At 70.8% G+C, this 113,089-nt stretch carries 99 protein-coding genes and 4 tRNA genes (2 of these 103 only partly in view); 60 read left to right on the plus strand and 43 right to left on the minus strand.

Annotated features, from left to right (window positions below; genetic code table 11):
• Nucleotides 1-83 carry the start of a hypothetical protein gene (locus ACFY1U_RS38010; protein WP_390698608.1) on the minus strand. Its footprint begins 1,015 nt before the window's first position, so the window shows 83 of its 1,098 coding nt (coding positions 1-83); its start codon is at nt 81-83; its stop codon lies off the left edge, out of view.
• A 186-nt stretch (nt 84-269) separates the two neighbouring features.
• Between ACFY1U_RS38010 and eccD the strand changes: the two genes are divergently transcribed.
• Nucleotides 270-1,658 carry a type VII secretion integral membrane protein EccD gene (gene eccD, locus ACFY1U_RS38015; RefSeq protein ID WP_390698609.1) on the plus strand — a complete coding sequence of 463 codons (1,389 nt, stop codon included), beginning with the start codon at nt 270-272 and terminating at the stop codon, nt 1,656-1,658.
• Between the two features lie 13 nt (nt 1,659-1,671).
• Nucleotides 1,672-3,144: a hypothetical protein gene (locus ACFY1U_RS38020; protein ID WP_390698610.1), complete on the plus strand. Its 1,473-nt coding sequence runs from the start codon at nt 1,672-1,674 to the stop codon at nt 3,142-3,144.
• Nucleotides 3,145-3,173: 29 nt separating this feature from the next.
• On the opposite strand, the gene ACFY1U_RS38025 is transcribed toward ACFY1U_RS38020, so the two are convergent.
• Genes ACFY1U_RS38025 through ACFY1U_RS38045 form a run of 5 tightly spaced genes read right to left on the minus strand, consistent with a single transcriptional unit; the run spans nt 3,174 to nt 7,728 of the window.
• Nucleotides 3,174-3,989: an MOSC domain-containing protein gene (locus ACFY1U_RS38025; protein WP_390698611.1), complete on the minus strand. Its 816-nt coding sequence runs from the start codon at nt 3,987-3,989 to the stop codon at nt 3,174-3,176.
• Entirely contained in the window at nt 3,986-4,534 is a 549-nt protein-coding gene (locus ACFY1U_RS38030) for a hypothetical protein (RefSeq protein WP_390698612.1), read from the minus strand. Before ACFY1U_RS38030 ends, ACFY1U_RS38025 begins: the two co-directional genes overlap by 4 nt.
• A 55-nt stretch (nt 4,535-4,589) precedes the next feature.
• Nucleotides 4,590-5,387 (minus strand): sugar phosphate isomerase/epimerase family protein, encoded by a 798-nt coding sequence (locus ACFY1U_RS38035; protein ID WP_390698718.1) that lies wholly within the window; start codon nt 5,385-5,387, stop codon nt 4,590-4,592.
• Between the two features lie 35 nt (nt 5,388-5,422).
• Nucleotides 5,423-6,574, minus strand: coding sequence for a dihydrodipicolinate synthase family protein (locus tag ACFY1U_RS38040; RefSeq protein ID WP_390698613.1), 1,152 nt, complete (start codon nt 6,572-6,574; stop codon nt 5,423-5,425).
• Nucleotides 6,571-7,728: a Gfo/Idh/MocA family protein gene (locus tag ACFY1U_RS38045; protein WP_390698614.1), complete on the minus strand. Its 1,158-nt coding sequence runs from the start codon at nt 7,726-7,728 to the stop codon at nt 6,571-6,573. The genes ACFY1U_RS38040 and ACFY1U_RS38045 overlap by 4 nt, the downstream gene beginning before the upstream one ends.
• A gap of 316 nt (nt 7,729-8,044) precedes the next feature.
• On the opposite strand from ACFY1U_RS38045, the gene ACFY1U_RS38050 reads away from it, so the two are divergent.
• From ACFY1U_RS38050 to ACFY1U_RS38070, 5 genes are all read left to right on the plus strand, one after another.
• Nucleotides 8,045-9,103, plus strand: a complete 1,059-nt coding sequence (locus ACFY1U_RS38050) for a LacI family DNA-binding transcriptional regulator (RefSeq protein ID WP_390698615.1) — start codon at nt 8,045-8,047, stop codon at nt 9,101-9,103.
• Nucleotides 9,104-9,286: 183 nt separating this feature from the next.
• Complete coding sequence (locus ACFY1U_RS38055) at nt 9,287-10,072, plus strand: DUF4253 domain-containing protein (protein WP_390698616.1); 786 nt, start codon at nt 9,287-9,289, stop codon at nt 10,070-10,072.
• An 83-nt stretch (nt 10,073-10,155) separates the two neighbouring features.
• Nucleotides 10,156-10,755, plus strand: a complete 600-nt coding sequence (locus ACFY1U_RS38060; protein ID WP_390698617.1) for a dihydrofolate reductase family protein — start codon at nt 10,156-10,158, stop codon at nt 10,753-10,755.
• Between the two features lie 102 nt (nt 10,756-10,857).
• Complete coding sequence (locus ACFY1U_RS38065) at nt 10,858-11,790, plus strand: GNAT family N-acetyltransferase (RefSeq protein WP_390698618.1); 933 nt, start codon at nt 10,858-10,860, stop codon at nt 11,788-11,790.
• An 11-nt stretch (nt 11,791-11,801) separates the two neighbouring features.
• Nucleotides 11,802-12,602, plus strand: coding sequence for a sugar phosphate isomerase/epimerase family protein (locus ACFY1U_RS38070; protein WP_390698619.1), 801 nt, complete (start codon nt 11,802-11,804; stop codon nt 12,600-12,602).
• Nucleotides 12,603-12,612: 10 nt separating this feature from the next.
• Here ACFY1U_RS38070 and ACFY1U_RS38075 read toward each other — a convergent pair whose 3' ends face one another.
• Nucleotides 12,613-13,197 carry an RBBP9/YdeN family alpha/beta hydrolase gene (locus ACFY1U_RS38075; protein WP_390698620.1) on the minus strand — a complete coding sequence of 195 codons (585 nt, stop codon included), beginning with the start codon at nt 13,195-13,197 and terminating at the stop codon, nt 12,613-12,615.
• A 50-nt stretch (nt 13,198-13,247) separates the two neighbouring features.
• Between ACFY1U_RS38075 and ACFY1U_RS38080 the strand changes: the two genes are divergently transcribed.
• The gene (locus ACFY1U_RS38080; RefSeq protein ID WP_390698621.1) at nt 13,248-14,246 is read left to right on the plus strand and encodes a LysR family transcriptional regulator; all 999 of its coding nucleotides are present in this window, start codon (nt 13,248-13,250) and stop codon (nt 14,244-14,246) included.
• Here the strand turns inward: ACFY1U_RS38080 and ACFY1U_RS38085 are convergent.
• From ACFY1U_RS38085 to ACFY1U_RS38095, 3 genes are read right to left on the minus strand one after another with little or no spacing between them, the layout of a single operon-like run.
• Nucleotides 14,173-14,802: a GNAT family N-acetyltransferase gene (locus tag ACFY1U_RS38085; RefSeq protein ID WP_390698622.1), complete on the minus strand. Its 630-nt coding sequence runs from the start codon at nt 14,800-14,802 to the stop codon at nt 14,173-14,175. The two genes, ACFY1U_RS38080 and ACFY1U_RS38085, sit on opposite strands and share 74 nt — an antisense overlap.
• Before the next feature lie 11 nt (nt 14,803-14,813).
• Entirely contained in the window at nt 14,814-16,052 is a 1,239-nt protein-coding gene (gene aroA / locus ACFY1U_RS38090; RefSeq protein ID WP_390698623.1) for a 3-phosphoshikimate 1-carboxyvinyltransferase, read from the minus strand.
• A 4-nt stretch (nt 16,053-16,056) separates the two neighbouring features.
• Nucleotides 16,057-16,971 carry an EamA family transporter gene (locus ACFY1U_RS38095; protein ID WP_390698624.1) on the minus strand — a complete coding sequence of 305 codons (915 nt, stop codon included), beginning with the start codon at nt 16,969-16,971 and terminating at the stop codon, nt 16,057-16,059.
• Between the two features lie 89 nt (nt 16,972-17,060).
• Here ACFY1U_RS38095 and ACFY1U_RS38100 point away from each other — a divergent pair, with 89 nt between their 5' ends.
• The 3 genes from ACFY1U_RS38100 (at nt 17,061) to ACFY1U_RS38110 (ending at nt 20,905) form a co-directional block, all read left to right on the plus strand.
• A complete protein-coding gene (locus ACFY1U_RS38100) occupies nt 17,061-17,978 on the plus strand; it encodes a LysR family transcriptional regulator (protein ID WP_390698625.1) in 918 nt (305 codons plus the stop codon).
• Between the two features lie 332 nt (nt 17,979-18,310).
• Nucleotides 18,311-20,104 (plus strand): glycoside hydrolase family 3 protein, encoded by a 1,794-nt coding sequence (locus tag ACFY1U_RS38105; RefSeq protein ID WP_390698626.1) that lies wholly within the window; start codon nt 18,311-18,313, stop codon nt 20,102-20,104.
• A gap of 165 nt (nt 20,105-20,269) precedes the next feature.
• Nucleotides 20,270-20,905, plus strand: a complete 636-nt coding sequence (locus ACFY1U_RS38110) for a hypothetical protein (RefSeq protein ID WP_390698627.1) — start codon at nt 20,270-20,272, stop codon at nt 20,903-20,905.
• Between the two features lie 34 nt (nt 20,906-20,939).
• Here the strand turns inward: ACFY1U_RS38110 and ACFY1U_RS38115 are convergent, their stop codons facing one another.
• The 5 genes from ACFY1U_RS38115 to ACFY1U_RS38135 all read right to left on the minus strand — a co-directional run bounded on the left by ACFY1U_RS38115 (nt 20,940) and on the right by ACFY1U_RS38135 (nt 28,755).
• Nucleotides 20,940-22,361, minus strand: a complete 1,422-nt coding sequence (locus ACFY1U_RS38115; protein ID WP_390698628.1) for a S28 family serine protease — start codon at nt 22,359-22,361, stop codon at nt 20,940-20,942.
• Nucleotides 22,362-22,458: 97 nt separating this feature from the next.
• Nucleotides 22,459-22,860, minus strand: a complete 402-nt coding sequence (locus tag ACFY1U_RS38120; protein WP_390698629.1) for a hypothetical protein — start codon at nt 22,858-22,860, stop codon at nt 22,459-22,461.
• A 71-nt stretch (nt 22,861-22,931) separates the two neighbouring features.
• Nucleotides 22,932-26,702 (minus strand): ABC transporter ATP-binding protein, encoded by a 3,771-nt coding sequence (locus ACFY1U_RS38125; RefSeq protein ID WP_390698630.1) that lies wholly within the window; start codon nt 26,700-26,702, stop codon nt 22,932-22,934.
• Nucleotides 26,703-26,820: 118 nt separating this feature from the next.
• Nucleotides 26,821-27,846 carry an esterase-like activity of phytase family protein gene (locus ACFY1U_RS38130; RefSeq protein ID WP_390698631.1) on the minus strand — a complete coding sequence of 342 codons (1,026 nt, stop codon included), beginning with the start codon at nt 27,844-27,846 and terminating at the stop codon, nt 26,821-26,823.
• Between the two features lie 48 nt (nt 27,847-27,894).
• Complete coding sequence (locus tag ACFY1U_RS38135; RefSeq protein ID WP_390698632.1) at nt 27,895-28,755, minus strand: serine hydrolase; 861 nt, start codon at nt 28,753-28,755, stop codon at nt 27,895-27,897.
• 156 nt (nt 28,756-28,911) lie between these two features.
• On the opposite strand from ACFY1U_RS38135, the gene ACFY1U_RS38140 reads away from it, so the two are divergent.
• On the plus strand, nt 28,912-31,107 hold the full coding sequence (locus ACFY1U_RS38140) for an ArnT family glycosyltransferase (RefSeq protein WP_390698633.1): 2,196 nt from the start codon (nt 28,912-28,914) through the stop codon (nt 31,105-31,107).
• 132 nt (nt 31,108-31,239) lie between these two features.
• Entirely contained in the window at nt 31,240-32,043 is an 804-nt protein-coding gene (locus ACFY1U_RS38145) for an endonuclease I family protein (protein WP_390698634.1), read from the plus strand.
• 4 nt (nt 32,044-32,047) lie between these two features.
• On the opposite strand, the gene ACFY1U_RS38150 is transcribed toward ACFY1U_RS38145, so the two are convergent.
• From ACFY1U_RS38150 to ACFY1U_RS38160, 3 genes are all read right to left on the minus strand, one after another.
• Nucleotides 32,048-33,736 (minus strand): thiamine pyrophosphate-binding protein, encoded by a 1,689-nt coding sequence (locus ACFY1U_RS38150; RefSeq protein WP_390698635.1) that lies wholly within the window; start codon nt 33,734-33,736, stop codon nt 32,048-32,050.
• Nucleotides 33,733-34,722, minus strand: a complete 990-nt coding sequence (speB, locus tag ACFY1U_RS38155; protein ID WP_390698636.1) for an agmatinase — start codon at nt 34,720-34,722, stop codon at nt 33,733-33,735. Before speB ends, ACFY1U_RS38150 begins: the two co-directional genes overlap by 4 nt.
• Nucleotides 34,723-34,788: 66 nt before the next feature.
• Nucleotides 34,789-36,249, minus strand: a complete 1,461-nt coding sequence (locus tag ACFY1U_RS38160; RefSeq protein ID WP_390698637.1) for a sodium:solute symporter — start codon at nt 36,247-36,249, stop codon at nt 34,789-34,791.
• Nucleotides 36,250-36,371: 122 nt separating this feature from the next.
• On the opposite strand from ACFY1U_RS38160, the gene ACFY1U_RS38165 reads away from it, so the two are divergent.
• Nucleotides 36,372-37,844 carry a PucR family transcriptional regulator ligand-binding domain-containing protein gene (locus tag ACFY1U_RS38165; RefSeq protein ID WP_390698638.1) on the plus strand — a complete coding sequence of 491 codons (1,473 nt, stop codon included), beginning with the start codon at nt 36,372-36,374 and terminating at the stop codon, nt 37,842-37,844.
• Nucleotides 37,845-37,974: 130 nt separating this feature from the next.
• Entirely contained in the window at nt 37,975-38,763 is a 789-nt protein-coding gene (locus ACFY1U_RS38170) for a phosphatase (RefSeq protein ID WP_390698639.1), read from the plus strand.
• Between the two features lie 16 nt (nt 38,764-38,779).
• Here ACFY1U_RS38170 and tesB read toward each other — a convergent pair whose 3' ends face one another.
• The 3 genes from tesB to ACFY1U_RS38185 all read right to left on the minus strand — a co-directional run bounded on the left by tesB (nt 38,780) and on the right by ACFY1U_RS38185 (nt 41,627).
• On the minus strand, nt 38,780-39,646 hold the full coding sequence (gene tesB, locus ACFY1U_RS38175) for an acyl-CoA thioesterase II (protein WP_390698640.1): 867 nt from the start codon (nt 39,644-39,646) through the stop codon (nt 38,780-38,782).
• Nucleotides 39,647-39,703: 57 nt separating this feature from the next.
• A complete protein-coding gene (locus ACFY1U_RS38180) occupies nt 39,704-40,861 on the minus strand; it encodes an acyl-CoA dehydrogenase family protein (RefSeq protein ID WP_390698641.1) in 1,158 nt (385 codons plus the stop codon).
• 169 nt (nt 40,862-41,030) lie between these two features.
• Complete coding sequence (locus ACFY1U_RS38185; RefSeq protein ID WP_390698642.1) at nt 41,031-41,627, minus strand: TetR/AcrR family transcriptional regulator; 597 nt, start codon at nt 41,625-41,627, stop codon at nt 41,031-41,033.
• A 95-nt stretch (nt 41,628-41,722) separates the two neighbouring features.
• On the opposite strand from ACFY1U_RS38185, the gene ACFY1U_RS38190 reads away from it, so the two are divergent.
• From ACFY1U_RS38190 to ACFY1U_RS38235, 10 genes are all read left to right on the plus strand, one after another.
• Nucleotides 41,723-43,339 (plus strand): carboxyl transferase domain-containing protein, encoded by a 1,617-nt coding sequence (locus ACFY1U_RS38190; RefSeq protein WP_390698643.1) that lies wholly within the window; start codon nt 41,723-41,725, stop codon nt 43,337-43,339.
• 11 nt (nt 43,340-43,350) lie between these two features.
• A complete protein-coding gene (locus tag ACFY1U_RS38195) occupies nt 43,351-45,291 on the plus strand; it encodes an acetyl/propionyl/methylcrotonyl-CoA carboxylase subunit alpha (protein ID WP_390698644.1) in 1,941 nt (646 codons plus the stop codon).
• Nucleotides 45,288-46,211: a hydroxymethylglutaryl-CoA lyase gene (locus ACFY1U_RS38200; protein ID WP_390698645.1), complete on the plus strand. Its 924-nt coding sequence runs from the start codon at nt 45,288-45,290 to the stop codon at nt 46,209-46,211. The genes ACFY1U_RS38195 and ACFY1U_RS38200 overlap by 4 nt, the downstream gene beginning before the upstream one ends.
• Nucleotides 46,212-46,219: 8 nt before the next feature.
• The gene (locus ACFY1U_RS38205; protein WP_390698646.1) at nt 46,220-47,380 is read left to right on the plus strand and encodes an acyl-CoA dehydrogenase family protein; all 1,161 of its coding nucleotides are present in this window, start codon (nt 46,220-46,222) and stop codon (nt 47,378-47,380) included.
• Between the two features lie 149 nt (nt 47,381-47,529).
• Complete coding sequence (locus tag ACFY1U_RS38210) at nt 47,530-48,576, plus strand: ABC transporter substrate-binding protein (protein WP_390698647.1); 1,047 nt, start codon at nt 47,530-47,532, stop codon at nt 48,574-48,576.
• A gap of 105 nt (nt 48,577-48,681) precedes the next feature.
• Nucleotides 48,682-49,515, plus strand: coding sequence for a siderophore-interacting protein (locus ACFY1U_RS38215; RefSeq protein WP_390698648.1), 834 nt, complete (start codon nt 48,682-48,684; stop codon nt 49,513-49,515).
• A 131-nt stretch (nt 49,516-49,646) separates the two neighbouring features.
• Nucleotides 49,647-51,089 (plus strand): lysine decarboxylase DesA, encoded by a 1,443-nt coding sequence (desA, locus tag ACFY1U_RS38220; RefSeq protein WP_390698649.1) that lies wholly within the window; start codon nt 49,647-49,649, stop codon nt 51,087-51,089.
• Complete coding sequence (locus ACFY1U_RS38225) at nt 51,073-52,365, plus strand: lysine N(6)-hydroxylase/L-ornithine N(5)-oxygenase family protein (protein ID WP_390698650.1); 1,293 nt, start codon at nt 51,073-51,075, stop codon at nt 52,363-52,365. The genes desA and ACFY1U_RS38225 overlap by 17 nt, the downstream gene beginning before the upstream one ends.
• The gene (locus ACFY1U_RS38230; RefSeq protein WP_390698651.1) at nt 52,362-52,901 is read left to right on the plus strand and encodes a GNAT family N-acetyltransferase; all 540 of its coding nucleotides are present in this window, start codon (nt 52,362-52,364) and stop codon (nt 52,899-52,901) included. Before ACFY1U_RS38225 ends, ACFY1U_RS38230 begins: the two co-directional genes overlap by 4 nt.
• Nucleotides 52,898-54,670, plus strand: a complete 1,773-nt coding sequence (locus tag ACFY1U_RS38235) for an IucA/IucC family protein (protein WP_390698652.1) — start codon at nt 52,898-52,900, stop codon at nt 54,668-54,670. Before ACFY1U_RS38230 ends, ACFY1U_RS38235 begins: the two co-directional genes overlap by 4 nt.
• 147 nt (nt 54,671-54,817) lie before the next feature.
• Here ACFY1U_RS38235 and ACFY1U_RS38240 read toward each other — a convergent pair whose 3' ends face one another.
• Nucleotides 54,818-56,371, minus strand: coding sequence for a beta-N-acetylhexosaminidase (locus ACFY1U_RS38240; protein ID WP_390698653.1), 1,554 nt, complete (start codon nt 56,369-56,371; stop codon nt 54,818-54,820).
• Between the two features lie 89 nt (nt 56,372-56,460).
• Between ACFY1U_RS38240 and ACFY1U_RS38245 the strand changes: the two genes are divergently transcribed.
• Nucleotides 56,461-57,324, plus strand: a complete 864-nt coding sequence (locus ACFY1U_RS38245) for a DUF4429 domain-containing protein (protein ID WP_390698654.1) — start codon at nt 56,461-56,463, stop codon at nt 57,322-57,324.
• A 51-nt stretch (nt 57,325-57,375) separates the two neighbouring features.
• Here ACFY1U_RS38245 and ACFY1U_RS38250 read toward each other — a convergent pair whose 3' ends face one another.
• On the minus strand, nt 57,376-58,941 hold the full coding sequence (locus tag ACFY1U_RS38250) for a purple acid phosphatase family protein (RefSeq protein WP_390698655.1): 1,566 nt from the start codon (nt 58,939-58,941) through the stop codon (nt 57,376-57,378).
• 177 nt (nt 58,942-59,118) lie between these two features.
• Here ACFY1U_RS38250 and ACFY1U_RS38255 point away from each other — a divergent pair, with 177 nt between their 5' ends.
• Together ACFY1U_RS38255 and glmS are read left to right on the plus strand one after the other, a co-directional pair.
• Nucleotides 59,119-59,376 carry a hypothetical protein gene (locus tag ACFY1U_RS38255; RefSeq protein WP_365831513.1) on the plus strand — a complete coding sequence of 86 codons (258 nt, stop codon included), beginning with the start codon at nt 59,119-59,121 and terminating at the stop codon, nt 59,374-59,376.
• A gap of 12 nt (nt 59,377-59,388) precedes the next feature.
• A complete protein-coding gene (glmS, locus tag ACFY1U_RS38260; protein ID WP_390698656.1) occupies nt 59,389-61,206 on the plus strand; it encodes a glutamine--fructose-6-phosphate transaminase (isomerizing) in 1,818 nt (605 codons plus the stop codon).
• A gap of 174 nt (nt 61,207-61,380) precedes the next feature.
• Here the strand turns inward: glmS and ACFY1U_RS38265 are convergent, their stop codons facing one another.
• Together ACFY1U_RS38265 and ACFY1U_RS38270 are read right to left on the minus strand one after the other, a co-directional pair.
• Entirely contained in the window at nt 61,381-61,947 is a 567-nt protein-coding gene (locus tag ACFY1U_RS38265; protein ID WP_390698657.1) for a GPR1/FUN34/YaaH family transporter, read from the minus strand.
• Nucleotides 61,948-62,097: 150 nt separating this feature from the next.
• Complete coding sequence (locus ACFY1U_RS38270; protein WP_115908015.1) at nt 62,098-62,625, minus strand: universal stress protein; 528 nt, start codon at nt 62,623-62,625, stop codon at nt 62,098-62,100.
• A gap of 335 nt (nt 62,626-62,960) precedes the next feature.
• On the opposite strand from ACFY1U_RS38270, the gene ACFY1U_RS38275 reads away from it, so the two are divergent.
• The 5 genes from ACFY1U_RS38275 (at nt 62,961) to ACFY1U_RS38295 (ending at nt 66,365) form a co-directional block, all read left to right on the plus strand.
• Nucleotides 62,961-63,293: a hypothetical protein gene (locus tag ACFY1U_RS38275; RefSeq protein WP_390698658.1), complete on the plus strand. Its 333-nt coding sequence runs from the start codon at nt 62,961-62,963 to the stop codon at nt 63,291-63,293.
• A 377-nt stretch (nt 63,294-63,670) separates the two neighbouring features.
• Entirely contained in the window at nt 63,671-64,906 is a 1,236-nt protein-coding gene (locus tag ACFY1U_RS38280) for a helix-turn-helix domain-containing protein (RefSeq protein WP_390698659.1), read from the plus strand.
• A 109-nt stretch (nt 64,907-65,015) separates the two neighbouring features.
• Nucleotides 65,016-65,618 carry an oligoribonuclease gene (gene orn, locus ACFY1U_RS38285; protein ID WP_390698660.1) on the plus strand — a complete coding sequence of 201 codons (603 nt, stop codon included), beginning with the start codon at nt 65,016-65,018 and terminating at the stop codon, nt 65,616-65,618.
• Between the two features lie 104 nt (nt 65,619-65,722).
• Nucleotides 65,723-65,795: transfer RNA gene (locus tag ACFY1U_RS38290), tRNA-His, on the plus strand.
• A gap of 66 nt (nt 65,796-65,861) precedes the next feature.
• On the plus strand, nt 65,862-66,365 hold the full coding sequence (locus ACFY1U_RS38295; protein ID WP_390698661.1) for a GNAT family N-acetyltransferase: 504 nt from the start codon (nt 65,862-65,864) through the stop codon (nt 66,363-66,365).
• Here the strand turns inward: ACFY1U_RS38295 and ACFY1U_RS38300 are convergent.
• Nucleotides 66,354-67,145: a serine/threonine protein kinase gene (locus ACFY1U_RS38300; protein WP_390698662.1), complete on the minus strand. Its 792-nt coding sequence runs from the start codon at nt 67,143-67,145 to the stop codon at nt 66,354-66,356. The two genes, ACFY1U_RS38295 and ACFY1U_RS38300, sit on opposite strands and share 12 nt — an antisense overlap.
• 224 nt (nt 67,146-67,369) lie before the next feature.
• Complete coding sequence (locus tag ACFY1U_RS38305) at nt 67,370-68,413, minus strand: LacI family DNA-binding transcriptional regulator (protein ID WP_390698663.1); 1,044 nt, start codon at nt 68,411-68,413, stop codon at nt 67,370-67,372.
• 358 nt (nt 68,414-68,771) lie between these two features.
• Between ACFY1U_RS38305 and ACFY1U_RS38310 the strand changes: the two genes are divergently transcribed.
• From ACFY1U_RS38310 to ACFY1U_RS38325, 4 genes are all read left to right on the plus strand, one after another.
• Nucleotides 68,772-70,094, plus strand: a complete 1,323-nt coding sequence (locus ACFY1U_RS38310; RefSeq protein ID WP_390698664.1) for an ABC transporter substrate-binding protein — start codon at nt 68,772-68,774, stop codon at nt 70,092-70,094.
• The gene (locus ACFY1U_RS38315; RefSeq protein WP_390698665.1) at nt 70,091-71,125 is read left to right on the plus strand and encodes a carbohydrate ABC transporter permease; all 1,035 of its coding nucleotides are present in this window, start codon (nt 70,091-70,093) and stop codon (nt 71,123-71,125) included. The genes ACFY1U_RS38310 and ACFY1U_RS38315 overlap by 4 nt, the downstream gene beginning before the upstream one ends.
• Entirely contained in the window at nt 71,112-72,017 is a 906-nt protein-coding gene (locus ACFY1U_RS38320; RefSeq protein ID WP_390698666.1) for a carbohydrate ABC transporter permease, read from the plus strand. The genes ACFY1U_RS38315 and ACFY1U_RS38320 overlap by 14 nt, the downstream gene beginning before the upstream one ends.
• Nucleotides 72,018-72,166: 149 nt before the next feature.
• On the plus strand, nt 72,167-73,606 hold the full coding sequence (locus ACFY1U_RS38325; RefSeq protein WP_390698667.1) for a GH1 family beta-glucosidase: 1,440 nt from the start codon (nt 72,167-72,169) through the stop codon (nt 73,604-73,606).
• 104 nt (nt 73,607-73,710) lie between these two features.
• Here the strand turns inward: ACFY1U_RS38325 and ACFY1U_RS38330 are convergent, their stop codons facing one another.
• From ACFY1U_RS38330 to ACFY1U_RS38340, 3 genes are all read right to left on the minus strand, one after another.
• The gene (locus tag ACFY1U_RS38330) at nt 73,711-75,153 is read right to left on the minus strand and encodes a cellulose binding domain-containing protein (RefSeq protein WP_390698719.1); all 1,443 of its coding nucleotides are present in this window, start codon (nt 75,151-75,153) and stop codon (nt 73,711-73,713) included.
• Nucleotides 75,154-75,261: 108 nt separating this feature from the next.
• Nucleotides 75,262-76,665, minus strand: coding sequence for a sensor histidine kinase (locus ACFY1U_RS38335; protein ID WP_390698668.1), 1,404 nt, complete (start codon nt 76,663-76,665; stop codon nt 75,262-75,264).
• Complete coding sequence (locus ACFY1U_RS38340; protein WP_390698669.1) at nt 76,662-77,366, minus strand: response regulator transcription factor; 705 nt, start codon at nt 77,364-77,366, stop codon at nt 76,662-76,664. The genes ACFY1U_RS38335 and ACFY1U_RS38340 overlap by 4 nt, the downstream gene beginning before the upstream one ends.
• Nucleotides 77,367-77,464: 98 nt before the next feature.
• Here ACFY1U_RS38340 and ACFY1U_RS38345 point away from each other — a divergent pair, with 98 nt between their 5' ends.
• A complete protein-coding gene (locus tag ACFY1U_RS38345) occupies nt 77,465-77,974 on the plus strand; it encodes a hypothetical protein (protein WP_390698670.1) in 510 nt (169 codons plus the stop codon).
• A gap of 39 nt (nt 77,975-78,013) precedes the next feature.
• On the opposite strand, the gene ACFY1U_RS38350 is transcribed toward ACFY1U_RS38345, so the two are convergent.
• Entirely contained in the window at nt 78,014-78,883 is an 870-nt protein-coding gene (locus tag ACFY1U_RS38350; RefSeq protein ID WP_390698671.1) for a spermidine synthase, read from the minus strand.
• Between the two features lie 60 nt (nt 78,884-78,943).
• Nucleotides 78,944-79,375, minus strand: a complete 432-nt coding sequence (locus tag ACFY1U_RS38355; RefSeq protein ID WP_390698720.1) for a hypothetical protein — start codon at nt 79,373-79,375, stop codon at nt 78,944-78,946.
• Nucleotides 79,376-79,663: 288 nt separating this feature from the next.
• On the opposite strand from ACFY1U_RS38355, the gene ACFY1U_RS38360 reads away from it, so the two are divergent.
• The gene (locus ACFY1U_RS38360) at nt 79,664-81,130 is read left to right on the plus strand and encodes a hypothetical protein (protein WP_390698672.1); all 1,467 of its coding nucleotides are present in this window, start codon (nt 79,664-79,666) and stop codon (nt 81,128-81,130) included.
• 119 nt (nt 81,131-81,249) lie between these two features.
• Here ACFY1U_RS38360 and ACFY1U_RS38365 read toward each other — a convergent pair whose 3' ends face one another.
• Nucleotides 81,250-81,849, minus strand: coding sequence for a histidine phosphatase family protein (locus ACFY1U_RS38365; RefSeq protein WP_390698673.1), 600 nt, complete (start codon nt 81,847-81,849; stop codon nt 81,250-81,252).
• Nucleotides 81,850-82,042: 193 nt separating this feature from the next.
• Between ACFY1U_RS38365 and ACFY1U_RS38370 the strand changes: the two genes are divergently transcribed.
• From ACFY1U_RS38370 to ACFY1U_RS38400, 7 genes are all read left to right on the plus strand, one after another.
• A complete protein-coding gene (locus tag ACFY1U_RS38370; protein WP_390698674.1) occupies nt 82,043-82,990 on the plus strand; it encodes a phosphatase PAP2 family protein in 948 nt (315 codons plus the stop codon).
• On the plus strand, nt 82,941-84,077 hold the full coding sequence (locus tag ACFY1U_RS38375) for a hypothetical protein (protein WP_390698675.1): 1,137 nt from the start codon (nt 82,941-82,943) through the stop codon (nt 84,075-84,077). The genes ACFY1U_RS38370 and ACFY1U_RS38375 overlap by 50 nt, the downstream gene beginning before the upstream one ends.
• Nucleotides 84,068-85,657 carry a hypothetical protein gene (locus ACFY1U_RS38380; protein ID WP_390698676.1) on the plus strand — a complete coding sequence of 530 codons (1,590 nt, stop codon included), beginning with the start codon at nt 84,068-84,070 and terminating at the stop codon, nt 85,655-85,657. The genes ACFY1U_RS38375 and ACFY1U_RS38380 overlap by 10 nt, the downstream gene beginning before the upstream one ends.
• Nucleotides 85,654-86,991 carry an AAA domain-containing protein gene (locus ACFY1U_RS38385; protein ID WP_390698677.1) on the plus strand — a complete coding sequence of 446 codons (1,338 nt, stop codon included), beginning with the start codon at nt 85,654-85,656 and terminating at the stop codon, nt 86,989-86,991. Before ACFY1U_RS38380 ends, ACFY1U_RS38385 begins: the two co-directional genes overlap by 4 nt.
• A gap of 314 nt (nt 86,992-87,305) precedes the next feature.
• Nucleotides 87,306-87,671 carry a hypothetical protein gene (locus ACFY1U_RS38390; RefSeq protein WP_390698678.1) on the plus strand — a complete coding sequence of 122 codons (366 nt, stop codon included), beginning with the start codon at nt 87,306-87,308 and terminating at the stop codon, nt 87,669-87,671.
• 121 nt (nt 87,672-87,792) lie between these two features.
• Complete coding sequence (locus ACFY1U_RS38395; RefSeq protein ID WP_390698679.1) at nt 87,793-88,386, plus strand: bifunctional DNA primase/polymerase; 594 nt, start codon at nt 87,793-87,795, stop codon at nt 88,384-88,386.
• Nucleotides 88,377-88,450 (plus strand) — tRNA-Lys (locus tag ACFY1U_RS38400). Before ACFY1U_RS38395 ends, ACFY1U_RS38400 begins: the two co-directional genes overlap by 10 nt.
• 292 nt (nt 88,451-88,742) lie before the next feature.
• Here ACFY1U_RS38400 and ACFY1U_RS38405 read toward each other — a convergent pair.
• Entirely contained in the window at nt 88,743-90,053 is a 1,311-nt protein-coding gene (locus ACFY1U_RS38405; protein WP_390698680.1) for a M6 family metalloprotease domain-containing protein, read from the minus strand.
• Nucleotides 90,054-90,338: 285 nt separating this feature from the next.
• On the opposite strand from ACFY1U_RS38405, the gene ACFY1U_RS38410 reads away from it, so the two are divergent.
• Entirely contained in the window at nt 90,339-92,213 is a 1,875-nt protein-coding gene (locus tag ACFY1U_RS38410; protein WP_390698681.1) for a putative bifunctional diguanylate cyclase/phosphodiesterase, read from the plus strand.
• On the opposite strand, the gene ACFY1U_RS38415 is transcribed toward ACFY1U_RS38410, so the two are convergent.
• From ACFY1U_RS38415 to ACFY1U_RS38425, 3 genes are all read right to left on the minus strand, one after another.
• Nucleotides 92,192-93,280, minus strand: a complete 1,089-nt coding sequence (locus ACFY1U_RS38415; RefSeq protein ID WP_390698682.1) for an LLM class flavin-dependent oxidoreductase — start codon at nt 93,278-93,280, stop codon at nt 92,192-92,194. The genes ACFY1U_RS38410 and ACFY1U_RS38415 overlap by 22 nt on opposite strands.
• Before the next feature lie 188 nt (nt 93,281-93,468).
• Nucleotides 93,469-94,200: a decarboxylase gene (locus tag ACFY1U_RS38420; protein WP_390698683.1), complete on the minus strand. Its 732-nt coding sequence runs from the start codon at nt 94,198-94,200 to the stop codon at nt 93,469-93,471.
• Entirely contained in the window at nt 94,197-94,994 is a 798-nt protein-coding gene (locus ACFY1U_RS38425; protein WP_390698684.1) for an aspartate/glutamate racemase family protein, read from the minus strand. Before ACFY1U_RS38425 ends, ACFY1U_RS38420 begins: the two co-directional genes overlap by 4 nt.
• Before the next feature lie 152 nt (nt 94,995-95,146).
• Here ACFY1U_RS38425 and ACFY1U_RS38430 point away from each other — a divergent pair, with 152 nt between their 5' ends.
• From ACFY1U_RS38430 to ACFY1U_RS38440, 3 genes are read left to right on the plus strand one after another with little or no spacing between them, the layout of a single operon-like run.
• A complete protein-coding gene (locus tag ACFY1U_RS38430; protein ID WP_390698685.1) occupies nt 95,147-96,094 on the plus strand; it encodes a D-2-hydroxyacid dehydrogenase in 948 nt (315 codons plus the stop codon).
• A gap of 33 nt (nt 96,095-96,127) precedes the next feature.
• A complete protein-coding gene (locus tag ACFY1U_RS38435; protein WP_390698686.1) occupies nt 96,128-97,579 on the plus strand; it encodes an amidase in 1,452 nt (483 codons plus the stop codon).
• A 50-nt stretch (nt 97,580-97,629) separates the two neighbouring features.
• The gene (locus tag ACFY1U_RS38440) at nt 97,630-98,367 is read left to right on the plus strand and encodes a DUF4097 domain-containing protein (RefSeq protein ID WP_390698687.1); all 738 of its coding nucleotides are present in this window, start codon (nt 97,630-97,632) and stop codon (nt 98,365-98,367) included.
• A gap of 34 nt (nt 98,368-98,401) precedes the next feature.
• Here the strand turns inward: ACFY1U_RS38440 and ACFY1U_RS38445 are convergent, their stop codons facing one another.
• A complete protein-coding gene (locus tag ACFY1U_RS38445; RefSeq protein ID WP_390698688.1) occupies nt 98,402-98,896 on the minus strand; it encodes a DUF3830 family protein in 495 nt (164 codons plus the stop codon).
• 47 nt (nt 98,897-98,943) lie between these two features.
• On the opposite strand from ACFY1U_RS38445, the gene ehuB reads away from it, so the two are divergent.
• The 6 genes from ehuB to ACFY1U_RS38475 all read left to right on the plus strand — a co-directional run bounded on the left by ehuB (nt 98,944) and on the right by ACFY1U_RS38475 (nt 103,159).
• The gene (gene ehuB, locus ACFY1U_RS38450) at nt 98,944-99,864 is read left to right on the plus strand and encodes an ectoine/hydroxyectoine ABC transporter substrate-binding protein EhuB (protein ID WP_390698689.1); all 921 of its coding nucleotides are present in this window, start codon (nt 98,944-98,946) and stop codon (nt 99,862-99,864) included.
• Nucleotides 99,864-100,574, plus strand: a complete 711-nt coding sequence (gene ehuC, locus ACFY1U_RS38455) for an ectoine/hydroxyectoine ABC transporter permease subunit EhuC (protein ID WP_390698690.1) — start codon at nt 99,864-99,866, stop codon at nt 100,572-100,574. The genes ehuB and ehuC overlap by 1 nt, the downstream gene beginning before the upstream one ends.
• On the plus strand, nt 100,571-101,221 hold the full coding sequence (gene ehuD / locus ACFY1U_RS38460) for an ectoine/hydroxyectoine ABC transporter permease subunit EhuD (RefSeq protein WP_390698691.1): 651 nt from the start codon (nt 100,571-100,573) through the stop codon (nt 101,219-101,221). The genes ehuC and ehuD overlap by 4 nt, the downstream gene beginning before the upstream one ends.
• 10 nt (nt 101,222-101,231) lie before the next feature.
• On the plus strand, nt 101,232-102,008 hold the full coding sequence (gene ehuA / locus ACFY1U_RS38465) for an ectoine/hydroxyectoine ABC transporter ATP-binding protein EhuA (protein ID WP_390698692.1): 777 nt from the start codon (nt 101,232-101,234) through the stop codon (nt 102,006-102,008).
• A 213-nt stretch (nt 102,009-102,221) separates the two neighbouring features.
• Nucleotides 102,222-102,980 carry an IclR family transcriptional regulator gene (locus tag ACFY1U_RS38470; RefSeq protein ID WP_390698693.1) on the plus strand — a complete coding sequence of 253 codons (759 nt, stop codon included), beginning with the start codon at nt 102,222-102,224 and terminating at the stop codon, nt 102,978-102,980.
• 105 nt (nt 102,981-103,085) lie between these two features.
• A tRNA-Lys gene (locus ACFY1U_RS38475) sits at nt 103,086-103,159 on the plus strand.
• A 108-nt stretch (nt 103,160-103,267) separates the two neighbouring features.
• Here the strand turns inward: ACFY1U_RS38475 and ACFY1U_RS38480 are convergent.
• The 5 genes from ACFY1U_RS38480 to ACFY1U_RS38500 all read right to left on the minus strand — a co-directional run bounded on the left by ACFY1U_RS38480 (nt 103,268) and on the right by ACFY1U_RS38500 (nt 108,854).
• Nucleotides 103,268-104,887, minus strand: a complete 1,620-nt coding sequence (locus ACFY1U_RS38480) for a long-chain-fatty-acid--CoA ligase (protein ID WP_390698694.1) — start codon at nt 104,885-104,887, stop codon at nt 103,268-103,270.
• A 40-nt stretch (nt 104,888-104,927) separates the two neighbouring features.
• A complete protein-coding gene (locus ACFY1U_RS38485; RefSeq protein WP_390698695.1) occupies nt 104,928-105,443 on the minus strand; it encodes a DUF3592 domain-containing protein in 516 nt (171 codons plus the stop codon).
• A gap of 165 nt (nt 105,444-105,608) precedes the next feature.
• On the minus strand, nt 105,609-106,214 hold the full coding sequence (locus tag ACFY1U_RS38490) for a lytic polysaccharide monooxygenase (RefSeq protein ID WP_390698696.1): 606 nt from the start codon (nt 106,212-106,214) through the stop codon (nt 105,609-105,611).
• Between the two features lie 113 nt (nt 106,215-106,327).
• The gene (locus ACFY1U_RS38495) at nt 106,328-107,440 is read right to left on the minus strand and encodes an SPFH domain-containing protein (RefSeq protein WP_390698697.1); all 1,113 of its coding nucleotides are present in this window, start codon (nt 107,438-107,440) and stop codon (nt 106,328-106,330) included.
• A gap of 106 nt (nt 107,441-107,546) precedes the next feature.
• The gene (locus tag ACFY1U_RS38500) at nt 107,547-108,854 is read right to left on the minus strand and encodes a peptidoglycan-binding protein (protein ID WP_390698698.1); all 1,308 of its coding nucleotides are present in this window, start codon (nt 108,852-108,854) and stop codon (nt 107,547-107,549) included.
• Between the two features lie 188 nt (nt 108,855-109,042).
• Between ACFY1U_RS38500 and ACFY1U_RS38505 the strand changes: the two genes are divergently transcribed.
• From ACFY1U_RS38505 to ACFY1U_RS38520, 4 genes are all read left to right on the plus strand, one after another.
• Nucleotides 109,043-109,116, plus strand: a tRNA-Lys gene (locus ACFY1U_RS38505).
• Between the two features lie 217 nt (nt 109,117-109,333).
• Nucleotides 109,334-110,050, plus strand: a complete 717-nt coding sequence (locus tag ACFY1U_RS38510) for a FadR/GntR family transcriptional regulator (RefSeq protein WP_390698699.1) — start codon at nt 109,334-109,336, stop codon at nt 110,048-110,050.
• 317 nt (nt 110,051-110,367) lie between these two features.
• On the plus strand, nt 110,368-112,374 hold the full coding sequence (locus ACFY1U_RS38515; RefSeq protein ID WP_390698700.1) for a glycosyltransferase family 2 protein: 2,007 nt from the start codon (nt 110,368-110,370) through the stop codon (nt 112,372-112,374).
• Nucleotides 112,371-113,089: the 5' end (the start) of a galactose oxidase-like domain-containing protein gene (locus ACFY1U_RS38520; protein WP_390698701.1), read on the plus strand. The gene runs 1,219 nt beyond the window's last position; only the first 719 of its 1,938 coding nucleotides appear in the window; its start codon is at nt 112,371-112,373; its stop codon lies beyond the right edge, outside the window. The genes ACFY1U_RS38515 and ACFY1U_RS38520 overlap by 4 nt, the downstream gene beginning before the upstream one ends.

A 113,089-nucleotide genomic window follows, 5' to 3' on the forward strand; every position in this document is an offset into this window, starting at 1 on the left:
GAGCCGCCCGCCCCGCACGCCGTCAGCACCAGGGCCAGCATCGCTGCCCCGGCGACTTCGGCCGCCGTTCCCCGTGTCCGCACCAGCACCCCCGTGCCACGCCGTTTCTGCCCTGCTCGCAATGTGATCACCTTATGGGGCGGGACCGGGCCCGCCTGCGTCGGGCAGCCTTGCCATCGGGTTGCCGTATGGGGGTTCCGTGCAGTCTTCGGGCGGGGCTGGTACGTCCACCGGCTCCGTCTCCACCCGGTGATAGGTTCGAATATGTGATGTCTGCGGGGGCCTTGAGTCGTGCGGCGGCCGATGGGTCCGCAGTTGTTCTGAGTCGCGTCACCCTGGTCGGGGAGCGGCGTCGGGTCGATCTCGTGTTGCCGGCTCGGGAGCCGGTCGGGGTGTTGCTGCCCGAGATTCTGCGGGTGCTGGGCGACCGGGCCGGTGAGCGGCCCGGGTTGCGGCATCTCGTGACCGCGGACGGGTCCGCGCTCGGCCATGACAGCAGCCTTGAGTCCGCCGGGGTCCGGGACGGTGCCGTGCTGCGGCTCGCGCGGGCCGGGGACGCTCCGTCCGCGCCGGGTGTGCACGACGGAACTGACGAGGCCGTCGAAGATCCCGGTGGGCGGGTGTGGCGGTGGGGGTCCGAGTCGCGGCGCGTCGTCGCCGGACTGGCGACCGTGGGATGGGCCGGTGCGGGCGGGGTCTTCGCGCGGAGTGCCTACGACACCGCTGTCGTCGCCGGTGTGTTGCTCGTCGTGGCCGCTGTCGCCGCTGTGGTCGGGGCCCTCGTGGGGCGCGGCGGGCGACAGGGCGGGGTCGCCGGCACGCTGATCTGCTCGGCCGGGGTGCTCGGTGCGCTCGGGGCCTCCGCGCTCGCCGACGACCACCACTGGTCCGGTGCGCTGCACGTGGGTGCGCCGGCCGCGGTGGGTGCCGTGACGCTCGTACTGCTGGGGCTCTTCACCGGGTTGGGGCGTGCGGGGCTGGTCGGCGCGGGCGCTGTCGCCGTCACCGTCCTCGGCTGGGAGGGCCTCGTCGCCCTGCAATCAGGTGCGGGGACGGCCGGGCAGCAGGCTCGGACCGGTGCGGTGCTCGCCGTCGTCTCCGTCGTCGCCCTCGGTGTGCTGCCGCGGCTCGCGCTCACGGCCTCCGGGCTGTCCGGGCTCGACGACCGGCGGGCCGGCGGGGTCTCCGTGAGCCGGTACCAGGCGTCCGCGGCGCTCGCGGCCGCCCATCGCGGGCTGATGCTCGCCACCGTCACCGTTGCCGTGTCGGCGACCATGGCGGGGGTGTGGGCGCTGCGTGCGCCCGGCGTGTGGACCGTGCTGCTCGCCGTCGTCACGGCGGTGGTGGTGGCCCTGCGTGCGCGGGCCTTTCCGCTGGTCGCCGAGGTCGTGGTGCTGCTGGCGGGTGCCGCCGTGGTGGCCGTACGGCTGTTGGCGGTGTGGGTGGAGCGGTCCGGTACGGCGGGGCCGGCCCTGGCCGTGCTCGCGGCGCTGGCCGTGCTGACGCTCGCCACGCTCGTCGTACGGCCCGCCGAGCAGGTCCTGGGGCGGCTGCGGCGAGCGGGTGACCTGCTGGAGTCCGCCGGTGTCATCGCCCTGCTTCCCCTGCTCATCGGGGTCTTCGGCGTGTACGGGCGGCTGCTCGGCACCATCGCTTAGGGGACGGGACGGCATGGTTCACGGGGAACAGGGGCGAGAGCCCGCGGGCGACGACGACTGGCGGCGCGATGCGCTGTTCCAGCTCGGACCGGCGGAGCAGCAGCGGGCTTCGGCGCCCTCGGGCGAAGCCGTCGTAGCGGCGGATCCGGCTCTTCCCGGACCCGGCGGCGAGCCGACCCTGCGGCTCGTGCACTCGGCGCGGAGCGAGGACCCGGCCCCTGGCGGGAGCCGGACCGGTCCGTCGGCCGGCCCGACGCCTGCGGCCACCGCGCCCGCCCCACAGCGCATTGAGCAGACCAGCGCCTTCGCCCACTCGACGGCCGCCCCGGCCCCACCCCAGCACCCCCCGACCGCCGCGCCCGCGCGCCCCCCGGTCGGCCCCACCCCACCTCCTGGCCCACCCACCACCCCGCCCGACCCGACCACCACCGCCCCGGCACACCCCACCGCGCCGGAGCCCGGGGCGCCCGCGCCCACCGCTCCCGTCGCCTCCCACACGCCCGCACCCGGGCCCCGCTCCCAGGTCCCCGCCCCGGCCCCCGCTTCGGTCCCCGCCGCGCCCGTCTCCACCCCCGAAAGCCTTCCCACCCTCGATCCCCGGCTGGCTCTCGCCATCGGTCGCCCCCAGCACGGGGATTCGCTGGCCCACCGGACGGGCCGTACCCTGCGTCGGCTGGCCACCTCCGTTTCACAGGACGTGGCCGAACAGACGCGGGTCGCGCGGGAGTTGCAGCAGCCGGTGGCCACCGGGCGGGTCATCGCCGTGACCTCGATCCGTGGGGGCGTCGGCAAGTCGACCGTGGCCGCGCTGCTCGGCCGTACCTTCAACCACTACCGGCACGACCCGGTGCTCACGCTGGAGGCGGACGCCGCGCTGGGCACGCTGCCGGTGCGGATGGGCGCGGAGTCGGTGCGGTGGTCGTGCGCCGACCTCGCCCGGATTCTGACGCCGGCCATGCAACTGACCCATGTCACCGGGTACTTGGTGCCCGTGGCCGACGGCGGCTGGCTGCTGCCCGGGAGCCAGGGGAAGGTCGGCGCCCCCTTGGACGTGCGGACGTACCGCACGGTGACGCTCGCCCTGCGGCGCTACTTCTCCGTGACGGTCGTCGACTGCGAGACGCTCCCCGGCGACGTCGCCCGAACGGCGATGGACACCGCCCACGCCCGGGTGGTCGTCGCGCCCATGACCGCGGAGGGTGTCGGCGGGACCCGGCAGGTCCTCGACTGGCTCGGGCAGTTGCCGCACTCCGCGCTCTCCACGACCGTGGTGGCCCTCACCGCGAGTTCCCCCGACATGATCCTCGACGTGAAGGCCGCCACCGCCCACCTGAAGGAGACGGGCGTGCCCGTCGTCGTCCTGCCCTACGACCGGCATCTGGCGGGCGGCGGCCCCATCCGCTCGGATCTGCTCGGCCGGGCCGCCCAGGACTCGGCCGTGCGACTGGCGGCCGAGGCGCTGCACCGGGCGGTGCGCGCGCACTGACCACCGGCGGCCTCAGAACCGTATCGGCCTCAGAACCGTATGACGTCCCCTTGCCGTACCGACCCACCCCTAACCACCTGCGCATACACCCCGGCACACGGCTCGGGTGGCCGGCCGGGCAGGGCGGGTACGCGGTGGTGGTGGGCGAGGACGCGCAGGGCGTCCGGGTCGCGGGGCAGGCCGCCGTGGGCGAGGGTGGGGATCGCGCAGCGGGGGGTCGAGGCGAGGACGCGGAGGATCGGGCCGTCGGCGATGTGCAGGTGGCTGCCGGCCCAGGTGTGTTCCACGAAGCCTTCGGCCTCGCCCGTGTCGACGACCAGGTTGGGGCGGTAGCGCTGGGCCTCCACCGTGCCCCGGGGGCTCAGTTCGGCGATTCTCCTCAGGGTCGACGTCGTGATGACGTGCACCGGCGCGAAGTCGAAGAAGGTGCCCGGCGGGGAGGCCGAGCCGAACTGGACGGTGTCGGCTTCCACTTCGGCCTCCAGCCCCGCCGCCAGGACCTGCTCCGGCCGGGAGCGGTCCAGGGTGCCGGCGGGCGGGGGTGTGTCGGTCAGCGTGACCTTGCGGCCGACGAGGGCCGAGAGGGCGGCGGCCGTGCGCACTTCGCTGCCGTCCGGTCCGGTGATGCGCGGCCCGGTCTCGGTGAGGGTCGCGGCGCATCTGAGCAACTCCCGCCACAGCCGCGGGGTCTTCGCGCTGGCGACCTTGCCCGTCTCCTCGTCCAGCAGCGCGAACCGGCGGTCGCCGCTCAGGCCGCGGTCGGTGATCTCGACGGCGTCGAGCGGCTCGCCGAGCATCGACTTGACGGGGTAGCGGTACAGCGCGGCGACCGTGGCCTCTCTCAACTCGGGCCCGCCCCGGTACTCGGCGGCCCCGCCGCCTCCACCGCCTCCGCCACCGCCCGGCGCATCGCCGCGGCCGTCGCCCGGCCGTCGAACGCCGACAGGTGTGCGACCACGCGGGCCGTCCAGTCGGCGTCCCCGAGCCGGTGCACCTCGCCGTCCTTGACCAACCGCGCCATCACGGACTGCAGGAACAGGATGTCCCTCGTCCGGTACCAGCGCGGATGACGGTCGAAGAACAGCTGCTGGTCCTCGTACGGATGGCGCACCGTCATGTGCAGATAGCCGCCGCCGCGCCCCTTGAAGGGCCCGGGCAGGCCACCCAGAATGCCCATCTGGGCGTAGAGGCCGCGCGGGTAGCGGCCGCCCAGCGTGATGCTTCCGCTCAGCATGATCCGGGGCCAGGGCACCACCTCCACCCGGGAATCCCGCGCAACAGCGTGCAGTCCGTCCGTCCGGAACTCCACGCGTGCACGGCTCGGCCGCCGGGCGTCCCCCAACGCCCAGCGGCCGTCGACCCGTTCCAGTGGTCCGAGGCTCTCGCTCACGAGATCCCATTCTGCACGAACCTCTGTGCGGTTCCAGTGAGTTGTTCCCGTGCGGTCAGGCGGCGTGCTCCAGGAACCGTGCGGCCGTCTCCGCCAGCACCTCGCGGCCGTCCCGTGCCCACAGCACGTCGTTGAACAGCTCAACCTCGATGGCGCCGGTGTATCCGGCCGCCTCCACGTACCCCCTCCACTCCCGCATGTCGATCGAGCCGTCCCCGATCTGCCCGCGGCCGTTGAGCACGCCCTCCGGCAACGGGGTGGTCCAGTCGGCGAGCTGGAAGGTGTGAATACGGCCGCCGGCACCCGCGCGGGCGATCTGCGCGGGCGCGTTGTCGTCCCACCAGATGTGGTACGTGTCGACGGTGACGCCCACCTGGTGGGCAGGGAAACGTTCCGCGAGGTCGAGCGCCTGGGTGAGCGTGGAGACCACGCAGCGGTCGGCGGCGTACATCGGGTGGAGCGGCTCGATGGCCAGCCGTACGCCGTGCTGCTCCGCGTACGGGCCCAGCTCGCCGAGCGCGTCCGCGATGCGCTCCCGGGCGCCGTGCAGGTCCTTGGACCCCGCGGGCAGGCCGCCGGAGACCAGCACCAGTGTGTCCGTCCCCAGGGTCGCCGCCTCGTCGATGGCGCGCCGGTTGTCGTCCAGGGCGGCCGCGCGCTCGGCCGGGTCGATCGCCGTGAAGAAGCCGCCGCGGCACAGGGTGGTGACGGTCAGGCCCGCGTCGCGGATCAGTTTCGCCGTCGCCTCCAGGCCGTGGGACTGGACCGGTTCACGCCACAGCCCCACGCCCGGCACACCCAACTCCAGGCAGGCGTCGACCAGTTCGGGCATCGACAGTTGCTTCACCGTCATCTGGTTGATGGAGAAGCGGGAGAGGTCGCCGGTGGTCACTGGGTCACTCCGTAGAGGGCGAGGAGGGTCTTCATCCGTTCCTCCGCCAGCTTCGGGTCCGGGAACAGGCCCAGGCCGTCGGCGAGTTCGTAGGCGCGGGCGAGGTGCGGGAGGGAGCGGGCCGACTGGAGGCCGCCGACCATGGTGAAGTGCGACTGGTGGCCGGCCAGCCAGGCGAGGAGGACCACGCCCGTCTTGTAGAAGCGGGTCGGGGTCTGGAAGAGATGGCGGGAGAGCTCGACGGTCGGGTCGAGCAGGGCCCTGAAGCCCGCCACATCGCCCGTGTCCAGGACCCGTACGGCCTCAGCCGCCAGCGGTCCGAGCGGGTCGAAGATGCCGAGCAGGGCGTGGCTGAAACCCTTCTCGTCGCCCGCGATCAGCTCGGGGTAGTTGAAGTCGTCGCCCGTGTAGCAGCGGACGCCCTGCGGGAGCCGGCGGCGGATGTCGATCTCCCGCTGGGCGTCCAGCAGGGAGACCTTGATGCCCTCCACCTTGTCCGGGTGCGCGGCGATGACGTCCAGGAAGGTGTCGGTGGCCGCGTCCAGGTCGGACGAGCCCCAGTAGCCGTCCAGCGCCGGGTCGAACATCGGGCCGAGCCAGTGCAGGATCACCGGCTCGGACGCCTGGCGGAGGAGGTGGCCGTAGACCTCGAGGTAGTCCTCGGGGCCGTTCGCGGCCGCCGCGAGCGCGCGGGACGCCATCAGGATGGCCTGCGCGCCGGACTCCTCCACGAGGGCGAGCTGCTCCTCGTAGGCCGTCCGGACCTCCACGAGAGACCCGGCGGCGATCTGGTCGGTGCCGACACCGCAGGCGATGCGGCCGCCGACCGCCTTGGCCTCGGCGGCGCTGCGGCGGATCAGCTCGGCCGCGCCCGCCCAGTCCAGGCCCATGCCGCGCTGGGCGGTGTCCATCGCCTCGGCGACGCCGAGCCCGTGGGACCACAGGTGGCGGCGGAAGGCGAGGGTGGCGTCCCAGTCGACGGCGGCGGGCGAGTCGGGCGACACGTCCGCGTACGGGTCGGCGACGACGTGCGCGGCCGAGAAGACCGTACGGGAGGTGAAGGGCGAGCCGGGAGTGACGGCGAGGGGCTCGGGGCGGGGCTCGTACGCCCTCAATCCGCCCTTGGAGTCCGGGAGTTGGATGGTCACAGCGCGATCTCCGGTACGTCGATGCGGACGCCCTGGGCGGAGGACTTCAGGCCCAGCTCGGCGAGCTGGACGCCGCGGGCGCCGGCGAGGAGGTCCCAGTGGTAGTCGGCACCGGCGTAGACGTGCTTGAGGAACAGCTCCCACTGGGCCTTGAATCCGTTGTCGAACTCGTCGTTGTCGGGGATTTCCTGCCACTGGTCGCGGAAGGAGTACGTCGCCGGGATGTCGGGGTTCCAGACCGGCTTGGGGGTCATGCTGCGGTGCTGGACACGGCAGTTGCGCAGACCGGCGACGGCCGAGCCCTCGGTGCCGTCGACCTGGAACTCCACCAGCTCGTCGCGGTTGACGCGCACGGCCCAGGAGGAGTTGATCTGGGCGATCGCGCCGCCCTCGAGCTCGAAGATGCCGTAGGCGGCGTCGTCGGCGGTGGCGTCGTAGGGCTTGTCGTTCTCGTCCCAGCGCTGCGGGATGTGGGTGGCGGTGAGGGCCTGGACGGACTTCACCCGGCCGAACAGCTCGTGCAGGACGTACTCCCAGTGCGGGAACATGTCGACGACGATGCCGCCGCCGTCCTCGGCACGGTAGTTCCACGACGGGCGCTGGGCACTCTGCCAGTCGCCCTCGAAGACCCAGTAGCCGAACTCGCCGCGGATGGACAGGATCCGGCCGAAGAAGCCGCCGTCGATCAGGCGCTTGAGCTTCAGCAGGCCCGGGAGGAAGAGCTTGTCCTGGACCACGCCGTGCTTGATGCCGGCGTCGTTCGCGAGGCGGGCGAGCTCGAGGGCGCCCTCCAGTCCCGTCGCGGTCGGCTTCTCGGTGTAGATGTGCTTGCCCGCCGCGATCGCCTTCCTGATCGCCTCCTCGCGGGCCGAGGTCACCTGGGCGTCGAAGTAGATGTCGACGCTCGGGTCCGCGAGGACCGCGTCGACGTCGGTGGAGATGTTCTGCGGGTCCAGGCCGTGCTGCTCGGCGAGCGCCGTGAGCGCGTGCTCGCGGCGGCCGACCAGGACCGGCTCCGGCCACAGCACCGTGCCGTCGCCGAGGGTGAGGCCGCCCTGTTCGCGGATGGCCAGGATGGAGCGGACCAGGTGCTGGCGGTGGCCCATGCGCCCGGTCACGCCGTTCATGGCGATACGCACCGTCTTGCGTGTCACGTCATTCCCTTCGCAGGCGTCGTACACAGCGTCGTACGCGGGTGGTGTGCGCCGCGTCGGCCCTACCCATGAGCGTCACAGCAAGCGCTTTCTATACAAGGAAAAGCTAGCCTCTGAGCAGTGGTCCGGACAAGACCGTGACCGCTTCGAGTTGTTCGAGGGGACGAACAGTGGGGGGTTCTGGCCGTAAGGTCTGCTCGACGTGCTCGGAACCGGGGGCCTGCGGCGGTCTGTCTACGAGCACGTACGACGAGGTACGGACGTACGACGAGCTACGAGAGATGCGCGACGAACTGCGCGACCGGAGGACGACGAGATGACGGTGACCCTGGCGGACGTGGCGGCCCGCGCACAGGTCTCCCCCGCGACGGTGTCGCGCGTGCTGAACGGGAACTATCCCGTCGCCGCCTCCACCCGTGAGCGGGTGCTGAAGGCGGTCGACGAGCTGGACTACGTGCTGAACGGGCCGGCCAGCGCGCTGGCGGCGGCGACTTCCGATCTGGTCGGAATCCTCGTCAACGACATCGCCGACCCCTTCTTCGGGATCATGGCGAGCGCGATCCAGTCGGAGATCGGGGGGCCGGGCGGCCGGGCCGGCGGCGAGCGCCTCGCGGTCGTCTGCAACACGGGGGGTTCGCCGGAGCGTGAGCTGACGTATCTGACCCTGCTGCAGCGGCAGCGGGCGGCGGCGGTGGTGCTGACCGGTGGGGCCATGGAGAACGAGCCGCACGCGGCGGCGGTCGCGTCGAAGCTGCGCAAGCTGACGGACGCGGGGACGCGGGTGGTGCTGTGCGGGCGGCCGCCGGCACCCGACACCGGGGCGATCGCGCTGGCCTTCGACAACCGCGGGGGCGCACAGCAGCTGACCGAGCATCTGATCGGTCTTGGGCACCGGCGGCTCGGCTATATCGCCGGGCCCGAGGAGCGGACGACGACGCGGCACCGTCTCGAGGGGCACCGGGCGGCGCTGGCCGCGGCGGGGATCGAGGAGGATCCGGGGGCGACGGTGTGGGGGCGCTACGACCGGACGTCCGGATACGAGGCGACGCTGGAACTGCTCCGCCGGGACCCGTCCCTCACCGCGGTGGTCGCGGCGAACGACTCCGTGGCGCTCGGGGCGTGTGCGGCACTGCGGCAGTCCGGGCTGCGGATTCCGGAGGACGTGTCGGTCGCCGGGTTCGACGATCTGCCGTTCAGCGTCGACGCGGTGCCCGCGCTGACGACGGTGCGGCTGCCGCTGGCGGAGGCGGGGGCCCGGGCCGGGCGGATCGCCATGGGGCGGGAGGAGCCGCCGCCGGGCGGGATGGCGACGGTTCGGGGGGAGCTGATGGTGCGGGGGTCCTCCGGGGTGCCTCGGGGTCCGGTGGCGGCGTGACCGTCCCGTCTCTGGGGGCTGCCGCCCCCAGACCCCCGCTTTCGGCCTGAACGGCCTCGTCCTCAAACTCCCCCACTCTCGGCTTCGCTCGAGCGGGGCCCCCACGACGGGCTGAGAGATGCCGGACGGCTTCGAGAGTGGGCGCAGGTCCGGGATGTCAGTGCCGGTGTCTATCGTCCCGCCATGGTCTTCCACTTGCCCGATGGGCTGCCGAGCGGGCGATTCGAGTCCCGTGGAAACGTTGACGTGTGGCTGTCCGAGGAACTGCCCGACAACATCGTGGAGTTGTGGCCCCGGTTGATGGAGTCGGCCGGGGCGACGGGCGTGCATCCGTATCTCTGCTGGCCCGGCGATCCGTTCTTCCTCCAGGACCTGGCGGACGTGGACGCCGTACGCCTGGAGTCGGTTCTGGCGGCGGACTTCGCCGAGTACCGGCAAGAACGGCTGCCCTCATGGCGCGAGCCTGCTCGGTACGACGATCTGCCCGAGGGCGTCGCGCCCTGGCCGCACGACCCGGGACCGCCGTTCGAGAGCTGGCCCGGGCTGGCGGCCGCCGCGCAGGGCAGGGCGGGCGGTCCGAGGCCGGAGGAGGCCGCGGCGTGGCTCGTCGAGGAAGTCCTCAGGACGCATCCGTTCGCCCGCGCGTGCCGCCTCGCCCTGGTGCCCGCCCGCCGCAGCGCCGATGTGCCCGCCGTGCTGGGGTGGTCCTCCGAAGCCCCGCTGCCCCTGCTCTGTGCTCTGCTGCGCAGTTGGGAGGAGCGGTTCGGAGCCCGGGTCGTCGGGGCTTTCGGCGGTGAGCTGTTCGCCTCGGTCGCCCGCCCGCCGCTCGACCTGCCGCACGCCGAGCGGCTCGCCCTGGAGCATGTCCTCTCCACCGCCGACAACGTCGTCGACGACCCGCCCACACCCTTCCCCGAGTACGCCGCCGAGCTGGTGGGGCGGACCGAATGGCGGTTCTGGTGGGACTGAGCGATGAGTCCCGGCCCGTTCTTCGGTCTGATGGACGTCATGCCTGCCAAGGCACCGCAGACGGACAGTAGGGAGCGAGTCCCATGCGCATCGTTGTCAGCGAGTTCATCAGTCTCGACGGAGTCGTGCAGGCGCCCGGCGGTCCCCAGGAGGACACCGACGGCGGGTTCGCGCACGGCGGGTGGTCGCATCCGTACTTCGATCCTGAGGTGGTCGGCGGGGCCTTCGCCGCGGGGCTGGAGCAGGCCGAGGCGCTGCTGTACGGGCGCCGTACGTATCTGACGATGGCGGGGGCCTGGCCCGAGCGGGCCGGAGACCCCTTCGCCGACCGGCTCAATGCGCTGAAGAAGTACGTCGTGACCGACACGCTCAGCGACTCCGAGCTGACCTGGAACAACACCGAGCGGATCCCGGGCCGCGAGGCCGTCGCGCGGATCCGGGAGCTGCGTGCCGCTCCCGGCGGCGACCTGGCGATGATGGGCAGCCCCACCCTCGTGCGGACGCTGATCAGCGAGGGACTGGTGGACGAACTGCAGCTCATCCACATGCCGGTCGTCCTCGGCGGCGGAAAGTCCATCTTCCCCGAGGACGGGGTCAAGCGGCCGTTCGAGCTGGTCTCCACGGTCAGGGGCAAGACCGGTGTGCAGGTGAGCGTGTACCGGCCGGCGGCCGACGAAGGGTAGTCACGGGGGTGCGGGTGTCCTAGTCTCGGAGCCGGCGGTATCTCTGACTGAGTCAACTATCTGGTTCATGTATCCGGGACAACCATCCGGGGGTCGACACTCATGACCGTCCAGGACATCCGCACCTTCAACCGCTTCTACACGAACGTCATCGGCGCCCTCGACTACAGCCGTCAGCTGTACGCCCCGTTCACCCTGACCGAGTCCCGCGTCCTGTACGAGCTGGCGCACTCCCCACGGACGGACGCGGCCGACCTGCGGGCCGAACTCTCCCTGGACGCCGGGTACCTGAGCCGGATCCTCAACAAGTTCGAGGAGGACGGGCTGATCGAGCGCACGCTGTCCGACAGTGACACCAGACGTCGGCGCGTCTCGCTCACGTCCCGCGGCCGCGAGACCGCCGCCCTGCTCGCCGAGCGTGCGAACGAATCCGTGGGTGCGCTGCTGTCCACCGTGCCCTCCGCCGACCGGCCGCGTCTGGCGGAGGCGATGCGGGCCGTCCGGGAGATCCTCTCCGAGGGCCGCCCTCCCCGTCGTGAGGACGTCGTCCTGCGCGAACCGGCCCCCGGGGACCTCGGCTGGATCGTCCAGCGCAATGCCGCGCTGTACGCGTCCGAGTTCGGCTGGAACACCGACTACGAGGGGCTGGTGGCGCGGATCGTCGCCGACTTCGCCGAGGACCACGACCCGCATCTGGAGCGGGTGTGGATCGCCGAGCTCGACGGCCGCCCGGTGGGGTGTGTGATGTGCGTACGGGACGAGGCGCCCGGCACGGCCCGGCTGCGGCTGCTGCTGGTCGAGCCGGACGCGCGCGGGCTCGGCATCGGCGACCGGCTGGTGGGGGCCGTCATCGACTTCGCGCGCGGTGTCGGCTACCGCGAGCTCGTCCTGTGGACCAATGACGTCCTGGCCGCCGCCCGCCGCATCTACCAGCGCCACGGCTTCGTGCTCGTCGCCGAGAAACCGCACCGTTCGTTCGGAAAGGACCTGAACGGCCAGGACTGGCGCCTGGACCTGCACGGCACCCCCGAGTGACAGTAGGGACCATGAGACTGGCGTTCTCCACCCTCGGCGTCCCCGGCCTGCCCATCCCGGACGTGGTCCGGCTGGCGGCCACCCACGGCTACCACGGCGTGGAGCTTCGCGCGCATCCCGAGGAGCCGGTCCATCCCGGCATCGACCTCGGCGGGCGGGCGGACGTGGCCGCCGAGTTCAAGGCGGGCGGCATCGAGGTGCTGGGCCTCGCCGGGTACGCGCGCGTGGCCGCGCCCGGCGACGACGGTCCGGTGATCGACGAGATCCGTGCCCTCCTCGACCTCGCCCGTGACCTCGGCGCCCCGTACGTCCGGGTCTTCCCGGGCGGCGGCCACGAGCAGAGCACGGAGCGCGCCGACGCGACGGCCGCGCGACGGCTCGGCACGGCGGCGGAGTACGCCGCCGACCTCGGCGTACGCATCCTCCTCGAGACGCACGACTCGCACCGCAGGGCCGCCGACGCGATCCGCATCCTCGGCCTGGTCGGGCACCGCCATGTCGGCGCCCTCTGGGACGTCATGCACACCTGGCTGGGCGGCGAGCAGCCCTCGGAGTCGTATGCGGCCCTCTCCCCGTATCTCGGCTACGTCCAGGTCAAGGACATCGCCTCCGCCGAGGACACGACCCCGCTCGCGCTCGGCGCCGGCGTGCTGCCGCTCACCGAGACCGTGGAGGTCCTCTCCCGGCACGGCTGGGACGGCTGGCTGTGCTGGGAGTACGAGAAGCGGTGGTACGAGGAGGCCGCGCCGCTGCCGGAGCTGCTGGCGACGGGGCGGGAACATCTGGGGCGGCTGCTCACCGAGTGCGCGTGAGCCGTACGTCCTACGCCGGGCGGCCCGTGATCGTCGCCGCCGCATCCAGGCACCACTCCAGTACGGCGGGCCAGGAGCCGTAACCGGCGTCGAGGTCGAGGTGGGCGGCGCCGGGGAGGACGTCGGTGGGGATGCGCAGGGGGTCGCCGAAGGCGTCCCGGGCGCCCTCCGGGCAGTACGGGTCGTCGTCGCCGGCGACCAGGCGGGTGGGGGCGGGGAGGGTGAAGTCGAGGGCGGGCGGGGCGAATTCGGCCACCTCGGGGAGCCGGGCGAGGACGGAGGCGGACGGCGGGGCGACGAGCAGTACGCGGTCGACGGCGCCGTCCTTCACCAGGCCGCGGGAGACGGCGTGCAGCCAGAGCAGGACGGAGGCGCTGTGCGCGAGGACGACGCGTTCGGAACCCCGGAGGTCGTCGAGGTGCCGGGTCAGCTCCGCCAGCCACACCTCCAGGCTCGGGTCGTCGGGGTCGGGCAGCTGGGGGTAGGTGACGTGGTGACCGAGGCCGGTGAGGCGGTCGGCGAGCCAGTGCTGCCAGTGGGCCTCAGGTCGGTGGTTCTGCCAGCCGTGGAGGATGAGGAAGTGCTTCGCGGTCATGCGGCGATGGTTTCCGATCACCGTGCCGTCGGTCCAGTTAATCTTTCACGGTGGAACAGGTAAGCGGGAGCTTCACGGTTGATCTGCGCCGTCTGACCGTCCTGCGGGAGCTGCAGCGCCGGGGCAGTCTGGCGCGGACGGCCGAGGCCCTGCATCTGACGCCGTCGGCGGTCTCCCAGCAGCTCGCGGCGCTGGCCCGGGAGACGGGCGTACCGCTGACGGAGAAGGACGGCCGGGGCGTACGGCTGACCGGGCAGGCGCGGGTGCTGCTGGCGCATGCCGATCTGATCGCGGCCCAACTGGAGCGGGCCCGGGCCGACTTGGCGGCGTACGGCGAGGGCGGGCGCGGGTCGGTGACGATCGGGTGCTTCTCCAGCGGGATCCTGGGGCTGCTGCCGGGGGTGCTGCGGGCGCTGGCCGAACGTCTCCCGCAGCTCAGGGTCGACGTCGTGGAGGCGGAGCCGCCGGACCTGTTCACGGCGCTCGACGCGGGCCAGGTGGACGTGGCGGTGGCGGTGGACTTCGCGAAGGCACCGCCGCACACCGACGACCGCTACCGCAGGGTGGACCTGTTCACGGACGTCCTGGACCTCGTCGTGGCGGCGGACCACCGGCTCGCCGGCAAAGGCCCGGTCGCGTTGCGGGAGCTGGCGCGGGAGGCGTGGATCGTCGGGGCGGCAGCCAGCTGCTGCGGGGCGGTGGCGCGTTCGGTGTGCGCGGCGGCCGGTTTCACACCGGACGTACGGCACGCGGTGAACGACTGGGCCGCACTCGCCGCCCTGGTCGAGGCGGGACAGGGGGTGGCGCTGGTCCCGCGGCTGGTGCGGGAGTCGTACAGGCACCGCCGCGTGACGGTGGTACCGACGCAGGGGCAGCCGGCGTCCCGGAACGTGTTCGCGGCGGTGCGGGCCGGTGCGGAGGAGGACGCGGTCCTCAAGGCGGTGCTGAATCAACTCCGCACCACGGGAACGCCCCCTACACCCGCGCCACGAACCCCGCCACCCGCCCCTCCAACCGCTCCCGGCACTCCGGCCACTCCTCCACCGTGACCGAGAAGATCGCCGAGTCCCGCAGACGGCCTTCCTCGCCGGGTGCCCAGGAACGGGACCAGTTGCGCAGGACGCCCTCGAAGCGGGCGCCTGTGCTCTGGATCGCGGCGCGGGAACGGGCGTTGCGGGCGTCGGTCTTCAGGTCGACCCGGGAGACGCCCCACTCCTCGAAGGCGTGCCGGAAGAGGAGGAGTTTGGCCTCGGCGTTGATGCCGGTGCCCTGGGCCGGCCTGGCGAGCCAGGTGAAGCCGATCTCGATGGCGTCGAGCCGGTCCTCGGATCGCCAGCAGCGCGGGTCCCAGAACGACGTGGCGCCGACCGCCCGCCCCGTGGCGCGCGAGATCTGCGCGTACGGCGCCAGCCGGCCGGCGGCGGCGCGGGCGAGCTGCGCGTCGATGTAGCCGCCGACCTCGTGGGCCCGCGGCACCCACGTGAACTCGTACGTCCCGCGGTCCTCCTCCGCCGCCGTCGCCAGATCCGCCGCGTGCCGGTGCTCCAGCGGCTCCAGACGCACCAGCGCGCCCTCCAGAACCGGCCCCTTCAGCTCGAACCCCACTCGTCCCCGCCTCACAACCGCGCGCGCAGCGCCCCGAACTCCTCGTGGAAACCGGGGAAAGTCTTCCGCACGCAGCCGGGGTCGTCGAACGAAATACCCGGCACCCGCAGCCCGGTGACCGCGAAGGACATCACGATGCGGTGGTCGCCGTACGAGGTGATCTCCGCACCGCTCCCGGACGGCACACCCGGCCGGATCTCGATCCAGTCGGGCCCCGTCGACACCTCCGCCCCCAGCCGCCGCAGGTTCTCCGCGCAGGCCTCCAGCCGGTCGCACTCCTTCACCCGTGTGTTCGCCACGTCCTCGATGCGCACCGGCCCGTCCGCGAACGGCGCGATCGCCGCCAGCGTCGGCATCGTGTCCGAGATGTCCCGCATATTGACCGTCAGGCCGCGCAGCACCCCCGTGCCCCTGACCGTCGTGCCGTCCGGGCGCACCGACACCTCGGCGCCCATCCGCCGCAGTACGTCGACGAAGCCCAGGTCACCCTGCAGCGCCCCCGTGCCCAGCCCCGGCACCGTCACCTCGGCGCCCGGCGTCACCGCGGCCGCCGCGAAGAAGTAGCTGGCGGTCGACGCGTCGGGCTCGATCGCGTAGGTGGTCGCCCGGTAGCCGCCCGGCGGGACCACGAACACGTCGCCCTCGCGCTCCACCTCCACCCCGAACGCCCGCATCATCGCGATCGTGATCTCCACGTAGGGCACGGAGACCAGGTCGGTGACGCGGATCCGCAGGCCCTTGCGGGTCAGCGGGCCCAGCAGCAGCAACGCCGTCAGGTACTGCGAGGACTGCCCCGCGTCCAGGACGACGTCTCCGCCCTCGACACCCGCCGCCCGCACCGTCAGCGGGTGGTGCCCCTCCGCCTCCTCGTGCCGCAGGTCGACCCCCAGGTCGCGCAGGGCGCGGGTCAGGGGCAGCAGGGGCCGGCGCCGCATCTGCGCGGACGCGTCGAAGCGGTACGTCCCGTGTCCCGCCGCCGCCAGGGTCGGCAGGAAGCGGGCGGTCGTGGCGCCGTCCCGGCAGTACACGTCCGCCTCGCTCACGGCGGGGCCCTGCGGACGGCCGTCCACCTGCCAGGCGTCCCGTGTCCGCCCGACGCGATACCCGAGCCGCACCAGCCCCTCGGCGAAGCCCTCGGTGTCGTCCGAGCGCAGGGGGCGTACGAGGGTGGTGACTCCGTCGGCCGCCGCCGCGAGGAAGAGCGCGCGGGCGGTGATGGACTTGGATCCGGGGATGGTGACTGGGGGCATGCCCTCATGATCGGCCGAGCACGGGCCCGATCGCCTCCCCGTCCACGGGATGGACGACTTCCCGTCGCCCGCGCGTCACCGAGGCCAGCCCCACCCCGCCGACCAGCAGCGCCGCCGCACACCACCGCAGCGGGCCCACCTCCTCCCCCAGGAAGACGGCCGCCGACGTCACCCCGAAGACCGGGACGAGGAGCGAGAACGGCGCGACCGTCGACGCCGGGTACCGGCGCAGCAGCCACCCCCACGCCCCGAAGCCGAACACCGTCGTCACCCAGGCCACGTAGACGACCGTGCCGGCGCCCTGCCAGTCGAGGGCGCGCAGGGCGTCGTAGTCCCTGCCCGGTCCCTCCAGCAGCAGGGACAGACCAAGCAGCGGCAGGACCGGGACCGTGCTCACCCAGACCATGAAGTTCAGCGCGTCCGGCGGGGCGGCCTTGCGGGTCAGGACGTTGGAGACGCCCCAGCAGGCCGCCGCCCCGATCACCAGCGCGAAGGCGCCGAGCGGTCCCGACATGCCCTCGTCCACCGCCGCGACACCGATGCCGGCCAGCGCCACCGCCATGCCCGACACCCGTATCGCGGACGGCCGTTCACCCAGGACGACGAAGGCCACTCCGGCCGTGAACACCGCCTGTATCTGCAGGACCAGCGAGGACAGTCCCGCCGGCATTCCGGCGTCCATGCCGATGAACAGCAGGCCGAACTTGGCCACGCCGAGCACCAGCCCCACCGCCAGCACCCCCCTCCACGCCACCTTCGGGCGGCCCACGAAGAAGACGGCCGGCAGGGCCGCCGCGAAGAAGCGCAGTGCCGAGAACAGCAGCGGAGGGAAGTGGTCGAGGCCGATCTCGATGACCGTGAAGTTCACGCCCCAGACGGCGGCGACGACCACGGCGAGAGCAAGGTGTGCAGGTCGCATGCGGTCGAGCATCACGCCCCACGACCATGTAGCACCAGCGATGATTACTGCACGGTCGGATGAAGCAACGCTGATGAATGGGAGCTCCCGTGCTCGATCTCCAACGCCTGCGCGCCCTGCACGCCGTCTCGGTCCACGGCACCGTGGGAGCGGCGGCCGCCGCGCTCGGGTACACGCCGTCCGCCGTGTCCCAGCAGATCGCCAAGCTGGAGCGGGAGACCAGGACCGTACTCCTGGAGAGAGAAGGACGAGGGGTGCGGCTGACCCCCGAGGCTCATCAACTCGTGGACACGGCACAGGAGTTGCTCGCCATCGTCGAGCGGGCCGAGACGGCGCTCGAGGAGCGGCGCGGGGTGCCGGCGGGGCGGCTGACGATCGCCGCGTTCGCCTCGGCGGCGCGCGGGCTGATGCCCGCCGTGCTCGCCGACCTGGCCGCCCGGCACCCCACGCTCGACGCCCGGCTGAGCGAGATCGACCCGCATCTCTCCGTCGACCTGGTCGCCAAGGGCGCGGTCGACCTGGCCGTCGTGCACGACTGGGACATCGCGCCGCTGCCCGTGCCGCCGGGCGTCGAGCACGCGGTGATCGGCGAGGACCGCAGCACGCTGCTGGTGCCCGCCGGCCACCCCTTCGCCGGGCGGGAGTCCGTGCGGCGCGAGGAACTGGGCGGGGAGCGGTGGGTGTGCCAGCCGCCGGGCCGGGTCTGTCACGACTGGCTGGTGCGCACCATGCGGGCCGCCGGGCACGAGCCGGAGATCGTGCACCAGGCCGATGAGAACCCGACGCTCGTCGCGCTGGTCGCGGGCGGGCTCGGCATCTGTCTCGTTCCGCGCCTGGGCCGCGGCCCGCTGCCCGCCGGGGTCGTGGAGGTGCGCCTCGAACCCACCCCCGTACGGCGTCTGTACGCCCTGTGGCGCAAAGGAGCCGCACGTCGTCCGGCGATCGCAGAGACGGTACGCACTCTGCAGGAGCAGTGGCCGGGCATCATGTCCCACCCGTCCCCTTGAGCTCTCGGGCACCAACTTCCGGGAATCGCGGGGAAGGAGGGAACCCGCCCCGAATACGGTTCGTCCAACCCGCAAGCTGCCGGATGAGTCTCCGCCGTGCGGTGTCGGCCCTCGCTGCTGGCTGCGATCGCTGACTCCACCCTCTCCGCCGTACAGCGGCCGGCAGCACGCCGCCATCGGCGCGCCCCCCTCCAACAGCGCCGATGGCGGCCCCTCCGCGAAAGGCCCTGGCGTGCGCGCGCCCTTGACTGGCAGAAACTTCCCGGATATTCACTCCCTCACGGAAGTTTCCTTCAGCTGATCTCCAGCGGATCACTCCGGAAGGAGCGCACGTGCCCTCCAGACGTACCGTCCTCGCCGCCGCCGCAGGCGTCACCGCGGCTCTGGCCGTCGGCACCACGGCAAGCGCCGGCACCCCCGGCGACAAGAAACTCCGCTCCCTCATCTCCCGTATGACCCTGGAGGAGAAGGTCGGCCAGCTCTTCGTGATGCGGGTCTACGGCCACTCGGCCACCGACCCCGACCAGGCCGACATCGACGCCAACCTCAAGGAGATCGGCGTCCGCACGGCCGCCGAGCTGATCGCCAGGTACCGCGTCGGCGGCATCATCTACTTCACCTGGGCCCACAACACCAGGGACCCGCACCAGATCGCGGACCTGTCGAACGGCATCCAGCGCGCCTCCCTCAGCCGGCCCCGCGGCCTGCCGGTGCTCATCACCACCGACCAGGAACACGGCATCGTCTGCCGTGTGGGCAAGCCCGCCACCCTCTTCCCGGGTGCCATGGCCATGGGCGCCGGCGGCTCCCGCGAGGACGCCCGCGCCCTCGGCCGCATCTCCGGCTCCGAGCTGCGCGCGATGGGCATCAACCAGGACTACTCCCCCGACGCGGACGTGAACATCAACCCGGCCAACCCGGTCATCGGGGTCCGTTCCTTCGGTGCCGACCCGGACGCGGTGGCCCGACTGGTCGCCGCCGAGGTCGCCGGGTACCAGAGGTCCTCGGTCGCCGCGACCGCCAAGCACTTCCCGGGGCACGGGGACACGGCCGTCGACAGCCACTACGGCTTCCCGGTGATCACCCACAGCCGGGAGCTGTGGGAGAAGCTGGACGCCGTGCCGTTCCGGGCGGCCGTCGAGGCGGGCATCGACTCGATCATGACCGCGCACATCCAGTTCCCGGCCCTCGACGACTCCGGCGACCCGGCGACCCTCTCCCGCCCGATCCTCACCGGCATCCTGCGCGAGGAACTCGGCTACGACGGGGTGGTGGTGACGGACTCCCTGGGCATGCAGGGCGTGCGGACCAAGTACGGCGACGACCGCGTCCCCGTGCTCGCGCTCAAGGCCGGCGTCGACCAGCTCCTCAACCCGCCCGACCTCGCCACCGCCTGGAACGCCGTCCTGAAGGCCGTACAGGACGGGGAACTCACCGAGTCCCGGCTGGACGAGTCGATCCTGCGCATCCTCAAGCTCAAGGCCAGGCTGCGGCTCTTCGACGAGCCCTACGTCAGCCAGAAGGGCGTCGACCGCAGCGTGGGCACGGCCGCGCACCTGGCCGCCGCCGACCGTATCGCGGAGCGCACGACGACCCTGCTGGTCAACAAGGGGGGCCTGCTGCCGCTGTCCCGGCGCACGCACCCCAAGGTCCTGGTCGTCGGCGCCGACCCGGCCTCCCCTTCGGGTACGACGGGACCGCCCACCGGCGTCCTCGCGAGCGCCCTCACCGAACTGGGCTTCACCGCGACCGCCCTGTCCACGGGCACGGCCCCCTCATCGGCCACCATCGCCACGGCGGTCGCGGCGGCGCAGGACACGGACGCGGTGGTCGTGGGCACCTACAACGTCACCGCGGGCAGCGCGCAGCGCACTCTGGTCGAGCAGCTGGCGGCGACCGGAAGACCGGTGGTGGCGGTCGCGATCCGCAACCCCTACGACGTGGCCCACCTCCCCTCCGCCTCCGCCCACTTGGCGACGTACTCATGGACCGACGTGGAGCTGCGGGCCGCCGCGCGCGTCATCGCGGGCAGGGTGGCGCCGCGCGCGAAGCTGCCGGTGCCGGTGCAGCAGGCGGACGATCCGGCCAAGGTGCTGTATCCCATCGGATACGGACTGACGTACTAGAACCCCTGCGCCCGGCACCCGGTGCAGGGGGCGTAGGGCACATACGTCACGCACCCGGCGCGCAACCCCAAACTGACCCAAAGCATCCCGCGCGTCTGGCGTGCGCCCGCTGCGGCGGGTCACGCTGGACGCGGGTCATCTGGGGAGGTGACCGGGGGGTGCGCGATGCGTGAGAGAAGGTCCGCGGGGGTGGTCTGCGCACTGCTGGTACTGGTCGCCGCCCTGCTGAGCGGCTGCCAGATGCTGAAGTCCGGGGCGGACAAGGACGGCCGGGCCGACGCGACACCGAAGACGACCACGACCCAGCCCTCCGGCTATGGAGCGGTGTTCCTCGCCGTCGACGAGTGCAGTTCGTTCGGCTCGACGAGCTTCACCGAGGTGCCGTGCACCAGCGAGCGGGCGGCGGCCCGGGTCGTGGCCCGCTACGACGGCAAGGCGGGCGACGGTCCGCTGTGCCCGGCGACCACGGACTTCGTCCTGCACATCAGCCGGCAGAGCCCGTCCTCCGACGAGGACGGCGACGGCTCGATCCCGCAGGGCTACGCCTGTATGCGCAACCTGGAGCCACCGCACCCCGGCGACCCGGGCGGCGGTGGCGGCCCCCGCACCATCGTCGGCGACTGCGTCTACGGCTCCGGGAACGGGCAGGTCCGCGAGACGGCCTGCGACGGCAGCGGGAGCAGGAAACCGCAGTACAAGGTGGTCGAGGCGGTCGCCAGGCGCGCCCAGTGCCCCGCGGCGACGGCCCTGTATGTGCACCTGGAGGGCGCCCAGCCGGTGGGCTGCGCCCGGCGGGTGTGAACAACCGCCGGGCGCAGCACACGAGTTGGCGGAGCTACGGCCGCAGAGCCGGCTCGCGCTCCACGTCCCGCACGTCCAGCCTGCTGTCGAACCTCGCCAGCGGCTTCGCCTGCGCCGTGGAGGCGGCGGGGACCCCGGCCCACTGCAGGATGCGGGCGGTGGCCAGCGCCTTCTGGTCGGCGACCAGGCCGGCGACGTTGGCGCCGTGGTTCAGTCCCGGTGCCGTGAAGACGTACGCGTCCTTCGTGCCCTTGCCGACGCGGAAGCGCTCCGCGCCCCACGGGTCGTTCTGGCCGTAGACGAAGAGCATGTGGTGCGCGTGGTGCCGCACCCAGGAGTCGACGTCGCGCATCGCGTACGGCTGGAACCTCATCGGGATGTCGCGCGGGACCAGGTTCCGCGGCGTCTCGTAGCCGTAGCGGATGTACTTCTTCTCGATGTACGGGAAGTGGATGTCCGGCGCGCCCAGCTGCGTGCCCGCCTGGTAGTAGTACGGCGTGTACGGCTCCAGGCCCTGGTCCGTGTAGAAGGAGAAGCCGGAGATGCTGTCCACGGAGTCCCAGATGGCCTGGTCGGTCGCGGTCTTCGCGTCCGCCGGGATGGTGGCGCAGTCGCGCAGCAGGCTGTACTGCCAAAAACCCCACACGTAGTCGAGGACGACGGCCTCGTACGCCCGGTCCAGGCTGCCGATGGTCTTGAAGGTGTAGCCGTTGTCCGCCGCGTAGGCCGCGTACTTCTTCTCCAGCGGCTCCCGGCGCACCAGCGCCTCACGCTGCACGGCGTTCAGCCGGTCGCGGCACTCCTTGGTGCCGACCTGGGTGAAGAAGCGGTCGTAGGCGGAGTCCTCGTTGTCGACCACGTCGTTCGGGGCGACGTACGCGACGACGCCGTCCATGTCGCGCGGATAGAACCGCTCGTAGTACGTGGCGGTCATGCCGCCCTTCGAACCGCCCGTCGCGATCCACTTCTTGGCGTAGACGGACTTCAGCGCCTGGAAGATACGGTGCTGGTCACTGGCCGCCTGCCAGATGTCCAGCTTGCTCCAGTCGGCCGGGGCGGGCCGGGAGGGCGTGAAGAAGCGGTACTCCATGGAGACCTGGTTGCCGTCCACGATCTGGGTCGGCTCGCGGCGGCTGGGGGTCGTGGAGACGTTGTAGCCGCTGGTGTAGAAGACCGTCGGGCGGCTGACGTCCTTGTGCAGCACGGTGATGCGCTGCTGGAACGTGCCCTTGGACGGGTCGCGGTGGTCGACCGGCTGGGTGTAGTTCAGGACGAAGAAGCGGTAGCCGGTGTACGGCTTCTCCTCGATCAGGCTCATCCCCGGTATGGCGAGCAGCTGATCTTTGATGTCGGTCGTTCCGGTGGCCTCCGGCTGTGCGGCGGTTGCCGCTCCCGCCGTGCTCAGCGTGCCTATGAACACGGCGAGCGCGAGCAGCCATCTGAGCGCCTTGCGCATGCACCCTCCCCTGTGAGTCAGATGTGCGAGCGGAAGCTATCGGAGCAACTCCGCTGCGCACCAGGGGAGATGGGGGGTTACTGGTGTGATTGGCGGGTTAGTAGCGCTTCCAGCCACCGGAGTCGTACGACCCGCTGCCGACCGAGCCCTTGATCCACACCGCGCGGTGTCCGACGTACAGGCGGACCGGGCCGGCGTGCTGCGTGAACAGTCCCTTGTCGACGACGGGTTCGAAGCCGCGGGCCTGCATGCTGACCATCATCGGCTGCCTGACTCCGGCGTTCTTGGGGACGGTGAGGGCGCAGAGGTAGTTGCCGCTCTTGTACAGCTTCACGGAGCCGGTGGAGAAGGTGAACGTCCTGATGTTGCTGCCCGAGCAGGACTGGGAGTCGGCGGCCTGCGCCTCCCCCGACGCCGCGAGCGCAAGCACCCCTGAAGCGGCCAGCACGCCGAGGAACACCCCGAGCCGCCGCCGTATCGCACCACTGTCCACTGTCATCCCTCCCGTACCCCGACAACGAACGTACGGGTGTACGGACGCAGGACGTATGTCGGATGGTTGCACGACCGTCAGTACGACGCGCCCACCGGCTCCTCGGGCTCGGCCTCCCCGATGAACGTCCGCCACAACGCGGCGTACCGGCCCTCCAGCGCGAGGAGCTCCTCGTGGGTGCCGTCCTCGACGACCCGGCCGTGGTCCATGACCACGACGCGGTCCGCGCGGGCCGCGGTGGTCAGACGGTGGGCCACAATCAAGGTGGTGCGCGCGTTAGCGCTCGATGAGGGGTGGTGGTCGGGCGACGGGAGGGCGGTGCGGCGGCCTGCGAGGCGGTCGGTGGCCTGGTTGACCTGGGCCTCGGTGGCCAGGTCGAGGGCGGCCGTCGCCTCGTCGAGGAGGAGGATGTCGGGGTCGACGAGTTCCGCTCGGGCGAGGGCGATCAGCTGGCGCTGGCCGGCCGAGAGGTTGCGTCCGCGCTCGGCGACCTCGTGGAGGTAGCCGCCGTCGAGCGTGGCGATCATCTCGTGCGCGCCGACCGCGCGGGCCGCCGCCTCCACCTCGGCGTCGGTGGCGTCCGGGCGGCCGTAGGCGATGGCGTCGCGGACGGTGCCCTGGAAGAGGTACGCCTCCTGCGGGACGACACCGAGACGGTGCCGGTAGGAGGTGATGTCGAGGGTGCGCAGGTCCTGGCCGTCGACCGTGACCCGGCCGCCCGTGGGGTCGTAGAAGCGCGCCACGAGCTTGACGAGGGTCGACTTGCCGGCGCCGGTCTCGCCGACGAAGGCCACGGTCTGCCCGGCCGGGATCTTCAACTCGATGCCGCCGAGGGCTTCTTCGTCGTCCCCGTAGGCGAAGTGCACGTCCTCGAAGGCGACTTCGCCGCGCAGGGAGAGGACTTCGAGCGGCTCGTCGGCGGCCTTGGTGGACGTCGGCTCCTGGAGGAGCTCCTGGATGCGGCCGAGGGAGACCGTGGCCTGCTGGTAGCCGTCGAAGACCTGGGAGAGCTGCTGGACCGGGGCGAAGAACAGGTCGATGTAGAGCAGGTATGCCACCAGCGCGCCGGTCGTGAGGGTGGCGTCGTCGATCCGTCCCGCGCCCGCGATCAGCACGGCAGCGGCGGCCACGGACGACAGGAGCTGCACGAAGGGGAAGTAGATCGAGATCAGCCACTGTCCCCGGATACGGGCCCTGCGGTAGCTGTCGCTGCGCTCCGCGAACCGTCGGCCGCCGTCGCCCTCGCGCCGGAAGGCCTGCACGATCCGCAGCCCGGAGACGGACTCCTGGAGATCGGCGTTCACCACCGAGACCCGCTCACGGGCCAGCTCGTACGCCTTCACGCTCGCCCGCCGGAAGAAGAACGTGGCCACGATCAGCGGCGGCAGCGTGGCGAAGACCACGAGCGCCAGCTGCACGTCGATCACCAGCAGGGCGACCATGATCCCGAAGAAGGTGACGACGGAGACGAAGGCGGTGACAAGACCGGTCTGCAGGAAGGTCGAGAGCGCGTCGACGTCGGTCGTCATCCGCGTCATGATCCGGCCGGTCAGCTCCCGCTCGTAGTAGTCGAGTCCGAGCCGCTGGAGCTGGGCGAAGATCTTCAGACGGAGCGAGTACAGAACCCGCTCCCCGGTGCGCCCGGTCATCCGGGTCTCCCCCCGCTGCGCAGCCCACTGCACCACCACGGCGAGCAGCGCCAGCAGCGAGGCCGACCAGACCGCGCCGAGGGCGAGCTTGGACACGCCCTGGTCGATGCCGTGCCGGATCATGATCGGCAGCAGCAGGCTCATGCCCGCGTCCACGGCGACCAGCCCCAGGCTGACCAGTAGCGGTAGCCCGAAGCCCCGCAGCAGCCGCTTCAGGCCGTACGACTCCTCCGGCCGCACCGCCCGTGCCTCGTCGATGTCGGGGGTGTCGTTCGCCGGGGGCAGCGCCTCGACCTCGGCGAGGAGTTCGGGGGTGGCGGGCATCCCGGCCAGCGCGGTGTCCTTGGGCTCGCGGTCGCCGGTCCACAGGCGGGGCGTCAGACCGCGCTCGGCGTCGAACTCGGCGTCCAGCTCGTCCCTTACCGAGGTGTCCTCGGCCGGTACGGAGGGCTGGGTGTGGCCGGGTGAGACGCCGCCGAGTTCGTCGGGGTCGGTGAGCAGGCGGCGGTAGAGGGCGGACCGTTCCTGCAGCTCCTCGTGGGTGCCGATGTCGGCGAGGCGGCCGGCGTCGAGGACGGCGATCCGGTCGGCGAGGTTGAGGGTGGAGCGGCGGTGCGCGATCAGCAGAGTCGTACGGCCCTGCATGACCTGCTTCAGCGCCTCGTGGATCTCGTGCTCCACGCGGGCGTCCACGGCGGAGGTGGCGTCGTCGAGGACGAGCAGGCGCGGGTCGGTGAGGATCGCGCGGGCAAGGGCGACACGCTGGCGCTGCCCGCCGGAGAGGGTCAGGCCGTGCTCGCCGACCTTGGTGTCGTAGCCGTCCGGCAGCTCACGGATGAAACGGTCCGCCTGGGCGGCACGCGCGGCGGCCTCGATCTGCTCGTCCGTGGCGTCGGGACGGCCGTAGGCGATGTTGCTGCGCACGGTGTCCGAGAAGAGGAAGGAGTCCTCGGGGACCAGCCCGATCGCGGCCCGCAGCGAGTCGAGGGTGAGCTCGCGGACGTCGTGGCCGCCGATGAGGACGGCGCCGTGGGTGACGTCGTAGAAGCGCGGCAGGAGGAGGGAGACCGTGGACTTGCCGGAGCCGGAGGAACCGACGACGGCGAGGGTCTCGCCGGGGCGGATCTCAAAACTCAGCCCGTCGAGGACCGGGCGCTCATGGTCGTACCCGAAGGACACGTCGTCGAACTCGACGGTCGCGGGCGCGTCGGCGGGAAGCTCCTTCGTCCCGTCCGTCAGGGACGGCTCGGTGTCGATCAGCTCCAGGACGCGCTCGGTGCCGGCGCGCGCCTGCTGCCCGACCGTGAGGACCATGGCGAGCATGCGGACCGGGCCGACCAGCTGGGCGAGGTAGGTGGAGAAGGCGACGAAGGTGCCGAGCGTGATGTGCCCCCGCACCGCCAGCCAGCCGCCGAGCGCCAGCATGGCGACCTGGCCGAGGGCGGGGACGGCCTGGAGCGCCGGGGTGTACGTGCTGTTCAGCCGGATGGTGCGCAGCCGCCCCGCGAACAGCCGCCGCCCGACCTCCCGGAGCTTCCCGGTCTCCTGCTCCTCCTGACCGAAGCCCTTCACCACGCGTACGCCGCTGACGGCGCCGTCGACCACACCGGCGACGGCGGCGGCCTGGGCCTGCGCGTACCAGGTGGCGGGGTGCAGCCTGGAGCGGCTGCGCTTGGCGATCCACCACAGGGCGGGGGCCACGGCGAGGGCGACCAGGGTCAGCGGCAGCGACAGCCAGGCCATGATCACGAGGGAGATCAGGAACAGCAGGAGGTTCCCGATGGTCATCGGGAGCATGAACAGCAGGCCCTGGATCAGCTGGAGGTCGCTGGTGGCGCGGCCGACGACCTGACCGGTGGACAGCTCGTCCTGGCGGCGCCCGTCGAGCCGGGTGATCGTCCCGAACATCTCGGTCCGCAGGTCGTGCTGGACGTCGAGGGCGAGGCGGCCGCCGTAGTAGCGGCGTACGTAGGTGGCGATGTACACGAGGACGGCGGCCCCGAGCAGGGCGCCGGCCCAGGGCGCCATACGGCGGCTGTGGGCACCGATCACGTCGTCGATGATCACCTTGGTGACCAGCGGGACCAGTGCCAGGACGGCCATGCCGACGAGCGAGGAGCCGAGGGCGAGCAGCACGTCCTTGGGGTAGCGCCAGGCGTATCCCGCCAGTCGTCGTGCCCATCCCCGTTGCGGTTCCACGCGGGTGCCCTCCGTCGCTCAGAAGTCCTGATCTACCGGAAGGCACCAACGCGTACGGGCTGCGATTTCATCCCGCCGCAACAATTCGGGGGACAAAGCGCCGGACGACGGAGGGCGATCAGACACGTACCCGCAAGGAGTAGAACCGCGTCGTCTGCGCCGGGTTCTGGTTGTCGTCGCTGACCAGCAGGATCTTCAGGCGGCCCTTCGAGTACCCCGTGACCGTCATCCCCTCGATGTTGTCGAGGAGCGGGTTCGGCTGGGGCTGCCTGGCCGTCGCTCCCAGTGACGGGCAGGTCACCAGGTCCGTGAGGAGGGTCTTCTTGATCAGGTGTACGCCGGACTGACCCGTGAGGTTCTCGATGCCGCTGGTGTCCGTCGCGCGCCGCGGGTCGGCCAGGTAGAGGCGGACCGTGTTGCCGACGCCGGAGGTGAAGCCGCGCTCCAGGACGAGCAGGCGGCCGTCGGGCGTGGCCTGGACCTCCGGGACGCCGAGGCCGGAGTCGATCGGGTACGCGTACTGGGCGCCGAGCCGGAAGTGCCCGCCCTTCGTCCGCTCCCAGGTCTGGAAGCGGACGATGCTCGTGGCGTCGCCGGAGATCGCGTTCTCCATCGACGCCAGCAGCGTGTGGCCGCCGGGAAGGAGGGTCAGACCCTCGAAGGTCTGGTTGGACGTGGCGCGTCCCGCGGGGGCGACCAGGAGCGGGGAGGGGACCGGGAGGCGGTCGAGGATCTTGCCGTCCACGCTGTAGCGGCGGATGGACGGCTCGGTCTCCGAGGTGATCAGGCGGGTGCCGTCGCGGTCGATGACCAGGCCCTCGCTGTCCAGCGCGGCGCCCTTCTCGTCGGCGAGCGGGACGACGGACTTCGGCGCGAGGGTCTTCCGGTCCAGGCTGAACAGGGAGGAACGGTCCTCCAGCGCGGCCAGGGACCCGTCACGGTCCACGGCGAGCGCGGAGAAGTTGCCGACGAAGGTGCCCTGGTACGTCGTCTTGTCGAGCGCGTCGGAGAAACGGTCGATGGAGACGGAGGGCGAACAGGCGTGGCTCTGCCGCACGTTGGCAGTGGCGGGCCCGGCGGCGGTCAGGCTGGTGGCCGCCGCCAGGGCCGCGGTGAAGGTCGCGAGTACGGTTCTCAGGCGCATGGGCGTCACCGTAGGGCGGGTGGGTGACGGCCGGGAGACCGGCAGTGGTCAACTCGCGGCGAGATCCCGGTGAATGGCCTTGGCGACGCCCTGGATGGTGTCGATGCCGTATTTCATGGTGCTGTTGCCCCACGTCAGCACCGTGATCATGTAGTCGTGGCCGCCACCGTTGAAGGTGCCGAGGCTGTGCACCCGCCAGCCGTGCGTGGAGCGCTGCAGCCAGCCGTTCTTGACGTGGACCGAAACGCCGGAGGGCGCTCCGTACGGGGTGCCCCAGCGCTGCGAGGAGATGACCTGGCTCATCAACTTCAGGATGTACGCACGGGAGTTGTCGCTCAGGACCGCGTTCGGCGCGGTGATCAGCTTGAGCAGCTTCTGCTCGTCGGTGACGTTGATCTGGGTCAGGCCCCAGTAGCCGTTCGCGCCGGGGACGGTCTTCGTCATGCCGGCGGCGCTCAGGAAGCCCTTGATCTTCGTCAGGCCGAGCTGCTTCCAGAGCTTGCTGGTCGCGTCGTTGTCCGACTTGGTGATCATGGCCTTGGCCAAGGAGGCCTCGGTGTCGGTCAGATAGCGGTTGTGCTTCTTCGCGTCCCACAGCAGCGTGGCGAGGACGGTGACCTTCACGGCGCTGGCGGAGTCGAAGGAGGAAGTGGCCCGCAGGGAGCAAGTCGTGTTGGTGGAGCGGTCGTAGAGGCCTACCGCGACGGTGCCCGCGCGGTTCGCCAGTGCTGCGGTGATGTCCTTCTGGAGTTTGGTGGCCAGGGCGGCCTTGGAGGACGTACAGCTGACGGTCGGTGTGGTCGCTGCGGCGGCGGGCGAAGCGGCGGCCACGACGGGTATGAGGACGCCGAGGCCGAGGGCCCCGGTGGCGAGCGCTCTAGCGCGTCTGGTGGAAGTCCGTTGAGTCATGCCCCTGTTGACGCGCGGGTTCGGCTGAATGGTTGTACGCATCTGCGGCCCCGTTGGGAAAAGCAGTACGAGACGTTACCGCGGCCTTGACCGATTCACAGCCGGGAGCCAGGTTCGCCACAGCGCGCGCTCACTCCGCCTCTGCACGATGCGCTCGTGACATCTGCCACCGATCCACTCCCCCACACCACCGAAACCGTGTCCGCCGACAGGCGGCCGCCGGCCCCGCCCGTTGTGCCCCCGGACAAGGCGCCCCGCTGGTCGCTGCCCGCGCTGATCGCGATTCTCGTCCTGGCGGCGGCCCTGTACGCCTGGAACCTCTCAGGCTCCAGCATGAACACCTTCTACAGCGGTGCCGTCTGGGCGGGCACGCAGAGCTGGAAGGCGTGGTTCTTCGGGTCGCTGGACCCGGGCAACTTCCTGACCGTGGACAAACCGCCGTTCGCCACCATGGTCATGGGCCTGTCGTGCCGCGTCTTCGGCTTCGGCACCTGGCAGATGATGGCGCCGATGATCGTGGTCGCCCTCGCCACGATCTGGATCCTGCACACCTCCGTGAAGCGGGTGTGGGGCCACGGCGCGGCGACCGTCGCCGCGCTGGTGCTGGCGCTCACACCGATCACCGTCGCCATCAACCGGGACAACAACCCGGACACCCTGCTCGTCTTCCTCATGGTGGCGGGCGCGGCGCTGGCGTTCCGCGCCACCCGTGACGAGAAGCTGCTGCCGCTGCTCGGATCGGCCGCCTGTTTCGGCCTCGCCTTCAACACCAAGCTGCTCGCAGGCTGGATCGCCCTCCCGGCCGTCTTCGCGCTCTACCTCTACGCGTCGAAGGCTCCCTGGGTGAAGCGCGCCGTCAACCTGCTGCTCGCCGCGATCGTCCTGGCCGTCTCCAGCTTCTGGTGGGCGGTCGCCGTCTCACTGGTCCCGGCCTCCGACCGGCCCTACATCGGCGGCTCCACGGACGGCTCCGCCTGGAACCTGATCATGGGTTACGACGGCCTCGGCCGTGTCCTCGGCGGCGAGGGCAACGGCGGAGGTGGCGGTGGAGGCGGCGGCTTCTCCGGCTCCGCGGGCCTGGGCCGGATGTTCAACGACATCCTCGGCGGCCAGATCTCCTGGCTGCTGCCCTTCTCCGCGATCGCCCTGATCGGCGGCCTGGTCCTGTGCGGGCGCGCCCCGCGCACGGACCCGCGCCGGATGGCACTGGTCCTGTGGGGCGGCTGGACCCTGCTGCACTACGTGATCTTCGCGACCGCCCAGGGCACCATGCACCCGTACTACACGACCGCGCTCGCCCCGGGCATCGCGGCGCTGTGCGGCGGCGGTGGCGCGATGCTGCTGGACGCCTTCCGCCGCGACAAGCGCTGGGCGTGGGTGCTCCCGGTCGCCTTCGGCGTCACGGGCATCTGGGCGATCGTGCTGCTGCGCCGGGCCTCCGGCTGGAACACCTGGCTGTGGCCCACGATCGGCGTCCTCACCGTGGCCGGCGTCGTCGGCATGTTGGTGTTCCGCTCGGGCTCCCGCGCCCGGCTGCTGACGGCATCGGTGGCGACGGCGGTGATCGCGGCCCTCGCGGGCCCGACGGCGTACGCGGCCTCGCCGGCCTTCGGATCCTCCGGCGGAATGATGGGCGGCACCAATCCGACGGCCGGTCCCTCCACGGGAAGCGGCTTCGGCGGCGGACCCGGCGGCAGCCGCGGCGGCTTCCCGGGCGGCGGCGAGCTGCCGGGCGGCACCCGGGCGGGCGGTTTCCCCCGCGGCGGGCAGCAGGGCCAGAACGGTGAACTGCCGGGCGGCACCCAGCAAGGTGGCGGTCAAGCACCCGGCCAAACCCCCGGCGGCAACGGGGAGTCGGGCGGCACGTCCGGACAGCGCGGCTTCGGTCCCGGTGGCATGGGCGGCGGCATGGGCGGCGCGGACAGCGAGCTCATCTCGTACCTGAAGGAGCACCGGGACGGCGCCAAGTGGCTGCTCGCGGTGTCCAATTCGCAGAGCGCCGCCCAGATCGAGCTCAGCGCCAGGGAACCGGTCATCTCCATGTGGGGCTTCACCGGCTCCGACAACGCGATGACGGTCGCCAGGCTCAAGGAGCTGGTGAAGAAGGGCGAGCTGCACTACGTCCAGATCGGCAGCGGCGGCAGGGGCGGCGGCCCCGGCGGCGGAAACAACCTCAGCACCGAGGTGTCGAACTGGGTGAAGCAGCACGGCACGGCGGTCAAGGAGAGCGCGTACAGCAAGAGTTCGACAGCGAACGCGGCCCCGAAAACGAACTCCTCGTCCTCCTCGACCTCCTCGTCCCGTTCGAGCTCGTCGTCGCTCTACCGCCTGGACCCGTCGGACGTCAGCTGACGGACACCGACACCGAGGGGCCCGACCACACGGTCGGGCCCCTTTTTACGTTCCGTTTACCTATGGACCTCATGTTCATGTCACCCTCCTTCTTGCCGCCTCCACTCAACCCGCGTAGATGGGAACCCCCACATGACGGCGACACGCACCCGCCGCTGGAAGTCGGTGGCCTGGGCCACCGCGGCCGTCCTGGTCGGCCTCACCGCCCCGGCCGTGACCGCGACTCCGGCCGGCGCCACGACCACCGACTACGACTCGACGTACTACAAGAACGCGATCGGCAAGACGGGCGCGAGCCTCAAGTCCTCCCTGCACACGATCATCAGCAGCCAGACGAAGATCTCGTACGACGCGGTCTGGAACGCGCTCAAGGTCACCGACCAGGACCCGAACAACAGCAACAACGTCATCCTGCTCTACAGCGGCGTCTCCCGCTCCAAGTCCCTCAGCGGCGGCGACACCGGCGACTGGAACCGCGAGCACGTATGGGCCAAGTCCCACGGCGACTTCGGCACCGCGACCGGCCCCGGCACCGACCTGCACCATCTGCGCCCGGCCGACGTCCAGGTCAACAGCATCCGCGGCAACCTGGACTTCGACAACGGCGGCAGCACGGTCACGGGCGGCGGTGGCAGCAAGGTCGACTCCGACTCCTTCGAACCGCGCGACGCGGACAAGGGTGACGTCGCCCGCATGATCCTCTACATGGCCGTGCGCTACGACGGCGGCGACGGCTTCCCAGACCTGGAGCCCGACGAGAAGGTCAACAACGGCAGCAACCCGTACATCGGCAAGCTCTCGGTCCTCAAGCAGTGGAACGACCAGGACCCGCCGAGCGCCTTCGAGGAGAAGCGCAACCAGGTCATCTACGACACCTACCAGCACAACCGCAACCCGTTCATCGACCACCCGGAGTGGGTGGACGCGATCTGGTAGCCGGTCAGCCGTCCAGATGCGTGGGCGCGAACATCCGCAGCACCGCCGGAAGCACGACCACTGAGGGCCCCGGCTGCGACAGCGCCTTCGCCAGGTCGGTCTCGAGCGTCTCGGGGGCCGTACGCACCCCCGGGACGCCGAAGGACTCGGCGAGCGCCACATAGTCCGGCCGTGACAGCTCCGTCGCCGTCGCCTGGCCGAAGGCGTCCGTCATGTAGGCGCGCAGGATGCCGTAGCCGCCGTCGTCGATGATCAGCCAGGTGACGTTCAGGGCGTACTGGCGGGCCGTCGCCAGTTCCGCGATCGAGTACAGGGCGCCGCCGTCGCCCGACACCGCCAGGACCGGGCGGGTCGGGTCCGCCGCCGCTGCTCCCAGGGCTGCCGGGAAGCCGTAGCCGAGGCCGCCGGCGCCCTGCGCGGAGTGCAGGAGGTTGGGGCCCTTGGCGTCGAAGGCCGACCAGGCCCAGTAGGCCAGGATCGTCATGTCCCAGAAGGAGGGGGAGTCGGCGGGGAGGGCCCGGCGGACCGAGGTCAACACGTCCTGTTCCAGGGTCAGTTCCTGGGAGGCGATGCGTTCGGCGACCTTCGACAGGACCGTCCTGACCCGCTCCGGTGCCGTGGGGTCCGTGCGCTCCGACACCGTCTCCAGCAGCGCCTGCAACGCCAGTCGTGCATCCGCGTGGATCCCCAGCGCCGGGTGGTTCGACTCCAGTTTGCCGAGGTCCGCCTCGATCTGGACGACCCGGCCGCGCGGCTTGAACGTGTGGTAGTTCGAGGAGAGTTCACCCAGGCCCGAGCCGACCACCAGCAGGACGTCCGCGTCCTCCAGGAAGTCCGTCGTGTGGCGGTCCTCGATCCAGGACTGGAGGGAGAGGGGGTGCTTCCAGGGGAAGGCGCCCTTGCCGCCCGGCGTCGTCACCACCGGCGCCTGCAACACCTCCGCCAGCTGCCGCAGTTTGCCCGAGGCGTCCGCCCGTACCACTCCCCCGCCCGCGATGATCGCCGGGCGGGCCGCACGGGACAGCAGGTCGGCGGCCACCGCCGTCAGTTCGGGGCGCGGCGCCAGGGCCTCCGGTGTCGCGTCCGCCCCCGTCACCACCGGCAGCGAGGTCTGCGCCAGCAGGACGTCCTGCGGGATCTCCACCCACACCGGGCCGTGCGGGGCGGTCAGCGCCGACTTCCAGGCCGCCGCGATCGCGGAGGGGATCTGGGACTGGGTGCGGACCGTGTGGACCGACTTGACCACGCCCCGGAACGAGGCCGCCTGGTCCGGGAGTTCGTGCAGATAGCCGTGCCGGCCGCCGCCCAGCCCCGCCGTCGGGATCTGGCTGCTGATCGCCAGCACTGGCGCCGAGGCGGCGGCCGCTTCCTGGAGCGCGGCCAGGGAGGTCAGGGCTCCCGGGCCGGTGGACAGGAGCAGCGGCGCCGCCTCGCCCGTGATCCGGCCGTACGCGTCCGCCGCGAACCCCGCGTTGTTCTCCACCCGCAGGCCCACATACCGCAGCGCCGACCGCCGCAGCGCGTCGAACATGCCCAGTGCGTGCTGGCCGGGCAGCCCGAAGACCGTCGTCGCGCCGAGTCCGGCGAGCGTCTCCACGACCAGGTCTCCGCCGTTGCGGCCGGGAGGGGGGTTCAAAGCGGCGGATATCTGCGCCGGAGTCGGGCGCAGTTCCAGGTCGTGGTCGTGGGTCACTTGCCCTCGTTCCCCTTGTTCTCCGTGCGGGCCGCGGCGATCTGCCGGGACATGATCGTGGTCAGTTCGTACGCCGTGTGGGACGCGGCCACCGACGTGATCTCCGCGTGATCGTACGCGGGCGCCACCTCGACGACGTCCGCCGAGACCAGGTTGCAGGAGGCCAGGCCGCGCAGGATCTCCAGCAGCTCGCGGGAGGTCATGCCGCCCGCCTCCGGGGTGCCCGTGCCGGGCGCGTGCGCCGGGTCGAGACAGTCGATGTCGATCGAGATGTACAGCGGGCGGTCGCCGATGCGCTGCCGCAGCTGGTCGGCGACTTCGTCCACGCCGCGCCGCATCACATCCGCCGAGGTCACGATGCCGAAGCCCATCTTCTCGTCGTCGGCCAGGTCCTGCTTGCCGTACAGCGGCCCCCGGATGCCCACGTGCGACAGCGCCGAGGTGTCGAGGATGCCCTCCTCAACGGCCCGCCGGAACGGCGTCCCATGCGTGTACTCGGCGCCGAAGTACGTGTCCCAGGTGTCGAGGTGCGCGTCGAAGTGGAGCAGCGCGACCGGGCCGTGCTTCTTCGCGACCGACCGCAGGAGCGGCAGCGCGATGGTGTGGTCGCCGCCCAGGGTCATCAGGCGTGCGCCCGTGCCCAGCAGCTCGTCCGCCGCCGCCTCGACGGTCTCCACGGCCTCGTTGATGTTGAACGGGTTCACGGCGATGTCCCCGCCGTCCGCCACCTGCGCCAGCGCGAACGGGTACGCGTCCTGCGCCGGGTTGTAGGGCCGCAGCAGCCGGGACGCCTCGCGGATGGCGTTGCCGCCGAAGCGGGCGCCCGGCCGGTACGAGACGCCGGAGTCGAACGGGACGCCCACGACCGCGACGTCCGCACGGCCGACCTCGTCGAGGCGGGGCAGCCGCGCGAAGGTCGCGGGTCCGGCGTACCGCGGGATGCGGGAGGAGTCGACGGGGCCGCGGGGCGTCTCGTTACTGCTCATGGGCTGATGCCTTCTTTCCTACGCTTCGTCGCGTATGGAGCGATAAGTAATGATTCTCGTACGACTCTACTGGGGAGCCGGGACCGGTTCGGACGCGAGTTCGGGCGACCGTCCCGCGAGGCGCTCGCGCCAGGTGGCGAGGACGACCTCGTCCGTGGGCTTCGTCCCCAGGGAGACCGCCACATATGCGACGAGGGACGACAGAAGACCGTAGTAGACGGGCTCGTTGGCGAGGATGCCGTAGCCGGCCATCAGGCCGATGACCGCGAGGCCGCCGACGATCACCGAGGCGAGGGCGCCCTGCACGGTGCCGCGCTTCCACAGCAGCCCGCCGAGGATGGGGACGAGGAGCCCGGCGACCAGCAGGTTGTACGCCACCGTCAGCGCCTCGACGACGTTGTTGAGCGCGATCGCGGTGCCGATCACCGCGAGGCCCATGAGCAGGATGAAGGCGCGGTTGCCCTTCACCTCGTCGTGCTCGCCGTCGGACCTGCGTACGGCTCCCCGCAGCCGCGACCAGATGTCGTTGTTGGCCACGGTCGCGCAGGCGATCAGCGCGCCGGACGAGGTCGACATCACGGCGGCCAGGGCGGCGGCCAGCACCAACCCCCGTACGCCGACCGGGAGTTCGTCCTTGACGATGGTCGCGAAGGCGTCGTCCGGGCTGCCCAGCTTCGGGTACAGCACCTTGGCGGCCGTGCCGATGACGGCGCCGGCGAGCGCGTACGCCAGACAGTAGGTGCCCGCGACCGTGCCGCCCCACTTCGCCGTGGTGTCGCTGCGGGCGGTGAAGACGCGCTGCCAGATGTCCTGCCCGATGAGCATGCCGAACGTATAGATCAGGACATAGGTGAAGATCGTCTCGCCACCGATGCCCAGCGGGTCGAAGTACGCGGTGGGCAGCTTGGCCTTCATCTCGGAGAAGCCGCCCGCCTTCACGACGGCGATCGGCAGAAGCAGGAGCAGCACGCCGATGGTCTTGACCACGAACTGCACCATGTCGGTGAGCGTGATCGACCACATGCCGCCGAGCGTCGAGTACGCGACGACGATCGAGCCGCCGAGGACGATCGCGACGGTGCGGTTCATGTCGAAGAGGACGTCGAAGATCGTGGCGTACGCGATGGTGGAGGTCACCGCGAGCATGAGGGTGTACGCCCACATGACCACACCGGAGATGACGCCCGCGCGGCCGCCGTACCTGAGGTCCAGCATCTCGGAGACGGTGTAGACCTTCAGGCGCGCGATACGGGCGGAGAAGAAGACGGACAGGGCGAGCAGCCCCAGGCCGATGGTGAAGACCATCCAGGCGCCGGAGAGGCCGTACTGGTAGCCGAGGCCGACGCCGCCGATGGTGGACGCGCCGCCGAGGACGATCGCGGCCATGGTGCCGGAGTACATGGCGGGCCCGAGGCGGCGCCCCGCGACCAGGAACTCGCTCTTCGACCTGGCGCGGCGCATGCCCCACCAGCCCATGGCCAGCATTCCGGCCAGATAGACGACGATCACTGTGTAGTCGATGGCCACGGGGCCCTCCTTCGCTCGGTGTCGCCGGCGGGTGATGAGCACTGACACTAGGTGGCTGAAAAGCGACTGCGAAGTGTACGTTTCATCCATGCGAGCCGTACGAGGTGGAGGAAGCGCACACCATGCCGGATCCCGCGGTTCCCGCCACGCCACCCACGCCACCTGTGCCCCTGTCGGCCCTCCTGGCCCGTGAGGACCTGGCCCTGCGGCAGATCGCCGGGCCGGCCGATCCGGACATCGTCATCCACTGGGCGCACACCTCGGAGATGGCCGACCCGTACCCGTATCTGCTGGGCGGGGAACTGCTGCTGACGGCGGGGGTCCATGTCCCGGAGGCCGCCGGTTCGGGCACGTACTTCGACGACTACGTGGCGAGGATCGTGGCGGCCGGCGGCGCGGCCCTCGGCTTCGGGCTGGCTCCCGTGCACGACACGGTGCCGCGCGCCCTGGTCGCGGCGTGCGACGCGCACGAACTGCCGCTCGTCGAGGTCCCTGAGCAGACCACGTTCTCCGGTATCGCCCGCGCCGTCTGGCAGCTGATGGCCCAGGCCCGCCTCGCCGAACTGCGCCGTGTGACGGAGGCCCAGCAGAGCCTCGCGGCGGCGGCCTCCCGCCCGGACCCGGTGCCGTCGGTGCTGCGGCAGCTGGCCCAGCGGGTGGGCGGCCGGGCGGTGCTGTACGGGCCGGAAGGAGCGGAGATCGCCTCAGCGGGTCGCCCGGCGGAGACCGGCGTCCGTGCGGCGCTGGCCCTGCTCGCGCAGGTCGTACGCCCCTCCGGTCCGGGGACGCCCACCTCCGCCACCGACACGGCCGCCGGCACCCACCTCGCCGCCTACTCGCTCGGCGCCGGGCAGGGCTTCGTTCTCGGGGTCGCCGCGCCGCAGCGGGAACCAGGCGATCACACCATCGCCTCCGTAGCCGCGGTCCTGCTCTCCCTCCTCACCGGCGAGCACCAGAGCGGCACCGGGGCGGCACGGTCGTCCGCGCTGGTACGGCTGCTGCTGGGGACGCCGCCGGCGGACGTGGCCGCCCTCCTCGGGCCCGGCCCGTGGCTGGTGGTGCACGCCCGGCCGGACGCGCAGGCGCCCGACCCGGTGGCCGCCTCGGCGCTGGGCGCGGCCCTCGGCTCGCCGCTGGTCGACCTGGCCGAGGACGTCGTACGGGTCCTGGTGCCCGCCGACCGCGAACCCGCCGCCCAGCCGGGCTGGACGCTGGGCGTCAGCGCCGTCTCGCCCCCGTCCGGATGGCCGTCCGCCGACACCCAGGCCGCCCGCGCGCTGGCCCGCGCCCGCGCCACCCGCACGACGCTGGTCCGGCACGGCGACCGGGCGGGCCTCGCCGACCTGGTCCCGTCCGAGGAGGCCGCGGCGCACGCCCGTACGCTCCTCGCCCCGATCGCGGGCACCTCCGCGCTGGCCGAGACCCTGCGCACCTGGCTCTCCCTGCACGGCAGTTGGGACCGTACGGCCGTCGCCCTGTCCGTGCACCGCAACACGGTCCGCCAGCGCATCGCCCGCTGCGCCGCGCTCCTCGACATGGACCTGGACGACCCGGACGTACGCATGGAGCTGTGGTTCGCGCTGCGGCAGCGGTAGATACGACGGCGACAGGTAGGGCGGCTAGAGGGCCATAGGTACTCGGGCCCATGTCGCTGAGTACGTGACGCGCGTCCCAGCGCGCCGGACGCCAGGGAATCGCACAGTCGGCTGCCTCACAATGGGTTTCATGCCGATACCCGGGACACCCAGCCGCGCCGAGCTCCTCGAGCACCTCGTGAAGACCCGCATCGCGGGCGACGTCGCCACCCCGCGCGAGAACAACCTCTCCCACTACCGCCAGCTCGCGAACGGCGTCCGCAACTTCTGGCTCGGCCTGGAACTCGGCGACCGGTGGACCGACGAGCAGGACGTGCTCGCGGTGATGGCGGAGCGGGTGGGCGTGAACGACGACCCCGAGTACCGGTACGGCCAGGACACCATCGACCCCGAGCTGACGGTGGGCGGTCTGGAGCGGATGGCGGCCCGGCTGCGCAAGGCGGCCGAGGGGCAGCAGCGGGTGCTGTTCGCGACCGGCCACCCGGGCGGTCTGCTCGACGTGCACCGCGCCACGGCCGCGGCACTGCGCGCCGCCGGCTGCGAGATCGTGGTGATCCCGGAGGGCCTGCAGACCGAAGAGGGATACGTGTGGCAACTCGCGGACGTGGCGGTCCTGGAGCACGGCGCCACCCTGTGGCACACGCACTCCGGTGAGCCGATGAAGGCGATCCTCACGGCCCTCGAGGAGGAGGGCCGCCCGCTGCCGGACCTGGTCGTCGCCGACCACGGCTGGGCGGGCTACGCAGGCCAGCACGGCGTCGACTCCGTCGGCTACGCCGACTGCAACGACCCGGCACTCTTCCTCGCCGAGGCCGAGGGCACCGTACAGGTGACGGTCCCGCTCGACGACCATGTGCCGAGCCCACGCCACTACGACCCGATGACGGCGTTTCTGCTGGCGGAGGCGGGGCTGTCCTGACGGTCCGGGGGTCCCGTCACCGCGGGACCCGGACCAGCCCTTCCTGGATCACCGAGATGGCCAGCTGCCCGTCCTGCGTGTAGATCCGGGCCTGGCCGAGCCCGCGGCCGCCGTGGCTCGTCGGTGACTCCTGGTCGTACAGCAGCCATTCGTCGGCGCGGAAGGGCCGGTGGAACCACATGGCGTGGTCGAGCGAGGCGCCGACCACGTCGCCGACGGCCCAGCCGCCCCGGCCGTGCGCGAGCAGCACCGAGTCGAGCAGGGTCATGTCGGAGACATAGGTGGCGAGGACGACGTGCAGCAGCGGGTCGTCGTCGAGCTTGCCGTTGGTGCGGAACCACACCTGGGAGTGCGGCTCGCGCGGCTCGCCGAACCTCCCGTACGGCGGCTCCTCGACATAGCGCAGGTCGACGGCCTCGCGCGCCTCCAGGAACTTCTCCACCACCGCGGGGTCGAGGTGGCCGTAGCCGCGCAGCCGCTCGTGGGAGGTGGGCAGCGTGACCGGGTCGGGCGCCGCCGGCATCGGCGTCTGGTGGTCGAGGCCCTCCTCGTCCGTCTGGAAGGACGCCGAGAGGTGGAAGATCGGCTTGCCGTGCTGGACGGCGACCACCCGGCGGGTGGTGAAGGAGCGGCCGTCACGGATGCGGTCGACCTGGTAGACGATCGGGGCGCCCGGGTCGCCGGGGCGCAGGAAGTACGCGTGCAGCGAGTGGGCGTGCCGCTCCGCGGGGACCGTGCGCCCTGCGGCGACCAGCGCCTGGGCCGCGACCTGCCCGCCGAAGACGCGCGGGACGACGGCGGACCGGGACTGGCCGCGGAAGATGTTCTCCTCGATCTGCTCGAGGTCGAGCAGATCGAGGAGACCCTGGAGTGCCTGGCTCATGGCAGACAGTTGTACCCGCCAGTCGTTTTCTCTGGGTTGCCTGGGGTTTCGCGGGCCTTACAGGCCCATGTTCTTGGCGATGATCGACTTCATGATCTCGCTGGTGCCGCCGTAGATGCGGTTGACGCGGTTGTCGGCGTACAGGCGGGCGATCGGGTACTCGTTCATGAAGCCGTAGCCGCCGTGCAGCTGGAGGCAGCGGTCGATCACGCGGTGGGCGACCTCGGTGCAGAACAGCTTGGCTGAGGCGGCCTCGGCGGGCGTCAGCTCACCGGCGTCGAGAGCCTCCAGGGCGCGGTCGGCGACGGCCTCGGCGGCGTCCACCTCGGCCTGGCAGGCGGCCAGCTCGAACTTGGTGTTCTGGAAGGACGCGACGGGCTTGCCGAAGACGGTGCGCTCCTGGACGTACTCCTTGGCGAACCGCACGGCCGCCTTGGCCTGCGCGTAGGCGCCGAAGGCGATGCCCCAGCGCTCGGACGCCAGGTTGTGGCCCAGGTAGTAGAAGCCCTTGTTCTCCTCGCCGAGCAGGTCCTCGACCGGGACCTTCACGTCGACGAACGCCAGCTCGGCGGTGTCGGAGGTCTTCAGGCCGAGCTTGTCGAGCTTGCGGCCTATGGAGTAGCCCTCGGACTTGGTGTCGACGGCGAACAGGGAGATGCCGAAGCGGCGGTCCTCGGCGGTGGGCGCGGAGGTGCGCGCGCAGACGATCACACGGTCGGCGTGGACGCCGCCGGTGATGAAGGTCTTGGCGCCGTTGAGGACGTAGTGCGTGCCGTCCTCGCTCAGCTTGGCGGTGGTCTTCATGCCCGCGAGGTCGGAGCCGGTGCCCGGCTCGGTCATCGCGAGGGCCCACATCTCCTCACCGGAGACGAACTTCGGAAGGAAGCGCTTCTTCTGCTCGTCGGTGGCGAGCATCTTGATGTACGGCAGGCCGAGCAGCACGTGCACACCGGAGCCGCCGAACTGCACGCCCGCGCGCGCGGTCTCCTCGTACATCACGGCCTCGAACTTGTACGAGTCGATGCCGGCGCCGCCGTACTCCTCGTCCACGCGGATGCCGAAGATGCCGAGCTCGGCGAGCTTGTAGTAGAAGTCGCGCGGCGCCTGGCCCGCGGCGAACCACTCGTCGTAGACGGGAACGACCTCGGCCTCGATGAAGGCCCGGAGGGTCTCCCGGAACGCCTCGTGGTCCTCGTTGAACACAGTACGGCGCACTACCGCCACCACCCTTCTGTGCGCCTAAACCGGCGCCGCTCTCGCGTACCTGGTTGCTCGCCGTCGGGGTTCCTCAATTGATGGTTGCGGCCGATGGCTAAGCGCTTGCTCAGAAAACAACCGTACCGGCGAGTACGAATGGCGTCCAGAGGCGATCCCGTAACGCTCGTCACTCCGCCCCGGCCGCCGCGAAGGCGCCCCGCGCCATCCGGTGCAGCAGCTCCGCCGTCGCCCCGCGGCCCGGGAGCGAGCCGGGGCGGCCCAGGTGCGGGGTCGAGTTCAGGAGGCCGAAGACGGAGTGCACCGCCGAGCGGGCGGCGGGTTCCGCGATGCCCGGGTAGACCTCCCGCAGCACCTCCACCCACAGCTCGACGTACTGCCGCTGCAGCTGCCGCACGAGCTTGCGGTCGCTGTCCCGGAGGCGGTCCAGCTCGCGGTCGTGCAGGGTGATCAGGGGGCGGTCGTCGAGCGCGAAGTCGATGTGCCCTTCGATGAGCGAGTCGAGGACCGCGTCCGCAGAACCGCCGTCCGCTTCCGCCAGGCGCCGCTTGGCGCCGGTCAGCAGCTGGCCGCTGATCCCCACCAGCAGCTCGGCGAGCATCGCGTCCTTGCCCGCGAAGTGACGGTAGAGGCCGGGGCCGCTGATGCCGACGGCGGCACCTATCTCGTCGACTCCGACCCCGTGGAAACCGCGCTCGGCGAACAGTCGCGCGGCCTCCTTGAGGATCTGCTCGCGGCGGGTGGGGGCGTCGGTTCTGGTGGCCATGGAAGCAATTCTAGACAGGGAGGTTAGCGGTCGTTAACCTGAAGGAAATGGTTAACGCTCATTAACAGTCGACCACTGGGTGAGGGGACCGCAGGATGCACGAGGCACCGGAGCTGACGAGCGCGGCCGATCCCGCGTCGGAGGCCTGGCGGGCCAACGAGGCGGCGCACCGCGCGCTCGTCGAGGAGCTGCGCGGCAAGCTGGCCGCGGCGCGGCTCGGCGGCGGCGAGAAGGCGCGGGCCAGGCACACCGCGCGCGGGAAGCTGCTGCCGAGGGACCGGGTGGACACGCTGCTCGACCCGGGCTCGCCGTTCCTGGAGCTGGCGCCGCTGGCCGCCGACGGGATGTACGACGGGGCCGCACCCGCCGCCGGGGTCATCGCCGGGATCGGACGGGTCAGTGGCCGCGAGTGCGTGGTCGTCGCCAACGACGCCACCGTCAAGGGCGGCACGTACTACCCGATGACGGTGAAGAAGCATCTGCGCGCCCAGGAGGTGGCCCTGGAGAACCGCCTGCCGTGCATCTATCTGGTCGACTCCGGGGGCGCCTTCCTGCCCATGCAGGACGAGGTCTTCCCGGACCGTGACCACTTCGGGCGGATCTTCTACAACCAGGCCCGGCTGTCCGGGGCGGGGATCCCGCAGATCGCCGCGGTCCTCGGGTCGTGCACGGCGGGCGGGGCGTATGTGCCGGCGATGAGCGACGAGGCGGTCATCGTCCGGGGCCAGGGGACCATCTTCCTGGGCGGCCCGCCCCTGGTGAAGGCGGCCACCGGTGAAGTGGTGACCGCCGAGGAGCTCGGCGGCGGCGAGGTGCACTCCCGGGTCTCCGGTGTGACGGACCACCTGGCTCAGGACGACGCGCACGCGCTCAGGATCGTGCGGAACATCGCCGCCACGCTCCCCGCGCGCGGACCGCTGCCCTGGGAGGTCACGGCGGCCGCGGAACCCAAGGTGGATCCGTACGGCCTCTACGGCGCGGTACCGGTCGACCCCCGCACTCCGTACGACGTCCGGGAGATCATCGCGCGCGTGGTCGACGGCTCCCGTTTCGCCGAGTTCAAGGCCGAGTTCGGGCAGACCCTGGTCACCGGCTTCGCCCGGATCCACGGCCATCCGGTCGGGATCGTCGCCAACAACGGCATCCTGTTCTCCGAGTCCGCCCAGAAGGGCGCCCACTTCATCGAGCTGTGCGACCAGCGCGGCATCCCTCTGGTGTTCCTGCAGAACATCTCCGGCTTCATGGTCGGCAAGGACTACGAGGCGGGCGGCATCGCCAAGCACGGCGCGAAGATGGTGACGGCCGTGGCCTGCACCCGCGTGCCGAAGCTGACGGTCGTGGTCGGCGGCTCCTACGGCGCGGGCAACTACTCGATGTGCGGCCGCGCCTACTCCCCCCGCTTCCTGTGGATGTGGCCCGGCGCCAAGATCTCCGTCATGGGCGGCGAGCAGGCCGCCTCCGTCCTCGCGACCGTCAAGCGGGACCAGCTGGAGGCCCAGGGCCAGGACTGGCCGACGGAGGACGAGGAGGCCTTCAAGGCGCCGATCCGGCAGCAGTACGAGCGCCAGGGCAACGCCTACTACGCCACCGCCCGCCTCTGGGACGACGGCGTGATCGACCCGCTGGAGACCAGGCAGGTGCTGGGCCTCGCGCTGACCGCCTGTGCCAACGCGCCGCTGGGTGAGCCCCAGTTCGGCGTCTTCCGGATGTGAGGAGGGGACCCATGTTCGACACAGTGCTCGTGGCCAACCGGGGCGAGATCGCGGTCCGCGTGATCCGTACGCTCCGCTCGCTGGGCGTGCGCTCGGTGGCCGTCTTCTCCGACGCCGACGCCGACGCACGGCATGTCCGGGAGGCCGACACGGCGGTACGGATCGGTCCGGCGCCCGCGGCCGAGAGCTACCTCTCGGTGGAGCGGCTGCTGGAGGCCGCCGCGCGCACCGGCGCCCAGGCCGTCCATCCCGGGTACGGCTTCCTCGCGGAGAACGCCGGCTTCGCACGCGCGTGCGCCGACGCGGGGCTGGTGTTCATCGGGCCGCCCGCGGAGGCCATCGCTCTCATGGGCGACAAGATCCGCGCCAAGGAGACGGTGAAGGCGGCCGGGGTGCCGGTCGTCCCCGGGTCCAGTGGCAGCGGGCTCTCCGACGACCGACTCGCGGACGCCGCCCGGGAGATCGGGATGCCGGTGCTGCTGAAGCCGTCGGCCGGCGGTGGCGGCAAGGGCATGCGGCTGGTGCGGGACGCGGAGAAACTGGCGGACGAGATCGCCGCCGCCCGCCGCGAGGCCCGCGCCTCCTTCGGCGACGACACGCTCCTCGTCGAGCGGTGGGTGGACCGGCCCCGGCACATCGAGATCCAGGTCCTGGCGGACGGGCACGGGAACGTGGTGCACCTGGGCGAGCGCGAGTGCTCGCTGCAGCGCCGGCACCAGAAGATCATCGAGGAGGCGCCCAGCGTGCTCCTCGACGAGGAGACCCGGGCCGCGATGGGCGAGGCGGCGGTCCAGGCGGCCCGCTCGTGCGGGTACCGGGGCGCGGGCACGGTGGAGTTCATCGTGCCGGGCGGGGACCCCTCCTCGTACTACTTCATGGAGATGAACACCCGGCTCCAGGTGGAGCACCCGGTGACCGAACTGATCACCGGCCTCGATCTGGTGGAATGGCAGCTGCGGGTGGCGGCGGGCGAACAACTGCCGTACAAGCAGGGCGACATCACGCTGACCGGGCACGCGATCGAGGCCCGGGTGTGCGCTGAAGACCCCTCGCGCGGGTTCCTGCCGTCCGGTGGCACGGTGCTGCGGCTGCGCGAACCGCAGGGCGACGGCATCCGCACCGACTCCGGGCTCAGCGAGGGCTCGGAGGTCGGTTCGCTGTACGACCCGATGCTGTCCAAGGTGATCGCGTACGGGCCGGACCGGAAGACGGCGATCCGCAAGCTGCGGGCCGCCCTCGCGGAGACGGTGACGCTGGGCGTGCAGACGAACGCCGGGTTCCTGCGGCGGCTGCTGGCCCATCCGGCCGTCGTCGCGGGCGAGCTGGACACCGGGCTTGTGGAGCGGGAGGTGGACGGCCTCGTCTTCACGGACGTACCGGACGAGGTGTACGAGGCGGCGGCGGCCGTACGGCTGGAGGCCCTGGAGCCACGCGGGGAAGGCTGGACCGACCCGTTCTCCGTGCCGAGCGGCTGGCGTCTGGGCGGGGTACCGAAGCCCGTCGGCTTCCACCTGCGGGTGCAGGACCCCGTGGAGTACGTGCCGCGCGGCAGCCACACCCTCACCGACGACACCGTCTCCGTCACCCTCGACGGCGTCCGTCACACCTTCCACCGCGCCGCCGACTGGATCGGCCGCGACGGCGACGCCTGGCACGTGCGCGACCACGACCCGGTCGCCGCGTCCCTCACGGGTGCGCGGCACGCGGGCGCCGACTCGCTGACCGCGCCCATGCCCGGCACGGTCACGGTGGTGAAGGTCGCCGTCGGCGACGAGGTGAGTGCCGGGCAGAGCCTGCTGGTCGTCGAGGCGATGAAGATGGAGCACGTCATCTCCGCCCCGCACGCCGGCACGGTCGCCGAACTGGACGTCACTCCGGGCACGACGGTCGCCATGGACCAGGTGCTCGCGGTCATCACACCGGTCGAGAACTCGGCGGAGGAGGAGAAATGACGCTGCCCATGGCCGTACCCGCTCCCGGTCTGCCGGCCCGCGTCCGCATCCACGAGGTCGGCGCGCGTGACGGCCTGCAGAACGAGAAGTCGACGGTGCCGACTCAGGTGAAGGCGGAGTTCGTCCGCCGCCTGGCCGACGCGGGGCTCACGACGATCGAGGCGACGAGCTTCGTGCATCCCAAGTGGGTGCCCCAACTCGCCGACGCCGAGCAGCTGTTCCCGCAGATCAGCGATCTGCCGGTGGACCTCCCGGTCCTCGTCCCGAACGAACGCGGCCTGGATCGCGCCCTGGCGCTCGGCGCCGGTCGCGTCGCGGTGTTCGCCAGCGCCACGGAGTCCTTCGCCAAGGCCAACCTCAACCGCACGGTGGACGAGGCGCTGGCCATGTTCGAACCGGTGGTGGCCCGCGCCAAGTCCCAGCAGGTCCATGTCCGCGGCTACCTCTCCATGTGCTTCGGCGACCCCTGGGAGGGGGCGGTCCCGATCCCCCAGGTGGTCCGGGTCTGCAGGGCCCTGCTGGACATGGGCTGCGACGAACTGAGCCTCGGCGACACGATCGGGGTCGCGACGCCGGGCCACGTACGCGCCCTGCTGACCGACCTGGACGTCCCCGTCGAGACGGTGGGCGTCCACTTCCACGACACCTACGGCCAGGCCCTCGCCAACACCCTGGCCGCCCTCCAGTACGGCGTCACCACGGTCGACGCCTCCGCCGGCGGGCTCGGCGGCTGCCCGTACGCCAAGTCCGCCACCGGCAATCTCGCCACCGAGGACCTTGTGTGGATGCTTCAGGGTCTCGGCATCGACACCGGAGTCGACCTCGGCCGCCTCGTCGCCACCAGCGTGTGGATGGCCGAACAACTGGGCCGACCCAGCCCGTCCCGCACCGTCCGAGCCCTCTCCCACCAGGAGCAGTGATCACAGCCATGGACTACCGCCTGACCCCCGAGCTGGAGGAACTCCGGCGCACCGTCGAGGAGTTCGCGCACGACGTCGTGGCGCCCAAGATCGGCGAGTTCTACGAGCACCACGAGTTCCCCTACGAGATCGTCCGCGAGATGGGCCGCATGGGCCTGTTCGGGCTGCCGTTCCCCGAGGAGTACGGCGGCATGGGCGGCGACTATCTGGCGCTGGGCGTGGCGCTGGAGGAACTGGCCCGCGTGGACTCGTCCGTGGCCATCACCCTGGAGGCCGGTGTCTCCCTGGGCGCCATGCCGGTCCATCTCTTCGGCACCGAGGCACAGAAGCAGCAGTGGCTGCCGCGTCTGTGCTCGGGCGAGATCCTCGGTGCCTTCGGCCTCACGGAGCCGGACGGCGGCAGCGACGCCGGAGCCACCCGTACGACGGCCCGCCTCGACGAGGAGACGGACGAATGGGTCATCAACGGCACCAAGTGCTTCATCACCAACTCCGGCACGGACATCACGGGCCTGGTCACGGTGACGGCGGTGACCGGCCGCAAGCCGGACGGCAAACCGCTGATCTCCTCGATCATCGTCCCGTCCGGCACCCCGGGCTTCACGGTCGCGGCCCCGTACTCGAAGGTCGGCTGGAACGCCTCGGACACCCGTGAGCTGTCCTTCTCGGACGTCCGCGTCCCGGCCGCCAACCTGCTGGGCGAGAAGGGCCGCGGTTACGCCCAGTTCCTGCGCATCCTCGACGAGGGCCGGATCGCCATCGCCGCGCTCGCGACCGGGCTCGCCCAGGGCTGCGTGGACGAGTCCGTGAAGTACGCGAAGGAACGCCAGGCCTTCGGCCGTCCCATCGGCGCCAACCAGGCCATCCAGTTCAAGATCGCCGACATGGAGATGAAGGCCCACACCGCCCGGCTGGCCTGGCGCGACGCGGCCGCCCGTCTGGTGAGCGGCGCTCCCTTCAAGAAGGAGGCCGCGCTCGCCAAGCTCTACTCCTCCACCGTCGCCGTCGACAACGCGCGTGAGGCCACCCAGATCCACGGCGGCTACGGCTTCATGAACGAGTACCCGGTGGCCCGCATGTGGCGCGACTCCAAGATCCTGGAGATCGGCGAGGGCACCAGCGAGGTCCAACGGATGTTGATCGCAAGGGAGTTGGGGCTGGCGGGCTGATCGCAGGCACGGCACCACGGCTCCGGCTCACAGGCTGCTGACAGGTTCGGGCCGGGACGCCCGCACCCCTGGACATCGAGTTAGGTTAGGCTAACCTACGTTCAAAGTCGTCCGGCGGGCGTTCCGCCCCGTTCGAAAGCAGCCACCGCATGTCCAACGCCAGAGCCACCCATCCGACCCGGCGCGGCATCCTCGCCGCGGGCGGCGCCCTCGGCCTCGGGGCCGTGCTCGCGGCCTGCGGCGACGACGACGCGAAAAGCGGCGGCTCCGGCAACGGGACGACCGCCGCCAAGTCCGGCCCCTGGTCCTTCAAGGACGACCGCGGCACGACGGTGAAGCTCGACGAGGTGCCCTCGAACATCGTCGCGTTCACCGGTGTCGCCGCCGCGCTCCATGACTACGGCATCAGCGTCAAGGGCGTCTTCGGCCCCACCAGGACGGCGGACGGAAAGCCCGACGTCCAGGCCGGCGACATGGACATCAGCAAGGTCACGATCCTCGGCAACGTCTGGGACCAGTTCAACGTCGAGAAGTACGCGGCCCTCGCGCCCGACCTGCTCATCTCCACGATGTTCGACGCCACAGGCACCCTCTGGTACGTCCCCGAGACCTCCAAGGACAAGATCGCCAAGCTGGCTCCCAGCGTCGGCATCTCCGTCTACGACCGCCAGTTGACCGAGCCGCTGCAGCGCATGTGGGCGCTCGCGGAGTCGCTCGGCGCGGACATGACGGCGGCGAAGGTCACCGGGGCGAAGAAGAAGTTCGAGGCGGCCGCCGCCCGGCTGCGCAGGGCCGCGAAGGCCAAGCCCGACATCAAGGTGCTGGCCGGTTCCGCGAGCGACGAGCTCTTCTACGTCTCCGGTACGAACCTCTCCATCGACCTGGAGTACTTCAAGGCGCTCGGCGTGAACTTCGTCGAGCCCCCGGAGAAGGCGAAGGCCAAGGGTGGGGGCTGGTTCGAGTCGCTGAGCTGGGAGAACGTCGACAAGTACAAGGCCGACGTCATCATGATGGACGACCGGTCGTCGGCCATTCAGCCGGCTGACATCACCAAGGCGACGTGGAAGAAACTGCCGGCGGTGAAGGCCGGGCAGGTCATCTCCCGGTCGCCCGAGCCGATCTTGTCCTACGACAAGTGCACGCCGCTTCTCACGAACCTCGCCGAGGCGTTGGAGAAGGCGAAGAAGGTCAGCTAGACACTCCGCCGTAGGCCCACACCACCGTGATGAACTGCGGGTCCGTCGTGGCTGGTCGCGCAGTTCCCCGCGCCCCTACGGGGCGCGTCAACTCAGGGAGCACATGTGACCACCGCCGTAGCCGCCCCGTTCCGTTTCTTTGCCCTGCACGTCGTACGGACGAGGCGGCTCGGGTCGTCTCTGGTGCGGGTGACATTCGCCGGGGAGGACCTGAAGTACTTCGCCTCCCACGGACGGGATCAGTCCCTGTCCCTCTTCCTGCCGCACCCCGGGCAGAGCGAGCCCGCCGTACCGTACGAACTCGGCGACGGCTGGTGGCAGGGCTGGCATGAACTGCCCGACGGCGTACGGGCCGTGATGCGCTCGTACACACTGCGGAGCCTGCGGCGCGCGCCCGACGAGATCGACATCGACTTCGTGCTGCACACCCCGGCCGGCCTCGCCTCGCGGTGGGCCGCGGGGGCCGCCGCCGGGGATCGTGTCGTGGTGCTCGGGCCCGCGGTCGCGGACAACCGGGCGATCCGTTTCCGGCCGCCCGCGGACACCGATCTGATGCTGATCTGGGGGGACGAGACCGCCCTTCCTGCCGTGTCGGCGATCCTCGAGTCGCTGCCTGCCGATGCCCGCGCCCGGGTCTGGCTGGAGGTGCACGACGCCGGGGACATCCAGGACCTGGTGACCGCGGCCGACGCCGAGATCACCTGGCTGGTCCGGGGCGCAGACGGCGTCGAGGGGTCCCCCATGGTCCTCGACGCCCTGCGCACCGACCGACTCCCGCCCGCCGAGCACCCGTACGCCTGGATCGCGGGCGAGAGCGGAAGCGTGAAGCAGGTGCGGCGGCACCTCGTCGGGGAGCGGGGGATCGACCGGCGGCGGGTCACCTTCGTCGGCTACTGGCGACAGGGCCTGAGCGAGGAGCAGTTGCGCGAACAGGAGTGACGGCGGTCACGGGAGGGGCGGGATCAAACCCAAGTGACTTAGGTTAGGCTTACCTAAGTTGATCGAGGTCAGACCGGTCGCCTCGTCCCTCACCCCCGCCCGCACGGACCGTCCCCACCGGAGGACCCCCAATGCGTTCGCACCTGCTCAATGACCTGACCGCGGAGCACTACCGCCGCTCCGTGACCGAAGGAGTCGAGCGGGTGGCGGCCAAACTCGCCACCACCGACCGTCCGTTCACCGGTGTCACCGTCGACGCGCTCGCTCCCCGGATCGACGCCATCGACCTCGACCGGCCGCTGGGCGACACCGGCGCGGTCCTGGACGAGCTGGAGGACGTCTACCTCCGCGACGCGGTCTACTTCCACCACCCCCGCTACCTCGCCCACCTCAACTGCCCGGTCGTCATCCCGGCGGTGCTCGGCGAGGCCGTCCTGTCCGCCGTCAACTCCTCGCTGGACACCTGGGACCAGTCGGCCGGTGGCACCCTGATCGAGCGCAAGCTCATCGACTGGACGACCGCCCGTATCGGTCTCGGCCCCGCCGCGGACGGCGTGTTCACCTCCGGCGGCACCCAGTCCAACCTGCAGGCGCTGCTGCTGGCCCGCGAGGAGGCCAAGAGCGACTCTCTGGCGAAACTGCGCATCTTCGCCTCCGAGGTCGGCCACTTCAGCGTGCAGAAGTCCGCGAAACTGCTCGGCCTCGGGCCGGACGCGGTGGTCTCGATCCCCGTCGACCTCGACAAGCGGATGCAGACCGTCGCCCTCGCCCGTGAGCTGGAGCGCTGCCGGAAGGACGGCCTGATCCCCATGGCCGTCGTGGCCACCGCGGGCACCACCGACTTCGGCTCCATCGACCCGCTGCCGGAGATCGCCGAGCTGTGCGCCCGGTCCGGCGCCTGGCTGCACGTGGATGCGGCGTACGGCTGCGGGCTGCTCGCCTCGCTCAAGTACCGGGACCGCATCGAGGGCATCGAGCGCGCCGACTCGGTCACCGTCGACTACCACAAGTCCTTCTTCCAGCCGGTGAGTTCGTCCGCCGTGCTCGTGCGGGACGCCTCGACCCTGCGCCACGCCACCTACCACGCGGAGTACCTCAACCCGCGCCGTATGGTCACCGAGCGCATCCCCAACCAGGTCGACAAGTCCCTGCAGACCACCCGCCGCTTCGACGCCCTCAAGCTGTGGATGACGCTGCGCGTGATGGGCGCCGACGGCATCGGCGAACTCTTCGACGAGGTGTGCGACCTGGCACAGGAGGGCTGGAACCTCCTCGCCGCCGACCCCCGCTTCGACGTGGTCGTCCGGCCCTCCCTCTCCACCCTCGTCTTCCGTTACATCCCGGCCGCCGTCACCGACCCGGCCGAGATCGACCGCGCCAACCTGTACGCCCGGAGAGCCCTGTTCGCCTCCGGTGACGCGGTGGTCGCGGGCACCAAGGTGGGCGGCCGCCACTACCTGAAGTTCACCCTGCTCAACCCCGGAACGACGACCGAGGACATCGCCGCCGTCCTGGACCTGATAGCCGGCCACGCCGAGCAGTACCTGGGAGAGTCCCTTGACCGCGCGTCCTGAAAACCCGACCCCTCTTTCTGTGACTCATGACTTCGTGGGGATCGGGCTCGGCCCGTTCAACCTCGGCCTGGCCTGTCTGACCGAGCCGATCGCCGAGCTCGACGGCGTCTTCCTGGAGTCGAAGCCGGACTTCGAGTGGCATGCGGGCATGTTCCTTGACGGCGCCCATCTGCAGACCCCGTTCCTGTCGGACCTGGTCACCCTCGCCGACCCGACCTCGCCGTACTCCTTCCTCAACTATCTGAAGGAGAAGGGGCGGCTGTACTCGTTCTACATCCGCGAGAACTTCTACCCCCTTCGCGTCGAGTACGACGACTACTGCCGCTGGGCCGCGAACCACCTGACCAGCGTCCGCTTCAGCACGACGGTCACCGAGGTGACGTACGACGAAGGGGCACAGACCTACCTCGTACGCACCGAAGGCGGAGCCGTGTACCGCGCCCGTCACCTGGTCCTGGGCACGGGCACCCCGCCGCACATCCCCGAGTCCTGCCGGAACCTGGGCGGTGACTTCATCCACAACTCCCGGTATCTGCAGTACAAGGCGCAGCTGCAGCGCAAGGAGTCGATCACCCTCGTCGGTTCCGGTCAGTCCGCCGCCGAGATCTACTACGACCTGCTCAGCGAGATCGACGTCCACGGCTACCGGCTGAACTGGGTCACCCGCTCCCCGCGCTTCTTCCCCCTCGAATACACCAAGCTCACGCTGGAGATGACCTCCCCGGAGTACATCGACTACTACCGGGAGCTGCCGGAGGCCACCCGCTACCGGCTCGCGGCCGAGCAGAAGGGCCTGTTCAAGGGCATCGACGGCGACCTGATCAACGAGATCTTCGACCTGCTCTACCAGAAGAACCTCGGCGGCCCCGTGCCCACGCGTCTGCTCACCAACTCCTCACTGAACAGCGCCCGTTACGAGAACGGGGCGTACACGCTCTCCTTCCGTCAGGAGGAGCAGGAGAAGGACTACAAGATCGAGTCCGAGGGGCTGATCCTGGCCACCGGCTACAAGTACGCCGAGCCGGAGTTCCTGAAGCCCGTACGCGACCGGCTGCTCTACGACGCGCACGGCAACTTCGACGTCGCCCGCAACTACGCCATCGACACCACGGGCCGGGGCGTCTTCCTGCAGAACGCCGGCGTGCACACGCACAGCATCACCAGCCCCGACCTGGGCATGGGCGCCTACCGCAACAGCTACATCATCCGCGAGCTGCTCGGCACCGAGTACTACCCGGTCGAGAAGACCATCGCGTTCCAGGAGTTCACCGCATGAGCCCGACGATCTTCACCTTCCGCCCCCTCGACCCGCTGACCGACGCCGAACTCCTGCACCGCTGGGTCACCCACCCCAAGGCCGCGTTCTGGATGATGCAGGACGCGAAACCGGAGGACGTCGAGCGCGCCTACACGGAGATCGCGGCCGACGAGCACCATCACGCGCTGCTCGGGCTCGACAGGGACGGCGCACCCGCCTTCCTGATGGAGTACTACGACCCCGCCCACCGCGAACTGGTCGGCCTCTACGAGCCGCAGCCGGGCGACATCGGCATGCACTTCCTGACCCCCGCCACCGACGCGCCCGTGCACGGCTTCACCCGGTCCGTGATCACCGCTGTGATGGCGCGCCTCTTCGAGGACCCGGCGGTGCGGCGCGTCGTCGTCGAGCCGGACGTCTCCAACAGGGCCGTCCACGCCCTGAACGAGGCCGTCGGATTCGTGCCCGAACGCGAGATCCAGAAGCCGGAGAAGAAGGCGCTGCTGAGCTTCTGCACGCGCGAGCAGTTCGAGAACGCGGTGGTGCCCGCATGACCCTCGCCGACGCCGTGGCCCACCTCTCCCCCGAGCGCTGGGAGCAGGCCAACCGCCTACTGGTCCGCAAGGCCCTCGCCGAGTTCGCGCACGAGCGCCTCCTCACGCCGGAAGCCACCGGCGCGAACGGGTACGTCGTCCGCAGCGACGACGGCCTGACCCGCTACCGCTTCACCGCCACGCGCCGCGCCCTCGACCACTGGCAGATCGACGCCCTCTCGATCACCCGCCACCGCGACGGCACCGAACTCCCCCTCGCGGCCCTGGACTTCTTCATCGAGCTGAGGGGGGCGCTGGGCCTGAGCGACGAGATCCTCCCGGTCTACCTGGAGGAGATCTCCTCCACCCTCTCCGGCACCTGCTACAAGCTCACCAAGCCGCAGATCCCGGCCGCCGAGCTGGCCCGCTCCGGCTTCCAGGCCGTCGAGGCCGGTATGACCGAGGGCCACCCCTGCTTCGTCGCCAACAACGGACGGCTCGGCTTCGGCATCCACGAGTACCTGTCGTACGCCCCCGAGACCGCGAGCCCCGTCCGTCTGGTGTGGCTGGCCGCGCACAGGTCGCGCGCCGCCTTCACGGCGGGGGCCGGGATCGAGTACGAGACCTTCGTACGGGAGGAGCTGGGCGAGCAGACCGTCGAGCGGTTCCACGGCATCCTGCGCGAGCAGGACCTGGACCCCGCCGACTACCTCCTCGTCCCCGTCCACCCCTGGCAGTGGTGGAACAAGCTCACCGTCACCTTCGCCGCCGAGGTCGCCCGCCGGCACCTGGTGTGCCTGGGCGAGGGCGAGGACGAGTACCTGGCGCAGCAGTCCATCCGGACCTTCTTCAACAGCTCGCACCCCGAGAAGCACTATGTGAAGACCGCCCTGTCGGTCCTCAACATGGGCTTCATGCGCGGACTGTCGGCCGCCTACATGGAGGCCACCCCGGCCATCAACGACTGGCTGGCGCAGCTCATCGAGGGCGACCCGGTGCTGAAGTCCACCGGCCTGTCGGTCATCCGCGAGCGGGCCGCGGTCGGCTACCGGCACCTGGAGTACGAGAAGGCCACGGACCGCTACTCGCCGTACCGAAAGATGCTCGCGGCCCTCTGGCGCGAGAGCCCGGTCTCCGGCCTCCGAGACGGCGAGTCGCTCGCCACCATGGCCTACCTCCTCCACGTCGACCACGAGGGCGCGTCCGTCGCTGGCGCGCTGATCGAGCAGTCGGGCCTGGCGCCGACGGAGTGGCTGCGGCACTACCTGCGGGCGTACTTCACCCCGCTCCTGCACAGCTTCTACGCCTACGACCTGGTCTACATGCCGCACGGCGAGAACGTGATCCTGGTCCTGAAGGACGGGGTCGTACAGCGCGCGATCTACAAGGACATCGCCGAGGAGATCGCCGTCATGGACCCGGACGCGGTGCTGCCGCCGACGGTGGAGCGGCTGCGCGTGGACGTCCCGGAGGACAAGAAACTCCTGTCGGTCTTCACGGACGTCTTCGACTGCTTCTTCCGCTTCCTCGCCGCGAACCTCGCGACCGAGGGAATCCTGGAGGAGGACGACTTCTGGCGGACGGTCGCCGAGGTCACCCGCGAGTACCAGGCGTCGGTCCCCGAACTCGCCGAGAAGTTCGAACGGTACGACATGTTCGCCCCGGAGTTCGCACTGTCCTGCCTCAACCGGCTCCAGCTCCGCAACAACAGGCAGATGGTCGACCTGGCAGACCCGGCGGCCGCCCTCCAACTGATCGGAACCCTCAAAAACCCCGTCGCGGGGTTCTGATCAAGACGGACGGGCGTCCCCGGAGTACGGTCCTCCGGGGGCGCCCGTCGACGTCCGGCGCCTGTAGCGCCCTTAGGGGCGCGGGGCTGTATCAATGTGCGGCTCCGCCGCGTGGGCGCGACCAGCCCCCACCGGCGGTCAGACGAATCACCACGGGACCTCCGGCGACCGGTAGTAACCAATCCCCAGCGCATCCCACCGCGCAGCCTGCGCAGCCAACCGCACCTTGTAGGCGTCCCAGTCGTGCGTCGCCGCCGGCGACCAGCCGAGCTCGGCCGCCCCCGCGAGCCGCGGGAACACCATGGAGTCGATGTCGGCGTCCGTCACGATCGTCTCGGTCCACAGCGGCGCCTCGACGCCCCGGATCGCCGACCTCGGCGCTCCTGCAAGGTAGTTGCCGGGGTCCCAGTCGTACGACCGCTTCACCTCGACCAGCCCGGCCCAGTCCTGCCCGAGCGGGGTGTCCTCCGTGTACTTCATGTCGAGGTAGATCCGGTCGGCGGGCGAGAGGATCAGCCCGGTCCCGTTCTGCGCGGCCTTCGCGACCTGCGCCTTCTCCGCCGCGTCGGTGTCGTCCAGGCCCCAGTACTGGGCGATCGCCCCCTTGGCCGGGTGCGCGCCGGTGATCTGGTGCCAGGCGATCACCGTCTTGCCGTACTTGGCGACGACCGGCTGCACCCGGTCCATGAACTTCACATAGTCCTCGTGGCTGGTGGAGTGCGCCTCGTCGCCGCCGATGTGGAGATAGCGGCCGGGCGTGATGGCGGCCAGCTCACGGATGACGTCGTCCACGAAGTCGTACGTGACGTCCTTGCCGACGCACAGCGAGCTGAAGCCGACTTCGGTGCCGGTGTAGAGCGGGGGCGCCGTGCCGTTGCAGTTCAGTTCGGCGTACGAGGCGAGGGCCGCGTTGGTGTGGCCGGGCATGTCGATCTCGGGGACGACCTCCAGATAACGGGAGGCGGCGTACCGGACGATCTCCTGGTAGTCGGCCTTGGTGTAGTGGCCGCCTCCGCCGCCGCCCACCTCCGTCGAGCCGCCGTAGGCCGCAAGGCGCGGCCAGGAGTCGATGGCGATGCGCCAGCCCTGGTCGTCGCTGAGGTGCAGATGCAGCTTGTTGACCTTGTAGAGGGCGAGCTCGTCGATGTAGCGCTTGACCTGGGCGACCGTGAAGAAGTGCCGGGAGACGTCGAGCATCGCCCCGCGGTAGGCGTAGCGCGGGCTGTCCTCGATCGTGCCGCCGGCGACCACCCACGGTCCGGGCTGTACGGACTTCTTCTCCACCGCGGGCGGCAGGAGCTGACGCAGGGTCTGGACGCCGTGGAAGAGGCCGGCGGGTTCGGCGGCGGTGATGGTGACGCCGTCCCGGCCGCTGTCGAGGCGGTAGCCCTCCGCGCCGAACGGGCCCTTGGACAGCCGGAGTCGGATGCCTCCGCCGCCCTGCGTCACCAGGGGCAGGAGGTAGCCGGTCGACGGGCGCAGGATCTCCGCGAGGTACTCGCCGATCCGGCGGGCCTCGCGGGTGTCGTCCACGCGGATACGGGTGCCGCGCGTGATGCGGTACGGAGAGCCGCCCGGGGTGACCGATGCGGGGGCCGGGACCACCCGGTCGAGCGGGGTGGCCTTCGGCGCCGGTGCCGCGCCCACCGTGAACGCGCCCGCCGCCGCCACGAGCAGCAGACATCCGAGAACTCGGGCCATACGGGGAGTCGTTCTGTGCCGTCTCACATGCACTCCCTTCAGGATTGGTAGAGACCACTCTCTCGCAGAACCGATGAAACAATCCCCCCATGGCGGAAATCATCCAGAAGGACGGCACATGGGCCTTCGACGGCGACGCCCTTCGGCTGACGCCCGGGCGGGACAAGAACGTCAGCCTGCTGCGCCGGGCACTGGGTGAACTCGTCGTCCCGCTGGGCGCGTTGGCGGGGATCTCCTTCGAGCAGGGCAAGAAGGCGGGGCGGCTGAGGCTCAGGCTGCGCGACGGCGCCGACCCGCTGCTGCACGCCTCCGGCGGCCGGCTCACCGAGCCCAACGACCCGTACCAACTGCTCGTCGAGTCCGACCGCTACGGGGTGGCGGAGTACTTCACCGACGAGGTCCGCAATGCCCTGCTGCTCGACGAGGTCCCGTCCGACCCGGTGGACGAGTATCTGCTCCCCGGCCCGTCCCTCCCGCTCTCCGTCTCGGCCGGGGACGGCACCGCGAGCTTCGACGGCGAGCAGATCCGCCTGGAGTGGAACTGGAAGACGGAGGACGCCAAGGCCGCCGCCGGCACCCGCACCCTGGCCGTCACCGACGTCGTCGCCGTGGAGTGGCAGCCCGCGGCCGGCCTGGAGAACGGGTATCTGCGCTTCACCGTACGGGGCGCGGCCACCAAGGCTCCGCCCAAGTACGACCCCCACTCCGTGGAACTGTGGGGTTTCAAGAAGGACCCGCTGATGGCACTGGTCGCGGCGGCCGTGCAGGCCCGGCTGCCGCACCCTTCGGCGGCCCCCGTGGACGCACCGCCGAAACAGCTCGAGGAGCCGCCCCGGGACGACCACGACGCGCTGCTGCGGCGGCTGCGGGAACTGGGTGAGCTGCACCGCACGGGTGTCCTGACGGACGAGGAGTTCACCATGGCCAAACAGGCGGTCCTCAAGCGCTTGTGACGCCGGTGAGGACCGCCTGCGACGCGTACGCCCTGCCTTCGGGGTGTACGCCTACTTGGCCTTGCGCGCCACCGTGAAGTGGTCGATGCGGTCACCGGTCTCGGCGATGCCCGACACCTTCAGCTTGGCGTAGTGCCCCTTCGAGGCGGGCTCGACGTCCACGCGCAGGAAGGAGTAGTTGAGGTAGCGCACCCGGGACCAGGCGACGGTCTCGTTGACCTTGCCGTCCTTGGTGTTGATGAACGAGGCGACGGAGTCGACCTCGTGCTCGTGCCCCTCGTAGGAGTCCGGCGCGGTGAACGCGTACAGGCTGCGGCCCGCCGCGCCCGCCGTCACGTACACGACGCCCTCGGTCTCGGGGTACGCGGTCTCGCCGATCGGCAGCTTCTTGGTGACCTGGTTGCCCTTGATCACGTCGGTGCGCTCGTACTGGTGGTTGTGGCCGTTGATGACCAGGTCCACCGTGTACTTCTCGAACAGCGGCACCCACTCCTGTCGCACGCCCCCCTCCGAGGCGTGCGCGGTGGAGGTGCAGTAGGCGCAGTGGTGGAAGAACACGACGATGAAGTCGATGTCCTTCGACTCCCGGAACTTCTTCAGCTGCGCCTCGAACCATGTGGTCTGGGTGCCGCCGGAGATGCCGAGGTTGGCGGGGATCTCGTACGACACGTCGTTCGGGTCGAGCGAGATGATCGCGGTGTTGCCGTGGACGAAGGAGTAGACGCCCGGCAGGTTCGCCTTGTCCGGCCCGTTGTCGGGCAGCGTGAAGCGGGCCTCCTCGCCGCCGTAGCCGTTGGGCGAGTACCAGGCCTCCATGTCGTGGTTGCCGTAACTCACCATCCACGGCACGGACTTGGCGACCGACTCGGTCTGGGCGAGGAACTGGTCCCACACCCGCGAGTCGAAGCCGGTGTCGGCGGACTTGCCCTGGCCGGCCGGGTCGGCGTAGGCGATGTCGCCGGCGTGCAGGTGGAAGGACGGGTTCTGGCCGAGGATCAGGCTGTCGTTGGCCAGACCGTGGTAGCTGACGCCCTGGTCGCCGAAGGCCGTGAAGGTGAACGGCTTCTTGTGCCTGGGGGCGGTGGTGAAGGTGCCCAGGGTGCCGAGCAGGTGCGGCTCGGCCGGGTCGAAGCCCTGGTGGCCGACACCGTAGTAGTACGTCTTCCCCGGGCGCAGGTGGGTGAGCTTGGCGTGGAGGTAGTACTGCGTGTGGTCGCCGCTGGCGCCGACGCCGGCCGGGGTGTAGAGGCTGCGGACCTCGGCCTCGATCTTGCGGGAGAGGTCCCAGGGGTGGGCGCCGATGCGGATGAAGGGCTTCTGCACCGCGACCGGCACCTGCCAGGAGACGGTCATCTCGGTGCTGGCGTCGCTGCCGTAGGCGAGGTGGCGGCCGAACGGGGCGACGAGCGAGCCGTCGACCGTCTCGGTCGCGGGGGCGGTCCGCTGCGTGGGAACGGCGGCCTGGGCCACCGCACCCGTCACGAACGCGCCACCGGTGACGGCGCCGATCGTCACGGCGCCGCCTCTCATCAGGTTGCGCCGCGAGAATCTCGCGCGCAGGTACTCGTGCTGCTCGGCCATGCTCATGCGCTCGGCCAGCTGCTCCGGTACTCCCATACGAGGTATGTCCATGGCGTCTGAAACTCGCCGACATGAGCAACGGCGCGCAAGACTCAGGATGGACAGCTTGCGAACAGAGGTTCACAAGAACCTCAACAGTCACCACGACAGCAGCTTGCCCGATATCGGGCAGGATTCTTGCGAAACGGCGTCCGGTGGCTCAGGATCTACCGGGTGCACGACGAACTTGTTGATCACCTGACGCGGTCCACGCCCCTGAGCAGGGGCGAGGCACTGCGGGTGATCCAGGACGTGCTCGCCTACTTCGACGAGACGACCGAGGAGTACGTCCGTCGCCGCCACCGCGAGCTGCAGGCCCAGGGCCTGGTGAACGCGGAGATCTTCGAACGGATCGAGGCGGACCTGAAATACCGGGCGGTCGCGCCGCCGGAGCTTACGCTCAGGCAGTTGCGCCGCATCGTCTACGGCTAGGACTACGTATATATGTGCGGAATCGTCGGATACATCGGGAAGCGTGATGTGGCGCCCCTCCTGCTGGAGGGCCTGCAGCGGCTCGAATACCGCGGCTACGACTCGGCCGGCATCGTCGTGACGTCCCCCAAGGCGACCGGCCTGAAGCTGGTCAAGGCCAAGGGCCGGGTCCGCGACCTGGAGGCCAAGGTCCCGGCCCGCTTCAAGGGCACGACCGGCATCGCCCACACCCGCTGGGCCACCCACGGCGCCCCCTCCGACGTGAACGCGCACCCGCACCTGGACGCCGAGGGCAAGGTCGCCGTCGTCCACAACGGCATCATCGACAACGCGTCCGACCTGCGCCGCAAGCTGGAGGCGGACGGCGTCGAGTTCCTCTCCGAGACGGACACCGAGGTCCTCGTCCACCTCATCGCCCGCGCCCAGGCCGAGACCCTGGAGGAGAAGGTCCGCGAGACCCTCCGGGTCATCGAGGGCACGTACGGCATCGCGGTGATGCACGCCGACTTCCCGGACCGGATCGTGGTGGCCCGAAACGGCTCCCCGGTCGTCCTCGGCATCGGCGAGAAGGAGATGTTCGTCGCCTCGGACATCGCCGCCCTGGTCGCCCACACACGGCAGATAGTGACTCTCGGCGACGGCGAGATGGCCACCCTCAAGGCCGACGACTTCCGCACGTACACGACGGAGGGCACCCGCACCACGGCGGAGCCCACCACCGTGGAGTGGGAGGCCGCCTCGTACGACATGGGCGGCCACGACACCTACATGCACAAGGAGATCCACGAGCAGGCCGACGCCGTGGACCGCGTGCTGCGCGGCCGCATCGACGACCGTTTCTCCACCGTGCACCTCGGCGGCCTCAACCTGGACGCCCGCGAGGCCCGCCAGATCCGCCGGGTGAAGATCCTCGGCTGCGGCACCTCGTACCACGCGGGCATGATCGGCGCCCAGATGATCGAGGAGCTGGCCCGTATCCCGGCGGACGCCGAGCCGGCCTCCGAATTCCGCTACCGCAACGCGGTCGTGGACCCCGACACCCTCTACGTGGCCGTCTCCCAGTCCGGCGAGACCTACGACGTCCTCGCGGCCGTCCAGGAGCTCAAGCGCAAGGGCGCGCGGGTCTTCGGCATCGTGAACGTGGTCGGCTCGGCGATCGCCCGCGAGGCGGACGCCGGCATCTACGTCCACGCGGGCCCCGAGGTCTGCGTCGTCTCGACGAAGTGCTTCACCAACACCACGGTCGCCTTCGCCCTGCTCGCCCTGCACCTGGGCCGCACCCGCGACCTCTCGGTCCGCGACGGCAAGCGGATCATCGAGGGCCTGCGCAGGCTCCCCGCCCAGATCACCGAGATCCTGGCGCAGGAAGAGGAGATCAAGAAGCTGGCCGAGCAGTACGCCGACGCCCGCTCGATGCTCTTCATCGGCCGCGTCCGGGGCTACCCGGTGGCCCGCGAGGCCTCCCTCAAGCTCAAGGAGGTCTCGTACATCCACGCCGAGGCCTATCCCGCCTCCGAGCTCAAGCACGGCCCCCTGGCCCTCATCGAGCCGGCCCTCCCCACGGTCGCGATCGTCCCCGACGACGACCTCCTGGAGAAGAACCGCGCCGCCATGGAGGAGATCAAGGCCCGCAGCGGCCGCATCCTCGCGGTGGCCCACCAGCACGAGGAGAAGGCCGACGAGACGATCATCGTCCCGAAGAACGAGGACGAGCTCGACCCCATCCTGATGGGCATCCCCCTCCAACTCCTCGCCTACCACACGGCCTTGGCCCTGGGCAGGGACATCGACAAGCCGAGGAACCTCGCGAAGTCCGTGACGGTCGAGTAGCGCCCCGAAGGGGCGCGGGGCTGTATCGATTTGCGGCTCCGCCGCGTGGGCGCGAGCAACCACGACGCACCCGCAGAGGCCAACGAACAGAAGGGACCCCCACGTGCCGCCACCATGGCACGCGGGGGTCCATTCAACGCCGGGGCCGCCCAATACCCCGACGCAGGCTGCCCTTTAGCCGGTGGCCGTCACCCCCCGGCCGGCAGCACGCCGAGGAAGTACCGTCGGCCAGTGCGCGAGGGCCGCGGTCGCCGCGTACCAGGCGACCGCCCCCGCCGCCACGGCGAACCAACCGCCCACCTTCGCAAGCGAACCGCTCGTCGCGAACTGCCCGATCGCGAGAAGCACGAGCGACACGAAGAACAACCCGTAGGTGCCCTGCGTGAGTTGGTCCCCACCCGCGAGGGTGAGCGACAACGCCACGAGGGCGAACAGCAGCAGGAACAGCCCGGCCGCGTTGGCGGACATCGCCGCCCCGGCGGTGACGGCCCAGATGAACCACAGCGCGCCGAGCGCCGAGTACGCCGTCCCGTTGACGGAGTCACCGTCACGGAAGGCGAGGAGTCCGGCGACGAAGAGCGCAACGCCGCCTACGTAGTGGGCCAGTGAGACGGCGTCAGCGGCCGACACGCCATTGATCACGTGGGTGTATCCGAGTCCGAACGCCAACAGGGTGACACCCAGGGCGAGTCGGCCGACCACGGTAGTGGTTCCGCTTCCCGCGGAGACGTCGTTGTCCACGGCGGGCTCCCTTCATGCATGTGCAGTTGTGCGGTGACCGATATATGCCCTTCACAAAGGCACAAACACCTCTACGCGCGAGTAGATTTGCGCGCCGCACAAACAAGGGAGACCGTTCCCAGATCGCATCTCACCTGGGAGAACGAGGAGTTACGGAATGACAACGACGGGCCGCTTCGCCCGCTTGGCGAGCCGCCCCGCGACGGAGCCGAAAATCCGCCCCACGATGCCCTGCGTGGAGCCGACGACGATCGCGTCCGCCTCGTACTCCCGCCCCACCTCTTCGAGTTCGTGGCAGATGTCGCCGCCGCGCTCGACCAGGATCCAGGGCACCTCGGCCAGATAGTCCGCACAGGCGAGCTCGAGCCCCAGCACCTCGGTGCGGTGGTCCGGCACGTCGACGAAGACCGGCGGCTCGCAGCCGGCCCACACCGTGGTGGGCAGCCGGTTGGCGACGTGCACGATGATCAGGCCCGATCCGGAACGGTGGGCCATGCCGATCGCATAGGCGAGGGCGCGCTCACTGGACGTGGAACCGTCGAAGCCGACGACCACGCCGTGCTTGAAGGCTGGATCGCAGGAATGGCGTGGCTCTTCGGCCGCCTGGGGCTCGGCCGCCGTGGGATCGGCGACGGGGCGCTTGCGGTCCGCGGGTTCGAAGAATTCGTGACCGGCCATGGCTGTCTCGGCGTTTTGATCCTTTATGGGAGGGCCCGCGAGCGGAGCTCGCTGACGGGATGCAGCATGTGCGGCGGAGCTGTGTCCGGGAATCATCTTCCCAACCCCATACCCCCAAGGGTACGGCGGCACGCCTCCTTAGCCCAGATCCCGCCCACCCTGCGTGGGGGTTCCAGGGAGCATGCACGAGGGTGCGCCCGTAACGCAATGGTTGCTGCGGTGTACAGGCGGTTTGCACAGGGTTCACTTGCCCGGAGGCCCGGTGGCGGCGGCGTACAGTGACCGCCCGGTCGAACACGCGTTGAACACCGAGACCCAGGCCCCAGGGAGCACGCATGTCCGGACCGCACCCCACCCCCGAGACTCCCCGCGCGACCGCCCCGCCCCAGGACACCGTGAGCGATGTCGTCCGCTGGGCGGCGTTCAGCTGCGTCCTCGTCCCCGTGGTCCTTCTCTGGTACGGCACCTCGCTCGCCGGCGCCGCGGGCACGGCGTTCGGTCTCGCCGCCGTCACCGCGGTGTGCCGGCTGCTGCTGCGCCAGTCCGAGCGCGTGGCGGCCCGCCCGCCGAGCGAGGATCACACGTCCCGTCGCGGCCGCCATCACAGGAGCGGCACGGGTGCTCACAGAGGCAGGCGTCACACTGGGGGAAGTACACCGGTCGGCTGACCGGTTTCCGCGCACGCGCCCGATGCTTTTCAGCCAACTTCCGGACCCCGTGCATCCCCTGCCCCGACCACCCCCCAACCCCCGTTCCACCTGCAGAGAAAGGGGCCCGGGGGCCCCGCGTACCCTACGTGGATTGGCCACTGCGACAAGGCGCACTTCCCTGCACGGCCCACGAGTGCAACGCTTCGTGATCGAATGCTTCACGCCAAGTTGCCATGTCGACAATGTGCCGGTTGGCGAACTGGTCACACCGGCACCGCGCGACACAGTAGATTCGATCTTGACGTCTTACGGCGGGGGACTCGTGCAGGACCGAGGGGAAACGTGCAGGAGCGACACAACCGAGGAGCCGCGACCACCGAGGGGGGCTTAGCAGTATGAGCCACGACTCCACTGCCGCGCCGGAAGCCGCGGCCCGGAAGCTTTCCGGGCGACGCCGCAAGGAGATCGTCGCGGTGCTGCTGTTCAGCGGCGGCCCCATCTTCGAGAGTTCCATACCGCTGTCGGTGTTCGGTATCGACCGCCAGGACGCCGGCGTGCCGCGCTACCGACTGCTGGTGTGCGGCGGCGAGGAAGGCCCACTGCGGACCACAGGGGGCCTGGAACTCACCGCGCCACATGGCCTGGAGGCGATATCGCGCGCCGGTACGGTCGTCGTACCGGCCTGGCGCTCGATCACGTCTCCGCCGCCGGAGGAGGCGCTCGACGCACTGCGCCGGGCGCACGAGGAGGGCGCCCGCATAGTCGGGCTGTGCACCGGCGCCTTCGTACTGGCGGCGGCGGGCCTGCTGGACGGCCGCCCCGCGACGACACACTGGATGTACGCGCCGACGCTGGCCAAGCGCTACCCGTCGGTGCACGTGGATCCGAGAGAACTGTTCGTGGACGACGGAGACGTGCTGACGTCCGCCGGTACGGCGGCCGGAATCGATCTCTGTCTCCACATCGTGCGGACGGACCACGGCAACGAGGCGGCGGGCGCGCTGGCCCGGCGTCTGGTCGTGCCGCCGCGCCGGTCGGGCGGTCAGGAGCGCTACCTCGATCGGTCTTTACCAGAGGAGATCGGCGCCGACCCGCTCGCGGAGGTCGTCGCCTGGGCGCTGGAGCACCTCCACGAGCAGTTCGACGTGGAGACCCTCGCCGCCCGTGCGTACATGAGCCGGCGCACCTTCGACCGCCGGTTCCGCTCGCTCACCGGCAGCGCCCCGCTGCAGTGGCTGATCACCCAGCGGGTGCTGCAGGCGCAGCGGCTGCTCGAGACGTCGGACTACTCGGTGGACGAGGTCGCGGGCCGCTGCGGCTTCCGTTCGCCGGTGGCCCTGCGCGGGCACTTCCGCCGTCAGCTGGGGTCGTCCCCGGCGGCCTACCGTGCCGCGTACCGCGCTCGGCGTCCGCAGGGCGACAAGCCGGCCGACGCGGAGGGTGCGGCCGGGGCGCCGGTGCCCATGCCGCTGCTGCATCCGGAGGGGCCGGTTCCGCTGCAGAGCCGGCGCGCGGCGGCGAGTGCCGTCGGATCGGGTCCGTCGCTTTCCGCCGCGGCCGCGGGGGAGAACGGCCGCGAGGCCTATGCGACGAGCCGGGCGAGCCTGCCGGGGCAGCGCAGCGGTACGTGACGGCGAGGAGGGGGCGGGTGACCGAGGCCACCCGCCCCCTCCTCCCGTACCCCTGCTCCTCGAACACCAGAGGGGCCGATTTTGCGGGCGCCAGCCTTAGGGTGGTCGCATGAACGATCGCATGGTGTGGATCGACTGCGAGATGACCGGCCTCTCGCTGTCCGACGACGCTCTCATCGAGGTGGCCGCCCTCGTCACCGACTCCGAGCTGAACATCCTCGGCGAAGGTGTCGACATCGTCATCCGTCCGCCGGCCAAGGCACTGGAGACGATGCCGGAGGTGGTGCGTCAGATGCACACCGCGTCCGGGCTGCTGGACGAACTCGCCGGCGGCACGACGGTGGCCGACGCGGAGGAACAGGTCCTCGCCTACGTCCGCGAACACGTCAAGGAACCCGGCAAGGCCCCCCTGTGCGGCAACTCGGTCGGCACCGACCGCGGCTTCCTGCTCCGCGACATGCCGACGCTCGAGGACTATCTCCACTACCGGATCGTCGACGTGTCGAGCGTCAAGGAGCTCGCCCGGCGCTGGTACCCGCGGGCGTACTTCAACAGCCCCGAGAAGAACGGCAACCACCGCGCACTCGCCGACATCCGCGAGTCCATCGCGGAACTGCGCTACTACCGCGAGGCGATCTTCGTGCCGCAGCCCGGCCCCGACTCCGACACCGCGAGGTCGATCGCCGCGAAGCACGTCCTGCCTGCGGAGTAACGCCCCCGAGGGGGCGCCGCAAAAGGCGTGCGCGAGCACCCCTTCGGACCCTGTACACTTTTTCTCGGCCGGTCGGAAAACCACGAAGTAGACCGCCGGTCGTGGTGGGTGTAGCTCAGCTGGTAGAGCACCTGGTTGTGGTCCAGGATGTCGCGGGTTCGAGTCCCGTCACTCACCCTGAGTAATCAGCCGGTGACCCTGAGAAAAGGGTCACCGGCTGATTCGTTTCCGGGGAGGCCGCCCGTGCCCGTGTACGCCGACACCATCAGCACTCCACGCCTCGACCTGCTCCCCCTTCGCGTCTCGCACGCCGACGAGATGGCCGCCGTCCTCTCCGATCCCGCACTCCACACCTTCATCGGCGGCAGCCCCTTGTCCCCCGCGGCCCTGCGCGTGCGTTACGAGCGCCTCGTCGCCGGCTCCCCCGATCCCTCCGTCGCCTGGTGCAACTGGGTGCTCCGGGAGAGGGAGGAACCGCGGCTGGTGGGGACCGTCCAGGCAACGGTCACCGGGACGGTCGCGGAGATCGCCTGGGTCGTCGGCACTCCCTGGCAGGGGCGCGGGTACGCCTCGGAGGCGGCGTGCGGACTGGTCGGCCGGCTGCGCCAACGGCCCATCCATACGGTCCTCGCGCACATCCATCCCGAGCACGTCGCCTCCGCGGCCGTGGCCCGGGCGGCCGGGCTCGTCCCGACGGGCGAGGAGCTGGACGGCGAGCAGCGGTGGCGGCTCTCGCTACCCCGTTGACGTCGCCGCCCGCCACGCCGCCGCCAACTCCCGTACGCCCGCGAACCGTTCCCCCGGATCCGCCCGCGTCCCCCGCTCCACCACCGCCAGCTGCGCCGCCGTACCCCGCCAGGCGCGCTCGTCGTCACCGGTGTCCAGGAGGAGGCGGACCGTGCGGGCGAGGACATGGACGGTGGTGCGGTTGTCGATGACCGAACCCCGCTGCCACTCCTCCGGGGCCATGAAGCGGCGCGATCCGGGAAGCCGGGCCTCCGTCAGGACGAAGGGGCCGGGGCGGTACTCGTCGAGGTCGATGAGGCGCAGGTCATCGGCATCGAAGTCGAAGAGGAAGGCGCCGTCGTAGAGGTCGACCGCGACGTACCCCGCCGCCTCCACGGCCAGGTGGGCATCGAGCACGCGGTCCAGGGCGCGCAGCACACGGGGCACCGGAAGGGCGCGGAAGCGGGAGCGGGCGGTGGCGCCGTAGAGGGGTTCGCCCCCGCACCAGGGCATCACGGTCGCCGTACGGCCGCTCCCTCGCACGGCGAAGCGGTGAAGCTGCGGAACGATCACCGGATGGCGTACCGCCCGATGAAAGGCCCAGGCCCGCTCCAGGGACCGCTGGGCCCGCTCGGTCATCGCCTCCTTGACGAACCACCGCTCCCCTTCGGGGAGGAGCACCCCGTACGCCACACAGCCCGAGTCCTGCTCCCGGAAGTCCCGGAACACCTCGCCCACCGTACGGAGATACGACTCGACGACGGGAACCTCGCGGACGTCCAGCAGGGGATGGGAAGCCATGCGTGCCAGCATGCGCGCCCGGACGGGCGGTGACCCCTGATTTTGAACGCGTCGGCGGGGCCGGGCCCATGCGCGATCCCGCAGACTCCACGGGCGCATGCACGACGCTCGCGGCTCGCCGGCCGCCTTCCCCGTGCAGACGCGCAGCCTGGACGGGGCTCTCCACCCCCGTGGCTGCGGTCCACCTCTCGGGACGGGCTGGACGCCGTACGACCGGGCGGCGGTCAGGAAGACGTGCGCGGTACGAGTTCCGTCGCCAGGACCACCTGGCGGCGTTCGAGGTCGCGGGAGACGGCCGGGCGGCGGTCGGCGATCTCGCCGAGGAGGAGGTCGATCATGCGGCGGCCCATGACCTCGATGGGCTGGCGGACGCTGGTGAGGGGCGGGTCCATGTGGCGGGCGATGGCCGAGTCGTCGTAGCCGACGAGCGCCACGTCGTCGGGGATGCGGCGGCCCTCCTCGCGCAGGACCTGGCGGGCGCCGGCCGCCATCACGTCGGAGCCCGCGAAGACCGCGTCCAGGTCGGGGCAGCGGGCGAGCAGATCCGTCATCGCCCGGCGGCCGCCCTCCTCGGTGAAGTCGCCCGGTTCGATGAGGAGTTCGTCCACCTCCTGGCCCGCGTCGCTCAGGGCGTCGCGGTAGCCGTCGACGCGGCGCTGGGCGCCGTAGACGTCGAGGCGGCCGGTGATGTGGGCTATCTTGCGGCGGCCCCGGGAGAGCAGGTGCTCCACCGCGGAGCGGGCGCCGCCGTAGTTGTCCGAGTCCACCGAGGTCAGGGTCTCGGCGGCCGACCGCGGGCCGCTGATCACGGCGGGGATCTCCAGCTGCGCGAGCAGGTCGGGAAGCGGGTCGTCCGCGTGCACCGAGACCAGCAGCACACCGTCGACGCGATGGGCGGCGAGGTACTGGGCCAGGCGCCGGCGCTCGCGGTCGCTGCCCGCGAAGATCAGCAGGAGCTGCATCTCCGTGTCGGACAGCTCGGCGCCGACGCCCTTCAGCATGTCCGAGAAGTACGGCTCCGCGAAGAACCGGGTCTCCGGCTCGGGGACGACCAGGGCGATCGCGTCCGTGCGGTTCGCCGCGAGGGCGCGGGCGGCCGTGTTGGGGACGTAGCCGAGTTCGGCCACCGCCGCCTCGACCGCCGCGCGGGTCGCGTCGCTGACCCGGGGCGAGCCGTTGATCACGCGGGAGACCGTGCCGCGGCCCACGCCCGCGCGCGCGGCGACCTCTTCGAGGGTGGGGCGACCACCGCTCCGGCTCCGCGACATGGCTACGCCCTTTCCGCCGTTATTTGCAGCTGGCCTGGAATCTAACAGTCCCGGGGGATCAGTGAACGCCCCTGGGGGCCGCCGCCCCCGGGCCCCGCGACCGGCTGGAAGTCTCCATCGGTACCGGACTCCTTTCGTCCAGTTAACAGGCCGATAACTGAACACATCTCGCCACGTCGACTCCCTTGACACCCTCGCTCGAACCGACGAACCTTCAACACATCACTTGTGGGAGCGCTCCCACAGTACCTGACACATACACATCCCGCACGTTCCCCGCCCGAGCCGCAGCGTGTAGAACGGGCCCAACAATGCAGTTGGCCGGGGGGTCGGCACGTCAGGCAACAGGAGGACGCAAATGGGCACGAGTACCCGACGGTCCCGCAGGCTGATGGCCCTCGCGGCCGTCGCCGCGCTGACCACGGGGCTGCTGGCCGGCTGCTCCAAGGACTCGGACAACAGCTCGTCGAACGACAGCGGCGGCAACGCCAAGGGCAAGACCACGCTGACCATCGGCACCTTCGGTGTGTTCGGCTACAAGCAGGCCGGTCTCTACGACGAGTACATGAAGCTGCACCCGAACATCAGCATCAAGGAGAACGTCACCACCCGTACCGACGTGTACTGGCCGAAGGTCCTCACCCGGCTGCAGGCGGGCTCCGGCACCGACGACATCCAGGCGATCGAGGTCGGCAACATCACCGAGGCCGTGCAGACGCAGGGCAGCAAGTTCGTCGACCTCGGCAAGGAGGTCGACAAGTCCCAGTGGCTGGACTGGAAGAACGCCCAGGCCACCACCAAGGACGGCAAGCTGATCGGGCTCGGCACCGACGTCGGCCCGATGGCGATCTGTTACCGCAAGGACCTCTTCAAGAAGGCCGGCCTGGAGACGGACCGCACCAAGCTCGCCGCGCAGTGGAAGGGCGACTGGGCGAAGTACGTGGACGTCGGCAAGCAGTACATGAAGAAGGCGCCGGCGGGCACCAAGTTCGTGGACTCCGCCTCCTCCGTCTACAACGCGGCCCTCGGCGGCGGGACCGAGCGCTACTACGACAAGGACGGCAACGTCGTCTGGGACAAGTCCGACGGTGTGAAGAAGGCCTGGAACGTCGCCATGTCCGTGGCGACCAGCAACATGTCGGCGAAGCTGAAGCAGTTCGACCCGACCTGGGACCAGGGCTACGCCAAGGGCACCTTCGCGACGGTGGCCTGCCCCGCCTGGATGATCGGCTACATCGAGCAGAAGTCCGGTGACTCCGGCAAGGGCAACTGGGACGTCGCGGCGGCGCCGACCGCGTCCAACTGGGGCGGCTCCTTCCTCGGCGTGCCGACGGCGGGCAAGCACCAGAAGGAGGCCATCGCCCTGGCCAAGTGGCTGACCGCACCCGAGCAGCAGGCGAAGGTCTTCGCCAAGCAGGCGAGCTTCCCGTCGACCCCGTCGGCGTACCCGAACCTGAAGGCGGCCGCCGACACCACGGCCTACTTCTCGAACGCGCCGCTCACCCAGATCTTCTCCGACTCGGCGAAGACCATCCCGGTCCAGAACTTCGGCATCAAGGACCAGCCGATCGGCACCGCGATCACCGACATCGGCATCCTCCAGGTGGAGCAGAAGGGCAAGACCCCGGCCCAGGGCTGGGACGCGGCCAAGAACGAGATCAAGGACGTGCTCGGCCAGTGAGCAGCTCCCAGCAGGCTCTCGCGCATTCCGCGTCGAGCGCCGAGGCCGCGCCCGGCACCCCGCCGGGCGCGGCCCGGGGCGCTCACGGTCGCGGTACACCGCCGGGCCCCGACTCATGGCGCAGCCGGCTGTACCGCTGGGACATGAAGGCGTCCCCGTACGCGTTCATCGCCCCCTTCTTCATCATCTTCGGCGCCTTCGGGCTCGTCCCGCTCCTCTATACGGCCTGGTACTCGCTGCACAACGTGCAGCTGTCCGGTCTGGACCACCAGACCTGGGCCGGCCTGGACAACTACAAGCACCTGCTGTCCTCGGAGTTCTTCTGGAACGCCCTGGAGAACACGTTCAGCATCGGCGTGATCTCCACGGTGCCGCAGCTGCTGATGGCGATCGGCATCGCGCATCTGCTCAACTACCGGCTGCGCGGCTCGACCCTGTGGCGGGTCGTGATGCTCACCCCGTACGCCACCTCGGTGGCGGCGGCGACGCTCGTCTTCACGCTGCTGTACTCGTGGGACGGCGGCATGGTCAACTGGCTGCTCCATTTCGTGGGTGTCCACCCGATCAACTGGCGCGAGTCCGACTGGGGCGGGCAGTTCGCCGTCTCCACGATCGTGATCTGGCGGTGGACGGGCTACAACGCGCTGATCTACCTCGCGGCGATGCAGGCGATCCCCTCCGACCTGTACGAGTCGGCGGCGATCGACGGCGCGGGCCGCTGGCAGCAGTTCCGCCATGTGACGATCCCGATGCTGCGGCCGACGATCCTGTTCACGGTGGTCGTCTCCACCATCGGCGCGACGCAGCTGTTCGGTGAGCCGCTCCTGTTCGGCGGGGTCAGCGGTTCGAAGGGCGGTTCCGCGCACCAGTACCAGACGCTCGGCCTGTACATGTACGACCAGGGCTGGGGCATCGGCAACCTCGGCAAGGCCTCCGCGATCGCCTGGACGATGTTCCTGATCCTGCTGATCGTCGCCGCGATCAACCTGCTGATCACCCGACGGCTGAGGAAGTCCCATGACGACCAATGAACTGACCCTTCCTCAGGCAAAGGTGCAGGGCGGGGGCCGCAGCCCCCGACGCCGCCGGGTGATCGGCGCCGGCAAGCAGATGCACGCGGGTCCGGTCACCTATGTCGTCCTGACGGTCTTCGCGCTGGTCTCGCTGGCCCCGCTGGTCTGGACGGCCATCGCGGCGTCGCGCAACAACGAGCGGCTCGCGCAGTCGCCGCCGCCCCTGTGGTTCGGCGCGAACCTGTTCAAGAACCTTCAGGCCGCCTGGGACCAGGCCGGGCTCGGCACCGCGATGGTCAACTCCACGATCGTCGCCGGGACCATCACCCTCGGTACGGTCCTGTTCTCCACGCTCGCCGGGTTCGCCTTCGCCAAGCTGCGGTTCAGGTTCTCGAGCACCCTGCTGCTGCTGACCATCGGCACCATGATGATCCCGCCGCAGCTGGCCGTCGTACCCCTGTATCTGTGGATGGCGGACCTGGGCTGGTCCAACCAGCTGCAGACGGTCATCCTGCCCACCCTGGTCAGCGCCTTCGGCACGTTCTTCATGCGGCAGTACCTGGTACAGGCGCTGCCCTCCGAGCTGATCGAGGCGGCCCGGGTGGACGGGGCGAGCAGCCTGAGAGTCGTCTGGCACGTGGTCTTCCCCGCGGCCCGCCCCGCGATGGCCGTGCTCGGCCTGCTGACCTTCGTGTTCGCCTGGAACGACTTCCTGTGGCCGATCATCGCCCTCAACCAGCAGAACCCGACCGTGCAGGTCGCCCTCAACTCGCTCGGCACCGGTTATGTCCCCGACCAGGCGGTGATCATGGCGGGCGCGCTGCTGGGCACGCTGCCGCTGCTGATCGCGTTCATCCTGTTCGGCAAGCAGATCGTGGGCGGCATCATGCAGGGCGCGATCAAGGGCTGACGGCTGGTCATCCCGGTTCCGCCGTACGTCGTTGTACGGCCCCCGGGGCCGGGCCGGCGCCGCCTCGGCCCCCTCTCCTCCTCCCCCTGTCCCTCCCCCACTCCCCTTCCAACTCTTCGGTCTCGACGACCACTTATGGGAGCGCTTCCATGTCTGAGTCCGCACAGCCGGCGACCCCGGTGACCTTTCCCCCCGCCTTCCTCTGGGGTGCCGCGACCTCCGCGTACCAGATCGAGGGGGCGGTGCGGGAGGGCGGTCGTACGCCCTCGATCTGGGACACCTTCAGTCATACGCCGGGCAAGACCGCCGGCGGCGAGCACGGTGACATCGCTGTCGACCACTACCACCGGTACCGCGAGGACGTGGCGCTCATGGCCGAGCTGGGCCTGTCCGCGTACCGCTTCTCGATCTCCTGGTCCCGGGTGCAGCCGACGGGCCGGGGTCCGGCCGTACAGGTCGGCCTGGACTTCTACCGGCGGCTGGTCGACGAGCTGCTCGAGCACGGCATCAAGCCGGCCGTCACCCTCTACCACTGGGACCTGCCGCAGGAGCTGGAGGACGCGGGTGGCTGGCCGGAGCGGGACACGGCGCTCAGGTTCGCCGAGTACGCGCAGATCGTGGGCGAGGCGCTGGGCGACCGGGTGGAGCAGTGGATCACCCTCAACGAGCCGTGGTGCAGCGCGTTCCTGGGCTACGGCTCCGGGGTGCACGCACCGGGCCGGACGGACCCGGAGGCGTCGCTGAGGGCGGCACACCACCTGAACCTGGCACACGGGCTCGGCACCTCGGCCCTGCGGTCGGTGATGCCGGCCCGCAACTCGATCGCGCTCAGCCTCAACTCCTCGGTGGTCAGGCCCCTTTCCCCGCAGGACCCGGCGGACCTGGCGGCGGTGCGGAAGATCGACGACCTGGCCAACGGCGTCTTCCACGGCCCGATCCTGCACGGCGCGTACCCGGAGTCGCTGTTCACGGCGACCGAGCCGATCACCGACTGGTCGTACGTCCTCGACGGCGATCTGCAGGCGATCAACCAGCCGCTGGACGCGCTGGGCCTCAACTACTACACGCCCGCACTGGTCTCGGCGACCGACGCGGACGCGAGCGGCCCGCGCGCCGACGGCCACGGCGCCAGCGAGCACTCCCCTTGGCCGGGCGCGGACGACGTCGCCTTCCACCAGACCCCGGGCGAGCGCACCGAGATGGGGTGGACGATCGACCCGACGGGCCTGCACGAGCTGATCATGCGGTACACCCGCGAGGCCCCGGGCCTGCCGCTGTACATCACCGAGAACGGCGCCGCCTACGACGACAAGCCCGACCCCGACGGCCGCGTCCACGACCCCGAGCGCATCGCCTACCTGGAGAAGCACCTCGCGGCGGTACGCCGGGCGATCACGGACGGCGCGGACGTGCGCGGCTACTACCTGTGGTCCCTGATGGACAACTTCGAGTGGGCGTACGGCTACGAGAAGCGCTTCGGGGCGGTGTACGTCGACTACGCCACGCTCACTCGTACGCCGAAGTCGAGCGCCCATTGGTATGCGCAGGCTGCTCGGACGGGGGCGCTGCCTCCCGTGGCAGCGGACTGACAGGGAGCCTGGAGCGGGGTGGGGCGCGGGCGCCGAGGGGACGCCGCGCCCCGGCCGGGTGGGGGGGAGTCCGGCCGGGACGCGTCAACCCCGTGGGGTGGCGGTCAGTTGAAGGCGCCGAACGCCTTCGAGAAGGCGAACTCGTCCTGGGTGATCGAGCTGCAGGTGGCGTCGGCGGTGGGCTTGGTGCCGCCGGCGCACTGCTTGTCGCGGGTCGCCGACCACATCGAGAGGCCGCCGAGGCCCTTGGACCTGGCGAAGGCCGTCAGCTGGGTGGCGTCGTCGACCTTGAAGATCTCGGACGAGACGTCGTTGACGCCGATCATCGGGGTGACGGCGACCGTCTTCCAGGCGGCGGCGTCGGAGAGGCCGAGCACGCTCTTGACCTGGGCCTGCGTGGCGGTGGCCGCCTGCTCGGCGTAGGTGCCCATGTCGCCGCTGTAGGAGGCGCCGTAGTCCATGGCCATGATGTTGACGGTGTTGATCTTCGCGCCGTTGGCCTTGGCGTCGGAGAGAAGGTTCACGCCGTCCTGGGTGAGGCCCTCGGGCATGACCGGGAGGGTGAAGGAGACGTCCAGGTCGGGGTGGGCCGCCTGGAGCTTGGCTATCGCCTTCGCGCGGTTCGTGTTCGCCGTGGCGTTCGGGAGCGCGCCGCCCTCGACGTCGAAGTCGACCTTGGTCAGCTTGAACTGGTCCACGACCTTGCCGTACGCGGCGGCCAGCGCGTCCGCCGAGGAGCAGGTCGTCGCCAGTTCGGAACCGGAGGCGCCGCCGAAGGAGACGCGGACGTCGCCACCCTTGGCGCGGAGCGCGCCGATCTGGGATGCGACCCCGTCGCTGCCGAGATCGGTCACACCGCCCCACTTGGGTGTGCAGCCGCCGCCGTCGGTGATGAAGGCGAGGTTGTAGTTCTTCACCCCGGTCGCGTCGGCGCTCGCGAGGAGGTCGAAGGCGGGGTAGAGGGAGGTGTCGACGTAGGGGGCGAAGCCGGCGCTCGCCGTGGTGCCGGTGCCGGAGCTCTGGGTCGGGGTGGGGGTGGCCGTCGGGGTCGCCGTCTTGGTCGGCGTGGGGGTGGGGGTCGCGGACTGCGTTGGGCGACCGCTCGGCTCCGGCGTCGGGCCGTCGTCCGCCGAACACGTGGCGCCGTCGACGAGACAACTGCTCGGGTTTCCGGTGCCGTTGACGACGAAGCCGATCGTGACGGACTTGCCGGGCGCGAGGCCGTCGGTGTCCCACTTGGCCGGTGTCACGGTGACGTGCTGTCCGCTCACGCTGGACTCGGCGTTCCACAGCGAGCTAAGCCTGGCGCCGGAGGGCAGGTCGAACTCCAGCTTCCAGGTCTTCTCCGTCTGGCCGGTGTTGTTCGTGACGACGTACTGCGCGGTGTAGCCGGTCGACCAGTCGCTGGTCCTCGTGTACGCGGCGGCCACGCCGGCCGCCTGTGCGATACCGGTGAGCAGGAGCGCACCGCCACCGATCACGGCCGCGGCGACAGCTCCGCCGATCGCCTTGTTCCTGCCACTGATCCTGCGCCGGTGCGTGCTCATCCGCGTGCCTGCCTTCATGGTTCGGGGGTCGGGTGCGGCAGCACGCTAGCGAGCCTGAATCGGGCAAAGTGCCTGATCCGGACGGGGGTTGAGGATCTTAGGGTGCGCTTAAGGAAGGGATCGGGGACGGTTAAAGGTAGAGACCAATTTCCTCTGTCTGCGTCGCCGTACGGAGCGGTGGCCCCGTCCGGGCGTCCGCTCCCGCCCGTCCAGCTGGATCCAGATCCGCACCTCGGTCCCGCCGAGGACCGAGGACCCGATCCGCACGTCACCGCCGGTCGATTCGGCGAGCCGGCGCACGATGTCCAGGCCGAGTCCGGTGGATCCGTCACTGCCGGAGCCCCGCCCGCGCGCCATGGCGGCCTCGGGGTCCGGGATCCCGGGACCGGCGTCGGACACCAGCACGATCACCGCGTCCTCGCCGTTGTGCAGGTCGACCGCGAAGGCCGTGCCCTCGGCGGTGTGCCGGAACACATTGCCGAGCAGGGCGTCCAGCGCGGCCGCGAGGTCCGCCCGGGCCACGGGTATGCGCACCGGCCGGTCGGCGCCGGCCATCCGCCACTTGCGGCCCTCGTCCTCGGCGAGCGCCGACCAGAACGCCATCCGTTCGCGGACCACCTCGGCCGCGTCGCATCCGGCACCGGGACCGGCGGCCGCGGTCTGCGGCTTGGCGTCCCGGGCGGTGCGGATGATGGTGTCGACCTCCCGCTCCAGCTGGGCGACGGCGGCCCGGGTCTGCTCGGCGGCCGGTCCTTCCCCGAGCGAGGCCGCGTTCAGCCGCAGCACGGTCAGCGGGGTGCGCAGCCGGTGGGACAGATCCGCCGCCAACTCCCGCTCGTTCGCCAGGAGTTGTACGACCTGGTCGGCCATGGAGTTGAACGCGACCGCCGCGAGCCGCAGTTCGGTCGGCCCTTCCTCCGGCACCCGCGCCCCCAGTTTCCCCTGCCCCAGCTCGTGCGCGCCCTCGACCAGCTTCTGCGCGGGCTGCACCATCCGTACGCCCAGCCGGTCGGCGACCGCCACGGATCCGACGATCAGGGCGATCCCGACACCGGCGAGCACCGCCCACGCCGTACCGACGCCGTTGCTGACCTCGGACTCGGGGACGTACACCTCGACGACGGCTATCGCACCGGTGCTCAGCGCGACGGGCTGGAGCAGGGTGGAGCCGCCGGAGACCGCGGTGGTGGAGGCGCGGCCCAGCTTGCGCACGGTCGCGATGTCCTCGCCGGCGGCGCGCTGCCGCCCGATGTCGACGGCGGACTGTCCGGCGGCCGCCGGTATGTGCACGGCCATCCCGGAGTCCGAGCCCGCGGAGGCGACGACGCGCTCCAGCTGGTCGCGCTCGGTGGTGATGGACAGCGCCGGGGCGACCGCGGCCGCCTGGCGCTCGGCGTTGGAGAACGCGCGGTCCCGGGCCATCTCCTTGATGACGAGCCCGAGCGGCACCGCGAAGGCGACCACGACCATGGCGGTGACCGCCAGACAGACCTTGACCAGTGCCCATCTCATCGCGGCGGCTCCCCACCCGGCGGCTCCAGCTTCACGCCGACGCCCCGGAGCGTGTGCAGATAGCGGGGCTGCGCCGCCGTCTCGCCCAGCTTCCGCCGCAGCCAGGACAGATGGACGTCGATGGTCTGGTCGTCGCCGTACGACTGCTGCCACACCTCGGCGAGGAGTTCCTTGCGGGGTACGACGACGCCCGGCCGGCCGGCGAGGAAGGCGAGCAGGTCGAACTCGCGGCGGGTGAGGTCGAGGCGGACACCGTCCAGTTCGGCCTGGCGGCGCAGCGGGTCGACGGTGAGGCCGCCGACCCGCAGGACGGTGGAGGGCGTGGCGTCCGAGGGGGCGGACCGGGACCGTCGCAGGACCGCGGACATCCGCGCGGACAGGTGCTCGACGGAGAACGGCTTGGTCAGGTAGTCGTCGGCGCCCGCGTTGAGCAGGCGGACGATCTCCGTCTCGTCGTCCCGCGCGGTGGCGATGATCACAGGTACGTCAGTGATGCCACGCAGCATCTTCAGGGCCTCGGACCCGTCCAGGTCGGGCAGTCCCAGGTCCAGAATCACCACGTCGAAACGGAAATGGGCGACCTCGCGCAGCGCCTCCAGCGCCGTCCCGACACTGCGCACGGTGTGCGCGGCATCGGTCAGGTGCCGGATCAGCGCCGAGCGTACGAACTGGTCGTCCTCGACCACGAGCACACTTGCCATGCGCGGCACCGTACGCCATGCGGGCGGGCCGTATCGGGGCCTGTGGATAACTCTGAGCGTGTGCGGCTGGTGGGACGCGTGAGGCAGTATGGCCCGCGATGCGCAGAGGACTCATACACGTACTGGCTTGGTCGCTCGCCACGGGCGCGGCGGTCACGCTGTCGTGGTGGGGTGTCCACACGGTGATGGCGGGCACGGCGTACGACCCGCCGCGCGCCCTGCCGATCACGGCGGCGGACGCCACCACACAGGACTCGAAGCCGCTGGCGTCGTCGACGAAGCGGCCGTCGCCGTCACCGTCGAAGGGCGCGTCGCGGGGGCCCTCCCCGGCGCCCACGCCATCGACGACGCCGACATCGAGCCCCACCCCGACGCCCACCGCATCCGGCCAGGTCAAGAGCTACGACACGGACGGCGGGCGGGTGGTCTTCGACCTCGGCAGGACCGCGGCGACGCTCGTCATGGCGACTCCGGACACCGGCTGGTCGATGCAGACGTGGAAGACGGAGACCTGGATCCGGGTGGAGTTCACCTCGGGCACGAACAAGGTCTCGGTGATCTGTACCTGGCACGACGGGCCGCCGCATGTGGAGATCGGGAACTACTAGCGAGAACTTCCAGCGGGAACTACTGGCGGGAACTACTGGTCAACGGAACACGGAGGGCGGCGGCGCCGGAGAGGCGACCGCCGCCTCGTCCGTCACCGGGGTCGCCCCACCGGTGAAGTCGAGGAGTGCGCGGCCGTGTTCGACGCGGCCGGGGTGTGGGTCGGAGGCGGCCCGGCGGGTCAGTTCCGCGATCGGCAGCGGGGCGTCGGAGGCGACGAGGACCGCGTTGCCGAAGCGCTTGCCGCGCAGCACGGTCGGGTCGGCGACCAGCGCGAGTTCGGGGAAACGGGCGGCCGCGGTGGCGATCTGGCCGCGGAGGTGGGCGAGCGGCGGACCGTCGGCGACGTTGGCGGCGTAACAGCCGCCCGGCTTCAGCACCCGGCGCACGTCGTCGAGGAACTCGGTCGAGGTGAGGTGGGCCGGGGTGCGGGCACCGCTGAACACATCGGCGATGACGAGGTCGGCCCAGCCGTCGGGCGCCTTGGCGAGCCCTTTACGGGCATCCACGGAACGCACCCTGATCCGGGCGTTCGGGTCCAACGGCAGCTCTCGGCGGACCAGTTGGACGAGCGCGGCGTCCCGCTCGACGGCCTGCTGGGTGGAGCGGGGGCGGGTGGCGGCGACATAGCGGGCGAGGGTGAGGGCTCCGCCGCCGAGGTGCACGACGTGCACGGGCTTCCCGGCCGGCGCGACGAGATCGATGACATGCCCGAGCCGGCGCTGGTACTCGAAGGAGAGGTAGGAGGGGTCGTCGAGATCGACGTGCGACTGCGGCGCCCCGTCGATCAGCAGCGTCCAGGCCCGCGCCCGGTCCCGGTCGGGCATCAGCTCGGCGAGCCCGCCGTCGACGGCCTCGACGACCGCCTCGGCGCCGCCGCCTGCGCGCCGGGGGTTCCTGGACTTTCCCATTGCGCCATTATCGGCAGCGCTGGGCGGCCACGCCTGCGCGGGGTGGCACGAGCAACCAGGTCAGCGGCAGTTGTCCGCGGCCTCGATGATCCGTGCCGCCTCGCCCAGGGCGGCGCGCAGCACCGCCGGGTCGGTCGCGAGGTCGGCCTCGCCGGGCGGGAGCAGCCAGTCCGAGCCCTCCACGGGAGGCTCGGGGTTCAGTCTCAGACCGCGGCCGTCGGTCTCCGTACAGGTGCTGCCCGGAACGTCCCAGGCGGCGGCCGTGCCGGGCGGCACCACGAATCCCAGGGTGTTGCAGTCGTCGTCGTGCAGGACGGGGCCGACCGCGTCGCCCGCGCCGCGCCGCAGGATGTCGACGGCCTCCAGCCCCTGCCGGGTGGGCACGGTGACGAGGTCGCACGCGCCGTCGGGGAGGGGCGGCTCGCCGCGCCCCGGGGCGTGTGCCACGGTCGCGGGCGGCGTACGAGGAACGACGCTCTGGCTGGTCTCCATCCCGGCCTCCACCACGGAACCCCTCCTTGAACGAAGCGGGTCGGGAGTCGGGCGGCTCCCGGTCCGCAGGGTTCAACGCGGCGCACGCGTCAACGGCTACGGCGGAAGTGAGCCACAAAGGATGGCAGTTCATGGCAGATCCCGTATGAGATATCCGGTTTGTAGCCAAACACAGCGTGAGCAGTCCGGCACAGCAGGTACGTTCTTCCCCGCTGGAGACAGGGCTCCACACGGACAACCCACCCTGAATCCGGCATGGTTCGACGGTTCGCACGAGAGGACCCGGCCATGGCGTCGTCACAGTTGACCTCGTCCCAGCCCACGCCCCCCAGGCCACCGCGGCCGAACCTCGTCTTCCGGCAGTTGCGCGGACAGCGCTCGCCGGCCGAGTTCGCCGCCGCGGTGCGCCGGGCCGCGCGCGAGATCGGGGAGCGGGTCAGCTGCGACGCGCGCTACATCGGCCGGGTCGAGGCGGGCGAGATCCGCTGCCCCAACTACGCATACGAACGGGTGTTCCTGCACATGTTCCCCGGCCGCACTCTCACCGACCTGGGCTTCGCGCCCCGCTCGTCCGTGCGCGGACGCCGGGCGCACACCACCGGTGAGACACCGGGGGCGTACGAGCCGTATGAGAGGCAGGACGACCCGGACCCGCAGGTCCCTTACCACCCGCAAGTCCCTTACGACCCGCATGGACATCACGAGAGCCATGCGCTTCACGAGAACTACGAGGAGAGCGACGTGCTGCGTCGCGCATTCATGACCGGCGGTGGCGCCACGGTGGCCGCCGCCTCGCTGGGCCCGATCGGGCTCGCCTTCGACGCCGCGGCAGCGGGACGTCCCGTCCGCCGCCCCGGCGCGAACGACGCGTACGCGCTCGAAGAAGCCGTCCGCAGAATCCGGCTGCTCGACGACCGGCACGGCGCGGACGGGCTCTACCGGCGCGCGTCGGCTCCGTTGCGCGCCGCCTATGCGCTCCTGGACGCCGGGGCGACCCGGCAGACGACGGCCGACCGTCTCCACTCGGGTGCCGGTGAACTCGCCATCTCCGTGGGCTGGCTGGCGCACGACTCGGGGCGGTTCGACGATGCGCGTTCGCACTACGCGGAGGCGCTCGCGACCGCCCGGATGACCGGCGACGACGCCCTGGAGGCGCACGCCTTCTGCAACACGGCGTTCCTCGCGCGCGACGCCGGACGCCCGCGCGAGGCGGTCCGGGCCGCGCAGGCCGCACAACGCGTCGCGCGCCCCCTGGGCTCCGCCCGCCTGATGTCGCTGCTCGCGCTGCGCGAGGCGGGCGGCTGGGCGGGGCTCGCCGACCGCACCGCCTGCGAGCAGGCGCTCGTCCGCGCGCAGACCCTTTTCGAGCGAGGCCCCTCGGACGCCGACCCCGAGTGGATGAGCTTCTACGGGGAGGCCGAACTGGAGGGCCTGGAGGCGCAGTGCTGGTCGACGCTGGGCGACTGGCCGCGCGCCGCACGCCACGCCCGCCGCGCGGCCCGGCTCCAGAACCCGCACTTCACCCGCAACATCGCCCTGTACACGGCGGAACTGGCGGACGACCTGGCCAGAGGCGGCCGCCCGGACGAGGCGGCAACGGCCGGCATGCGAGTACTGGACCTCCTGGACCAGGTCCAGTCGTCCCGGGTCCAGACGATGCTGGCGGGAACGGCGAGAGTGCTACTGCCCCACCGCCGGGCGTCGGGGGTGTCGGAGTTTCTGGAGCGTCACGCAAGCCAGCCCCGAACGCCGTAGCTGCGCATAGCTGCGGGCAATCGTGCCGCTAAGGGCGGCACCCGTCCCAAAGAGAGCGGCACCCGGCAAGCGCCGGTGAGCGAACCCCCCGCCCGTCAGCACCGCCCCCCGGGCACAGCTCACACCCCGGTCAGATGCCCCAAGTCGTTCCAGCTCTCAATGGCCGGCTCTCCATAAGCCCACCCCAGCACCGACAGTGACGTCGGGTTCAACCGAATCCGCGCGGCGAAATCCAACGGCAACCCCAACCACCGAGCCCCGATGGACCGCAAGATGTGCCCGTGGGCAAACACCAGCACATCCCTGTCCTCAGCCCGCGCCCACGCCACCACCTCATCCGCCCGGGAGGCCACCTCGGCGAGCGACTCCCCCTCCGGCACCCCGTCCCGCCAGATCAACCATCCCGGCCGCACGGCCTGAATCTCCTCGGGCGTCATCCCTTCGTACGCCCCGTAGTCCCACTCCATCAGCGTGTCCCACACGGCCGCCCGCTCCCCGAAACCGGCAAGCTCGCACGTCTCACGCGCGCGTGCCAGCGGACTGGTGCGGACGGCAACCCCGGGAAGCCCGTCGAACGGCCCCCGGTGCAGCCGCTCGCCGAGCAGCTTGGCGCCACGCCGGCCCTCCTCCAGGAGCGGCACGTCGGTCCTGCCGGTGTGCTTGCCGGACAGCGACCACGCGGTCTGTCCGTGCCGGGCCAGCAGAATGCGCGGTGCCATGAGCTGAGAGGCCTTCCGGGAGAAATCGCAGGCGGAACCAGTCCATCATCGCGCACCCTCGGGGCGGGCAACCCGGGGGGCGATCTCTGCGTCTTTGAGGGCCGGGGCGCCCGAAGCGGGTGCGCACGTACGCCGTAAAGTGGCACGACCGGCCCGCCGGGCGCCGCGCGAGAACGAAGGGGGAGGCGATCGGATGCCGAGGACCGAGACGACACCGGGCATCGAGGCAGCGACCCCGCAAACCCGTCTGCGCTGGTGGACCGAGGTGCCGCTGATCCTGCTGGTGTACGCCTGCTACTCGGCCGGCCGCCTCCTCGCCCGCGGTGACACCTCGAGCGCCGTCGACCACGGCGTGACGATCCTGCACATCGAGAAGTTCCTGCACATCAACGCCGAGCACCCGCTCAACCGGCTGTTCACGCGCGAGGCATGGCTCGGCGTACCGGCGGACTTCTGGTACGCGTCGCTGCACTACCTGGTCACACCGGCGATCCTGGTCTGGCTGTTCAGGTCGCGCGCCGTGCACTACCGCGCGGCCCGCACCTGGCTGATGACGTCCACCTTCATCGGTCTGATCGGCTTCACCCTGCTGCCGACCTGCCCGCCGCGCCTGCTCTCCGCGGGCCACGGCTTCGTCGACACGATGGCCCAGTACAGCTCGTACGGCTGGTGGGGCGGCGAGGCCAGCGCCCCGCGTGGCCTCGGAGGGATGACGAACCAGTACGCGGCCATGCCGAGCCTGCATGTGGGCTGGGCGCTGTGGTGCGGGGTCATGCTGTGGCGCTATGGCAGGACGCGTACGACGAAGGCCGCCGCCGTCGCCTACCCGTTGCTCACCACGATCGTGGTCATGGGCACCGCGAACCACTACTTCCTCGACGCCGTCGCGGGTGCGGCCGTGATGGGCGTCGGACTGGTCCTGACGCCGTACGTCATGCGGGGCGCGGACGGGATCAGGGAGCGGCTGTCCCTCGGCGCAGGGGGCGCTCAGGTCGCAGGTTCCTCAATTGTCAGTGGCGGATGCCAGACTTCCGCGGGTGAGCGAATTCCACGGCAGCGCGAGTCCCGGACCGGATCCGGAGCCGAGCCGGGTGCCTCTCCCACGGACGCGGGGGAAGGCGCTCCGGCAGCGGCTCGCTGAGCTGCGCGGGCCCGACGTACCGGCCAAGGCGCTGGACGCGCGCGCCCTGGCCGCCCTCGCCGCCAACCCCGGGTGCAGACGGCGCGCGATCCTGGACGGCGCCGGGGTGAACAAGGCGGCGGTGGCGAGCGCCCTGGGTTCCCCTTCGGTCTTCGGGCAGTCGCAGTTCGCGTTCACCCGGGGCAACGCGTTCGAGGCGAAGGTCAAGGCGGATGGCGGCGCGGAGCTGCTCAGGCTGGTGCACGAGAAGCTGGACCGGCGCGCCGAGCCGCCCGCCGACGCGCAGGTGCCGGACCTCACCGCGACCGGCCCCGAGGGCCGCGCGGCCCGTACCGCGCTGGCGCTGCGCGAGGCCACGACGGCCGCCGGCTGGGCGCTCCTCGACCACCCGATGCTCGCGCTCGACGTGGCGGGCTCCCCCGCGTTCCTGGAGCCGGACGCCGTGGTGGTGCACCCCGACGGCAGCTGGACGGTCGTGGAGATCAAGTCCTTCCCGATGCTGGACGGCAGCGCGGACCCGGCGAAGGTGGGCGCGGCGGCACGCCAGGCGGCGGTGTACGTCCTCGCCCTGGAAGAGGTCGCCGCCCGCCTCGACCCCGCCCCCGAGGTACGGCACCGGATCCTCCTCGTCTGCCCCAGGGACTTCTCCAACCTCCCCACCGCCTCGGCCGTCGACGTGCGCAAGCAGCGCGCGGTCACCGGCCGCCAGCTGGCCCGGCTCACCCGTATCGAGGACATCGCCGACACGCTCCCCGAGGGCACCTGCTTCTCCCCGGAGCTGCCCGCCGCCGAGCTGACCTCGGCCGTGGAGTCGGTCCCGGCGACGTACGCACCCGAGTGTCTGTCCGCCTGTGAGCTGGCCTTCCACTGCCGCGACCGCTCCCGCGCGGCCGGCGCGGTGACCTCCCTGGGCCGCTCCGTCCGCGCCGAACTGGGCGGCCTGACGACGGTCGAGGAGGTCCTGTCGGCGGCCCGCGGCGAGAGCGGCGACCCGGACGACCCGGCGGTGGCGGCGCTGCGGAGGGCGGCGCACCTGCGTGCCGAAGCCCTCGCTCCCCTCGGTCAGGAGGTCACCCCGTGTCACTGATCTCCACCCTCGCCCGCCTGGAGGCGGTACGCACCGGCCGCGCCCAGCCCGCCGCCACCGTCCGGCACCGGCATCTGTCCGAGCGGCCGCTCGTCTTCGTGCCGCTCACCACAGCGGGCGAGGCAGGCGCCCCGCTCGGCGCGCTCGTGGGCACCGACCGGGACGCGCCGCGCCTGCTGGCCGTACCCCAGCCGCGCGACCGCGACCTCAGGTTCGCGTTCCTGGCCGAGCTGGCCGACGTCGTCCTGCCGTATCTCGACGCGTACGCACAGGACGTGGAGGCCGCCGAGCGCAACGAGACCGATCCGGAGACCGGCAAGCGGGTCAAAGTCGAGGTCGAACTGTGCGCGGACGCCCCGCAGCTGATCGTGCCGAGCCGCGTCGGCGTCGAGTTCGTACGGCTGCTGGGCCGCTCCATGCGCTTCAGGCGTACGGCGGAACAGGACCCGGAGACCCCCCATCCCGCGCCACCGCGCGTGCCGCTGCTCGGCCGCTGGCTGACGCACTTCGGGGAGCGCGCCCGCGTCCCCGGCTCCTGCCTCCTGCTAGCGATGACGGACGTCCTGGCCCTGCACTGGGCGACCGGGCAGTCCACCCTGGAGAACCAGCACCTGGGTGCCCTGCTCGCCTGGATCGACCCCCCGGAGGGCTCGACGGGCGCCGAGGCCGCCCTGCACGCCGAGCTGGCCCGCGACGCCAAGGGCCAGCTGCTCTGCCCGCCCGCCGGACCGGCCACCGACCCGGCGTTCGACAACAAGCTGCTCGCACCGGCGATCGAGCGCTACGACCGCGCGCGTACCGCCCTCGCGGCCGCCGAGGACGGGCTGCAGGCGGACGACCGGCTCGGTGAACTCACCGCCGCGGAGCGGGAGATCCGCGAGCTGGTGCTGAGCCGGACCCTGCCCACCTGGGAGAAGGTGTGGCAGGGCCTCGACCTGCTGCGGGCGCTGCCCGACGGGGCGCATGTCGAGGAGCGGTGGACGCGCGACCGCTGGTCGTTCACCGGCCACCGCGACCGGATCGTCGCGGGCGAGCCGCCGCAGCCGCGCCGCGACGACGCGGTCACCGCCGCCAACAAGCTGGCCGCACGCGAGCGCGAACAGGCCCGTCTTGAGGCCCAGGAGGCGCTCGACGATCCGCTGGTGATGGCGGGCCGGCGGCTGTCCGGGGAGGCGTTCGCCGGGGAGGTGACGGACGTCGTGATGGCGTACAGCGAGGGCAGGCGGCCGAGCCCGCGCCCGCTGGTCACCGTGCGGACGGAGGACCGTCCGCACCTGGGCGATCGGGTCAAGGTGTACCGCTCGCTGGGCGGCAAGCCGCAGGCGGCGGAGTTCGTCGGGCGGGAGGCGGAGGATCTGCTCGTGCTGCGTGTCCTCGACAAGATGGGCCGCGGCAAGGAGCCCGAGGCCGGCTCGGTGCCCGAGAAGGGCGACCGGCTCTGCTTCACCCTCTTCGAGCACGAGCAGCGGGGCGGCCCGAAGCTGCCCGACCCGGAGGACACTCCGTGGACGCACGGCGGGCCGCCGGGCGAGGCCGCCGCGGAGGCCGCCGATCCCCTGACCGCGGAGGACGTCCTGTGACCAGCGCCTTCGACCCCGGCGCGCTGGCCGCCGAGGCCACCGACGCCATCCTCCGCGACACCCTGCACGGCACGCACCGGGGTGTGGTCGTCGACTCCCCTCCCGGCGCCGGAAAGTCCACGCTCGTCGTCCGCGCGGCCCTCGAACTGGCCGACGCGGGGCGCCCGTTGATGATCGTCGCCCAGACGAACGCCCAGGTCGACGATCTCGTGCTGCGGCTCGCGGAGAAGAACCGGGAGCTCCCCGTCGGCCGTCTCCACAGCAGCGACACCGATCCCTACGACAAGGCGCTCGACGACCTGCCGAACGTCCGCAAGTCGGCGAAGGCGGGCGAGCTGGCCGGCCTCTCGGTCGTCATCTCCACGGCCGCGAAGTGGGCGCATGTGAAGGTCGACGAGCCGTGGCGGCACGCGATCGTGGACGAGGCGTACCAGATGCGCTCGGACGCGCTGCTCGCCGTGGCGGGACTCTTCGAGCGGGCGCTGTTCGTGGGCGACCCGGGTCAGCTCGACCCCTTCTCCATCGTGGGCAGCGAGCAGTGGGCGGGCCTGTCGTACGACCCCTCGGCCTCCGCCGTGACCACCCTTCTGGCCCACAACCCCGAACTGCCGCAGCACCGCCTGCCGGTGTCGTGGCGGCTCCCGGCCTCCGCGGCCCCCCTGGTCTCGGACGCCTTCTACCCCTTCACCCCCTTCCGCAGCGGCACCGACCACGGCGACCGCCGCCTCACCTTCGCCGTCCCCTCCGACGGCTCCGGCCCCGACCGGGTGATCGACGAGGCGGCCGAGTCGGGCTGGGGCCTGCTGGAACTGCCCGCCCGGCACACTCCGCGCACCGACCCCGAGGCAGTGCGGGCGGTCGCGACCGTCGTACGGCGGCTGCTGGACCGGGGCGGCGCGGCCACGTCGGAGCGTGCACCCGAGGAGCCCCTGCCGCTGACTCCGGACCGGATCGCCGTCGGCACGGCCCACCGCGACCAGGCGGCGGCCGTCCGCGCGGCACTGGCTGAGCTGGGCGTCGCGGACGTCACCGTCGACACGGCGAACCGTCTCCAGGGCCGCGAATACGACGTCACGGTCGTCCTCCACCCCCTGTCCGGCCGCCCCGACGCCACCGCCTTCCACCTGGAAACAGGCCGCCTGTGCGTCCTCGCCTCCCGCCACCGCCACGCCTGCATCGTGATCTGCCGGGCGGGGGTGAGCGAACTCCTGGACGACTACCCGTCCACGGAGCCGGTGCAGCTGGGAACGCTGGTGAAGTTCCCTGACGGCTGGGAGGCGAACCACGCGGTACTGGCACGGCTGGCGGAGCACCGGGTGAGCTGGCAGCCGTGACACCGGAGGCCGAGCTCCTCGCGCCGAGCCCTGCACCGCGTATCCGCCGGCCTTCGGCCGGCACGCCGCCGGAGGCGGCCAAGGGATACAGCCCCGACGGCTGGGAAGCGAACCACGCGGTACTGGCACGACTGGCGGAGCACCGGGTGAGCCGGCAGCCGTGAGCATGGTGCCGGTGCGGCTCGGGGAACATCGGAGGGCGTTCAGGACTTGAGGGACCTGGGGTTCCGGGCCCACTTGCGCGGTCGCGGGACAATGGACGGTGGCCCGGTGGTACTGGACGGGTCGATTGCGACGTACGAGGAGGAGAAGACATGGCGGAGCCCACGCCGCGTCGGAACGAACCGCGGCTACGCCCCGCGCCCCTGCTCTTCGAGCCCGCGGAGGCGGCCTCCGACCCTGAGCACTTCTTCGACCTGGAGTCGATCGACGACCCGCGAGCGCTGCTGGCCCGCTCGACGGAGCTCGCGCAGGCGTTCCGCGCGGCGGCCGACCGGGCGGTGGAGTTCCAGGCGATGGCTGCCGCGCAGCTGGCGGACCCCCGGCGGTTCGACCGGCTGACGTCGGCGGACATCGCGGAACGCGCGGAGTGGACCGAGGACTATGCCAAGAAGATGGTCGAGTACGGGCGGGACCTGATGAGCGGCGCCGAAGGGCGGGGCTCCGCCGACCCGGTGTGAATACGGCCCACTTCGGTTTGGCATATGCCAGGCGGGCAAGATACTCCTCTTCTCTCCCACCTGTCCCGGTTTCCGGCAACCGTGGGGAGCGGTGCGTTCACAGCCGGTAGACATAGATGTCATGAGCAGCGAACGCTTCGATCCGTTCTCCGACCGCTACGACGTCAGCGGCGTCACCGCGGACGGAGCCGCCTGGCTCGCCTCGGCGGGGACGTACCCGCGCAGCACGCTCGCCCTCTGGAAGGAGCACGCCGACGCCCCGGTGGTACTCCCGTGCGGCACGGCCTTCGACATCGTCAGTGCGCCGGCGGTCTTCGCGCGCCGGATGGTCGACCGGCTGTGGGACGAGGGGCCTGGTTCCGGCCCGGTGGCGACATTCCGGGGCCGGATGCTGCTGTTCGCCGCACCCGGCACGGCCCAGCGGCTGCCCTCGCTGCTGCGCTGGGAGGAGTTCGGCCGCACGGGAGTGATCCCGCCGCTGCTGTGCCATGGCAACGGCGACGCGGTGACCGTCCCGCCCCTGCTCGCGAGCACCCCGCCGACCTCCCCCGACTCCCGCTGGCTGGTCGCCCCGGACACCCGCCACCCCTGGCTGCCGGGCCCCGAGATCCTGCTCTGGGCGGCCGTGCGGGCGGCCCGCGCAGCCGTACGGATATCGATTTTTCCCCCGGCCGATCAGGATGCTAAGGTCTACGACGTCAGCAGGCGCCGCTAGCTCAGTTGGTTAGAGCAGCTGACTCTTAATCAGCGGGTCCGGGGTTCGAGTCCCTGGCGGCGCACGATGGCGATGGCGAGGTGTGTTCGCGGAAAGCGCGAACCGTCTCGCCATCGTTGTTTTTGCGCGGCTTCGCCGCGCGTTGTGGGGGCTTCGCCACCCACACCCCCCTTCCACCGGCGGCTGCCCGGCCCCCAGGCCGAAGAAGCCAGCCCCGGTCGGCCGCGCGCGGTGCGGGGCTTCGCCGCCGACACCCACTGCACCGGCGGCCGCCGAGACCGCAGACCGCAGAGGCCGCCCGGCCACCGCCCCAGGCTCAAGAACCCACCCTGCTGCCGCGGCCGGAGGGCGAGAAGTCAGCCCCCGGCCGTGATCTTCACCGTCCAGGCCCCCGAGACCGTTCGGCCCTCCACCTCCACCCGGATCCCCTCCCCCGGCACCTCGAAGGTTTCGCCCAACGAGACCGGGGCGTCTGCGAGAGGGGGGTAGACGGAGTTCTCCCAGCACGCCTCTGTGCGGGGGTGGGCGTCGATCACCTGGATCGGGCCGCCGCCGGACTGGGCGCCGCCGCGGACCCGGTAGACGAGGATTCCCGAGCGGCAGGCCGCCGTGTCGTTGCCGAGCGGTCCGCGTGCCTCGAAGGCGAGCACGCTGTCGTGACCGGTACGCACCACCGCGAGCTTCACACCGCGCCCGAGTCCGAAGGCCGGCGGCCCGGCCGCGCCCCTGACCTGAGCCCCCGCGACGGCGTCCAGCGGCTCCAGCGTCAGCCGCGTGACGCCCGACTCCCGCACGCACACCACCTGCCGTGGCGCCAGCCACCCCAGCTTCCACTTGTGCCAGCCGAACAGATCCGGGGCCAGACCGAACTGGCTGCCCATCAGGTCCCAGTCCCCGACATAGGTGTCCCAGTCGCCCTTGCCGTCGTCAGGCCGGTGGTACAGATCCGGCAGGTCGAAGACATGTCCGGTCTCGTGAGCCAGTACGAGCCGGTCCGGCGGGTGTTTCTCGAAGACGGTGACGACGCGGCGGATGTCCGTGCCGTCCGCCCTGAGCGGGGTGTCCAGATTGACGACCTTCGTCGCGTCCGAGTCCACACCGGGCGCGTCCGGGTCGGCGACGAAGTACACGATGTCGTAGCGGGAGAAGTCGACCTGCGGGTCGGCGGCGGCGAGCGCGTCGTGCAGATACGCGGCCCGGTGCTCGGCGTTCCAGTCCCGCTTCATGGCGTACGCCGTGGACGGCTTCGGCATCCGGATCCAGTGCCGCAGCGGATGCGGATACAGGGTGAACCTGCCGTAGGAGGCACGCTCGAAGTAGCGGCTGGTGGCCGGGAAGTGGTCGGCGGTCAACTGGGCGGGCGTCGTCCGCGGGACCGCGTCCGGGAAGGAAAGGAAGATCATCACGGCGTTCAACGCGCGGGTCGGCCGCGGATATGCGGCGTTCCAGGTGTCGAGCCCCTCCGAGTGATGGGCGTCGGTGCGCTGCAGCGCACACGGCACCGCCGAGAAGGGTTCGGCGATCGACGGCCCGGTCACCAGCGAGGTCGCGGCGAGCGCCGAGAGGGTCGTGAACACGGCGGCGGTGCTGCGCAGTCGGGAACCCCTGACGTGCTTGAGGGGGGACTGACACGGCACAGGGACCTCCGGGGGCGGTACTCGGGACACCGCACCCAGCCTGTGTCAGTTTGTCGTATTACGCCCTGTTCGCCTGCCCCAGAAGAGTGACTCGGCCGAGAGGCCCGATCAGAGCCGACACCCCCGAAACGCTCACGGAACGTCACAACCGGTCAGCTGCCCCAATAACCCGTCCAGCTGCGGGCAGAAACGATCTGTCAGAAGTGCCGCTCGATCCGGGACACTGGACGTGGGGTGGAAGGCCCTTGGGTCTGCCTCTATGATCGGCACACTTTCCGGCACGGACAGAGATCGAGTGCACTGCGGGAGCGAGCGGTGAGCGGAACGTCCGAAGGGCCGGCGCCCGCGGCAGACCTCGACCGGGGCGCTGTAACAGAGAGTGACGACTATGCGTCTCCTCGTACCGAGCCACTGACGGCTCGTGCGGAGTCGCCTCCCTACCGCTCGGTCTTCACGGCCGCACCTCTGGCCATGGCGGTCGTCGACCGCGAGGGGCTGGTGGTCGGGGCCAACGACGGGTTCGGTGCCCTGTTCGGCAGCCCGCCCGGCGAGTTGACCGGCCGTATCGCAGCCGACCTGGTGGACCTGGCGTCCGACGCACGGAACTGGCACGCCTACCGCGAGATGCTGCGCGGCCGCGAGGCCATGTTGCACTGCACGCGCAGGCTGAAGCATCCCGACGGACAGTCGATGTGGATCCAGGTCACCGTCACACCCCTCGGCCAGGACGGCTGCCTTCTGATGTCGCTCACCGACATCAGCGCGCATCGTGAACTCCAGGGCCGGCTACGGCACTTGCAGATGCACGATCCGGTGACCCGGCTGCCCAACCGCACCCTGTTCTTCGAGCGGCTGACGGCCACACTGGAGGCGGAGTCGTACGAGGAGAGCGGCACGGGCCGGATCGGCCTGTGCTACCTCGACCTGGACGGCTTCAAGGCGGTCAACGACACGCTCGGCCATCGCGTCGGCGACCGGCTGCTGGCCGCCGTCGCGGAACGCCTCACGCGCTGCGCCGACGAGGCGGGTTACGGCAGAACGAGTGCTCCCCTGGTGGCGAGACTCGGTGGCGACGAGTTCGCCCTGCTGGTGGAGGACTCGACGGGCACGGAGCAGCTCGCCGATCTGGCGGAGGCGGTGCTGGAGGCGGTGCAGGCGCCGTTCGACCTCGCCGGTCAGCGGGTGTCGGTGTCGGCGTCGATCGGTGTGGTGGAGCGGCGGGCGGCGGACACCACCGCGACGGCCCTGATGCAGGCGGCCGACACCACGCTCTACTGGGCGAAGGCCGACGGAAAGGCCCGCTGGACGCTCTTCGACCCGGAGCGCAACGCCCACCGCATGACCCGCCAGGCCCTGGCCTCCACTCTGCGCCCCGCCATTGAACGCGACGAATTCGTTCTCGAATACCAGCCGTTGGTGGGGATGGAGGACGGGCGGCTGCGCGGTGTCGAGGCCCTCGTCCGTTGGAACCATCCTCAGTTCGGCATGCTGACGCCGAATCGGTTCATCGGATTGGCGGAGGAGGACGGCTCGATCGTGCCGCTGGGCCGCTGGATCCTGCGCACCGCCTGCCGCCAGGCACGCCGCTGGCAGGTGGACCACCCGGACGAGCCGCCGCTGTTCGTGAGCGTCAATGTGGCGGTGCGTCAGGTCTGGGACTCGGATCTGGTGGCCGATGTGGCCGAGACCCTGGGCGAGACCGGGCTCGCACCCCAACTGCTCCAGCTGGAACTCACGGAGTCCGCGGTGATGGGCTCGGCGGGCCGCCCCCTGCAAGCCCTCCAGGCCCTCAGCGGGATGGGCGTCCGCATCGCGATCGACGACTTCGGCACGGGCTACTCGAACCTGGCGTACCTCAGCCGACTGCCGGTGTCGGTCCTGAAGTTGGACGGCTCCTTCGTACGGGGTTTCCAGTACGAGAGCGACAAGGAGGGAGCCGTCGCACCGAACCCGGCCGACGAGGTCGTCGTCGAGGCGATGATCCAACTCGCCCACCGCCTGGGCATCACGGTCACCGCGGAGTGCGTGGAGACCTCGGCACAGGCCTCCCGCCTGCGGCGCATCGGCTGCGACACCGGCCAGGGGTGGCTGTATTCACGGCCGGTGTCACCGGATCGCATCTCCGAACTGCTCGGGCCCGGCGAGGAGCACAGCGCACGGGCCGGGGGTCAGGCGGTCGTCAAGCCGTAGGCGTCCGCGATGAGTTCGTACGAGCGCAGCCGCACCTCACCGCTGTGGGCGTGGGAGGTGATCATCAACTCGTCGGCGCCGGTGCGCTTGTGGAGGTCGTCGAGGCCGCTGCGGACCTCGTCCGGGGTGCCGTGGATGACGTTGGAGTTCCAGGAGTCGATGAACTCCCGCTCCATCGGGCTGAATTCGTACGCCTCGGCCTCCTCGGGGGTCGGTACGAGACCGGGGCGGCCGGTGCGCAGGCGGACCATGTTGAGGGAGGCGGCCAGGACCTGGCGGCGGGCCTCCTTCTCGTCGTCGGTGGCGAGGGCGGAGACGCCGATGAGGGCGTAGGGGGCGTCCAGGACCTCGCTCGGCCGGAAGGACTCCCGGTACAGGTCCAGCGCCGGGATCGTGTTCTGCGCGGAGAAGTGGTGCGCGAAGGCAAAGGGCAGGCCGAGGACACCCGCCAGGCGGGCGCTGAAGCCGGAGGAGCCGAGCAGCCAGATCGGGGGGCGGTGGGGCGACTGGACACCGCCGGGGGAGGTCGCCTGGATGGGACCAGGGACAGCATGGATACGGCGGTACCGGTGGCCGTCCGGGAAGTCGTCGTCCAGGAAGCGGGTGAGCTCGGCAAGCTGCTCGGGGAAGTCGTCGGCGCCCTCGTGGAGGCGTTCCGTGCGGCGCAGCGCCGCGGCGGTCGCGCCGTCCGTGCCGGGAGCGCGCCCGAGGCCGAGATCGATACGGCCCGGCGCCATGGCCTCCAGCGTGCCGAACTGCTCGGCGATGACGAGCGGCGCGTGGTTGGGCAGCATGACACCGCCGGAGCCGAGACGAATCCGCTCGGTGTGGGCGGCGAGGTGGGCGAGGATCACGGCGGGCGACGAGGAGGCCACGCCCGGCATCGAGTGGTGCTCGGCCACCCAGTACCGATGGAAGCCCCGGGACTCCGCAAGACGGGACAGCGCGACACTGGTCCGCAGCGCGTCGCTCGCGGTGCGCCCCGCACCGACGGTCACCAGGTCCAGTACGGAGAGGGGCACGGGCGCACTGCCCTGAGCGATACCCCGGATCTCGTCTGCCGTCACGGTGAATGCCTCCTGTTTTCGGCCGTGCGCTGTCCTGGCCGGGGTAACAGGAGGCACTCTCCGCTTTATTCCCTGGGGGCTCCGCCCCCAGACCCCCGCTTTCGGCCTGAACGGCCTCGTCCTCAAACGCCGGACGGGCTGAAAGACCAAGCCCCGCCCGGCAAAAATCGGCGGGGGCGAGGAAAAGTTCAGACCTGCACGATCGGCTCCCGAGTGAAAAGCGCCCCGAGCATCGGCGCATTCACCCGCCGATCAGCCAACCGCAGCGCCTCCCACACGGTGACCTGGTTGGCGGTGAGCACCGGCTTCCCCAGCTCCTTCTCCAGGGCGGGAATGTGCGCCGCCGTATGCAGCGCCGTGTCCGGCAACAGAAGCGCGTCCGCATCCGGCCGATCAGCCTCGCGGGCCAGCGTCAACACCTCCGCCTCCCCCCACGTCCCGACCTCCGCCGCGGTGATGATCCCGGCACCCTGCACGGACGTCACCTCCGCACCCCCCGCCCGCAGAAACTCCGCGAACAGCCCGGCCACGTCCTCGGGGTACGTCGCCCCGACCGCCACCCGCCGCGCCCCGACCTCCTGCAGCGCGTGCACGAAGGCGAAGGACGTCGACGAAGCCGGCATCCCGGCCGCGAGGGCGAGGGCGCGCACCTGCTCATGGGCGCCCTCCCAGCCGTAGACGAAGCTTCCGCTGGTGCACGCCCACACCACCGACTCGGCGCCCGCCATGCGCAGCTCCTCGACTCCCGCCGCGAGCCGCTCGGCCGAGCCCATCTCCCGCAGCGCGTCCACCCGGTGCGCGTCCTCGCCGATGTCGGTGTGGACGACGTCTAGGCGGATGTTGCTGCCGAGCAGCTGCTCGATGCGTGGGTATTCGTCCTCGGCGGAGTGGCCGGGGTAGAGGAATCCGAGTGCCGTCATGACCTGCCTTCCTGCTGCTGTTCGCCGTCCGGGAGCTGTGGCAGTACGGGGCCGGAGCGCGCCGCCGGATCGATCAGCGCCTGATAGGGCCCCACGGCCCGGGTACCCAGTCGGGACAGCGCAGCCCACATCGTCACCTGGTTGGCGGAGATCACCGGGATGCGCAGTTCGGCCTCCAGTTGCGGGATGACGTCGTAGGTCGGGAGGTTGGTACAGCTGATGAACAGGACGTCGGCCGGCCGTCGTACCGCCTTGTGGGCCATGGCGACCACATCGCGGTACGGCACCTTCCAGATGTGCCGGGTCAGGCCCATGTACGCCCGTCCGGTGACCTTGATGCCGGCCTCGGCGACGTACTCCTCCAGCGCGCGGGTCACCGACACGGTGTACGGGGTCACCAGCGCCACCCGTCGGGCGCCGAGCGCCACCAGGGCCTCCAGGAGGGCGCCCGAGGTGGTGACGGAGGGGATCGCACCGGCCCGGGTCATCGCGGCGCACATCGCGCGCTCCCCGGCGATTCCGCCGACGAAGCTGCCGGAGGTGCAGGCGTACGCGACGACCTCCGGCGCGACCGCGTTCAGCGTGCGGACCGCGTCGTCCAGCGTCTCGTGCTCGCTGACCAGCCGGGCCAGGTCGAGGCTCACCTCGACCGGCACGAACGGCGTCCGCGTCAGATGGAGTGATACATCGTCCGGGACCCAGCGCCACAGCTCGCGGTCCAGAGCGAAGTCGAAGGGAGCGACCACACCCACACCGCGCTGGGGAAGTGGTCCGCCGAGAAAGGAAACGTCCATGGCACCCATGGGCGACCACCGCCTCACCGTGAGAAACAGCGGAGCAACGGACCCCCCATCGCACCCGTGTTGACGAAGGTAGGTTCGGGTGCGAGCGTGGTCAAACCTCCCATGTCAGACGGCCGCAACCTCCCGTAGAAACGGCTTTCCGCATGACCACCCCGACGCTTCTCGTCCTGGACACCGACCCCCTCCCCCGCCTCGGCAGACTCACCGGCCGCGCCCGGATCGAGCACGCGGACGAGTCGACCCTCGCCGAGCGCCTGCCGCACGCGGACGTCCTGCTGGTCTGGGACTTCACCTCCCGGGCCGTCCGTTCCGCCTGGCCGGGTGAGGGCCCGCGGCCGCGCTGGGTGCACACGGCGAGCGCGGGCGTGGACCATCTGATGTGTCCGGAACTCGCCGCCTCCGACACCGTGGTCACCAACGCGCGCGGCGTCTTCGACCAGCCCATCGCCGAGTACGTCGCCGCGCTCGTCCTGACCATGGCCAAGGATCTGCCGCGGACCTGGGAGCTGCAGCGGGAGCGCACCTGGCGGCACCGCGAGACGCAGCGGGTCGCGGGCACGCGCGCGTGCGTCGTCGGTTCCGGGCCCATCGGCCGTACGATCGCCCGCACGCTCAAGGCGCTCGACATGACCACGGCGATCGTCGGGCGCACCCCGCACACCGGCATCTACGGTCCGAACGACCTGGACCGGCTGATCGCCCGCGCCGACTGGGTGATCGCGGCCGCCCCGCTGACCGAGCAGACGCACGGCATGTTCGACGCGCGCCGCTTCGGCGTGATGCAGCCCTCCGCGCGCTTCATCAACATCGGGCGCGGCGGTCTGGTCGTCGAGGAAGCGCTCGCCCAGGCGCTGACCAAGCGGTGGATCGCGGGCGCCGCGCTGGATGTCTTCGAGCACGAACCCCTCACCCCCGAAAGCCCGTTGTGGGAGGTGCCGGGCCTGATCGTGTCCCCGCACATGAGCGGCGACACGGTCGGCTGGCGCGATCAACTCGGCACTCAGTTCGTGGAGTTGTACGAACGCTGGGAGGCGGGCAGACCTCTGCTGAACGTGGTGGACAAGAAGCGCGGATACGTACCCGGACGCTGAACCGCCGAGCGATGGACGAGCGATGGAGGACAGATGACGGACCCCGGTCTCGAACTCACCGAGCTGACCGCCGCACGACTCGTCGAGGGCTACCGCAAGGGGGAGTTCAGTCCGGAGGAGGCCACGCGGGCCGCGCTGGAGCGGGCCGAGCAGATCCAGCCAGAGGTGAACGCCTTCGTTCGACTCCTGCCCGACGAGGCCCTCGCGCAGGCCCGGGAGTCGACGGGGCGATGGCGGCGCGGTGAGCCGAAAGGGCTGGTGGACGGGGTCCCGACGACCGTCAAGGACATCATCCTGCTGCGGGGTGCTCCCACCCTCAAGGGCTCCGACACGATCTCGGAGCAGGGCAGCTGGGACGAGGACGCCCCGTCCGTCGCCCGCCTGCGCGAGCAGGGAGCCGTGTTCATCGGCAAGACCACGACCCCGGAGTTCGGCTGGAAGGGCGTCACCGACTCACCGCGGTCCGGGGTGACCCGCAATCCGTACGACCCGGCCCGCACCGCGGGCGGCTCCAGCGGCGGCGCGGCGGCGGCCGTGGCGCTGGGCGCGGGCCCCCTCGCGCTGGGCACGGACGGCGGCGGCAGCGTCCGTATCCCTGCTGCCTTCTGCGGCATCTTCGCCCTGAAGCCGACGTACGGCAGGGTGCCGCTCTACCCGGCGAGCGCCTTCGGCACGCTGGCCCATGTCGGCCCGATGACCCGGGACGCGGCGGACGCGGCGCTGCTCCTGGACGTGATCGGGGTGCCGGACCACCGCGACTGGTCGGCGCTGGCCGCCGCGCCGGACTCCTTCGCCGCCGGGCTTTCCGGCGGAGTGAAGGGCCTGCGGATCGCCTACTCGCCGTCCTTCGGCGGCCAGGTCGCGGTGCAGCCCGCGGTGGCGGCCGCGGTGCGGCGGGCGGTGGAGCGGCTGGCGGAACTCGGCGCGTACGTCACCGAGACCGACCCCGACTTCACCGACCCGGTGGACGCCTTCCACGCCCTGTGGTTCTCCGGGGCGGCCCGGGTGACCCAGCAACTGGGCCCCGAGCAACGCAAGTTGCTCGACCCGGGCCTGCGGGAGATCTGCGCGGCGGGCGCCCGCCTGACCGCGCTGGACTATCTCGCCGCGGTCGGCGTCCGCATGGAACTCGGCCGCCGCCTGGGCCGCTTCCACGAGTCCTACGACCTCCTCGTCACCCCGACGCTGCCGATCACGGCGTTCGAGGCGGGCACCGAGGTGCCGAAGGGCTCCGGCCACCGGCGCTGGACCGGGTGGACCCCGTTCACGTACCCCTTCAACATGACCCAGCAGCCGGCGGCGACCGTCCCGGTGGGCGTGGACGGGGAAGGGCTGCCGATCGGCCTGCAACTGGTGGCGGCGCGACACCGGGACGCGCTGGTGCTGCGGGCGGCACACGCGCTGTACGAGGCGGGGGTCGCCGGAGCGTCCCGGAACGGTTTTCCGGGGGTTTTCCCCAGTGAGGGCGGGCGCCCGGCTTCGTAGGATCGCGGTGACCGATCACTGTTCACACTCGATCCACACGGGGGAATCTCATGCGGCGTCCACACACACGTGTCCTCGCTGCGGCGGCTCTGGCCGCTCTCACCGCCGGCGGGCTGTCCGCCTGCTCGGCCGTCGGGCAGAAGTCCTTCGAGGACGACGCCAAGGTGTCCCAGAAGGTCACCTCGATCCGTCTCGACACCGGGGACGGAGGCGTGACGGTGGAGGCCTCGGCCGGCACCTCCACGGTCTCCGTGCACCGCAAGGTCGACTACCGCGGCGACAAGCCCGGCGGCACGTCCTTCCACGTCGACAACGGCGCCCTGACGCTCTCCGGCTGCGGCGAGGACTGCGGCGTCGACTACATCGTCAAGGTGCCCGCCGGTCTTCCGGTGACGGGCGGCACCTCCAACGGCGGCCTCAGCCTGACCGACGTCGGCACCGTCGATGTCCACACGACCAACGGCGAGATCGCGGTGGCCGGCGCCACGGGCCCGGTGAAACTGCGCACCTCCAACGGCGGCGTCGACGTCAAGGGCGTCAGGGGCGGAGGCATCGACACCCGGACGTCCAACGGCGAGGTGACGATCCAGGCGGCCGTCCCGCAGAACATCACGGCCCGCACGACCAGCGGCGACCTCACGGTCACGGCGCCGCCCGCCAGGTACCGGATCTCGGCGGACAACTCCAACGGCGACAAGAACGTGGCGTTCCGGAACGACCCGTCGGGCAGGTACCGCCTGGATCTGTCGACGACCAGCGGCGACCTGACCGTGAAGCCGGCGGCCTAGGCCGCGACCGCAACAGCCCGCTGAGCCCCGGGCGTCACACCCGCCGGAAACCGAGTGTCTCCCCGGCCGCCCCCGACCGCCACAGGTCGTTGCAGGCCTCGGCCATCGCGTCGAGGCCCTCGACCACCTGGCCCCAGACGATGCCCGGGACCCAGCCGACGTCGGCGTTCAGCAGCAGGTTGTTGCGCTCGTAGAAGAGGGCGAGGTCGACGACGGTCGTGCCGGCGCGGACCTCACGGTCGTAGCCGTATGCCTTCGTTCCCAGTTCGGTTCCCGCGAAGGAGAAATAGCAGAGATCTCCGGGAATCGGGGTGACGGTCGGGTTTTCCAGGGGTGGCTCGGTTGTCGCGAAGGGCGGGAAAAGGGCATAGATCTCATTGCGGGCGTATTTCGCGTGGTAGACGTCGCTGCCCAGGGGGAGGGCGTCCCACACGGCCGCGCTGGTGACGGGGGCGCGGTCGTCCAGCAGTTTTGCCGTGCAGGAGATTCCGCGCTTGACCAGCGAGACTTCGATGTAGCGGTCAGCCATGCATCCCATGGTGCATACATCGCATGCTCTCGGGTAGCCGCGCCGCCATGGCTCCACCAATTGGGAACGAGAACGACAGAGAAACGCCCGGGACCACGCGCCGGTCGCTGCTCGCGGGGGTGGCGGCGCTCGGCGCACTCGGGGCCGCGGGTTGTTCACGCGTGGCCACGGCGTCCACCAAGGGCGGCGGCGATCTGCTCGACCGGCTCAGGGCGGCGGGCGTCGTACGGCTGGGAATCGCGGGTGAGATCCCCTTCGGGTACATCGACAAGAACGGCGAACTGACCGGCGAGGCGCCGGAGTTGGCCAAGGTCGTCTTCAAGCGGCTGGGCGTCGACCGGGTGCAGCCCGTGCCCTCGGAGTTCGGCTCGCTGATTCCGGGCCTGAAATCCCAGGTGTTCGACGTGGTGGCGGCCGGGATGTACGTCAACCCCGAGCGCTGCCAACAGGTCATCTTCGCCGACCCCGACTATCAGATGCTCGACGCCTTCATCGTCAGGAAGGGCAACCCGATGGGGTTGCACACCTACCAGGACATCGTCGCGAAGAAGGCCAAGTTCGCCACCGGGACCGGCTACGCGGAGATCCAGTACGCCGTCGAGGCCGGATACAAGCAGAGCGACATCCTCATCGTGCAGGACCAGGTGGCCGGGCTGAACGCCGTCGAGGCGGGGCGGGTCGACGTCTTCGCCGGTACGGCGCTCACCACGCGGGAAGTGGTGAAGAAGTCCAGCAAGGCCGAGGCGACCAAGGCCTTCGCGCCGCTCGTCAAGGGCAAGCCCCATGTGGACGGTGGCGCCTTCGCCTTCCGGCCGGGAGAGACCAGACTGCGGGACGCCTTCAACGTCGAGCTGCACAAGCTGAAGAAGAGCGGCGAACTGTTCCGCATTCTCCAGCCCTTCGGCTTCACCAAGGCCGAGATGACCGATCTGACCGCGAAGGAGCTGTGCGGCGGAGGGACGGGCTGATGACCTCGGGACTCTGGGAACTCGTACTCAAGGGCATCTGGATCACCGTCCAACTGCTGGTCCTCAGCGCGCTGTTGGCCGCGGCCGTGTCCTTCGTCGTCGGCGTCGCGCGCACCCACCGGCTGTGGATCGTCCGCTTCCTCGCGGGCCTCTACACCGAGGTGTTCCGCGGGACCTCGGCCCTGATCATGATCTTCTGGGTGTACTTCGTGCTGCCCCCGGCCTTCGGCTGGCAGCTGGTGCCGCTGTGGGCGGGCACGCTGGCGCTCGGGCTGACGTACGGCGCCTACGGCTCGGAGATCGTGCGCGGCGCGCTCAACGCGGTCGACCCGGCGCAGAAGGAGGGCGGCATCGCGCTCAGCTTCACGCCCTGGCAGCGGATGAGGCTGATCCTGCTGCCGCAGGCGGTGCCGGAGATGATCCCGCCGTTCTCCAACCTGCTGATCGAGCTGCTCAAGGGCACTGCGCTGGTGTCGGTCATCGGCATGGGCGACCTGACCTTCAGCGCCAACCTGGTGCGTCTGGCGCTGCAGCAGAGCGCCGAGATCTACACGTACATCCTGCTGATCTACTTCGTGATCGCCTTCCTGCTCACCCGGGTCATGCGCGGGCTGGAGAAGAAGCTGAAGGCCGGGGTCGGCAAGGCGCCCGAGCGCAAGGTCACGGTGCCCGAGCCCGTCGGCACCGGAGTCGGAGGTGGTGTCGCATGACCTGGGACTGGAGCGCCGTCAGCGACTTCATGCCGCACTTCTGGGACGGCGTGCTCGTCACCCTGCAGGCCCTCGCCCTCGGCTCGCTGATCTCGTTCGCGCTGGGCCTGGTGTGGGCGCTGCTGATGCGGACGCCGTCGCGCTGGGTGCGCTGGCCGGTCGGCGTGGTCACGGAGTTCGTGCGCGACACCCCGCTGCTGGTGCAGCTGTTCTTCCTGTTCTACGTGATGCCCGAGTGGGGGCTGACGCTGTCCGCGCTGACCACCGGCGTCATCGGGATCGGCCTGCACTACTCGACGTACACGATGCAGGTCTACCGCGCGGGCATCGAGGCGGTGCCGGCCGGCCAGTGGGAGGCGGCGACGGCGCTGAACCTGCCGCGGACGCGGACCTGGCAGGTGGTGATCCTGCCGCAGGCGATCCGCCGGGTCGTGCCGGCCCTCGGCAACTACGTGATCGCGATGCTCAAGGACACGCCGATGCTGATGGCGATCACCGTGCTGGAGATGCTCGGCCAGGCGCGGCTGTTCGCGCAGCAGCACTTCCAGTTCACCGAGCCCCTCACGGTGATCGGCGTGGCCTTCATCGTCATTTCCTATCTGGCCTCCCTTCTCCTGCGAGCCCTGGAGCGACGCCTTGTCCGCTGACACCCCTCTGATGAAAGAACCCGACGCGAGCGCCAACCCGCCGGTGGACGGCAGCGAGCTGATCCGCTTCGACCACGTCACCAAGCGATTCGGCTCGAACACGGTCCTCGACCGGCTCGACTTCTCCGTGAACTCCGGCAAGCACGTGACACTGATCGGCCCGTCCGGCTCCGGCAAGACGACGATCCTCAGGCTGCTGATGACGCTGACCAAGCCCGAGGAGGGCACGATCACCGTCGACGGGGATCAGCTCTTCCCGGCCGCCGAGAAGCAGGTCCGCGAGGTCCGCAAGAAGATCGGGATGGTGTTCCAGCAGTTCAACCTGTTCCCGAACATGTCGGTGCTGCGGAACGTCACCGAGGCCCCCGTCACCGTCCTGGGCCTGCCCAAGGACGAGGCGGAGGCCCGCGCCCGTGAACTGCTGGAGCTGGTGGGCCTCGCCGACAAGGCGGGCGCCCGCCCCACCCAGCTCTCCGGCGGCCAGCAGCAGCGAGTGGCGATCGCGCGGGCACTGGCGATGCGGCCACAGGTGCTGCTCCTGGACGAGGTGACCTCCGCGCTCGACCCGGAGCTGGTCGCGGGCGTGCTCGACGTGCTGCGGGACATCGCCCGCACCACCGACATCACGATGCTCTGTGTGACCCACGAGATGAACTTCGCCAGGGACATCTCGGACCAGGTGCTGATGTTCGACTCCGGTCGGGTCATCGAATCCGGCCCACCGGAGAAGATCTTCAGCGATCCCGAGAAGGACCGGACGCGGGAATTTCTCAGCGCGGTGCTCTGACCCAGGGCGTTGAACTCCGTTCAACCACCGAGGTCCTGGCGCCGGGTCATGGCAGTGGCATATGCCAGAGTGCCTGCGCCCCTGCTGAGAGCCGTGCGCCGGGGTCTTAATCTCGTCAACAACCGCTCACAACAAGCCGCTTGGCCGTTATCGTGGAAGAGATTCGCTGTCCGCAATACGGCCCAGTTGTAGAGCGAGCGCAGGGGGACCACCGTGGCGCTGAAGCACGAGCCGACCGCGCCGTACCACTCGGCCCAGGACGCCCTGCGCGTCCTGGAGACCGTGGCACGGCACACCACCGGAGTCACCGACACCGAGCTCGCCAGGCTGACCGGCCTCACCCCGGAGCGACTGACCACGCTCCTGAGGATGCTGCGCCGCGAGGGCTACGTCGAGCAGATCACCGACGGCGCCTATGTCACGGGCGACGCCCTCACCCGCCTCGGCTCGGCACAGGGCCGCGAGCAGGCACTGCGCGAGAAGCTCCAGCGCACCCTGGACCGGCTGCGGGACTCGGTGGGCGCGGCCGTGTACCTGAGCCGGTATGTCGACGGCGAGGTCAAGATCGCCCAGTACGCCGACGGCCCGACCACCCCGGCGGTCAACGAGTGGGTCGACTTCCGGTACTCCGCCCACGCCACCGCGGTCGGCAAGAGCCTGCTTTGCCAGCTCGACCACAACAGCCGGCGCGACCATCTCTCCCGCCACAAGCTGGCCCGCCTCACCTCGCGCACGATCACCAGCGACCGGCTCCTGCTCTCCCGCCTGGAGTCCCAGCCGCCCACCGTGCCCCACCTGGACCTCCAGGAGTACGCGGTCGGCACGGTCTGCGCGGCCGTCCCGATCAGCGCCGGCTCCTCGGTCGGCTGCCTGGCCCTCTCCCTTCCCGTCGAGGACGCCCACCGCCTCCGCCAGGCCGCGGACGCCCTGAACCGGAACGCGACGCCGGTGCTGCTGTCCCTGGCGATCTAGGCCGACATCGGCAGGTGGTCCGGAGCACCTCTCCGGACCAGGTAGTATTTTCTTCGTCGCCACCCGCGAGACACAAAAACGTGAAACGCGGGCGGCGTGAGTCATGCGCCGCTAGCTCAGTTGGTTAGAGCAGCTGACTCTTAATCAGCGGGTCCGGGGTTCGAGTCCCTGGCGGCGCACGATGACGATGGCGAGGCATGTTCGCGGAAAGCGCGAACCGGTCTCGCCATCGTCTTTTTTGCGCGGCTTCGCCGCGCGCGGTGGGAGCTTCGCCCCTCCACAGCCCCTCAGGCGAGGTGTCCCGTGGGAGCGAGACGCCCTTCGGCGTCTTGTCGGGTCAGCCTCCGGTACGCCGTCTTCCCGGGCGGCCGCCACCACACCGGATCCGCGCACCGGACCCCCTCCCGCCTCAGCAGCGCCCGGTGGATCTTGTTCGTGGCCGTGACCGGCATCCGGTCCACGACCCGCACGAACCGGGGTGCCATCTTCGTGCCGAGGTCGGGCTGCGCGGCCAGGAAGGCGGCGAAACCCGCCGGGTCGAAGCTTCCGGCGATCGTCGCCATCACCTGGTCCCCGGTCACCGGATCGGGCACGGCGTAGACGGCGACGGCATCCGCGCCCTCGTACCGGGCGAGGATGTTCTCGATCATCGCGGCGGCCAGGTTCTCGCTGTCGACGCGGAGGCGGTCGTCGGTGCGGCCGGCGAAGTAGAGGTAGCCGTCGGCGTCCCGGTAGAAGAGGTCACCGGTCCAGTACCAGCCGTCGTGCCGCCGCTCGGCCTCCGCCGCGGGGTTGCGCCAGTACCCCTCGAAGGGGTTCGGCCCCTGGTTCACCAGCTCCCCGATGGCCTCGTCCCCGTTGAGCAGCCGCCCGGCCGCGTCGAACGCGGCGGGCGGGCACTCCTTGCGCGTCTCCGGATCGAGTACGACGAGCCCGGGCGCCGCCCGCCCCACCGCGCCCGGGGGCGTCCCCGGCGACCACTGCACGGCCGCCCCGCCCTCGGACGACCCGTACCCCTCCACCAGCCGCACCCCGAACCGCCGCTCGAAGGCCGCCGCGTCCACCGTGCCCGCCTCCGTGCCGAAGCCGAGCCGCAGCGGATTGTCCCGGTCGTCCGCGCGCTCCTCCGTGGCCAGGATGTACTGCACGGCCCGCCCCACATACGTGAAGTACGTCGCCCGGTACTTCCGTACGTCCGCCAGGAACCCCGACGCCGAGAAGCGCCGCCGCAGCGCCACCCCCGCCCCGGCCGCCAGCGCGGGCGCCCAGTCGGCGATCACCGCGTTGCCGTGGAACATCGGCATGCAGATGTAGTGCACGTCGTCGGGGCGCACCCCGAACTGACCGACCAGGGACGCGCCCGCGGCGGCCAGTCGCCCCTGGCTGCAGATCGCGGCCTTCGGGGCGCCGGTCGAGCCCGAGGTGAAGTAGAGGAGCAGGCGGTCTTCGGGGGTGGCCCGGGAGGCGTCCGGTTCAGCGGTCGTATACGGCGCGAGGAGGTCCTCGTACTCTTCGCTGTCGGTCAACAGGATCCGCACGCCGGGGAGTTCGAGGCCGGCGAGGAGCGGGAGGCGGGTGCGCTCGGTGATGACGGTCCGGCACTCGGTGTGCAGGATGTCGCGGGCCAGCTCCGGGCCCCGGCGGGTGGGATTGATCCCGGCGACCGCCGCTCCCGCGAGCGCCGCAGCGCCCAGCCACAGGGGGTACTCAGGGGTGTTGTCGAGCAGTACACCCACATGGGGCTCGGCGCCCGGCGGCAGCAGGTCGGACAGCAGGGCCGCCCGGGCGGCGGCACCGGCGGCCACCTCGTGGTGGGTGAGCACGCGCCCCTCGCACCACAGGCCGGGACGGTGATCGCCCCATCGGCCGGCGACGAGTTCCGCGACCGTGCGCGCCTTCGACTCCATGGCAGCGCACGGTAGTTGATGGATCGTCAGATGTGGAGGGTCACGGCGTCATCGTGACGCCGTCGACGACGACGGTGTTGGTGGGGTCGACCCCGTCGTCGCCGAAGCCGAAGCTGTCCGAGAACAGGCTGAACCCGACCATGAAGGCGATGCAGAAAGCGATGAACACGCCGAAGAAGGCCAGCAGGCAGCCCTGCTCGGCGATGAGCCGACCGGGCTGGGGCGGCTTCGCCGTGGCCCACTCCGGGTGCTCGGCCGCGTAGCGCACCGTGACGATGTCGCCGGCGACGACCGTGCGCGGCCCGTTGCTCTCCTCGAAGCGGACCGGACGGCCCTCGCGGGTGGTGAACTCGTAGACGTGGTGCAGGCTCGTGCTCACGGAGGTGTCGCCGCCGCCCCCGCTGGTCGTGGTGTACGTGTTCAGGCAGCGCGCCTCGGCGGTGAGCCCGCTGTTCCAGGCACTGCGGATGCGCCGGGCGCGGCGCAGCAGGCCGATCAGGCCGGTGAGCGCGAGGGCGATCAGGAGGCTGGGCACTAGGTAGAAGAACGCATCCATGGGGTCCCCCGAGGTCGTACACCGGCCCCGTTCGGCCGGCGTGCCAGGAACGTACCCGCGGGTAGTGCAGGATTCGCTCAAGTAATGCTCAGAGATGACGGGACCGCGCCCTCCCTCGATGAGACGCGGTCCCGTGGTCCTCCAGCCCGCTGAACCGGCCCGGGATCAGAAGGTGACGTCCGAGCAGGCGTAGAAGGCGTTGCCCGTGTCCGCGATCGTCCATACGGCGACGATGACGTGGTGGCCGCTCAGACCGGACGGCAGTGTGCCGGTGTGGGAGAGGGTGGCGGGGGGCCGCCGGCCGTTGTAGGGCACCGTCAGGAACGGTGTCGTGTTGAGGTCGGAGCGGGCCAGGTTGTGGTTCTGGTTCCAGCCCTGCCTGGTGACGTAGTACGTGAAGTCGGTGGTGGCGTGCATGGCGGTGAACTGCCAGCGGAAGGTGTAGCTCTGCCCGCCCGTCACCCTGGTGGTGGGCCAGGCGCCGCCCGAGGGGGTCCTCGGGCTGTCGAGCTGGGCGAAGCGGGAGTTGCCGCCGGAGCAGATCGCGCCGTCGGCCGGTCCGGCGGCGGGGAAGCCCTTGGGGCCCTCGACGCTCTGCGGCTCGTACTGGATCTCGCCGCAGTTGGTCACGGTGCCGTTCTGGCAGAGCTTCTGCCTGCTGACGGGGAGGTCGGTGTAGCCGTGGCCGCTCGCGCCCCCGGCGGAGAGCACGAAGGCTCCTGCCGTGATGAGTCCGAGCGCGGCGGCGTACCACTTGGTCTTTTTGCGCATGCTGCCGCTCCTGAAGAACGTGGGGGAAGTTCCATGAGGCGTGCAGGTCTAGACCAAGTCTCAGATTATTGCCGATTGTTGGCCGTGTCCATGCACAGGACATGGCCGCGCCATCACGGCCCCGGTTCTGTGCGCCCCGCGCAGAACGCCACCGTCAAGTCCTTGACCAGCGCCTTGCGTTCGTAGTCGTCCAGTTCCACCAGGCCCCGCACGGTCAGCCGCGTCACGGTGTCCTCCACCGAGTCGACGACCGAGGTGAGCACGGTCGCGCGGTGCTGTGCGTCCAGGGCGGCGATACGGCGGCGCTGCATCGCGGCGGCCACCTCGGGGGCGTACTCGACCCGGACCGGCTGCACCGAGAACACCTCGAGCCCGACCGGCTCGGCGTCCGCCGCCGTCAGCCGGGTCAGCGCCTCCGTGACCACGTCCACCGAAGCCTTCGACGCACCCGGCGCCTCCACCGCGACCCGCGCGAGGGCCGCCTCCACGCACTCGCGCAGATAGGTCTCGTGGTCCTCGATGCCCAGCACGGCCCGCGCGGTGTCCCGCACCCGCCACACCACCAGCACGACGACCCGCAGCGCGACCCCGTTGCCGTCGGCCGCGGGCATCTCCTCGCTGCGCCAGTGCCGCAGCCGTACATCGACCCGGCGGCGCAGGTGCAGGGGGTTGACCCACATCAGGCCGGTGCGCCGGACCGTGCCCCGGTAGCGGCCGTACAGCCCCAGCACCCAGGCCCGTCCGGTCCGGCCGCGCGCGAGGCCGCCGAAGCCGAAGAAGCCCAGCGCCGCGGCGCCCGCGTAGGACGCCCACTGCGCGGGGCCGAGCCCGGCGCCCGGGTCCGCCGGCAGCCGCAGCGCCGTCACCGCGAGGGACGGCAGGACGCCGGCCCACCAGGAGGTGGCCACGCACCCGGCCGCCCCGCAGGCCCCGGCGAGGACGCCCGCCGTCGCGGGCAGCACCCTGGCGGGCCGCTCGCCCAGGTCGGGGTCGACCTCGGGCGCGGACCGCGGCTTCACCGGAGTCGGGCGCCGGAACCGCGGCTGTTCACCCGTCCCCTGCCGGCGGCCGACCACCGTCGGCCTCAGCGGCACGGACACCGGGGCCGTTTCGTCGCGGAACAGCAGATGGACGGGGATCTCGGTGGTCGCCTCGTTCTGGATGAGGCGACCGGGTCTGCCCGGCCCCTCGGAATCGGGCGTCTGTGAAGTGGTCGTCGTACTCATGCGTGCCTCCAGCCTCCGCGCCAGATGCGTCACAACAGATGCGTCACAACAGATGGGTCAAGCCAAACCGCTCGGGATCAGACAAAGCGGGCATCGCCGGGAGTGCTCAGGAGAAGAGCCGCCGCCAGGTCTCCGGGCCCGGGACGCCGTCCGCCGCGCCGCCCCGCCAGCCCTGGGAGCGCTGGAAGTCCTCGACGTTGCGCCGGTCCTCCTCGTCCCAGTCCGGCCCCGGATCGGACGTGTAGTACTTGTCGAAGCCCTTCTTCACCAGCTGCTCCCCCAGCTGGGTGACGTACGGGCTGGAGGCGCCGGGGCGGAACATCGCCCGTCCCGGATAGCCCGGCACCCCATGGGACGCGGGCACCTGCGGATCCGGCGCGTCGAGGGGAGCGATGTCCTTGCCCTTGCCCGACACCAGCAGGTCCCAGGTCAGCGGCCCCGGCAGCCCGCGCGTCTCCGTGCCGTTCCAGCCCTGGGCCAGCTGGAAGGCCCCCGTGGCCCGGCGGTCCGCGTCCGACCAGCGCGGGCCGGGGCCCTGTGCGTAGTACTGCCCGGCACCACGCGCGACGAGCATCTGCCCGAGCTGGGTCACGTACTTGTTGTTCGCACCGGGGCCGAAGTACGCCGCCCCCGGGTACGGCGGCGTCGCGACGCCCGGCGGCTTCGGCTTGTCCGGACCGGCCGCCTGGTCCTCCTTGAGCCCCTTGTAGCGGTAGGGGACGTAGCGGTTCGACTGGTGCCAGTAGGCGTACGGGGTCTCCTTCCGGCGGGCCTGCGGGGGCCGCTGCTCGTAGGCGAGGTACGAGGTGTGCGTGTAGTCCTTCCAGCCACCGAAGATGACGACGTGCGAGCCCCTCTCCGGGTTCAGCGGATTGTGGAACAGCAGAATGTCGCCGGGCTGCAGTTCCTCCTTGGTGACCCGCTCCGCGAACTTGCCCAGGGTGCCCGTCCATTCGTTTCCGGGCAGCCCCCAGGCCATCGAGACATAGCCCGAACAGTCCTGCCGGTAACCGTCGGACCAGTAGGCCTCCATGCTGTACGGCACCTTCGCGTCGACCCATTTCTTGGCCCGGGTGATGATCTCCGCGCGGGTGGTCTGGGGCGCCTTGACGTCACCGGCGGGCTCGACGGGCGGGCCGCCCCTGCCATGCAGCGGGGCCGGGCGCCCCTGCGGGGTGGCAACCTCGCTGCCTGCGGAAACGCCCGGTCCGGGCGGTACCTGCGGGGCGGCGAGCGCCGGCGCCACATGCCCCGCGCCGAGGGCGGCGGACGCGGCGGCCGCCACGATCACGGCGCGGCGGGCCGCCGGGTGCCGTACCGCCCGCGAATACGGCAGAACACTCCGCCAGTGCGCACATCCCGGACAGTCGCAGTCGCTTGCCGGATCGAATTCCTCGAATACCGGAGACGCCATGCGATTCCCCTCACACTCCAGATGAAAATGACCGGGCCTGTCCACGGTGATCAGTTTCCCAACCCTCTTCCCGACGCGCATGTTGACGGTCCGAATGATGTACAAGCGCCGCCCGTGACCCGGGGGGGCCACCGGGACGGGTGGTTCGGAGCACCCCCGACCGTCCGGTAGAGTTACGACGTCAGCAGGCGCCGCTAGCTCAGTTGGTTAGAGCAGCTGACTCTTAATCAGCGGGTCCGGGGTTCGAGTCCCTGGCGGCGCACAGACAGCAGAGGCCCTCCGCGCAAGCGGGGGGCCTCTCGCCATGAGGGCAGGCGGCGCCCCTGAAGGGGTGCGGGGCCCTGTCGATGTGCGGCTTCGCCGCGATGGGGGTCCCCCGCTCGAGCGAAGCCGAGAGTGGGGGAGCGACCAGCCACGACGGCGCCGCAGACGCCCGGAGATCCAGTCCCGCGCAACCAGCGGAGCGCTACTCTCTGGCCATGGCAGCGCGTGACCTCCAGGAGCGGATCAAGAAGCTGATCATCGACCGCAGGCTGCCCTCCGGGGCCCCGCTGCCGACCGAGCCCGAACTGATGGAGTTCCTCGGCGCGAGCCGGAACTCGGTGCGCGAGGCGCTGAAGGCGCTGCAGGCGATGGGCATCGTGGAGATCCGGCACGGCTTCGGCACCTACGTCGGCCCCATGTCGCTGGCCCCCATGATCGAGGGCCTGGCCTTCCGCACGGTCGCCGGGCACTACCGCGGAGAGGACTCCCTGCTCCAGCTCCTGGAGCTGCGCGAGGCGGTCGAGACGGGCCTCGTCTCCCGGCTCGCGGGGCGCATCCCGGAGCCGGACCTCATTGAGCTCGACGCCCTCGCGAACCGTATGGAACACCAGGCCGCGCAAGGAGGCGCCGGCCTCGCGGACACCGACCGCGCCTTCCACGCCACCCTGTACCGGGGGCTGGACAACGTGCTCCTCGGCGAGGTCCTGGAGGCGTTCTGGGATGCCTTCCACCGTGTACAGACGGACCTGGGAGGCGTGCCCCAGGACCCGAAGGTGACCTGCAGACAGCACCGGGACATCCTCGACGCGGTGCGTTCGGGCGACTCGGTACGGGCGGAGGAGGCCATAAGAGAGCACTTCGGCAACATCCGCGCCCGGCTGTCCACAACTGGTCCACAGGACCCCCACGCGCGCCACAATGAACGCGTATGACCGGTAAACACCGCGTTTCGCATCTTGCGATCATGATGAACGCCGTAGAACCCTGTTTTCCAAGATGCTGCGGATGCGCGGCAGTTGGGGGGCAAGTAAGCGGTTGCCGGGTTCGCGGGGATAAGGGGCCCCGTTCCCGAGCGGATGCCGAGGGGGGCATCATGCAACCGGAAGGTCGCGGTTCCATGTCTTCGGGTGTGGAAAGTGTGGTGACTGCGGCCGGTCACTGACACGTCCGTGGAGAGTCGAGGGGGACTCGACCGCGGACGGAAGGAAACGACACGACACGCAGCGATCTGCGTGTGGGGGGATGACTCATGACGTCGACGCCGACGGGCGCCCGGCAGAATTTCGACCCGTCAGAAACCACCCAGCTCAGGGTGCCGTCGCACCGGAACAGCACGACAGGCCAGTTCCGGCGCATCAAGAAGAGCCTGCCGAGATACGACTACGAGCACTACAGCCGGCTGGCCGGTCCCCTCACCCAGCCCGACCCGAACAAGCCGTACAAGGTGCAGTACCGCTCGCTGCTCTCGCAGGAGCCCCACCGGCTGCGCGCCGCCCTGATGCTGGGCGCCGCGCCGCTGCTCTCGCTGATCCTGCTCGCCTGGCTGCTGCAGCCGCAGCACTGGACCGAGCGCGACTATCCCACCTACAGCTTCCTTCCGGCGCTCGACGTCGTGATGCTCGTCTCGATCGGTCTGATCGAGTTCTTCCGCTGCATGAACGTGCTGTCCAACGCGCACGCCACGCTGGTCGCCCGCGACCCCATCCCGGTGGTGCCCGAGACCGGCACGAGAGTCGCGTTCATCACGACGTACGTGCCCGGCAAGGAACCCCTGGAGATGGTGACGAAGACCCTGGAGGCGGCCGTGCGGCTGCGCCACCGGGGGCTTCTGCACATCTGGCTCCTCGACGAGGGCGACGACCCCGAGGTGAAGGCGGTCTGCGAGCGCCTCGGCGTGCACCACTTCTCCCGCAAGGGCGTCGAGAAGTGGAACCAGAAGAAGGGCCCGCACCGCGCCAAGACCAAGCACGGCAACTACAACGCCTGGCTCGAGGCGCACGGCGACGACTACGACTTCTTCGCCTCCGTCGACACCGACCACGTACCGCTGCCCAACTACCTGGAGCGGATGCTCGGCTTCTTCCGCGACCCGGACGTCGGCTTCGTCATCGGCCCGCAGGTGTACGGCAACTACGACAACCCCATCACCAAGGCGGCCGAGTCCCAGCAGTTCCTCTTCCACGCCCTCATCCAGCGGGCCGGAAACCGCTACGGCGCCCCGATGTTCGTGGGTACGTCGAACGCCGTACGGATCAAGGCGCTCAAGCAGATCGGCGGCCTGTACGACTCGATCACCGAGGACATGGCCACCGGCTTCGAGATCCACCGGCACCGGAACCCGGCCACGGGGAAGAAGTGGCGGTCGGTCTACACGCCGGACGTGCTCGCGGTGGGCGAGGGCCCGGGCGCCTGGACGGACTTCTTCACGCAGCAGCTGCGCTGGTCCCGTGGCACATACGAGACGATCCTGAAGCAGTACTGGAAGGGCTGGTTCTCCCTGCCTCCGGGCAAGCTCTTCAACTACACGATGATGATCATCTTCTACCCGATGTCAGCTCTCAACTGGATCCTGGCGGCGCTGAGTTGTGCGCTGTTCCTGGGTCTGGGCGCCTCGGGTGTGAACATCGACCCGACGGTCTGGCTGATGCTGTACGGCAACGCGTCCGCGCTGCAGATCGGCCTGTACGTCTGGAACCGCCGGCACAACGTCTCCCCGCACGAGCCGGAGGGCTCCGGCGGTGTGGCGGGCATGGTGATGTCGGCCCTCTCGGCGCCGATCTACGCACGCTCCCTGATGGACACCGTGCTGCGCCGCAAGAGCAAGTTCGTGGTGACGCCCAAGGGCGACTCGGCCAGCCCGGACACGCTGTTCGGGACCTTCCGGATCCACCTGTTCTTCATCCTGGTCTTCGGCGGCTCGATCGCCGCCGGCTTCACACTCGGGCACTCGCACCCGGCGATGATCATCTGGGCCGCCTTCGCCCTGCTGATCACCGCGTCGCCGATCTTCGCCTGGCGGTACGGACTCAGGCAGGCGAAGAAGCAGCCGCCCGCTCCGCTGTACGAGGAGCCGCAGGACTCGGCGGCGCCCGTGGCGGCGTACCAGCCGAAGCCGCTGCCCGGGCAGCACACGCCGCAGTCGCCGCACGGCTCGGGGCAGAAGCCCAGCTGGGCCGCCTCCGGCGGGGGTCCGGGCGCAGGCAGTGACCAGACGATGCAGATCGCTCTCGGTGGATTTGGGGGACGTAAGGAATGAACGACCGTGCAGGCCGCCGCCGCGCCCGTCGACTCGCGATCGGCACCGCGGTGGTGCTCGCGCTGGCCGGGATGAACGGGCCGTGGCTCTACCGCGTCGGCACCGAGAAATACCACCAGTACAAGATCAACAGACCCGAGTACAAGGCGAAGAACGGGCACTGGGACATCATCGAGTTCCCGCCCGAATACCGCCAGGACACCATCCACGCGGCGCTGCTGCGCACCGGCAAGGTGCTGCTGATCGCCGGCTCGGGCAACAACCAGGACAACTTCAACGCGAAGAAGTTCGACACCCGGATCTGGGACCCGGTCAAGGGCACGATCAAGAAGATCCCGACGCCCAAGGACCTGTTCTGCACCGGCCACACCCAGTTGGCGAACGGCAATCTGCTGATCGCGGGCGGGACGAAGCGGTACGAGAAGCTGAAGGGTGACGTCACCAAGGCCGGCGGCCTGATGGTGGTGCACAACGAGAACCCGGACAAGCCCATGACTCTGCCCGCGGGGACGAAGTTCACGGGCAAGGAGAACGGCAAGACCTTCGTGTCCAAGGACCCGGTGCTCGTGCCGCGCGCGAAGAAGGTCTTCGACCCGAAGACCGGCAAGTTCCTGCGCAACGACCCCGGTCTGGGGCGTATTTACGTCGAGGCGAAGAAGTCCGGGACGAAGTACGAGACCGGTACGCAGGACAACTACCGGATCCAGGGCCTGAC

The organism is Streptomyces sp. NPDC001351 (genome assembly GCF_042896045.1).
GTDB lineage: Bacteria > Actinomycetota > Actinomycetes > Streptomycetales > Streptomycetaceae > Streptomyces.

What these genes read in the sequence shown, in the direction of transcription:
- ACFY1U_RS38120 (WP_390698629.1), bottom strand. Translation starts at nt 22,860, where the DNA reads ATGACAGTGGACAGTGGTGCGATACGGCGGCGGCTCGGGGTGTTCCTC.
- ACFY1U_RS38060 (WP_390698617.1), top strand. Translation starts at nt 10,156, where the DNA reads ATGCGCATCGTTGTCAGCGAGTTCATCAGTCTCGACGGAGTCGTGCAG.
- ACFY1U_RS38365 (WP_390698673.1), bottom strand. Translation starts at nt 81,849, where the DNA reads ATGGCACCGCGCATTCTGCTGGCCCGGCACGGACAGACCGCGTGGTCG.
- ACFY1U_RS38210 (WP_390698647.1), top strand. Translation starts at nt 47,530, where the DNA reads ATGTCCAACGCCAGAGCCACCCATCCGACCCGGCGCGGCATCCTCGCC.
- speB (WP_390698636.1), bottom strand. Translation starts at nt 34,722, where the DNA reads ATGAGCAGTAACGAGACGCCCCGCGGCCCCGTCGACTCCTCCCGCATC.
- ACFY1U_RS38390 (WP_390698678.1), top strand. Translation starts at nt 87,306, where the DNA reads ATGGCGGAGCCCACGCCGCGTCGGAACGAACCGCGGCTACGCCCCGCG.
- ehuD (WP_390698691.1), top strand. Translation starts at nt 100,571, where the DNA reads ATGACCTGGGACTGGAGCGCCGTCAGCGACTTCATGCCGCACTTCTGG.
- glmS (WP_390698656.1), top strand. Translation starts at nt 59,389, where the DNA reads ATGTGCGGAATCGTCGGATACATCGGGAAGCGTGATGTGGCGCCCCTC.
- ACFY1U_RS38055 (WP_390698616.1), top strand. Translation starts at nt 9,287, where the DNA reads ATGGTCTTCCACTTGCCCGATGGGCTGCCGAGCGGGCGATTCGAGTCC.
- ACFY1U_RS38065 (WP_390698618.1), top strand. Translation starts at nt 10,858, where the DNA reads ATGACCGTCCAGGACATCCGCACCTTCAACCGCTTCTACACGAACGTC.
- ACFY1U_RS38240 (WP_390698653.1), bottom strand. Translation starts at nt 56,371, where the DNA reads ATGGCCCGAGTTCTCGGATGTCTGCTGCTCGTGGCGGCGGCGGGCGCG.
- ACFY1U_RS38325 (WP_390698667.1), top strand. Translation starts at nt 72,167, where the DNA reads ATGTCTGAGTCCGCACAGCCGGCGACCCCGGTGACCTTTCCCCCCGCC.
- ACFY1U_RS38310 (WP_390698664.1), top strand. Translation starts at nt 68,772, where the DNA reads ATGGGCACGAGTACCCGACGGTCCCGCAGGCTGATGGCCCTCGCGGCC.
- ACFY1U_RS38070 (WP_390698619.1), top strand. Translation starts at nt 11,802, where the DNA reads ATGAGACTGGCGTTCTCCACCCTCGGCGTCCCCGGCCTGCCCATCCCG.
- ACFY1U_RS38135 (WP_390698632.1), bottom strand. Translation starts at nt 28,755, where the DNA reads ATGACTCAACGGACTTCCACCAGACGCGCTAGAGCGCTCGCCACCGGG.
- ACFY1U_RS38205 (WP_390698646.1), top strand. Translation starts at nt 46,220, where the DNA reads ATGGACTACCGCCTGACCCCCGAGCTGGAGGAACTCCGGCGCACCGTC.
- ACFY1U_RS38280 (WP_390698659.1), top strand. Translation starts at nt 63,671, where the DNA reads ATGAGCCACGACTCCACTGCCGCGCCGGAAGCCGCGGCCCGGAAGCTT.
- ACFY1U_RS38515 (WP_390698700.1), top strand. Translation starts at nt 110,368, where the DNA reads ATGACGTCGACGCCGACGGGCGCCCGGCAGAATTTCGACCCGTCAGAA.
- ACFY1U_RS38395 (WP_390698679.1), top strand. Translation starts at nt 87,793, where the DNA reads ATGAGCAGCGAACGCTTCGATCCGTTCTCCGACCGCTACGACGTCAGC.
- ACFY1U_RS38110 (WP_390698627.1), top strand. Translation starts at nt 20,270, where the DNA reads ATGCGTGAGAGAAGGTCCGCGGGGGTGGTCTGCGCACTGCTGGTACTG.
- ACFY1U_RS38250 (WP_390698655.1), bottom strand. Translation starts at nt 58,941, where the DNA reads ATGGGAGTACCGGAGCAGCTGGCCGAGCGCATGAGCATGGCCGAGCAG.
- ACFY1U_RS38345 (WP_390698670.1), top strand. Translation starts at nt 77,465, where the DNA reads ATGCGCAGAGGACTCATACACGTACTGGCTTGGTCGCTCGCCACGGGC.
- ACFY1U_RS38230 (WP_390698651.1), top strand. Translation starts at nt 52,362, where the DNA reads ATGAGCCCGACGATCTTCACCTTCCGCCCCCTCGACCCGCTGACCGAC.
- ACFY1U_RS38050 (WP_390698615.1), top strand. Translation starts at nt 8,045, where the DNA reads ATGACGGTGACCCTGGCGGACGTGGCGGCCCGCGCACAGGTCTCCCCC.
- ACFY1U_RS38170 (WP_390698639.1), top strand. Translation starts at nt 37,975, where the DNA reads ATGCCGATACCCGGGACACCCAGCCGCGCCGAGCTCCTCGAGCACCTC.
- ACFY1U_RS38435 (WP_390698686.1), top strand. Translation starts at nt 96,128, where the DNA reads ATGACGGACCCCGGTCTCGAACTCACCGAGCTGACCGCCGCACGACTC.
- ACFY1U_RS38305 (WP_390698663.1), bottom strand. Translation starts at nt 68,413, where the DNA reads ATGTCGCGGAGCCGGAGCGGTGGTCGCCCCACCCTCGAAGAGGTCGCC.
- ACFY1U_RS38330 (WP_390698719.1), bottom strand. Translation starts at nt 75,153, where the DNA reads ATGAGCACGCACCGGCGCAGGATCAGTGGCAGGAACAAGGCGATCGGC.
- ACFY1U_RS38275 (WP_390698658.1), top strand. Translation starts at nt 62,961, where the DNA reads ATGTCCGGACCGCACCCCACCCCCGAGACTCCCCGCGCGACCGCCCCG.
- ACFY1U_RS38145 (WP_390698634.1), top strand. Translation starts at nt 31,240, where the DNA reads ATGACGGCGACACGCACCCGCCGCTGGAAGTCGGTGGCCTGGGCCACC.
- ACFY1U_RS38020 (WP_390698610.1), top strand. Translation starts at nt 1,672, where the DNA reads ATGGTTCACGGGGAACAGGGGCGAGAGCCCGCGGGCGACGACGACTGG.
- aroA (WP_390698623.1), bottom strand. Translation starts at nt 16,052, where the DNA reads ATGCCCCCAGTCACCATCCCCGGATCCAAGTCCATCACCGCCCGCGCG.
- ACFY1U_RS38360 (WP_390698672.1), top strand. Translation starts at nt 79,664, where the DNA reads ATGGCGTCGTCACAGTTGACCTCGTCCCAGCCCACGCCCCCCAGGCCA.
- ehuC (WP_390698690.1), top strand. Translation starts at nt 99,864, where the DNA reads ATGACCTCGGGACTCTGGGAACTCGTACTCAAGGGCATCTGGATCACC.
- ACFY1U_RS38510 (WP_390698699.1), top strand. Translation starts at nt 109,334, where the DNA reads ATGGCAGCGCGTGACCTCCAGGAGCGGATCAAGAAGCTGATCATCGAC.
- ACFY1U_RS38500 (WP_390698698.1), bottom strand. Translation starts at nt 108,854, where the DNA reads ATGGCGTCTCCGGTATTCGAGGAATTCGATCCGGCAAGCGACTGCGAC.
- orn (WP_390698660.1), top strand. Translation starts at nt 65,016, where the DNA reads ATGAACGATCGCATGGTGTGGATCGACTGCGAGATGACCGGCCTCTCG.
- ACFY1U_RS38095 (WP_390698624.1), bottom strand. Translation starts at nt 16,971, where the DNA reads ATGCGACCTGCACACCTTGCTCTCGCCGTGGTCGTCGCCGCCGTCTGG.
- tesB (WP_390698640.1), bottom strand. Translation starts at nt 39,646, where the DNA reads ATGAGCCAGGCACTCCAGGGTCTCCTCGATCTGCTCGACCTCGAGCAG.
- ACFY1U_RS38335 (WP_390698668.1), bottom strand. Translation starts at nt 76,665, where the DNA reads ATGAGATGGGCACTGGTCAAGGTCTGTCTGGCGGTCACCGCCATGGTC.
- ACFY1U_RS38165 (WP_390698638.1), top strand. Translation starts at nt 36,372, where the DNA reads ATGCCGGATCCCGCGGTTCCCGCCACGCCACCCACGCCACCTGTGCCC.
- ACFY1U_RS38190 (WP_390698643.1), top strand. Translation starts at nt 41,723, where the DNA reads ATGCACGAGGCACCGGAGCTGACGAGCGCGGCCGATCCCGCGTCGGAG.
- ACFY1U_RS38115 (WP_390698628.1), bottom strand. Translation starts at nt 22,361, where the DNA reads ATGCGCAAGGCGCTCAGATGGCTGCTCGCGCTCGCCGTGTTCATAGGC.
- desA (WP_390698649.1), top strand. Translation starts at nt 49,647, where the DNA reads ATGCGTTCGCACCTGCTCAATGACCTGACCGCGGAGCACTACCGCCGC.
- ACFY1U_RS38370 (WP_390698674.1), top strand. Translation starts at nt 82,043, where the DNA reads ATGCCGAGGACCGAGACGACACCGGGCATCGAGGCAGCGACCCCGCAA.
- ACFY1U_RS38200 (WP_390698645.1), top strand. Translation starts at nt 45,288, where the DNA reads ATGACGCTGCCCATGGCCGTACCCGCTCCCGGTCTGCCGGCCCGCGTC.
- ACFY1U_RS38320 (WP_390698666.1), top strand. Translation starts at nt 71,112, where the DNA reads ATGACGACCAATGAACTGACCCTTCCTCAGGCAAAGGTGCAGGGCGGG.
- eccD (WP_390698609.1), top strand. Translation starts at nt 270, where the DNA reads ATGTCTGCGGGGGCCTTGAGTCGTGCGGCGGCCGATGGGTCCGCAGTT.
- ACFY1U_RS38075 (WP_390698620.1), bottom strand. Translation starts at nt 13,197, where the DNA reads ATGACCGCGAAGCACTTCCTCATCCTCCACGGCTGGCAGAACCACCGA.
- ACFY1U_RS38490 (WP_390698696.1), bottom strand. Translation starts at nt 106,214, where the DNA reads ATGCGCAAAAAGACCAAGTGGTACGCCGCCGCGCTCGGACTCATCACG.
- ACFY1U_RS38195 (WP_390698644.1), top strand. Translation starts at nt 43,351, where the DNA reads ATGTTCGACACAGTGCTCGTGGCCAACCGGGGCGAGATCGCGGTCCGC.
- ACFY1U_RS38270 (WP_115908015.1), bottom strand. Translation starts at nt 62,625, where the DNA reads ATGGCCGGTCACGAATTCTTCGAACCCGCGGACCGCAAGCGCCCCGTC.
- ACFY1U_RS38440 (WP_390698687.1), top strand. Translation starts at nt 97,630, where the DNA reads ATGCGGCGTCCACACACACGTGTCCTCGCTGCGGCGGCTCTGGCCGCT.
- ehuB (WP_390698689.1), top strand. Translation starts at nt 98,944, where the DNA reads ATGGCTCCACCAATTGGGAACGAGAACGACAGAGAAACGCCCGGGACC.
- ACFY1U_RS38185 (WP_390698642.1), bottom strand. Translation starts at nt 41,627, where the DNA reads ATGGCCACCAGAACCGACGCCCCCACCCGCCGCGAGCAGATCCTCAAG.
- ACFY1U_RS38340 (WP_390698669.1), bottom strand. Translation starts at nt 77,366, where the DNA reads ATGGCAAGTGTGCTCGTGGTCGAGGACGACCAGTTCGTACGCTCGGCG.
- ACFY1U_RS38300 (WP_390698662.1), bottom strand. Translation starts at nt 67,145, where the DNA reads ATGGCTTCCCATCCCCTGCTGGACGTCCGCGAGGTTCCCGTCGTCGAG.
- ACFY1U_RS38445 (WP_390698688.1), bottom strand. Translation starts at nt 98,896, where the DNA reads ATGGCTGACCGCTACATCGAAGTCTCGCTGGTCAAGCGCGGAATCTCC.
- ACFY1U_RS38480 (WP_390698694.1), bottom strand. Translation starts at nt 104,887, where the DNA reads ATGGAGTCGAAGGCGCGCACGGTCGCGGAACTCGTCGCCGGCCGATGG.
- ACFY1U_RS38350 (WP_390698671.1), bottom strand. Translation starts at nt 78,883, where the DNA reads ATGGGAAAGTCCAGGAACCCCCGGCGCGCAGGCGGCGGCGCCGAGGCG.
- ACFY1U_RS38425 (WP_390698684.1), bottom strand. Translation starts at nt 94,994, where the DNA reads ATGGACGTTTCCTTTCTCGGCGGACCACTTCCCCAGCGCGGTGTGGGT.
- ACFY1U_RS38495 (WP_390698697.1), bottom strand. Translation starts at nt 107,440, where the DNA reads ATGAGTACGACGACCACTTCACAGACGCCCGATTCCGAGGGGCCGGGC.
- ehuA (WP_390698692.1), top strand. Translation starts at nt 101,232, where the DNA reads ATGAAAGAACCCGACGCGAGCGCCAACCCGCCGGTGGACGGCAGCGAG.
- ACFY1U_RS38035 (WP_390698718.1), bottom strand. Translation starts at nt 5,387, where the DNA reads ATGACGGTGAAGCAACTGTCGATGCCCGAACTGGTCGACGCCTGCCTG.
- ACFY1U_RS38485 (WP_390698695.1), bottom strand. Translation starts at nt 105,443, where the DNA reads ATGGATGCGTTCTTCTACCTAGTGCCCAGCCTCCTGATCGCCCTCGCG.
- ACFY1U_RS38355 (WP_390698720.1), bottom strand. Translation starts at nt 79,375, where the DNA reads ATGGAGACCAGCCAGAGCGTCGTTCCTCGTACGCCGCCCGCGACCGTG.
- ACFY1U_RS38130 (WP_390698631.1), bottom strand. Translation starts at nt 27,846, where the DNA reads ATGCGCCTGAGAACCGTACTCGCGACCTTCACCGCGGCCCTGGCGGCG.
- ACFY1U_RS38235 (WP_390698652.1), top strand. Translation starts at nt 52,898, where the DNA reads ATGACCCTCGCCGACGCCGTGGCCCACCTCTCCCCCGAGCGCTGGGAG.
- ACFY1U_RS38430 (WP_390698685.1), top strand. Translation starts at nt 95,147, where the DNA reads ATGACCACCCCGACGCTTCTCGTCCTGGACACCGACCCCCTCCCCCGC.
- ACFY1U_RS38420 (WP_390698683.1), bottom strand. Translation starts at nt 94,200, where the DNA reads ATGACGGCACTCGGATTCCTCTACCCCGGCCACTCCGCCGAGGACGAA.
- ACFY1U_RS38245 (WP_390698654.1), top strand. Translation starts at nt 56,461, where the DNA reads ATGGCGGAAATCATCCAGAAGGACGGCACATGGGCCTTCGACGGCGAC.